This window comes from Mycolicibacterium austroafricanum, from assembly GCF_902705885.1.
GTDB lineage: Bacteria > Actinomycetota > Actinomycetes > Mycobacteriales > Mycobacteriaceae > Mycobacterium > Mycobacterium vanbaalenii_A.
Window position 1 is genome coordinate 1 of sequence record NZ_CACSIP010000034.1, and the last position, 115,343, is coordinate 115,343.

Here is a 115,343-nt window from a genome sequence, read left to right on the forward strand (position 1 = left end):
GCTCCTGGCCGGTTCCGAGGAGCTTATTGCCCTCGGCCAGCTTGCGGATGATCTGATCCGGCGTATGCCGCCGGCGTTTGTTCGTAGCCATGTCGTCGTCGATTCTTCCTGCCCAAACACCTGGGCAACAGAGTCGCACAACAACTGGACCACTACGACGGGCTCACCTCACAGCCACGGACCCATCTGATCGTGCCCCTCTGGGACCTCCGGATGCACATAATCCGCCATATTGTCGCCGGATACAACCCCGAGGAATGAAATTACGTGGATGCCATTCGCGAGGCATTCAGGTGTGTCAAAGGCGCCATAGAGCCGCTGCGAGTGCTGGAGCATGCGACGGTCAAAATCAGCACCGTCGACTTTCTGATCCGCCCACATCGCCGCCGGTGCTCCGCTCGGCGAACCAATCAAAATGATCGGAACCTCTGGGTCCCATTCGCGGATGGAGGAGATCATCGCATCCAACTGGGTCTTGTAGATAGACCATGATTCGTCGGAGAGTGCTGAGAGAAAGTCAACGGTACCCAGCATGATGCTGATGGACGTCGGCCCGCGTCCCCCGAAGGCAGACGAGTAACGGTCTATGTACTTCGCAAACGAAACCTCGACGTTGGGTGGGGGCATCATTACCTGCCAGCCACTACCGTTGTATTGCTGCCATTGTTCTTCGGCCATCAAATTGGGATCCACAATGACGTCGCCAGAGGCAGGCGAGTTGGGATAGCCCTGGGCGTTGAAATGATAATTTCCCATGGTTCTCCACCCCCGGGCGATCATCTGGAAGCCCGAGTAGTCATAGCCCCTTGGGTCGGCGGCTGTGACGTCTTTCCAGAACGATGTATTGCCTAGGAACTTGTCCCCCTCAACGCCGAGAGGGAACAGGAACGGCGAGTCGCCTCCTTCCGGTCGGGCTATGCGCGTTATGTAGCTATTCAGTGTCCAACCTCCGCGACCTTCCTGCGAGATTATTCCCCCGTCGTAGGTGCGGGTACCAACGAGCTTTCCACCGAGCACGCACACGACGGCGAATTCCGCGTAGTTGCCGGCACGGGTGATCGAGTCACCAATACTCAGATGTCGAAGATCGCTACTTGAAGGTACGGCGAGAACAAACACTGGGCGAGAAGCGGACTCCAACGCTATCCCTGTTCTGTCCTTGACTGTTATGGAAAGCGTGAACGAACCGGGGTTCCTTGGGGTGTACTGCCAATACTCCGCATCGCTTATTGAATCCGAATCCGGCCCGGCTATGACGACTTCCATACTCTCGTCCAAATCTGCGACGATGTTTGCAAATTGGAGCCGATATGTTTCGCCAACGACGAGATACAGCGCGGAGGGCAATACGACGCTGGGCGGCGGCAGAGACCGTAACGGACCGTTCAGATCCCACGTTGGTGTACCAGCGCCGTAAACCGTCCGCACGTCACCCCGACCGACACGGCGATCGCCGCTTCCTGCAGCTGATACGGGACTGAAAGCGGCGGGCTGCTTGTTGACACTGAAACTCGTGGGAGGAGGGTTTTGGGCCGGTGTGGCCGCTTTAGCTTGTGGAGTCGCAGGCGAACATGCAGACGTCGACATTGTGTCGCCGCCTGAACTACAGCCAGCAACCGCGAGTGCGACGGCTAGCAGTATGCAGATCAGCCTGTACATCGAGTCCCCTTGAAAACTAGGAAAATTGGGCGGCGTCAGTAACTTACACGAGGTATGCGTAACCAGCGGCCTGATCCTGCGTATGGCGCAGACTGACGGTGTGCAGCCTGCAACACGGACCCGCGACTAAGAAACTCGCCCTGGTCCGTTGGTCTGTGAATCTCGGCGACGGACGGACGCGCGATGTGGTTGCGGCAAAAGCATGATGCAGCGGTCTCAAAGGCTGTTACTTGGCTAGAATTTGTCAATCTACTCGCTCAGGTGGCGATTCCGGCTGGAGTTCGCCTTCTGAAGAATGTCGGTAACGTGGTCGAATAGGCTTGGCCGGTACGCCCGCGCATACTGTGTATGGCGGAAGATCCTGCACGACAACTGATCCTGCTCCTATTATGCAGCCGTCTCCGACCCGCACTGAACCCACAATTATTGAACCGAAGCCGATAAGTACGTCGCTCCCAACCTCGACAAATGAGTTATCGAGTCTAGCGGCCTCGTAGACGGTAGTGGACGGATCTTCAAAAGGATGGTCTTTACCTATAAAAGATACATTGCTAGAAACCAAGACGTGGTTACCAATGCGAACATCAACTTCGCACGTGAAGTTCTTGCCGAAGGATACGTGGTGGCCGATTTCCACCAAATGCGGAGAGCGGATATCTATTCCTTTAGCAAAACTCACAGCATCTCCGCACGTGAAATGCGCCGGCCCGCTTGATTTCGTGCGCTGAAGGCGCAGGAAGCGGAGCGCATCACGCAGTCGATTGAGTGGCCAAGGGTACGGGCGGAACGGCCCAGCTGGTGGCGACGTCATTAACTCACCTCGACGATAGTAGCGTCCGCTTCGCGGATCCGGCACGGGCGATAAAGCGTTGGACCCGCAGCTCTCGGCTTCGTATCAACGCATCCAAAGCGGCATAGCCGATATTGTCGGGCTCACAAAATTCCGGTACGGCATCTAGCAACTCTGGCCGTTTAACCAGTCTGTCATGAGGATTGAGTGCGCCGCCGTGGGAGCCTTCACTGAGCCCATAGTTTTCCAAGATTCTTCTAGGAGGGAAGATCGAGACCCCACCATGTTGGAACACGGTGTAATACCAGTGAATGAACCAGCTGTTGACGCGGCCTTCGATCGAGTTTTTCAGCTGCATAGTGAACGGGTAGAGCCCGTTCATGTCGAACGCCGACCTAAACGCTCGTGAATCAAGTTCCTTCGTTGGGGGCCGATTATCGAGATCAAAGTGGTTCCACGCACGCGCCCAAGTCGCCCAACCCCATGGGTGCGCGAAGGGGAGAGATATAGTTGTGCTCGACCCCCGCAGTGAGGGCGCGTCATAGGCATAGCCGACTACGCTCCAAACCCGCTGGGCGGTCTCGTAGTGCTGTAGGGCGGAGTTGAAATAATGTAGTGCAATCGGGGAAAGCACTAGATCGTCTTCGAGCACGATCACTCGACCGTATTGCTTGATTACATCTGTCACGCCGGCATAGATGGAATTGCGTAAGCCCCGGTTGGAGTCTTGAAATGACCACGAGACGTTCGGTAAAGCCAAGTCTTGCACCAGAGAACGTACTGCCGCGACAGAGGGTTCATCGGAAACGTGTTTCGGCCCATCGACGAAGATCACCACCGGACTGGCGGGAAAACCATAACAATCTTGAAGGCTGGCTAACATTGCTGCGAGGCGATCTGGCCGGTTGTATGCAAACACCGCTACCGGCGCAAGTTCCTCGCCTCCAGCGCGATTCGTCATCATGGCGCACCCCTCCGTCTTGACCTGTGGTGAACCGCATGCGGAGTCCTGTGTTGAACCGCATGCGGAGTACGGAGTGCGGAGTCCGCATGCGGTTCCCACTGCGGAAACAATCCCTTGGTCGCTGACAGTCGGATACGCGGGTCTACCGCAGGCGATGCGTTTTTCGCTGCCACGATGGCACTAACTGTTTCCATCGAAATCTCTGGCACAGAGCCTTGGCTGGCTAATCGGGTCCCGCACCGTAGTGGGTCTTCATTCACGGCTGATCCAGGGTACTGCCGACCGGATTGACGCGCTTGAACAGAACATCGATCTGCGTTGGGCCGAATTCGGTAGTGGAGACTTGGTTGTACAAGCCTCTGACCGCAAAACCGCGCCTCTGGAGGTACACGCAGACCTCCGGAAACAGCGGCTGGCCGTCGTAGAGCTCAACGTAACTCAGTTCCACGTAGATAAAGTCAACCAACTCGAGTGACGCGCATCCCTCGAATACCCCTAACTCGCCGCCCTGTACGTCGACCTTGAGTAGAACGGGTTGTGCGAGCCCGCGGAGATCGAGGCAGTCGTCGAGCCGCCTGGCAGATACCTGCATTGTTCTTGCGGGGCGGACACCGAATGCGCGCGCCTGGCCCTGTCCCGGCTTGAGCAGAGAGGAACTGTCCGCGCGGTCAGCGACATGGAATTCAGCCGATCCTTCGCGCGCGGCCAAGGCGACCCGGTTGAGAGTAGCCTCGTCGTCTCTACGAAACAGGCGATCGTAGTTGTCCGCTGCCTCGGGAAGTGGCTCGAATGCGATGATCCGCGCTCGTGGCCGCAATTTTCGGAACGCGAGGCTGAACTGGCCCTTATTGGCACCTGCATCAATCAAAGTGTTTGCTGCGCAGAACCGTATAGCCTCCGTGTGCTCTGATGCAGCCGCCACTCGGTGGCGTACCAGAGCATTCAGGAAATACGGGTGGCGGATCAGGCCCAAACCCTTACGGACGGTGGACGACGACGGCAACGCTTACCTCCCCTGGACGTTGGCCTCGACGACGGATGCTACCGCTGATGGCGGGGAAGCGGTGCATTCAACCCGATATGTGCATCGACGCGATCGGCAATCCAACCATCGAACCTTGGCGGCCCTGGGTGTAGCCGGCCGGACTGATGAGTCCCGTGCGGTTTGCGAGGGGACGCCGTGATCTTGGCACGCCCGTACGGGCCGCCGCAGTATGCTTTGCTCAAGAGGTGTATTACGCACGAAGCTCGGATGTTTTCCAAAGGGTGACCATAGCCAAGGAGCAAACGCGGGCACTTAGTCGGGGGCGGGGGATTTCTAGATGCGGTGCGTACAGGCATTGAACCCAAGAGAGAGGTTTGGTAGGTAGCCGAGATGAAGATCGCAGTACTAGGCATGGGATATCTCGGTGTGACTCACGCGGCATGTATGGCAAGTCTCGGTCATGAGGTTCTCGGCGTTGACATTGACGATGAAAAGTTGGCCAAGTTGTCCTCGGGCGAAGTGCCGTTTTTTGAGCCTGGGCTCGACGCGCTAACCGAGCAGATGGTCCGCGCGGGCCGCCTCCGTTTTTCTTCGTCCTATCGCGATGCCGCTGACTTTGCTGACGTTCACTTTATCGCAGTCGGCACGCCGCAGAAAAGGGGCGAGTTTGCGGCGGACGTTTCGGCAATCGACTCGGTCATTGAAGAACTGGCGCCGATGCTAACCCGTGCTGTCGTGCTTTTCGGCAAGTCGACCGCTCCAGTCGGAACCGCCGAACGTTTACGAGTTCGGGCGCAAGAGTTGGCACCGGCAGGCGCCGATGTCGAGTTGGCCTGGAATCCAGAATTTCTTCGCGAAGGGCACGCGATTAAAGATACTTTGGAACCAGATCGCCTAGTGCTAGGTGCCGCTAGGGACGGGGCTGGGCGCGCTATTGCTGTGGCCAAAGAAGTTTACTCGTCGATATTAGAGAAGGGCATCCCCTTTTTAACGGTGGATCTTGCTACGGCTGAACTTGTAAAGATATCGGCGAATGCGTTTCTAGCAACCAAAATTTCATTCATCAATGCGATTGCTGAAGTGTGCGAAGCTGCCGGAGCCGATGTAGTGCAACTGGCCGATGCTCTTGGTTATGATCAGAGAATCGGCCGTGCGTTCTTAAACGCGGGTCTAGGATTCGGTGGTGGATGCCTTCCCAAGGACATCCGAGCATTTATGGCACGAGCGGGTGAGCTAGGTGCGGACCAGGCCCTCACATTCCTCCGTGAAGTCGACGCGATCAATATGCGACGTCGTTCTCAGATGGTTGAACTTACGAGGGAGGTGTGTGGGTCGTTACTAGGGGTTCGTGTTGCTGTGTTAGGTGCTGCTTTCAAACCGGATTCTGATGATGTTCGAGACTCTCCAGCCCTGAATGTCGCAGGACAACTTCAGCTACAAGGCGCTGCAGTAAATGTCTACGATCCGAAGGCAACTGATAATTGTCGAAAGATTTTTCCGACACTTGGCTATTCGGCGTCCGTAGTCGATGCGTGCGATAGGGCGGATATCGTCCTAGTACTGACGGAGTGGCAGGAGTTCCGAGATATCGAGCCGAGCGAACTAGCCTCGATAGTTGCCCACAAGCGCATCCTGGACGGGAGGAACTGTCTTGATCCACAGCAATGGAGGGCCTCCGGATGGCTGTACCGAGGTTTCGGTCGAGGTCGATCGGAATCAAGTAATGGGTTCTGAGATTTGTGCTGTCAAGGGGGAACCGCTCGGACAACCAGCCATCATTTGGATACACGCTGGTCGACTGACCGCAATACGTTCTTCGATTCGTAACTCTTGGATCGAGTCGTGCACGCGTCCGTGGCTGACTCGTTTGGTGAGGCTGCGTGTTGATTAGGCGCCGGACTGAGCGCTTACGCTCTGCCGTAACGATTCTCGGCCTGAATTATCCGCCGGAAGTCACGGGCATCGCTCCATATACTGGTGGACTGGCCGCTGGGTTGAGGGCGATCGGGTATCGAGTGTCGGCACTTGTGGCACACCCGCACTACCCCGAATGGTCCATACAGCAAGGTTACGGCCAATGGGCGTCTGCCGAGGACGTAGACGGCGTGCGGGTGCGGCGTTTCTTACATTACGTGCCTCGGTCTCCACGCGGCATCCGACGTTTGGTGTCGGAGCTGAGTTTCGGTGTGCGTCTGGTGTTTGCGCGTTGGGGCTATTCAAAGGTGGTCATCGCCGTATCGCCGTCGTTGTTTTCGACCGGGCTGGCTGCGCTTCGCCTCTGGATTACGCCTCGGCCGCCCAACTTGATCGTTTGGGTGCAGGACATCTATACCCTCGGCCTAGCAGAGACGGGGGAGGGCGGCGGCCTTGCTGGTGCGGTAACTCGGTGGGTGGAGACGCATACTTTGAGAGCTGCGGACCGAGTTGTCGTTATCCATCAACGTTTCGCTGATTATGTGTCGAATGAGCTCAGGGTCGACGGCGAAAAGGTCGTGGTTATTCGCAATTGGGCGCACCTATCGGACACGGAGCCCCTTAGCCCGACCGCGGCGAGGTTCATATTGGGGTGGCCCGCAGACGTCACACTGGCTGTGCACACCGGCAATATGGGTGTGAAACAAGGGCTTGAGAATATCATCGACGCGGCGCGAATCGCCGATGAACGAGGTGTGCCCGTACATTTCATGCTTGTCGGCGACGGCGGTGAGCGTCAGAGACTGACGGACAGCGCGCGAGGCATCGCGCGAGTGACGTTTGTGGATTCGCTTAGTGAGGCCGACTACCATCTTGCGCTAGGCGCGGCGGACGTGCTTCTGGTCAATGAGAAGCCAGGGATCTCGGAGATGGCCGTCCCGAGCAAATTGACGTCCTACTTTCACGCGGGCCGGCCAGTCATTGCTGCGACTGACCTTGACGGCATCACTGCGTCGGAAGTGGTGTCGGCGGGCGCTGGTGTCGTTGTTCCGGCCGGTGAACCAGCGTCTCTCCTGAACGCGATAGTGGCAATGAGTGCTGACGGCGAGGCGGCGTTAGAGCTGGGCCGCAACGGGCGTCGATATCGGAATGCGGTGCTCGGCGAACAGGCAGCGATCGAACAGTGGAATACCTTACTGGCGGAGGTTGGTGGCCAGATTGGTGAGGGTTAAATGTCGCCGATCTTGTTGTCTGCGTGCTTAGGTCGGCAGTCAGCTGATTCAGGTTTCGGCGGCGGCGGTACTGGCGGACTATCTTGTGGCGGGGCGTTTGCAGATGGTGGCGCGGATCAGAGCCCCGCCGCAACAGTGCTATTAGAGCTACTAGATCGGTGCCTCAGCAATGGAGTCGGTTTCCGTACCTGATGGTCGAGTGACAGAGGAGAGGTCACCTGTCTTAGCTTGATCTGCGCGGCTGAAATCGATGCCCAGGCAAAGAGAAGCGGCAACCAATAATCGCGTTGCTCGAAGAAGGCCGACGTCAACGCGAAGGCAATAATGGCCACTAGGATGGCGGCTTCGGCGCCGTGTTCTTTTCTAACGATAGCGCGTGCCGCAACGATCAGGACCGCCGCCACTATAAGTGCAAAAGCGACCGCCAGGAATGCTCCTCCCTGATACCAGCCGCGTAACACGAGATTGTGAGTAACGGTGATGCCGTTGAAGGTGCCGCTGGACTCAGCGTTGAGGCCATTTCCGAAAAATGGTTCTTCCACGACCTTGCTCCAAGCGAAATCATAGGTTCGCATGCGGAATTCCCAAGAGCTTTCAGCATCGGTTTGGCCAGTGACCTGTCGATAACGCTGGACCACTGACGGCAGGTAGTCGACGATGCCTGAGAACCGTCCGACAAGCCAGAGGGTGACAGCAAACGCAATTCCTCCGATCGTCAGCTTGCCAACGTGCTCCCTACGGCAAAGGATGAACACGAGCAAACCGATGGCTACTGCCATAAAAGAGCTAAGGCTACCTGACGCGAACAGGGCTAACATGTTTGCCGAGAGCGCTGCGATAACAAAAACCCTGAACTTGCGCGTTGCGACGAGAATTTGAAGCGCTAGCAGTATTGCGATACACGATAAAAGGCCGAGCGAGTTCGGGTGGCCTGCCAGACCTGGAGCTCGCCCATGCACCGCCTGTGCGCCAAGGGCTGATTGGCCCAACACCTGTAAGACCGCGGCTATGGCCGAGAGCGACTGTCCGATTAGAAATGCACCTGAGACACGCTCCACAAATTTAGGTTCTGTTACTGCACTTGCAGTCAGCGCGAAGACGCCAAAGCCTAGCAATATAAATAGTTGCATACCAACGAAAAGGTTCTGCTCGATGGTAGAAGTTTTGGTCGAGGTCAAGATGGCTACCACCGACGCGTAACCGGCGAACGCCCAGATTCCGGGATAGAGCGGCCGCGCCGCCCTCAAGGAAATAATCGGAATGGCAATCAGGAGCAATATGACAGCAAACCAGAGTGTCCGTGGCGCCAACGGAAGTGCGCGGTTGATGGGAAGTAGGAAAAACACACACGCCCACATCAGAGTTGTGAATTGCCAGGGGGCACTGGTTTGTGTGCGTTGAGCGACGGTTGCGCGCCCTGTCGGACGTTGTCGGCTAGCCATTTGCAGGGGCCCGGTAGCTTTCCGCTCTCAACGCCTCGAAACTGGCCTCCCTCAGGCGCAAAGCCCTGCTTCGATCATTGCGAGATCGGGTCATTGCACGGCACCCAACGCCGCCGGCACTGGGTGGTGGACAACTGACATCCCTCGCTGTCTGCTTCACATCGCACAGCGGACTCGCCATTAGATACTCCCCCTCGGCCGTCACGATCCTACTGTTTAAATCCGTATGACGACACTTGGTTTTAAATCCGTATGACGACACTTGGTAAGGGCCGAGACTGTTGCCGCACGCAGGCTACGGCTCACGTGCTTGGTCTTCATGTCCTGCGGCGGCAGTAAAATCCCGACGGTACCGTAGCGGCCGGCGTCAGTCACTGCGGGACGTCCTGCTCGAGGAGCCGGTAAGTCGTTCGTTAGGCCTGCTGGCACTATGGAACATCAAGGTCTTCCCGGACCTCAGCTGTGTGGTTCAGGTCTGGCTAGCTGAGGATCATCCCGCAACAACCAAGCTGAGAGACGTCCCGCGACAATGCTGCATCGACTCCGTGCGCTATTTGAACGAAGCTATTCGCTCGTCCGGTCTGGAGCGCTTCGCTTGGTCGGCTTCGCGTTAAGCGTGCTGGTATTGGCTGCCGCCTCGTTGGCTGCAATCCCGGCGATGATCGCAGCAAGCGGTGACGCCGCCTGGGGGGCAATCGCACTCGGGCAGGTAATTGGAACAGTTGGCGGGGTCGCTGTTGGGTACGGATGGGGTTGGTTTGGCCCCGCCAGAGTTGCTCAGTACGACCCAACGGCTAGGCGCACCGAGTACGTCGAATCTGTAATTGCACGTGGAGTTCTGGCGCCCCCGGTATGTGCCATTGCAGCGATTCTGGCCTATGTACTCGCATCAAGCACCCCGTTGTTCGCTGTAGCCGGTGCTGTATCGGCCACATGCATGGGACTCAGTGCCAGTTGGTACTTCGTTGGGTTGTCAAGGCCATTCATGATGTTCGCAATAGAGACCATTCCACGGGCAGCGGGCACGGGTGCGGGTGTTATCCTCATGACGATGGGGCACAGCGCCCTTATGGGGCCGCTTGGAATGTTCTGTGGCCTGATTGCGGCCCTCGCCTTCTCATCCATCTGGATCCTCTGGGCGGCGAAGCGGGAGGGTGCAGCATCTGGGAACCGACGACCGTTGAGAACGATCTTGCTTCTGAATCGGCATGGTGTCGCCTCGGCTCTGGGTTCAGCTGCCTACATCGCCGCGCCCCTTGCGATCGTGTCTGTTGTAGCTCCAAGTATTCAGCCCGCGTTCGCTCTGGCTGACAGGGTCAAGGGACTGGTGTTCGTGGCGTCAGCTCCGGCTGCGGCAGTCCTTCAAGGTTGGGTCCCGCGCGCGAGCGAGGCGGCTCGAGTACGCCGAGCTAACATCGCCCTGTTCAGCGCCGGTGTCTTCGCGGTGTTTCTTGGTGTCGGTACGGCAGCCGTTGCCCCAGGTCTCGTAAGCTGGCTTGGCAACGGACAGATTTCAGTGTCCTGGATCGTGGTCGTGTTGATGGCGGGGTGCGTGGCGATCACGCTGTTTCAGAATGTCTTGGAGCGCGCAGCGCTGGCAACCTTCGGCCGTCTTCGCGCCGCAGTCAAGGCCGTCGCCCTTGGATCCCTAGTCGGTTTGCCGCTGGTCGGTATCGGAGCGCGTCAGCTCGGAACTGCCGGGGCGATGGCGGGAGTTCTCGCCGGCCTGCTGGCGTCTGTCGCCGTCGAACTCGTAACACATCTGCGGGTAGTGCGAGAAGCGCACAGAAGTAATGCGTCCAGCCAGGGGTCCGCGGCCGGAGAATAGCGTCACAACTCGTGTCTTGCTAGGCGCAGTCTGTCGCGATTCCGGGCGCATTACATTAGCCGATCGATTCAGCCTTAATCCGGTACTGTCGACCCTTGTGAATACTAAACAGTTGGTTCGTAATACTTTGGGAGACAGAAGAGTACGGCGGATCAAGAGTTTTCGCACTCGTCTTTCGTCCAAACTAGATGTCGGTCCTTGGCGGCGACCTGGACTCGGCGAGCTTGACGTGGCCCTTGCGGAAGCGATCGGGCGGCCTCAAGGGGGGACATTCATCGAGCTCGGCGGAAATGACGGGTTTCAGGCATCAAATTCTTTCCTACTGGAGCGCGAATTAGGGTGGAGGGGAGTACTGATCGAAGCAATTCCCGAACTGGCGGCGGAAGCGCAGCGGAACCGTCCACGAGCAACCGTGGTGTGTGCAGCTGCGTCCTCGTCGACGCGATGCGCAATTATCGGTATGGAATACGAAGACCTCACAAGCAAGGTGTTGAGTAACGCCGGCGGTGTGATGGTCGCGACTACGACCCTCTCAACGGTCATCGACGATGTCATGGGTGGAAGCGCTCCAGACTTGCTCTCGATCGACGTCGAGGGACACGAGTTGGAGGTGATCACTGGCCTCGACCTGGAAAAGCACCGGCCCAAATGGATACTTATTGAAACCGACCATCCAGAGGTTGTGGGGCGTACGCTCAATTGTTATCAGCGAGCGTCGCAACTGTCTTTTCACGACTACCTATTCAAATTGAATTGCGAATAGTTGGTTTAGCGTTGACTGCGCGTGTACGGATCCTCACGGCGAGTCAGCTTTCGAATATTCCTGTTTTGAGCACGGGCAGCCGAAGCGGCGCCTCGCAAGTCGTGACCATTGGACCCATAAGCTACATCCCGTTCAGGGCCGCAGAAGTATCCGCTTTTGCTATCCGTGCAGATGTTCAGAAAACCCCAGCGACTTTCATGGATTCCGCGATCATCGGGTGAATCTTCTGCCCGTATGCCAATGTCATATGGTAGGTGTCGAGCTTGGTCGGTGTCGAGCCGACGAAGCTCGGACAAAAGCGGTTGTCGCTGCAGAACCACGGTCGAGCGTCGATCCACTTTCCATTGACAGATTCCGCGACGGATTGCTCTGACCGAGCAATCGACCGCCATATATCATCCACTTCGCTAATGCAACTCGCTGGCACGCTTGATCGATCACCATAACATTGTCTGATATTTATTTCGGCCGGCGGTGCAGAAAGCAATACTACTTCTTTTGTGCTTCCTCGAAATTTTTCAATTATCTGGCGGAGTGAACTGCCCCATTCGCGGGTCGTCATCCATTCGTCGCTGCCTACGACGCGTTTCGTCCCGTAAATGTTCGATATTATGACCACTTCAGGCTTCGTGGAATTAATCAAGTCGACTGCCCGCTGTGTCATCCCAGGGCAAGCATCGACAATGGATGGGTCCGGATTGAAGACTAGGGCGGCGGCGAATTCGCAGCCGCCCATCGCTGCGACGTCCAACCGGATTTGCCCACCCGAGTTAAGCGCAAGCTCTCGCAGCGGCCCAGCGTAGGAGAGGGCGATGGAATCTCCGACGATGACCATCTGCGTCGGCGCAGAAGCGGAACCCCAGGTGCACGTCTGACCGTCCAATGGGACGATTCCGTTGCAGGCGTGGACTTCGGGCGGCGATTCTGGCGTTTGCATCGCTGACTCCATCGAAGGATCCAAGGGCGGCCATTCCGTCGCGGTCAGCGATGCCGCGATCTCCTCCTGCAAGGCCGCCGTCAGAGGGCCCCAATCCGGCCCAGGCTCGGACGGACTCGCCTTTCCGGGGGCGGCGGCCACTATTGGGGGTGCCACCTGGTCGTGAATATTTGGGCGCACGGTGTACCCCCACACCCCGAGTGTCACCAGGAACAGAACAGCTACTGCTGCATATCGGCTTGACGTCTGAGCCTCGTAACGACGGAGACGTACATCCTTTACGGCCTCCCGGACCTTTCTCCAGTTTGTATATCGCAAAGGATTCTCGACAAAATGGTAGGACGCGATTGCCAGTCCGAATGAGAGCGCCACGACGGAAAGGGAGAAGAATCCGCTTGTAGGCATTAAGGCTCCGAGGATGACGATCACGGGCCAATGGACTAGGTATAGGGAGTACGAGATGTTCCCGACGTAGACACTTACGGGGTTTCGCAAGAACCCCTGCTTTCTAGGCTCGCCCCCCACACCAGCCGCGATTACCATCGCTGATCCCGCCACGGGCAGCAGCGCCCATGGAGCTGGAAAGCCAACTGAGTCTTCGTTAATTAGAAGAACACTGGCGCCGATGATTGCGAGCCCGCCCCACGACAACCATGGCTTCATCTTCGGCGGTATTCGGGCCAACGCACCGACGGCTGTCGCTAGCATCGCGCCGATGCCTAGTTCCCACACTCGGGAGAAGGTGTTGAAGTACGCCCACGTTGGCGCCGCGGCGGTCTCGTACAACGCCCACCCGAGCGAGGCGGCGACGACTCCTCCCATTACTGCGCCCGCGAGCCGCATCCTATGCGCGTGGGTCCACGCCTTTTGTGCGATTACCAGACCGATCGCAAATATCAGCGCCGGCCAGATGAAATAGAATTGCTCCTCAACCGACAGCGACCAATAGTGCTGAATCGGGGATACCGCATCAACTCCCCCGAAATAGTCCGTTTCTTGGACGGCGAACCACCAGTTCGACATGAAGACGAAAGCGAAAAGGCTGTCCATGCCGACTTGTTCGGCCCGGAATGGAAGAAACACCCACGTGGATGCCAAATACGTGAGGATCAGAACCACCGTGGCTGCCGGGATGATGCGTCGAACTCGGTTCCAGTAGAAGTCCTTAAATGACACGTTTCCATTGCGCTCGGCCATTCGCAAAAGGTTGCCGGTGATCAGGAATCCGGAAATCACAAAGAACACATCTACGCCGACGAAGCCGCCCTGTGGCCATCCCCACAGGTGTGCGCCGAACACTGTAAGGACGGCGACCATGCGTAGGCCCTGGATGTCCAGTCGCTGATGCGATCGTTCGGCCCGACGACGTCGACGCCGAGACTGCTTCAGGAACTTCTGCAGAACTGTCGTCACTGATATCCCCCCGGATGAGCCCTGCTTGCGGGCATATGATGACACGAAGGGGACGGTTGCGGCGACAATTGACCTCATTCGGGCACTGTTGAGGACCACCTTATCCACCTGGTTGGCCCTGTCTGCCCGCGCACGTGGTGCGATTGCTGCGGGTTGCGGTCACATGATGACTGATACTCATCGGGTGAGACAAGCGAGATAGTGTCTCCGCGTGGATCTGTCATCAAGTTACGTCTCGTCAACGGGCTGGGATGGTTTGCCATGTACCGCAATGGGTTTAGCGACGGCGGTCCGGCTAATCCCGCATCGCGCCGAACTGCCCGGGGGTCACGCTTAGCGCGAATGTTCGGAATCGCCGGCGGAATGAATGTCTGGGCGCAACTAACAGCTGTGACGGGAGTGAGGGTTGACTACGAAAGTCGCCGAACCCTGCACCATCCCGATTGCAGGCGTGGACCTAATTGTGTTGTCACATCCGGGGCAGGTTGTTACGGAGAATTCAAGAGTCGACTACGTTCGAGCCAGCTGTTGCGGCGTGCTATCGGCTAAGCCGTGGCTTCGACGGCCAGCTGAGCTCCGCCCTCTTGGCTGCGCAAGTCCAAACCCCTCAAGGCTTCATGCTTGCTCTCGCCGAGTTCACATCGGATGACATCTTGAAAGCCCGCACGGTTCAACTCTTCGGCTAACGTGTCAAAATCGTAAAGATATCCCGCATGATGGCCGAAAGCTGCGACAGGTATGCGAATAAGGTCGACAGCATGTTCTACTTGCTGCCCAATGTCCCGATAGTGACTGGATACTTCGTTACTGAGAGCGCTAGCGCCCTGCAGGTACATATCAACGTGTGCGCGTAGGTCTGGCGTGACGATTCGTATGACGCCACTGGGTCGCATAGACTTGTGAGCTTCCACGAGCATCTGTCGGCCAGCCTGTAGCGTCAGATGCTCAATAACATTGTCAGAGTATACGTACTCAACCGAGCCCGCCCTGACTGGCCAACGCTTTGTGGCGTCTAGGTATAGACGCGTGACGGCATTGACATTGGTGACCAGCCAGCCATCGCGTGGGTTGTGGCCTCCGACCTCAAGCTTAATGGGCTCCCCACTGCGCGCAAGTTCCTTTCGAAATCGCGACTTTGCGAACGGCGTATTGACAGCCTCCACACCCGACCGGATGAAAGACCGTACTGCCGGCCGACCCGCCAGCGAGTGATTAAGTCGTTCGCCTGCGGCGATGCCCTTCTTAACAATTTGATCCCGCCCCACCTGCCTCACCCTACAGGCTGAGGCATCGGACGGTCTCCCCTCGAGGCGGGGTTGGTAGGACGTTGTTGCGCCGGAGGGCGGTGAGGTAACAGCGCATGGGCCAAAGTGCGGGCCGTCTGCTTCTTCGGCGCAACAGACCAGCGCAGCGGGGCAGCAACGGCCCCTTTGAAAACAGAGCATCCGCCGCCCGTGATAGGAGTGGCGCGGGTATGTTCACGATGCACTTCTGGATGCCGTCTGTCTTTCAAGCGACGCTATATCCATAATCCATACGTATGGTGACCGTAAAGTGCCACGCAGGTGTATCGCCGAGCCGCCACCGCTTGTAATTGGACCGTACGGAGATTGCCTATACTGGGTAAACCCGACCAGGGCTATGGCCGAGACGAGGTGTTGTTCCTGCACGTAATGTTTGTATGCACTGGAAATATCTGCAGATCGCCTATGGCAGAGCGGCTCGCCGCCGCCTACGGCGGTGAACTGGAAATCCCGGATCTGAGAACGTCAAGCGCTGGGGTCCGCGCGGTAATTGCACACCCTATCCATCAGGATGCCGTGCCCGCGTTGGAAAGCTTGGGCGGTGACGCGTCCGACTTTTCCGCGCGACAACTCACTGCCAGGATTGCCGCAGAAGCAGACCTTATTCTTACTATGACGAGAGAGCACCGCGAGGCAGTGCTTGGCGTCGCTCCCCGCAAGCTGCGCAGAACCTTCACCTTGATAGAGGCTGCTCGGATCGCTTCAAGGTTTGATGCACAGAACGTAGGGGACCTGGCAGACTTCCGCCCACACCTCGGCGCCCTTGAACTGCCGGACATTCCCGACCCGATCGGCCGAAGCCCTGATGTATTTGCTGCCGTGGGGGCGCAGATCGCCGAACTGTTACCTCCAATTATGGAGCTGTTACGGCGATCCATAGGTCCCACAGTCGAGTCGCCGACTTGGTCGACCTAGCGGCGGAGCAAACTCAGATTTCCCTGACGCTCCGTTCCTTCCAGCAAACATCGCTCGGCCTCCGTCGGGTCGCCCCAGCAGGCAAACTCGCCGAACAGCGTAGCGACGTCAAACATGCTGCTAGGTGCGGCCGAATGGGCATTCGGAAGCGAAGGGTCGTCCCAGACGTATACATCGTGTTTCCTTGCCGAGCGAACATGCCGTTTACCTTGAGAAGTTGATAACGGTTGGGCTAATGTTCCAGCCCAAGGGGTAGAACGTCTGGGGGGACACATGACGGCGGTCAACGATCGGCTGGAAGTCGCAGCAAACATCGTTCCGATTCCAACCAAGCTCGCTGCATGGCAACGGGGCTATTCACGCCGGCTTGTGGCGATCGACCTGACCGCCGTCGCGCTGGCCGTGGGTCTCGCGCAATGGCTGCGGTTCGGCGGTTTGAATGCCGAGGTGTCCACCTACCGGGCCGTCGACTACACCATGGTGTCAATCGCCATTGCGATCGTCTGGCTGGCAGCGCTCTCCATCAACCACTCCCGCTCGACCCGCGTCATCGGTTCCGGCGCTGAAGAGTACCGGCGAGTTTTGCTGGCCACGCTTGCGGTCTTCGGCGGTGTTGCCATCGTGTCGATGCTGTTCAAGCTCCAGATCGCCCGCGGTTACCTGATGATCGCGTTGCCTGCCGGCATCGCCTTTCTCATCTTGTTCCGCTACCTCGCGCGTCTGATGATTCGCCACGTCCGTCAGACGCAAGGCCGATGTATCACTCGGGTTCTTGTTGTGGGCAGTGCCCCCGCAGTGCGCGACCTGACGACATCGTTCGCTCGCGATCCGCGGTCCGAATACCAGGTGGTGGGTGCCTGCATCCCCGGTCCGATTTCGCGGAGCAAGATCGACGTCCCGGGCGTTGGCGAGATCCCCACTTTCGGCGACGAATCTCACGTTGTCGGCGCGGTGACGGCCACCAGGAGCCACGCTGTCGCAGTCACGGCTACTGAACGTCTCAACGGCCGGGGGATCCGGGACCTGTCGTGGGAGCTGGAGAAGCTCGATATCGATCTCCTCGTCGCACCGGGTGTGGTCGACATCGCCGGTCCGCGACTCCAGATGCGGCCTGTGTGCGGCCTCCCTTTGATTCATGTGGAGAAGCCGCAGTACCACGGCGCCAAGCGATTCCAGAAGCGGCTGTTCGATGTCGCCTTCTCCGGCTCGGTGCTGCTGTTCGGATTGCCGATCCTGCTCGCCGTCGCCCTGGCAGTGAAGCTGACCAGCAAGGGCCCAGTCTTCTATCGTCAGGAGCGGATCGGCTTGGACGGCAACCCGTTCGAGATGATCAAGTTCCGCACCATGGTCGACGGTGCCGACAAGATGGTTCACAAACTCGCCGCGCTGAACGAGAGCGAAGGCGGGGTGCTGTTCAAGATTCGCGAGGATCCCAGGGTCACCCGCGTCGGCAAGATCCTGCGCAAGTACAGCATCGACGAGCTGCCGCAGTTCATCAACGTTCTCAAGCGCGACATGAGCGTCGTCGGACCGCGCCCGCCGCTGGCCAACGAGGTCAGGTCGTATGACGATCACACCCGTCGGCGGTTGCTGGTGCGTCCCGGGATCACCGGTTTGTGGCAGGTCAGCGGACGCTCGGACCTGTCCTGGGAGGACTCGGTCCGTCTCGACATGTTCTACGTCGAGAACTGGTCGATGATCGCCGATCTGCTGATCGCCATCAAGACCGTCAAGGCGATGTTCAAGCCCTCCGGCGCCTACTGAGTAGGTCAACTCCCTTCACTAGCCGTTCGGTTGGGCGAGCACGCCACACCACGGTTTTCGCGATCTTGACTTGTTATGAAGGACACGCTCAGGGCCGCTACCCTGGATATCTGGGCTGGGTCCGTTCCATTCCGGGGGAAAGGTATCGATGGCGAAGCGTGCGTTAATCACCGGGATCACCGGGCAAGACGGGTCCTACCTGGCTGAGTTGTTGATCAGCAAGGGTTACGAGGTGCACGGTCTGATTCGCCGTGCGTCGACGTTCAACACCTCACGCATCGACCATCTCTACGTCGACCCGCACGTGTCCGAGGCCCGGCTGTTTCTGCACTACGGAGATCTCAGCGACGGTGCGCGGTTGGTCACGCTGCTTGCCGGCATCGATCCCGACGAGGTGTACAACCTGGCGGCGCAGTCGCATGTCCGGGTGTCGTTCGATGAACCCGAACACACGGCCGATACCACCGGAACCGGAACCATCCGGATGCTCGAAGCGGTCCGGCTCTCGGGTATCAAAACCCGCTTCTACCAAGCCTCGTCGTCGGAACTGTATGGCGCAACACCGCCGCCGCAGAACGAGGACACACCGTTCTATCCGCGTTCACCCTACGCGGCCGCAAAGCTGTACAGCTACTGGATCACCAAGAACTACCGCGAGGCCTATGGCCTGTTCGCCGTCAACGGGATCCTGTTCAACCACGAATCCCCGCGCCGCGGTGAGACTTTCGTGACCCGCAAGATCACTCGCGCCGTCGCGGCCATCAAGGCCGGTAAGCAAGACCACCTCTACATGGGCAACCTCGACTCCGTGCGCGACTGGGGTTACGCCCCCGAGTATGTCGAAGGCATGTGGCGGATGCTGCAGGTCGACGAGCCCGAGGATTTTGTCCTCGCGACCGGCGTGGGAATCACGGTTCGGGAGTTCCTCGAGATCGCCTTCACGCACGCGGGTCTCAACTGGGAAGACCATGTCCGGTTCGACGACCGCTACCTGCGCCCGACCGAAGTCGACGCGTTGATCGGAGACCCTTCGAGGGCCGGCAAGAAGCTCGACTGGGTACCGACGATCAACGGTCGCGAACTGGCTCGTCTGATGGTCGACGCCGACATCGAGGCGCTCGAGTGCGCGGGCCGCCCGTGGATCGACAAAGTGCAACTGGAATCGTGGGAGACACCGACCTTCCGCGGTACAGGACTTCCGTGAGCCCGGAGGTGCAGTTCTCTCCCGGTGAACTCGATCGCGCCGCCACGTTTTATGTTGCCGGGCACCGCGGACTGGTCGGTTCAGCGATTGTGCGCAGGCTTCAGGCCGCGGGGTTCGAGAACATCGTCGGCAGGACCTCGGCTGAACTCGACCTCAAGGACCGCGACGCGGTCTTCAGCTATTTCGCCGAAATCGGGCCGAAGTACGTTGTGCTGGCAGCCGCGAAGGTGGGCGGGATTCTGGCTAACAGCACCTACCCCGTCGATTTTCTCAGCGACAACATCCGCATCCAGGTGAATGTCCTCGACGCGGCGCGCGAAGCCGGCGTCGAGCGACTGCTGTTCCTAGGCTCCTCGTGCATATATCCCAAATTCGCCGAGCAGCCGATCCGCGAGGAGTCCCTGCTCACCGGACACCTCGAGCCGACCAATGACGCGTACGCGATCGCCAAGATCGCAGGAATCCTCCATGTGCAAGCGGTGCGCCGCCAATACGGCCTGCCGTGGATATCGGCGATGCCGACCAACCTCTACGGACCCAACGACAACTTCTCCCCACAAGGGTCGCATGTGCTGCCGGCACTGATCCGTCGCTACGACGAGGCCGTCGCAACCGGTGCGCCGTCGGTGACGAACTGGGGCACCGGCACCCCGCGGCGCGAGTTCCTGCACTCCGACGACATGGCCGACGCGTGCTTGCACCTGCTCGAACACTACGACGGCCCCGAGCAGGTCAACGTGGGCAGCGGAACCGACGTCACCATCCGGGAGATCGCCGAGACCATCGCATCGGTGGTCGGCTTCACCGGTCACACCGAGTGGGACACCACCAAGCCCGACGGCACCCCGCAGAAGCTGCTGGACGTGTCGAAGCTTGCTCAGTCGGGCTGGACGTCGAAAATGAGCCTGCCCGAGGGCCTCGAGCGCACCGTGCAGTGGTATCACGACCAGGCCGGCGCGCTGCGCGGGTAGCTCCCGGGCAACGCAGGGGCCAAGGCCCCACGCGTAGCCCTACGTCCGGCCAGACCCTTGGCGGAAGCCAATAGCACGACTGTGTGCGCCTGAACGGCCTTGTGCGGTCATCCGGCCATGACTACCGCGGCACACGTCTGGGCCGTCTTACTTCGTCCGGGTCTGCGGTCAGCCGTGGCCATTTTCAACAACCAGCTGACGCGGCATCACCGGCCGGCGCCGTGTGTGAGCGCGGACAAGTCCAGGACCTCAGCGTGAGCTGCAGCACCTTCTGATTCGCACTTCTGCACTGGTATGCAGATACTGCGATCTAGGTAGAAGTTGCTAGATCTGGATCTGCAGACTGCTTCCGAGTTCTTGAACTAACGTGACTCCCGGGGTTCTGCGACCGGTGACAGCGGTGCGCATTCCGCCTGGCGTGCCGGGAACAGGGATAGTCAATGCAGTTCAGAGCTGATTATCTCAGGCTGGCATCTACGACGATCACAACACAATGTGATTCAGTTCATGCTTCGCCAGCTACCGTAAGTGGACCTACGGAAGGTAAGGTCGCTAGCTAGCTGAGATAGACACAGCAAATATGATTGGCAATCAAAGCAAATATGTCTCCGGTGCGGGGCCGGGACAAGGGTCACGTCCTGGGCCGCGTAGCTGGCCACAGGTTCTATGGGAACGAGGATGCGGATGACGGATCTGATGTCATCCATCGAGGGCGGCCGCGCTCCGGTGCGATTGGTGAGCCGCCCCGCTGCATCCAGTCCGAACCTCGGCGCGGTGCAGGATCTGCTCGAACACACCACTGTCGCCGAGCAGCTGGGCCAACGGTGGCAGGAGTCGTATCGTCGGCGCCTGGCAGTGGTGGATTCGGTCGTGGTCTTCAGTGCGGTTGCCCTGGCTCAGTTCGGTCGCTTCGGACTCTTCGGTAAGGCCGAGGACGCGACTGACGTAACCTTCTCGCGGCTGACCGCGACCTCACTGTTCTTGGCGGTAGCCTGGCTCGCGGCCCTCGTCTTGGTTCAGTCTCGCGACATCTCACTGGTCGGCACCGGTAGCGAGGAATACCGCCGCGTGGTGACAGCCACGACGGGGGTGTTCGGCGCCGTGGCGGTTGTCAGCCTGGTGCTGCAACAGCCCATGTCCCGAGGTTTTCTGATCATCGCTCTGCCCGTCGGGCTCGTCGGGCTACTCCTCGGTCGACACCTGCTGCGTCGAAATCTGATCAAACGACGCGCCCGCGGCGAGTTCATCACCCGGGTGGTTGTGCTCGGCGGCATCGATTCCGTCGAAGTCCTGTGCACACACCTCAGCAGGTCGACACCTGCCGGATACTCCGTGGCGGGCGCGTGCATCCCGGCCTTCAACGGCGAATTAGGCGAACACATCAGCACCGCCGCAGGCCTCATTCCCGTACTCGGCGACCAGGATTCAGTGGAGCTCGCGCTGCAGATGACCGGAGCAGACGCCCTTGCCGTCGCGGCCGCCGAGCAGCTCGGCCACGAGAACATGCGCAAGCTCGCTTGGCGCCTCGACTCCCTCGGCGTCGACATGATCGTGCTGCCCGGGATGATCGACGTTGCAGGACCGCGGCTGAAGTTGCGGCCAATTGACAATCTGCCTCTCTTTCACATCGCGCGACCCCGCCATGACGGCCCGTCCCAGTACGGCAAGCGGTTGTTCGATCTGGTCTTCGGAGCACTTGCCCTGGCTGCGGTGTCGCCAGTGATCGTCGCCGCGGCGCTGGCCATCAAGATCCACGACGGTGGGCCGGTGTTCTTCCGCCAGGTCCGAGTCGGGCGCGCGGGCCGACCGTTCCGCATCATCAAGTTTCGGACGATGTCGGTAGGCGCCGAGAACAAGAAGGCGCACGAGCGTGCCGCGGCCGCCGAACCCGAAGCGCGGGTGTTCTTCAAGTCGGCACAGGACTCCAGAATCACCCGCGTCGGGAAATTCCTGCGCAGCACCAGCATTGACGAGATTCCACAGGTTCTGAACGTCCTCGCGGGATCGATGAGCATCGTCGGGCCTCGCCCGCTCGTGCCCGGCGAGGGGGAGTCGATCGAGCATTTCGTCCAGCGTCGCGCGTTGGTCAAGCCGGGCATGACAGGACTATGGCAGGTCTCCGGGCGCTCTGACGTCTCCGACGACGAGCGGATTCGGCTCGATCACTCGTACGTCGACAACTGGTCGGTGGTTCAGGATCTGGTGATCGTCTGGCGGACGGTGCGCGCAGTGCTCAAACGGGACGGTGCCTACTGACGAAGCTGGACTTCGAAGATCAGCCTGCGGGAAGCAATCGAGCACACCGTCGCGTGGTGCCGCGACCACGTGGGTGCGCTTCGCGGATAGTGCCGCTGGTACACGCGCTGCTACTCGGCCGGCAAGACGGTCGCCGCGTCTCCGCAGGTCGACGCGGCGGGAAGACCGGCGAAGCGATCCCTCACCCACGTCGAGGCGACGTCGTAGGCGGCCGCCCCGAGGTCCCCGTGGCCGGCGTCCGCCACCTCGACATGCTGGATACGCCCGCCCAGCCGACAGGACTCTTCGACCGCGGCCGTCACCCACTGCGGCAGGATCGTCTGATCGGCCAGGCCGTTGATGACGAGCATCGGCGCACTCAGAGGCGTCTGGGGGAGTGCGATCCGGCGGAGCGCCGTGCGAAAAACGGCAACCGACCGCTCGTCGTCGAGACTGATGCTCTCCGGCGGAATCAGTTCGTCGCGAAGGGTCTCGGCATCCGCGCCGCAGCTGAACGCCCGCGACTCCTGCTCGGCCGTCAAGCGGGGCAGCAGTGACTCCTCGACCAGTTTCGGGTTGTAGCGGGCCACCCCGCCGGCCACCAACGGCAGCAGCGCCTCCTGCTCGGCGGTCAGCGACTGCGAACCGGCCAGGTCGGCCATCGCTGTGACGTTCGCGGCCGGTGACAACGCGACGGTTCCCACCAGTTCGAGGCCGGCGCCGTACTGCGTGGCGACCTCGTTGGACGCCCAAACCGCCTGACCTCCTTGTGAATTCCCGAATCCCAGCCACCGAGCAGAGGCATCAGTGAACAGCTGGCGCAGCGCTCGCACCGCGTCGATGACGTTGAACGCCGCACTGTGCGGCTCGAGATATGGATGGTGACCGGAATGCCCGAGGCCCTCGTAGTCGGTCATGGCCACCGCGTACCCCTCGCCCAGATATGAGCGCACCATTGGCCAGAACCCGAGCAGATCACTTTCCTGAGAGGGGCCGCAGTCGGTGCCGATCCCCGTGGTGCCGTGGCCGATCGAGATCACCGGCCAGCCGCCGACCGGGGGCTGGCCGGGCGGCCGGAAGAACGCCCCTGAGACCTCTCGGACACCACCGTCGAGCCCGGACACCGACCGGTACACCGCCCGCCGCGCCTCACCGATCACCTGGCCGGGGTCGTCGAGAAGGTCGGGCAATATCCACGACTCCACGATCTGTCCTCGTGTCTGCAGCGCCTCTGCAGCGATCACCGGAGCTGTGGTGGGCAGCGGATCGGCGATGGGCGCCGAAACGTCTGTGCCACCCCGAGTGCACGCTGCGACGATCAGCATCGCCCCTATCACCCCACCGAGGTGGCGGTGCGATCGCGTCCGGCGCATCACGCGGCCGCATCTTTGCCGGATCGGGCGAAACTCACGGTAGTGGCACCGTCGGCAGCGGGCCGAGCGCGGCGGGTTCGTCGCAGCATCGGTATTTGCTCTCGCCCACCGACGCATTGTACTGGCAGCTGTGCACATTTCCCCTGATGGGCAGGGCGGGTGATCTCGGCATCTTGCGCCGGATCGCCGGGCCCGCAGGTGTATGGATTGTCAACGGTTATGGAACACCCGACGCTAAACTGCGGCGAGCGGTCGATCTGCGGACACGAAAGGCGTTCGGAAGAAGTGGCATGCTGATTTGCCGCGCACACTCGTCGCTGGGGGGACCGAATTTGAGTCGCGCTCGACAACTACTCCCGGAACCCGCCCCGTGGACCGAAGCGGTCTTCACGTGATGAACGGCGCGCAAGCACGGCAACGCATTCCGGCATGGCGTCGGCCACTCTTCTGGGTGGTGGTTGTCATCACCAGTGTGCTCGGCGTCGGGGCCGGGGTGTTGTGGACTGCCCGGCAGGATGCGGGATGGGAATCGACGGGGACCGTGTTCGTCGCCTTCACCTTTCCGGCGACGGAAACAGACCCGTTCGGTGGTGCACAGTTCGTCACCCAACGGATCGACACCTATGCACAACTCGGACAATCACCGGAAGTACTCCAAGGAATCGCCGACGACGTCGGCGGGCAGAGCGTTGCAGAACTCGCCGACAACGTCAGTGTCGAAGCGGTACCCGGGAGCGTGCTCATCAGAGCGACAGCCCACGACGGTGATCGGGAGACATCTGCCCGGCTCGCGCAATCCTTGATGGACAATCTGAACCGGGCAGCGATGGCGGTCGAGGCCGGCGGTCCCGGCAACACGTCCCCGATCGACCTCGTCCCGATCCAGCCGCCGTTGACGGTGCCCGGCTCCCTGCTGCTGACCGCGCTGGCGGCGGCCGGCGGCGGGCTGGTCGGCGGAGCTATCACCGGCGCCGTCCTCGGCTGGCTGCTGTGCCTGGTGACATCCAGGCGCCGGAACCCCCGCGTCGCGGCGTCAGGCCGCCACGGCCGCCACCGCTACCCTGCGCACAGCGCCACACCACGCCGGCAGCGGTCCGTCGTCAGGGGTGTCAGCGATGGGTGACGGAGAACCCGCCGGTGCCACCACGCAGCCGCGGCGGCCGGCATCGATCGGACGCGTTCTGGTCGCAGCCGGCGGGGCGCGACTACTCGTGCTGCCGCTCACCGGTCTGAGCAATCTGGTGATCGCCCGATTGGTCACCCAGGCCGTCGGAATCGATCAGTTCGGTGTGGTCATGCTGGTCGCCACCATCAGCCAGCTGCTGATGTTCGCCGATCTGGGTACCGGCGCCGCGGTGGCGACCGCACGCGCCCAACTCGACACCGCCGACAGCGTCGCGGAATCGGGCACCGCCGACAGCGTCGCGGAATCGGGTACCGCCGACAGCGTCGCGGAATTCCGTGGGACCACGCTCACCGCGATCCGCACCACACTGGTGTCCGCGGCGGTGCTGGGCACCGGCGCCGGCCTGCTGGGTGCACTCGGAGCGTGGCCGTGGCTCCTCGGATTCCGCGGCGAGAGCCTGGCGTCGAGTCTGAACGTGTCGGCGGTTCTGGCATTGTCGGCGTTCGCCGTCGCCTTACCGTTCGCGCTCGGTGAAGCGGTACTGCGTGGTGGTGGCCGCACCCACGAAGCTGTTCTGCTACAGGGGATCTCGCCGCCCACCGCGTTGTTGTTGACCCTCGTTTTCACCCATGTCGATGCTCCGGCGCTGGCCTACGCTCTGGTGCTTCCGTTGGGGGCGTTGGTTGCTGCCTTTTGTTGTGCAGTGCGGGCGTGGACGGTGGACCGTGCGTCGGTGCAGGGTCTGCTGCGCGCGGTACCGAGACGGCGCCGGTACCCGGGCCGGCCGATCGCCGCGACCGCGGTGCCGATGTTCGTGGTGATGGTGGGCCTGCCCATCGCGCTGCAGTCGGACCGCGTGATCATCGCCCACCGACTCGATGGCGTGAGCCTGTCCGACTATTCCTATGCCGCGCAGCTCTATCTCCCACTATGGTCGGTGGTGTCCATCGCCGCATTGGCTCTGTGGCCGCACTTCGCCACCGGTGCCCGTGACGGCGCAGCGCTTCGGCGCGGCTGGCTCACCGGTCTGGTGATCCTCAGCGGCGCCGGTGTGGCGATCGCAGGCGCATATCTGGTGTTCGCCAAGTACCTGATCAACTGGATGAGCGACGGGCAGGGATCACCCACGTGGACGCTGCTTTTCGCGTTCGCGGCGCTCATGGTCGTGCAGTGTGCGCACGTGACGACCGGGATACTGCTGATCGCGCCGGACAAACTGCGCTTCCAGGCGATCTGCGTGGTCGCATTGGTGATCACCAATCTGCCGCTGTCGTGGGTGATGACGCCGGTACTGGGCGCCGCCGGGCCGGTGTACGCCTCGGCCATCACCGTCCTTATCTGCCAGTTGATCCCGGGAGTTTTTGTTGCCGCCCGATTGACCCGCAAGCCGCCAGTCCACAGCACGGATGTCGTTGATGCCTGACACATTCTCCCGGGTGCTGATGGTTGCTTTCTCCGTCGTCGCCGCGGTGGCACTGTTCAGCGGGGTGCGCCGGTCTGTCAAGAACCGCGACCAGTGGTCCAAGGGTGCGCTGCTCGGGGCTCTCATCGTCATCTTGACCTTCAGCTTCGTCCAGCTGCTCGCGACCTACACCGACTCCTGGGTGAAAGTCACCGACGTCTATCGGGACGTGTCCTATTCAGTGCCCGAGTGGGGGCAGGCTTCCCTGCGGGTGATCATGATCCCGACCGCCTTGGGAGGGCTTGCGGTGCTGTTCGCCGGACTGCGCCGCCGCGACTCACAGGTCAACATCCCTGCCGTGTTGTTGGTGACGGTGTTGGTGATCTCGATGGCCGCTGCGTTGCTTCACGGAGACATCCCGCTGGAGTCCTTTCCCCTGGTCTATCTGTGCATACTGCTGGCATGTGTGTTCGCCCCGCGGGGGTTGGGCGTGCATCTGGGCATCGCGACGGTCTGCATGATCGCCGCGATAGCCAGTGGGTTCGCGATGATCCTGCACGGTGACTTCAGCGTCATCGAATGCGTCGCCGGACGCAAATGTGGATTGCTCGGTTTCAATTTTCGCGGTGTCCTCGACAACGAGAACGCCTTGGCGCTCTACCTCGCGCTCGCAATGCCGTTCGTCTACATCGGGTTCCGTGGGTGGGAGGGGCTCGTCATGGCGGCGTACCTGACCTTCCTCGTCGTGACCACCGGCAGCCGGTCTGGCACCTTGACCGCACTGGTCACATTGGCGGTGCTGCTGGTGGCGCGACCCGACATCCGGCGTCCGGCCCGGACGCCGGTGCGATCGGCGATCCTCGGCACCGGCCTGGCGGGTACTTTGGTTGCCGGTCTGCTGCTACCCATGATCATTCGTGATCCCGCGGCGCTGAGCGGGCGGGCCTACCTGTGGCAAGTCGCCCGCGGCGAACTGGCCGACCCGTCGGTGTTCTTCTACGGCGCCGGCATGTTCGGGTGGCGGCACCTCCACGAAGAGGGCTTGGTCAACGCAAGCGCGGTCTACTCGGTGCACAACCAGTGGTTGCACGTGTTCTTCTCGACCGGCATCATCGGGCTGGCGTGTTTTCTGGGCGCGTTGGCAATTCTGCTGTGGCAGGCCAGAAACGGATACTTCCTGGTGGCCGCCAGCGTCCTGACGCCTGTCTTCGTGTTGGCTGCCACGGAACGACCCTGGCCCATCGACACCGCCGACTGGCTGACCTGGGCCGTGCCCGGGGCGTTGCTGTGTTACCCACTACTACGAGCGCCGTCGTCGCCTCCGGACGACGATGATGTGGGGTCCGCTCCCGCCAGCAGAAGGGAGGTGTCCGCGTGACTGAACTCAGAACCGCTGCACCGGCGGCGATAAACGGCAAGTGGCTGGCGCAGTCGGCGTCGGGCACCCAGCGCTACGCCTCCCAAGTGATGGAGGCGTTCTGCCGTCTGACCGCCGACCGCGACCTGCTGCTGGTGCTGCCCAGTGATGCGCCGACCCCGCCCTGGGCAGCCGATTTCCAGATCGCACGATCCCGGCTGAGAGGCAACCTGTTCGAACAGCTTGCCCTGCCATGGTTGACACGCGGACGGCACCTGTACTCGATGGCCGGCCCGGCGCCGCTGCTCAAACGCAATCAGACCGTCGTGATGCACGACGCCATGCCGTTCCGCATGCCGACGTCCTACCGACGGACCTTCGTGCTCTGGTATCTGCTCATGTACGGCCTGCTTTCCCGCACTGTCGTGCGCGCACTGACGGTGTCCTCTTTCAGCAGAACCGAATTGGCGCAGACGTTGCACGTGCCGGAGCAACGTTTCGAGTTGGCTCCTTGCGGCTCCGACCACCTCACGCCGGGCAACGGTGCCGGATACGTCGCCCCCTTCGAACCGGGCACGTTCGCGCTGATCGTCGGCAACCTCGCACCGCACAAGAACGTGGGTCCCGCGGCTGCGGCGCTGGTCGCGGCGGGAGTACCGGTGGTGGTCGTCGGAGTCGCCCAGCAGGTGCACCGGCAGGCGACGATCGCCGACAATGCACTCCTGCGGTACATCGGCAGGATCGGCGACGATCACCTGCATCACCTCTACGCCGACGCGGGCGTGCTGGTCGCCCCCTCCAAATACGAAGGGTTCGGCATCCCGGTGGTGGAAGCGGCAAGAGCCGGCTGTCCCTCAGTCTTCGCGCTCGGGTCGGCGATGACCGAAGTGGCCGGCCCCGGCGGCCTCGGATTTCCCGCCGACAACCTGAACGAATGCGTGCGACTGGCCAAGAGCGTGCTCGCGGATCCGGCGTTGCGCGGGCAGTTGGCCGAGCGCGGTCGCGCAAACGCCGAACGATTCACCTGGGAACGTACCGCCCGCATCATCTTCGGCGACACCGCGGTGCGCGACCACAAACGAGGCAGCGAGGTGCGGGCGTGACCCTGTTCAGCATCATCACCATCAGTTACCAGAACCGCGACGGCCTCCGCAGCACTGTCGAATCGGCTGTCGCACAGACATTTCGCGACTTCGAGCACATCGTCGTCGACGGCGGCTCGACCGACGGCAGCGCGGAGTGGCTGGCCGAGTGCTTCGACGGTATGTGGACCAGCGAACCAGACGGCGGCCGCTACGACGCGATGAACAGGGGAGCCGCGCGGGCGACCGGTGAGTACCTGTGGTTCCTGCACTCCGGTGACGTCTTCGGTGACAGCACCGTGCTGCAGCGGGTCGCAGAGGCCATCAGGACCGCCCCCGGCGGGCCACCCGATTGGCTCTATGGGTTGGCGCGGGTGGTCGACCCCGACGGCACCCTGCGCGGCATCATCGGTTTCGCGCCGTTCACGATGTTCAACTTCGCGATTCTGCAGCGGCCGCTACCGCACCAGGCGACCGCGATGAAAACCGCGCTGTTCCGCCAGTTGGGTGGCTACGACGAGCGCTACCCGGTCTCCGCCGACCAGGTGCTGCTGATGAGATTGGCCAATCTGTCACCGCCGCTCGCGCTGGCCGACTTCCTCTGCGATTTCGACTCCACCGGCCTCAGCTCGAACCGGTCGTGGTGGCAGACGTGGAAAGACGACCACGCGACCCTCGGATACCTGGACCATCCCGTCACCGGTTCATCCCGGCTGGACAGGACCCTGACCTTCACCTACTCCTCGGTGCGGCACCTCGCGCGGAGCGCTCGTGACCGCGTTGTCGCGCGCAGGGCAAGCCGATGAACACTACCGGGGAGCCAGCGTGGAACTGAGCGTCGTGACAACAGCGCTGCGCCGCTGGTGGGCCGCCATCCTGTTGAGCACATGGGCAGCCGCGGCCGCCGCCGGAGTGCTCACCGGGACCCAAGAGCCCGTGTACACCGCCACAGCACAAGGAATTGTGTCGGTCGGCAACCCCGCCGACCGCCCGCCGTACGTGCTGTCCTCAGGAGCGCAGTACATCCTCGACCGGATGACCAGCTACGCCAACCTGGGTGTCACCACACCGGTGCTTGCGCCCGTGGTCGACGATCTCGGCCTCGACGAAACACCGGAGTCACTCAGTGGGCACATCTCCTCGGAGAGCGTCGTCGGCAAGGCATTCGTGGAGGTGGCGGTCACCTACGACGACCCCAGATCAGCGGCCGCCATCGCTGATTCAGTCCTTGCCGAGATGAGCGACGCCGTCTGGGAACTGGAACGCGGAAACGTCCAACTGGTTCCCACCGGAGCGGCGGCACCGCCCACCGGCCCGTCCAATCGCAAGATCGTGATCAACGCGGTGGTCGCGGGTGCCGGTGGCCTGGTGTTGGGCTGCTTCGTCGCGGTCGGACTCGCAGCGATGCCCACCCGCACTCGCACCCGCGGCGCCGAAGGGTCCAGATCTGCACGGGGGCAGGCCGATGGCTGACCGGGGGCGAGTCCTGCAGCTGTCCACGATGGTGCCGCCGGCTCGCTTCGGCGGCGCCGAATCGGTGGTGCAGGCCTTTGCCGAGCAGCTGTGCAACGCCGGGTTCTCGGTCGACAACGCGGGCCTGACCGCTCGCGGAGCAGCCGAACCCGGTACTCCCATCCCGAACCTGTACTGGCCCTTCGACGGACACCGCCGTGGCGCCGCGGCCAGAGTGGGTTGGCACGCCATCGACGCGCTGACCCTGCGGGGCCGCTCGGCAGTGGAACGCGTCGTCGACGACTTCGACCCGCAGGTCCTTGTCACCCACAACCTGCGCGGGTGGGGCCTGGCCCCTTGGGTGGTGGCCCAGCAACGTGGGATTCCCCTGGTGCACGTCGTCCACGACTACGGACTGCTATGCAACAACTCGACGCTCTGGCACAACGGCACAGAATGCGGACCCCGGCAGACGGCGTGCCGGCTGCGTGCGTCGCGCGCGGTGTCCCGGTGGCCGGGCGGTCTGCTGGTCGGCGTCTCCGAAGCAGTGCTCGCCGAGCACCGCCGCCGCCGGTTCGGCACCGCCGACCCCTGCGCCGTTGTTCATCCGGTCGCAGCGGCCACCGCTGTCGGCCCCAGACTTCCGCGCAGCACCGCTGGCGTGCCCACGACCTTCGGGTACCTCGGCCGACTGACCGCCGAGAAGGGCGTCGGTGAACTCGTGGAGGCTATCTCCAGCATTGACGCGACATTGATCGTAGCCGGCGAGGGAGACCGCTCGGAGGTTCGGGCGTTGAGGGCCCGTGCGTCGGACCAGGTGCAGTGGTGGGGATGGACCGAGCCCGCCAAACTGTTCGCCGCGATCGACGTCCTTGTCGTTCCGTCCCTGTGGCGCGAGCCCTTCGGTCTGGTGGTCGTGGAGGCTGCCCGTGCCGGCGTGCCGGTTCTGGTGGCCGACCAACCCGGCCTGCTCGAGGCGGTGCGCAGCAGTGGTGCGCTCTACCGCTCCTATCCCGCCAACGACGCAGTAGCACTGCGGAACTCGATGAGTGAATCACTTCAGAGTTATCGGCAGGAACCGGCGCAGAAATCCGATGTTGACATCGTTGATTTGGTGGCCGGACGAATAGTGGGGGCGGGATCGTGAAACGTGTTAGCGGGCTGGCCATGATGGCGATACTCGCGGTGGTCGCGGCAACGGGTGTGTCATGTAGCGCGCAGGCCACCACGCCGGACCCGTCGCACATCGGAATGGGCGTGCACATGATGTTCGACGACGCCGCATCCATCGACCGACAGTTCGACCTGATGGAGCAGATGAACGTCACGACGGTCCGGATTGACTTCGACTGGTCAGCTATCGAACCCGAACCAGGACAATACAACTGGTCCTACCAGGACCGTATCGTCGAGCAGGCCGCAGCCCGGGGCATGCAGATCCTGGCGCTGCTCACCTACACCCCGAACTGGGCTCGGCCGCCGGGGACCACCAGTCACGTGCCACCAGATCGCGAGGAGGACTTCGCGACCTTCGCACAAGCCGCCGCGACCAGATACGCCCCCCGCGGTGTGCACAGCTGGGAGATCTGGAACGAGCCCAACACCAGTGACTTCTGGTTGCCGCTTCCCGACGTCGACCGTTACGGCGCGCTGTTCCTCGCCGCTGCCGAGGCCATCAGGCAGGTGGACGGAAACGCCACCGTGATCACCGGCGGTCTCACCCGCGGCACCGACACGGCCGACGGACACCGAATCTCGCAACTGACGTTCTTGACGGGGCTCTACCGCAACGGTGCTGCGCAAGTCGCCGATGCTATTGCGGTGCATCCGTATTCGTTTCCGGTGTTGCCGTCTGCGTCGGACCCCGACGTGGTCGGCGGTTTCGCGGACCTGCCGCAGCTGCATGCGTTGATGCGCCGCGAAGGCGACGCCGACAAGAAGATCTGGATCACCGAGTTCGGTGCCCCCACCGGAACCGCTCCCGAGGCGATGTCCGACCGCGAGCAGGCAGAGTCGCTGCTGGAGGCCCGCCGCATGGCCGGGGACTGGGACTGGGCAGGCCCGCTGATCTTCTACGAACTTCGCGATTCCGGCACCGACCCCGCCGAGCTGGAGCAGAACTTCGGTGTCGTACGAGTTGACCTGAGCCTGAAGGACGCTGGGAAGGCCCTGATGAAATGACCGACGGGACACCAGAACCGTCCGCGGGAGCGGGCCGTTCGACGGTGCGAGACAGCCGCCTGGACGTCGCCCGCGGTATCGCCATCGCAGGTGTGGTGATCGTCCACGTCTATCGCGGGCTCTACGGCGCAGACATGGTCGAACAATCCACCACGCTGCTGGTAGATCGGCTCATGGGATTCTGGTGTCTGAGCGTATTCGCCTTTGTCGGGGGCACTCTGGTGCCGCGTGGCGTGCGCAGTCGCGGCGTCGCCAGCTATGTTCGCGACAGGACTACCCGGTTCTTCGTCGTCTACGTCACGTGGGCCATCCTGCAGGGCGGTGTGCAACTGCTGGCCACGGATGCGGTCAACGTCCCCACGTCACCGATCGCGATCCTGTCGATTTGGCGGCCGCCCGGACAGTTGTGGTACCTGCCCTTCCTCATCCTGATGACGTTGGTGTTCGTGCCGCTTCAACCATGGCGGGAACGGCGCGCACTGTGGATAGTCTGCGTCGCGGCCGCCGTCAGCATCGCGTTCTGGGGATACGACGGCGGTTACGTCGGCACGCAGGGACTCGGCTTGGTGGTGTTCTTCGTCGGCGGAATGGCGGTCGGTGCCCACCGAATGACCGCCGTGCTCGACCGGTTCGCCCCGGCCGTCGCCGGAACGGTCGGCATCCTGTTGCTGGTCGTCTCGTCATTGGTTGCAGTGGTCACCTTCGCGACGCCGCCGACATTCGACCCCGAGGGCCGGACGTTGGCCTCGGTGGCCATCGCCGTCCCGGTGGCGCTCGTGAGTTCCGCGGCGGTTCTGCTGATCGGACACGGGCTGCGCCGAGCGTCGTTCCTGGCGTTGTTGGGACGCCGATCCCTCGACATCTACCTTGCGCACGTCATCATCGCCGCGGGAACGCGGATTGTGCTGACACAGCTGGGAGTGACGTCGCTGTGGGTCTTCGTGATCGCCGGCTTCGCCATGGGAATGGTGGGTTCGCTGATCGTGGGCAGTGCGGCTCGCCGCATGAAGCTGGGATGGGTGTTCGACGGACCGTCGTGGCTGAACCGAACGCCGGCCGCCTCGCGAACAAAGCCGCCGCCGCAGGGCCCGCCGCGCGCCGAACAATCCTGAAAACTCCGCCGCCGCGCAGAACTAGCGACCTGGTGGCGGGGCCTCGGGCTGCGGCGAGCACGCACATCCGCATTGATCGTCAGATACAGCAAAATCGTGCGCTGATCGCCGGAGAGCTTCCTGGTGCGCCTGCCGGGCAAACGGACTCCCGCAACTTGCCGAAAACCCTTGCACGGTGGTCGCGCTGGGCACAAACTGTCCTCTAAGTCGGATAATGCAGGTGCTCTTCGATTGCAGACGGGGGCCGATGTGGCGATCCATGCCCATCTTCAGCAAAGTGAGTGTGCTGGAAGTGAGGATCGCTGGCCTGCTGCTTTCACCGCCGACTGGCCGAACGTGCGACTCGGTAAGTGGGCTGGCGCGGTCGCCTTGGCGTCTGGGATCGCGTGTGCGTCCGTCGTCGCGGGCACGACCGCTGTCGCCGCCGCCGAAACGACGGAATCGAGCGCGTCATCCTCCGGTGGCGAGGACTCCGGGAGCCGCACCTCCGCCGACGTCGGTCAATCCAGCGACTCAGACACCTCCGACTCCGACAGCTCCGACTCGAAGGCGGCCGACCGCGAGGAGCGCACCGAGCTCTCCACCGACAGCGAGGAGGCCGACGGGCGCGGCGAGCCGGACAAGGACCTCGACGAGGACCTCGACGAGGACCTCGACGAGGAGGTCGAAGATAGCGAGGAATCCGCCACTCCGCCGGCCACGAGTAAGCGCTCCCACGCGACTGACCCCGACGACGTGCCCGCCGAAGATGGCAGCGAACCCGAGGGTGTGCTTGGACGAGGCGACGAGGCAGATTCTGCGGAAGGCGCTGAAACACCGTCCAGCGCTGGGGACGACGACGTCAGCACAACAGGTGTCGCCAGGCAGACGACCCCGAGCAGTGCGCAGACAGCCACCGCCGCGTCCACCACTGCGCTCGCGACGGGCGTCGCCGATTCCCCGACCCCTCCGACGCCCTCGCAGGTTTCGCTCGAGCCGGCACCGGCGGCGACTGCGACAGCCGCGGCCCCATCCGAGGATCCAGTACAGAAGCTGACGTTCTTTTCGATGCTGGAGGCCATCTGGCGCGAATTCATCAGGAAGTCAAGGAATTCCGCGCCGACGCTGCCGGCGAAGATCGTGACCATCACGATTCCCGCCGGCGCAGCCGCCAGTGACCCGATCGCCTTTGGCGGGACCGATCCTGACGGCGACGAGCTGACCTACCTTGTGGCAGCGAAGGGCACCAGGACCGGGCCGAAGTACGGCACGGTGACAATCGACCAGGCCACCGGAACCTTCACCTACGACCCCGACGACTCGCTCACCGGCACCTTCACCGACACTTTCACAGTTACCCTGACCGACAGCGGATCTCGCTGGCAAGGAGTCCTGTCCTTCCTCAACCGCGCAACCACCTCCGGGGTAACGAGCAAGATGAGCGTCGTCGTCGAGCCGGCCAATCAGATTCCGAAATCGGTCGCCGATGCGTTCTCCGTGATCGCCGACTCCCCGGTCATCGGCAACGTCCTCGCCAATGACCACGATCCCGAAGGGCAGCCGCTCACCGCGACGTTGATCTCCAATCCGACCCACGGCTCGGTGAACTTCCACCGCGACGGCTCCTTCACCTACACGCCGGAAGCGGACTTCACTGGTACAGATCAGTTTTCCTACGTGGCCTTCGACGGAGCCGCCACAAGCATGGTCACCGCCGTGACGCTCATGGTTGCGGCAGTGCCCGCGAGCAAGACCCCCAGCATCGGGGTCCAGGGACTCACCTGGTGGTCCGGCTTGTCCGATGCCGATACCGACCGCGCGCTGGACATGGCGAAGTCCGCGGGCGTCACGAGCATGCGCCTGGACATCAGCTGGTATGTCGTCGAGTACAACGAGGGCACATACGATTTCAGCTGGATCGACCCGCTGGTGCACAAGATGGTGGAACGCAACATCTCGGTGCTCGGCATGCTGTACGACACCCCGTCCTGGTTGTCGGGAAGCACGAACCCACATGCCGCTCCCACGACCGCCACGTCCATCGACCTCTTCTCCGAGTTCGCCGCTGCCGCGGCGCAGCACTACCTCGGGTACATCGACACCTGGGAGATCTGGAACGAGCCGAACATCCCCAGGTTCTGGGCGGAACCCGATCCGGCCGCATACGCGGCGCTGCTGCGGGCCGTCTACCCGGCGATCAAGGCGGTGAGCGGCACCGCCACCGTCATCGCCGGCGGCCTGTCACCCGACTCCAGCGGCATCGACCCCCTGGCGTTCGTGCAGGAGATGTACGACGCCGGCGCGGGCGGCAGTTTCGACGCAATCGCAATGCACCCCTACGGGTTCCCGCAACTGCCCAGCCTGACGTCCGTCGAAGCGGTCTACAACGTCATGGCCGCCAATGGTGACGGCGCGAAGCAGATCTGGCTCACCGAGGTCGGCGCGCCCACCGGCACATCGCCGTGGGCGGTTTCCGAAGAGGAGCAGGCCCAAGCCGTGGCGATGTTCGTCGATTTCGCCCGCTACAACCACTACGTCGGCCCGATCTACCTGTACTCCCTGTTGGACACCGGAACCGACCCTGCCGACCCTGAGCAGAACTTCGGGCTGATCCGGCGGGACTTCACCCCGAAGGAGGCATGGGGGATCTGGCTGTAACCGACTGCGCAAGGCGTGGCGGTGGAATGCCAGCGTGGGCCGCCAGTCGTCGACGTTCTTTGCCCGGCGCCTGAGAGTTTTGGATACCGTTGTGTGGTGAACAAATCGGTGAACAAGTTCGACGACTGGCTCAACGCCCGGCTGGAACGCTGCGCGGGTGATGCCAACGAGGATGTTCACACCTACGTTGCCCGTGCCGTTGCCTCGCGGATGCTGGTGGACGTCAGGCGCACTGATCAGCCCGTGCTTCGCGATCTGATGGCCCACCTACTCGACTCCAAAGTGCTGGGCGAAACTGACATGCCCGGTGTGGAGGCGGCGATCACGGACCCCGATCGACTCGAAGCACTCCAGGCCACAGGTCTTTTGGATTCCGGGCAGGATGCGGTGTTGGACAGAATCACCAGCGCTCTCGCCCAAGCGCTCGACGTACCTTTCGCCGCCGTGACTCTCGTCGACGCCGATCGGCTGTTGCTCAAAAGCGTCAAGACAACGACACCGGACAATTTCGGGGGAGGGCAAGTGCCACTCGAGTGGTCGATTTGCCAGTACACAGTGGCCCAAGGGTCGACGTTGGCTCTCGACGACGCGCGAATCGATCCGGTGTTCAAGCTTCACCCCGCCGTCGCAGCGGGCACATTTGTCGCTTACCTCGGCGTCCCGGTCAAGGACAGAAAAGGCAACGCGATCGGAACGTTATGCGTGTCCGATACCAAGCCACGGATGTGGACGGCCGGCCATGTCCAGATTCTCTCTGATTTCACCGCGCTCGCTGCGGAGCGGGCCTTTGGGTACGCACCCTGAATTCGCGACCGCCGCGGGCGACACGGTCAGCGGCCGAAGATCCTGGCCAACCTCCGACGGAGAGACCCTGCATCCACGGCCCGGAACCGCACACAATCGCAGAGCGAGCAATCCGATCCGGGGCGGTAGTGCTCGTGTGCCGATCGGAGGTGGCCGCACCGGCAGCCCTGCGCATCCACGACAATGAAGATACGCGGTCGCGGGTGCGCTGCTGATCAATTCGCCCGATGAGGTGGAACCGTGCACACGGACATCTGCCAGGCTCACGAGGATTGCGATAGGAGGGCCGCAGTGAGGGTCACCATGGTCCATGAGCGGCTGACTGAGATCGCAGGCTCGGAAAACGTCGTCGCCGAAATGTTCCGGGAGTGGCCGGACGCGCCGATCAGCATTCCGATCGTCGACCCGCGGGTGCAGGCGTGTTTCGCCTCCCAGGTGAAGACCGGTCGGTTGTCGGCGTTGTACCGTGCCGCCGGGTACCGGAGCTACGCACCGTTGCTTCCTTTGGTGCCGGCCTGGCTGCGCCGGCGGGACTTCTCCAACGCCGACGTCGCCGTCATCAGTCATCACGCATTTGGGATCGCCGCCGTACACGCCGCGCATTCCATCCCGACGGTCGCCTACGTGCATTCACCGGCCCGGTGGGCCTGGGACAAGAAGATGCGAATCGACGAGACGGACTCGCGGGCCGGACGCATTGCCCTGGATGCGCTTTCGGCACTGGCAATCAGGACCGAACTTTCCGCTGCCCCCGCGGTGACGTCCATCGTGGCCAACAGTGGAGCCGTGGCGCAGCGGATCAAGCGCCATTGGGACCGTGACGCGCAGGTCGTCCATCCCCCGGTCGACGTTGACTTCTACACGCCGGATGCCGCCGAGGCGCGCGAAGACTACTTCCTGCTCCCCGGCCGACTGGTCGCCTATAAGCGGCCGGATGTTGCTGTCCGGGCGGCGGTGCGGGCCGGAGTGAAACTCGTTGTCGCCGGGCACGGCCGCGACGCCGACAAGTGCCGCAGGCTCGCCGAGAACGGCCACGTCGAGTTCCTCGGCCGAGTCTCCGACACCGAACTGCGCAGCCTTTACCGACGCGCCAAGGCGATGGTCATGCCGGGGGAGGAAGACTTCGGTATCACCCCCGTCGAAGCCATGGCGTGCGGAACCCCGGTGATCGCCCTCGGCGTCGGCGGAGCGCTCGACAGCGTTGTCGAGGGGCTCACCGGAACGTTCGTCCACGGCTCCGACGACGAAGCGATGGTGAGCGGCTTCGCAGACACGCTCGCTGCGTTCGATGGCAGCCACTTCGATCCTGCGCAGATCCGTTGCCACGCCGAGGGATTCTCTCGTAGCGCGTTTCGGCGCAAGATGGCCGAGGTCGTCCGCGTGACGGTTGAGCGGGGCGCCGCGTAACTGTGCGCGCGAGGTGTCTTTGAGGTCGACGCCGGAACGACCGAGCCGCCCGGCAGTCCAGGGTGAACTCCCCGCCGGGGTTGACCGGGATCGTGGACTGGGCCATCAGGCGGCGTCGTGAAAGACCAGGGCCAAGGTGAGGCGGGTGCCGGATCTGATGACCGACACGCCGTGACGCACCGGGGCCGCCGACCACCCACGCGTGGATCGGACGGGCCGGTCGCGGGTGGTGAACACCAGGCCGTGCCCGTGCGGAATGAGGGTCGCGGTGCCCCGGGATTGCGCCCGGGGGCGCTGTTCGTAGAGCAGGAACTCCCCGCCGGTGTGGTCAACGCCGGGATCGTTGAGGTTGATGACCACCTGCAGCGGGAAGACCAAGTCGCCGTACAGGTCGCGGTGCAGGGCGTTCCAGTCCCCCGGACCATATTTGAGCAGGATCGGGGTGGGTTTGGTTTGCCCGGCGGCGTGGCACATGTCCAGCCATTCCTCGAGGCTGTCCGGCCACGGGGTGTCGCGGCGCAGCTTGGTCCACCAGTCGCGGGCGATCGGCAGCAACTTGGGGTACAGCGCCTCTTTGAGGTCGGCGACCGCTTGGGGGAACGGTTCGGCGAAGTAGCGGTATTCGCCCTCCCCGAAACTGTGCCGGGCCATGTGCACCGTGGACCGAAACCGGGTGTCGTCGTCGTAGAGGGCGGCGATGGCGGCGGCTTCATCGGCGGACAGCAGTGCTCCGGTGAGTGCACAGCCGGCGGCGTCCAGATCGGTGCGCACGGTGCCCCAGTCGACGGCCTCGACCCGGCCGCGCCACGGCGCGATCTGGTCGTCGCAGGGCGCGGTGCGGGGGTGTGCGGGGGTCATGCTGCTGCCTCCAGGGCGAGCAGTGTCCGTTTGGCGTCGGGTCCGCCGATGTAGCCGCCCATGGTGCCGTCGCTGCGCACCACGCGGTGGCACGGGACGACGACCGGCAGGGGGTTGGTGGCGCACGCCGAACCCACCGCGCGGACGGCCTTGGGGTTTCCGGCGAGCCGGGCGACCGCGGAGTAACTGGCGGTGTGCCCGTAGCCGATGTCGCGCAGGTGGTGCAGCACGGTGCTGCGGAACCCCGTCGAGGACAGCCGCCAATCCAGCGGTGCGTCGAACGTGCGCCGCGCACCGGCGAAGTACTCGTCGAGCTGGCCGGCGACGGCGTCGAGCCTGCCGGGGGATTCCAGAATGCGGGGGCTGATCTTGTCCGCCAGCGCCTGCAGCACCGCGTCATGATCCTCGCTGGCGTAGGCGACCCGGGCCAGGCCCTGTTCGGTCGCGGCGAGGAGCAGCGGCCCCACCGGGGTGTCGAGGATCCGGTAGGCGACGTCGAGGATGCCGTCGCGTTCCGCCGCGGCGGCCAGGCGGGTATGCAGCGCCGCCATCGCGTGCGGGGTGGGCTCGGTGATCCGGGCCAGGTCGCGAACGAGGTCGGCGTTGACGTTGTCGTTCATGGGGTGACTCCCTTCGTGGAGTGCCGGGCGTCGGCCACGGCGCCGTTGTAGGCGTGCCGGAGGGTGGCGATGCCGTCGGCGGCGGCGCGTCGGGCGGCGTCGGCTGTGCCGCCGAGAATGTCGGCGACCTCGGCGTAGGGCAGGCCGGCTAGGTAGTGGTAGGCCACGGCCTGCTGCTGTTTGGGGGGCAGCCGATGCAGGGCCTGGGCGAGGTCGTCGTCACGGTCGGTCGGCGGGTGCGTGGGGGTGTCGGGCAGCGTGTCGGTCGGGATGGGTTGGCGCGCCCGTGTGCGGGTGACGTCGATGGCCTTGCGGTGAGCGATGGTGACCAGCCAGGCCTGTAGGTTGGCGTCGGCGGGCAGCTCCGGATAGGCCCTCATCGCCGAGAGGAACGTCTCCGACCATGCGTCGTCGGCGTCGACCGGTCCCAGGACCGCGCGACACACCCGCATGACGGCGGGTCCGTGTTCGCTGACCACCGCGGTGAAGGACTGTTTGACTGTCACCTTCTGTAGACGCACCGTCCTTGGGTTTCGTGAGGTCTGATTGTCCCCCGTCGGTCGGCGAGGTCGCCCCCGCCATCCGGGCGGCGCGAACCGCGGCGACGTGGGGGCACGTCGCCGCGGTCCGCTGATGTGGCGACCGCGCGACCCCGCGTTCATGGACCGTCGGTTTCGCGCGTCGCGGGGACTCAGGCCGGCTTGATCAGTTCGAGCTGCTGCAGGACGCTCACACCGTCGTCGAGCCCGATCTCCTCGACGATCAAACCGTCGACGACCTTGAGCACCGAGGTGCCGGTGAACCGCATCGTCTTTCCGGTACCGGCGGGCAGTGCGCCGATCGGCATGTCGTCGAAGGCGTCACCGGTCTGGGTGCCGCCGCCGATCCACTGACCCACCACGTAGTCGCCTTCGGCGATCAGGTCGGCGGTGGCACCGAACGCCAGGTCCGGGAACGCCGCGCGGAACTTGGTGGCGAAGGCGCGTACTTCGTCGCGGCCACGGCACGGGGCGTGCAGTGAGTATTCGAAGCGGATGTCCGGTGCGGCCAGTTCCTCGATGACGTCGGGGTTGAAGTTCTCGCCCCAGAATTCGGCGAACCACCGACCGACGACTGCTTTGTTCTCCTCGATCGACATTGGATGTTCCTCTCCACGTTCATTATTGAGCGTCCGAATGGAACGCTCACGAGGAAGACGTCGGCCGGCGGTCAAACGTGAGGCCGCCGGCCAAACCCCTCACAGTGCCGGGACCAGCGCAGGTTGAAACGGTGTGCGCTCGGAGTGGCTGATCTGCTTCTGCATCGAGATCCGGAATCTCCTGCTGGACTTCAAGATTCTGTTGTTGACTGTTCTTGCGGTGTTCCGCAGTGCCGAAGATTGAGTTGCACAGGTGTTTGTGTGCCTTTCCTGGATAGAGTGCTTCCGTGGGATATCCGGAGAATGTGCTGGCCAAAGACGAACACGTGGTCCTGCACCGCCACCCGCACTGGGGGCGGTTGACGGGTCCGGCCGTCGCCCTGATCGTCCTGACGGCCGTCGCCGCGTTCGTCGCCGGCTACGTGAACACGCGCGACTGGGAGTCGAACGCCAGGAACATCGTGTTCCTGGTCATCGCGGCGATCTGGCTGCTGCTGGTCGGCTGGCTGACGGTGTGGCCGTTCCTGAACTGGTGGACCACCCACTTCGTGCTCACCGACCGCCGGGTGATGTTCCGCCACGGCCTGGTCACCCGTCAGGGCATCGACATCCCGCTGGCCCGGATCAACAGCGTCGAGTTCCGCCACGGGCTCATCGACCGGATCTTCCGCACCGGCACGCTGATCATCGAATCCGCAGCGCAGGGCCCCCTCGAGTTCCACGACATCCCACGAGTGGAACGCGTGCACTCACTGCTGTATCACGAGGTCTTCGACACCCTGGGGTCCGAGGAATCGCCCAGCTGACGCCGGGAACGCTTGCGTGACTGCCGCATCGGGGTGACGTTGCCGTCGGCGGCCGGGCCGTTCTCGGGCATCGGATGGCGGGCCTCGTACCCGTCCTCCCACGCCTCGGCGAAGCCACCGCCGGTCAGCGTGGACTCCAGAGCCTTCTCCGGGTTGCGGGCGAACTCGTCGGGGAACACGAACCGGCGGAACGCCCAGAACCGGAACGCCATCTGCAGCAGGTTGCCCACGATGTAGGCCGAGATGAAGTCGGCGATGTTCTCGACGGCCAGCGTCACCATCGGCACCCGCAGCATCAGCACGTAGCTGGAGATCCACAGCGGCGCCATGCTCAGCAGCACGCCCACCCCGCTGACCCCGAAGAACAGCAGTGCCTCGTGGTGGCGCTCCCGACCGCCCCGGTCGCGGAAGCTCCATTCCCGGTTGAGGATGTAGGACGCGATGACCGCGACGATGCCTGCGATGATCTTGGCGGTCACCGGCTTGGGCTCGAGAATCGTCAGCTTGAGCGTGAAGAAGATCGTCAGATCGATGACAAAAGTGGTTGCGCCCACGATGGCGAATTTGATCAGCTCATGGTGCTGCTCGGCGTAGGGACGGATCGGCCCCGGAAGGCGCTTGATCGTCGCATCGGCAAAGGACACAAGTTCGCAGTCTACGTAACCGGGCTGAGATGTTCCCCATCGTGGCTTTGCCGCAGGTCAATACTGCCGTCGCCGACATGACACGATAGGCGGCGTGTCGCGTCCATCAGCCTCACCGCCCGTCGTCGCCATGATCGGCGGTGGACAACTCGCCCGAATGACCCATCAGGCAGCGATTGCCCTGGGTCAGACGCTGCGTGTGCTGGCCACCGGCAGTGACGAACCCGCCGCGCAGGTGAGCCCCGACGTTGTCCTCGGGTCGCACACCGACCTCGACGCGCTGCGCCGCGCCGCCGACGGTGTGACAGTCCTCACGTTCGACCACGAGCACGTCCCGGCCGAGCACCTGGAGAAGCTCGTCGCCGACGGAGTCAACGTCGCGCCGCCGCCCGAGGCGCTGCTGCACGCCCAGGACAAGCTGGTGATGCGGCGCCGTCTGGAGGCCCTCGGCGCCCCGGTGCCGCGCTACGCCGCGGTGTCGTCGCTGGCCGACGTCGAGGCGTTCGCCCGTGACGTCGGCGGGGCGGTGGTGATCAAGACCGTGCGCGGCGGCTACGACGGCCGCGGCGTGGTGATGGCCTCTTCTGTCGAGGAGGCTCGCGAGGTGGTGGCGCGCTACCTCGACGACGGGGTCGCGGTGATGGTCGAGGAACGGGTCGCGATGCGCCGCGAGCTGGCCGCGCTGGTCGCCCGCTCACCGTTCGGGCAGGGCGCGGCGTGGCCGGTGGTGGAGACGGTGCAACGCGACGGGATCTGCGTGACGGTGCTGGCGCCGGCCCCCGGGCTGTCCGAAAACCTCGGCTCGGCGGCGTCGGAGCTGGCGCTGCGGCTGGCCAGCGAGCTGGGGGTGGTCGGCGTGCTGGCGGTCGAACTGTTCGAGACCGTCGACGGCGCGCTGCTGGTCAACGAGCTGGCAATGCGCCCACACAACTCCGGGCACTGGACCATGGACGGCGCCCGCACGTCGCAGTTCGAGCAGCATCTGCGGGCGGTGCTGGACTACCCGCTGGGCGACACGTCGCCGACCGCGCCGTTCACGGTGATGGGCAATGTCCTGGGTGCCACCGAGACGCCGGCCATGTCGATGGACGAACGCGTGCACCACCTGTTCGCCCGGATGCCCGACGCCAAGGTGCATCTCTACGGCAAGCAGGAGCGGCCGGGACGCAAGATCGGGCATGTCAACCTCGCCGGTGCCGAGGTGGAGGTGCTGCGAGAGCGTGTCGAGCGGGCCGCACACTGGTTGTCGCACGCGCAGTGGACCGACGGATGGGATCCTCACACATGAGTTCGCCACGGGTAGGCCTGATCATGGGCAGCGACAGCGATTGGCCGGTGATGGCCGACGCCGCCGAGGCGCTGGCCGAATTCGACGTGCCGTTCGAGGTCGGCGTCGTCTCCGCCCACCGCACACCCGGGCGGATGCTCTCCTATGCGCAGGAGGCGGCGTCGCGGGGGCTGCAGGTGATCATCGCCGGGGCCGGTGGCGCGGCACACCTGCCGGGAATGGTCGCCTCGGCCACGCCGCTGCCCGTCATCGGGGTGCCGGTGCCGCTGGCACGGTTGGACGGGATGGACTCGCTGCTGTCGATCGTGCAGATGCCGGCCGGGGTGCCGGTGGCGACGGTCTCGATCGGCGGAGCGCGCAACGCCGGGCTGCTGGCGGTGCGGATCCTCGGCTCGTCGGACTCCGCGCTGCGCGAGCGGATGGCGTCTTTTCAGGCCGGGCTGGAGCAGATGGTGCTGGAGAAGGACGAGGCGCTGCGCCAACGGCTGCTGGGGGAGTAGCTCTCTCGCGTCTGTGCGTTGACACTGCGCTCACGGCCACAAAGTGCGAGTGCGCGTCGCCGCCACTGCAGTCTCAATGCTCAGCGCGGCACGGGGAGGCGGCGCGCTACGCGTTGGCGGCGCTGCGGAAGCGTCGTCGTTAGCCCACCGCGAGCGAAAGATTCGGTGGTTGCATAGCCTGCCTCACCGCCCGTCGAAAGATTCGCTCGCGCTGGGCAGTCTCGAATGCATCGTCCGAATTGGTCGGCTATCCGGGCGGCTGCGGCAGCGTCGCTTCGCGGCGTGGAATCGCAGCCACCTCAGCGCGGTGCATCGGTCTGGCCGGCGCGGCGTTGAGAGTGCCCTCAGGGCGGGAATGTGCGAGTGAGCCGCGCCACCAGCGCAGTCTCAATGCGCAGGCGTTAGGACGCCTTGAGGACGAGTACGGGCTCGGCGGTGGTGACCGGCACCGACACCGGATAGTGACCGGTGTCCACGGCGTGAGTCCCCACATCGATCATGGCCGACGCACGTGACCAGCGGGTTTTGCCGTCCCACCCGCAGTCGCACCGAGCGGTGTAGCGGAACGCGCCCCCATCGATGTAGGTCTGCATGTTCTGAAAAGTACCCGTGGACAATGAGAACCAACCACGACGATGCTGAACCTTTACTGAGAGAACCCGACTTCGCGAAGCAGCGTCGGCGCGGTAAAGTTACCGGCGAGTAGCAAGGAGATGACCATGGCTAGTTGGGCCGGAGATCCGTCGTTCGATCTGTTCCAGTTGCCCGAGGAACACCAGGAGCTGCGGACAGCGATCCGCGCGTTGTCGGAGAAGGAGATCGCGCCGTACGCCGCGGACTGCGACGAGAACTCGCGCTTTCCGCAGGAAGCGCTCGACGCGCTCGTCGCCTCCGGCTTCAACGCGGTGCACGTGCCCGAGGAGTTCGGCGGCCAGGGCGCCGATTCGGTGGCCGCCTGCATCGTCATCGAAGAGGTGGCCCGGGTGGATGCGTCGGCGTCGCTGATCCCGGCGGTCAACAAGCTGGGCACCATGGGGTTGATCCTGCGGGGTTCTGACGAGCTGAAGAAGCAGGTGCTGCCGTCGATCGCCAACGGCGAGGCGATGGCCTCCTACGCGCTGTCCGAGCGCGAGGCCGGCTCCGACGCCGCGGCGATGCGCACCCGCGCCAAGGCCGACGGCGATGGCTGGATCCTCAACGGCACCAAGTGCTGGATCACCAACGGCGGCGCCTCGTCCTGGTACACCGTGATGGCGGTGTCCGATCCGGACAAGGGCGCCAACGGCATCTCGGCGTTCATGGTGCACGTTGACGACGAGGGCTTCACGATCGGGCCGAAGGAACGCAAGCTGGGCATCAAGGGCTCACCGACCACCGAGCTGTACTTCGAGAACTGCCGGATTCCGGGCGATCGGATCATCGGCGAGCCCGGCACCGGGTTCAAGACCGCGCTGGCGACCCTGGACCACACCCGCCCGACCATCGGCGCCCAAGCTGTCGGCATCGCCCAAGGCGCGCTGGACGCGGCGATCGAATACACCAAGGACCGCAAGCAGTTCGGCAAGAGCGTCTCCGAGTTCCAGGCCGTGCAGTTCATGCTCGCCGACATGGCGATGAAGGTCGAGTCGGCGCGGCTGATGGTGTACTCCGCCGCCGCGCGCGCCGAGCGGGGCGAGGGCAACCTCGGGTTCATCTCCGCGGCGTCGAAGTGCCTGGCGTCGGATGTCGCGATGGAGGTGACCACCGACGCTGTGCAGCTGTTCGGCGGTGCCGGCTACACCGTCGACTTCCCGGTCGAGCGGATGATGCGCGACGCCAAGATCACCCAGATCTACGAGGGCACCAACCAGATCCAGCGTGTGGTGATGAGCCGCGCCCTGCTGAAGTAACCCGCCGCGAAATATCATTCCGGGCTGTGGTTGAGGGCCGATTCACGACCCTGGCTTCACGCTCGTGGCGTGGAATTCGTGTGTCCGCGGTGCGGGAGTCAGTTGTAGGCTCAGCTCATGGAGTCAGGTGATCTCGAGCCTCGTGTTGAGGCTCTGGAAGATCAGGTGCGCGATCTGACTGGGCGCGTGCGTGCCACTGAGCACGATGCCGCCGCCGCACGGGTGCTGGCCGGCGCAGCCGATCGCGACGTCGGCGAGATCCGCGGCGAGCTGCGGGATTTCCGGCAAGCAACCACGGCCAGCTTCAACGCCGTGCGGCAGGGCTTCGTCGACCTGCGCCAGGACGTCGTCGATCTGCGTGAGCATGTCGATCGAGGGTTTGCCGAGATGCGCGGGAAGTTCGATGCCGCGGCGGCCGGTCAGCAGCAGATCGTCGATCTTCTGCAGTCGGTCATCATCGATCGCGGCAAGTAACCCCGCGAAATATAATTCCGGGCTGTGGTTGAGGGCCGATTCACGACCCTGGCTTCACGCTCGCGGCACGCAGCTATGCCGGCCGCAGATGCGTGATGTCGCCGGCCGACACTGTCACCGTCGTACCCGCGTCGTCGATCAGCAGCCGGCCGCCATCGTCGATACCCGTTGCGGTGCCGATGATCTCAGCATCGCCGGGCAGAATCGCCCGCACCCGCGTGCCGATCGTGGTGCTCACCGCGCGGTAGTCGGCGGCGAGCATGGCGTCCGCGGCGCGCCACCGGGCCAGCCGGTCGCTCAGCGCGCCGAACAGCGTGACCGTCAACCCGGTCCGGTCAACATCGTGGCCGAGCATGCTCAGCGACACCGCGTTCGGGTCCGGCAGCTCGTCCTCGGTCAGGCTCACGTTCAGGCCCAGACCGACGACGATCACCGGAGCGGCCACTTCCGCCAGAATCCCGGCCAGCTTGCCGGTGCCGACCAGAACATCGTTGGGCCACTTGAGTCCTGCGTCGACGCCGAGTTCGCGGACCGTGTGCGCGACGGCCAGGCCGGTCAGCAGCGGCAGCCACCCCCACGCCTCAGGCACGACGCCGGTGGTGTCGACGCCGACCGACATCGAGATCTGCGAGCGTGCCGGCGCCGACCAGCTGCGGCCGTGACGACCCCGTCCCGCGCTCTGGTGCTCGGCCAGCAGCACTGCGCCCGCGATGTCCTCGCCGCCGGCCGCCCGCGCGATCAGATCGGCATTCGTCGACCCGGTTTCCTCGACGACGTCGACCTGCCGGAACTCGGTGGCAGGCAGCGCGGCACGAAGGACGTCGACGTCAAGAGGGGAGCGATCCACGGCGTTGAGGGTAGTGCGTCACCCGGACCACGTGCGGAGCACCGCAGCGATGTCGGCCACGTCGGTGGCCCCGCCCGTCGCCACCCGGACCACGAAGTCGAACCGGTCGTCCTCGGGGGCGCTGAGCCACACACCGTTGATCGCCAGGAAGGTTCTGCACGCCGTCCACGCGAGTCGCTTGTTCCCGTCGACCAACGCGCGGTTCCACGCCAACGAATGCAGCAGCGCCGCCGCCTTGAGGTGCAGATCCGGGTAGGCGTCTTCTCCGAACACCGACGCCCTGGGACGCGCCAAGGCCGACTGAAGCAATCCGTAGTCGGCGACGGCGACGTCCGCACCAACGGCTGCGCGACCGATCTCGAGCAGGTCGTCGAGGTCGAGGTACTCCGTCACGCGTCCTTGAGCCGCTCCAGAACCGCTGCCTCTTCGCGCACCACGCGCTGCAATGCCGTGGCCACTGCGGCCTTGTGCTCGCGCCGAGCGATGTACTCGTCGATCGCCGAGAGTGCGACAGCCTGCATGGAGCGGCCCTCGGCGGTCGCCTGCCGGCGCAACGCCTCGGTCTGCTCGTCACTGGTACGCAGGGTCATTCCCATGGCGGCGATGATACCAAAGTGATACCGCTGCCGGCCTAGCGCAGCGTCGCGGGCTCCAGCGACTCCAGCAGTCGGGCGTACTCGGCGTGCTCGGCCGTCACCCGGTTCAGCGCGCCGAAACCGGTCACGAACGCCAGCATCGCCGCGAGCGCCCAAAGATTGCCCAGCGCCCACTCCCACGTGGTCGCCGTCGGCGCCGACGCGAGCCAGTACACGGCGAAGACGACCAGTGCGTATCCGCAGAAAATGGTGAACCGGCCGTCGGCGCTGGCCCGCCAACCAGGGTGGCGGCGGTTACGCAGATGCCACACGGACAGGGCGACGACGAGCGCTATCGCGGTGATGGTCGACTCCATTGTCGCGCCTCCTCACGGACGGCCTCCGGGTGTTCGATCTTTGCCAAAACTGTAACGTCATGACACAGACCATTGTGAACCTACATGCTGAGGGCACTCTGTGACAATGAAAACAATCTGGTCACAGCGACGTGCGCGTCAATTTCTCCGTTTCGCGGCGGCGGTCCAGCAGATCGGGGTCGGGATTCGCCACTTGTACCAGTGAGGCGCCGACGACGTACACCGCGAGCAGGCGCTCCACGATGTCCTCGGCCGTCTCCCAGCCCGCTGTCGACATGACCCGGTCCTCAGCGGTCAGCCCCTGCGCCGCGGCCGACGCCCGCGCCGCGGCCAGCACGTCGTCCACCGAGCGGCCTTCCAGCGCCCGGCCCGGCACCCGTTCGGGCACGATCTGATCGCCGTGCACCCGCACCGACGTCGCGTAATCCGTCAGCCCGACGGGAAGGTCGGGGACCGGCTTGCCGAACGGATCCAGCGACAACACCGCGATCTCACCCATTCCCACGGCGGCGTCCGCCTCGTCCAGCCGGTCCGCCGTGCACAACGCGATCTCCGCGTCTGATTCCGCCAGCACCACCTCGCACCCGATCCACCAGATCCCGAACAGCACCGCGGCGGTCTGCCAGTGCGCGGGCAACAACACCGCGACCCGGCTACCCGGCGTGGCCCCCATCTCGTCGCGCAGCAGGTTGGCGGTCTTGGCCGCCCAGTTGGCCAGCGTCGCGGTCGACAACTCGATGCGCTCGCCAGTGGCGTCGTCGTAGAACGTGATGCGCGGGCCGGCCGGGTTGTGGGCCATCAGCGGATCAAGGACGGCCGAACTGACAGTGGTCACGTCAGTTGACGCACTGCGGGTCGCTGGAGCCGGCGGTGATGATCGGCGGCGGCGCTTCGGGGTCCACCGCAGCGCCCGCGGCGGTGTTCAGCGGCGCCGACAGCGTGACGTCGGTGCCGTCCAGGCCCGAGCCCGGCCCGGTGTAGTCGTCGGACAGCACCACCCGCACCCAGCCCTTCGGCACGCCGGCGACCTCGACCACCGGCAGTCCGCCGAGGTCCTGAGCGACCGCCTGGGCGCCCAGATCGTCGACCTGGGCCGCCTGCACCTGACTGGACGACACCGGGTCGCTCTCGTTGTTGCCGACGTTGCCCGGCGCGAAGCCCCTGCCGCCGAGTACATGGGAGACGGCGGCCGCCAGGCCGTTGATGTCGGTGTCGTTGAGGACGTCGACGGTGGTCTTGTCCGGGGTCCAGGCAAGCTCCTCGGTGTTGCCCTCTTCCTGTTCGTTCAACAGGCTGTTCACCCAGTGCTCGACCTCGCTGGGGTCCACGCGCACCACGCTCTGCATGCCGTCGTCGCTCCAGCCGGCCTCCTCGACGATCGGGATGGTCGCGAACGCGACATTGCCCGCGGCGAGCTTCTGCAGCTGCTCGACGAAATCCATGATGTCCCAGTCGTCGGAGAGCACCACCGAACGCTGCACCGCCTGCTCGAGCCGATTCAGCGTCGCCGGGCTGGACAACGTCTTGCTGGAGATCACCTCATGGGCCAGCGACGCCATCACCGCCTGCTGGCGCGTCACCCGGTCCAGGTCGCCGCGGGGCAGATCGTGACGCTGCCGGACGAAGCTCAGCGCCTGCGCGCCGTTGAGTTTCTGCCAGCCGGCGGGGAAATCGGCGCCCGAAAGCTGTTCGTAGACAGGCGCGTTGAGGCACACGTCGACGCCACCGAGAGCGTCGGTGATCAACGCGAACCCGAGCAGACCGATCTCGGCGTAGTGGTCGACGGTGACGCCGGTGAGGTTGGCGACGGTCTTGATCAGCTCCTCGCGGCCGGCGTCCTGGGCGATCGGCTCGGCCACCGCCGGGTCCTCGCCCTGCTGCTCGACCAGCTCGATCATCTTCTCCAGGTGCACCGACCCGTACACCCCGTTGATCTTCATCTTCCCGATCCCGGGAGCTTCCACATAGGAGTCGCGCGGGATGGAGATCGCCGTCGCGGACTCGCCGTTGTTCGGGATACGGATCAGGATGATCGTGTCGGTGTTGGTGGAGATGTCGTTGCCCGCGCGCAGGATCGCGAGCTCTTCCTCGCTCAGTGGATTGCCGTGGGCATCGGTGCGGCTGTCGTTGCCGACCAGCAGGATGTCGATCGCGCCGTCCTCGCCACCCTCGCCCAGCGCGATCGGGTTGATCTGGTTGATCCCGGATTCGAACGAGCGGATCTTGCCCCACGCCAGGCCGGTGCCGAGCACGATCGCCAGTGCTGCGGCCACGGAGATGACACGCATCAGCTGAGCAGCAGGCATTTGGCCAGGTTACTGGCGAGTGGGCCAGATGCCGGGTAGCCGACGTCGGCGTGCCAAACTCGACAGATGTCGTCGCGGATCGTGATCACGGGAGCAGGTGGCCTGGTCGGACGGGTCTTGGCAGGTCAGGCCCGGCAGCAGGGCCGCGACGTGCTGGCGCTGACGTCCGCGGAGTGTGACATCACCGACCCGTCAGCGTCCGAGCGGTTCATCTCGTCCGACGACGTCGTCGTCAACTGCGCCGCCTACACCAAGGTCGACGCCGCCGAGGCCGACCCGGACCGGGCCGCCGCGGTCAACACCGTCGGCGCCGAATACGTTGCCCACGCGTGTGCCCGGGCCGGCGCGTCGCTGATCCACCTGTCCACCGACTACGTGTTCAGTGGGGCGTTCCACGACGGGGAGCCCCGGCCGTATGACATCGACGACGACGTGGGTCCGTTGTCGGTGTATGGCCGCACCAAGCTCGCCGGCGAGTTCGCGGTGCTGTCGGCCATGCCGACCGCGTACATCGTGCGCACCGCGTGGATCTACGAAGGCCGCGACGACGGCTCGGACTTCGCCGCCGGCATCCGCCGCGCCGCTGCCGGCACCGACACCGTAGACGTGGTGGCCGATCAGATCGGGTCGCCGACCTACGTCGTCGACCTGGCCGAGGCGCTGCTGCAGATCGCCGGGGGTGAGATCAGCGAGGCGGTGCTGCACGCCGCCAACGGCGGCGCCTGCAGCCGCTACGAGCAGGCGCAGGCGATCTTCGAGGAGGTCGGCGCCGACCCGGCCCGCGTGAAGCCCGTCGGCAGTGACCGTCATCCCCGCCCCGCCCCGCGTCCGCCGTATTCGGCGTTGTCCGAGGTCAAGTCCGCCGCCGCGGGCCTGACCCCGCTGCGACCGTGGCGCGACGCAGTGGCCGCCGCAATGGAAGCTGCCGGGCCGCTACCCTCTACGCCGTGAGATCGGCAGCGCCAGCGTGAGCGACGAACTGTTTGTCGTGACGGTGACGTATTCGCCGGGGCCACACCTGGATCGGTTCCTGGCCACGCTGTCCCACGCCACCGACCGCCCCGTCACGGTCATCATGGCCGACAACGGATCCACCGACGGCGCACCCGAAGAAGCCCTCGAGCGCTATCCCAATGTGCGGCTGCTGCGCACCGGCGCCAACCTCGGCTACGGCACCGCCGTCAACCGCGCTGTCACCGAGTACCTCGCCGGGACCGACCTATTCATCGTCGCCAACCCCGACGTGCAGTGGGGACCACGCAGCATCGACCTGCTGATCGAGGCCGCCGGTCGCTGGCCGCGGGCAGGATCGCTGGGGCCGCTGATCCGCGACCCGGACGGCTCGGTGTACCCGTCGGCACGGCACCTGCCGTCGATCATCAGGGGCGGCATGCACGCCGTCGTCGGGCCGCTGTGGCCGTCGAACCCCTGGTCAGCGGTGTACCGCCAGGAACGCACCGACCCCAGTGAACGCGCCGTCGGGTGGCTGTCCGGATCGTGTCTGTTGCTGCGCACGGCCGCGTTCGCCGAGGTCTCCGGGTTCGACGAGCGCTACTTCATGTACATGGAGGACGTCGACCTGGGAGACCGGCTCGGCCGGGCGGGCTGGCAGAACGTCTACGTGCCCTCGGCCGAGGTGCTGCACGCCAAAGGGCACTCCACCGGCCGCGACCCGGCCCGCAACCTGGCCGCTCACCACGTCAGCACCTACACGTATCTGGCCGATCGCTACCCCAAGTGGTGGCAGGCGCCGCTACGGTGGGCTTTTCGGGGGGCTCTGGGGGCGCGATCAAGTCTGGTGGTGCGGGGCTCCCGGCGCGCGCGGGCGAAAGGACGCTGATGGTCAATCCAGCCGAGGTCGACGCTGTCGTATTGGTCGGCGGAATGGGCACCCGCCTGCGGCCCCTGACGCTGTCGGCGCCCAAGCCGATGCTGCCGACCGCCGGGCTGGCGTTCCTGACACATCTGCTGTCCCGGATCGCCGAAGCCGGCATCGAGCACGTCGTACTGGGAACGTCGTACAAAGCCGAGGTGTTCGAGTCCGAGTTCGGCGACGGTTCCAAGCTCGGATTGCAGATCGAGTACGTCGTCGAGAACGAACCGCTGGGCACCGGCGGCGGCATCGCGAACGTCGCGTCGCGGTTGCGCTACGACACCGCGATCGTGTTCAACGGTGATGTGCTGTCCGGCTGTGACCTTCGCGCACTGCTGGATTCGCATTCCTCCCGTGAAGCCGACGTGACACTGCACCTGGTGCGTGTCGGCGACCCTCGGGCATTCGGTTGTGTGCCAACGGATTCCGACGGTGTGGTGACGGCGTTCCTGGAGAAGACGCAGGATCCGCCGACCGACCAGATCAACGCGGGCTGCTACGTCTTCAAGCGTTCGGTGATCGAGGCGATCCCCACCGGGCGGGCGCTGTCGGTGGAGCGCGAGGTGTTCCCCGGGCTGCTGGCCGACGGAAAGCGGGTGTGCGGCTACGTCGATTCCAGCTACTGGCGCGACATGGGCACGCCCGAGGATTTTGTGCGCGGTTCGGCGGACCTGGTGCGCGGCATCGCACCGTCGCCGGCGCTGAAAGGCCAGCGGGGTGAATCGCTGGTGCACGACGGCGCGTCGGTGGCCCCCGGCGCGCTGCTGATCGGCGGCACGGTGGTGGGCCGCGGCGCAGAGATCTCCGGCGGCGCCCGCCTCGACGGGGCGGTGATCTTCGACGGCGTGCGTGTCGAGGCCGGGGCCGTCATCGAGCGTTCGATCATCGGGTTCGGCGCGCGGGTCGGGCCGCGGGCGCTGATCCGCGACGGCGTGATCGGCGACGGCGCCGACATCGGGGCACGCTGCGAACTGCTGCGCGGCGCCCGGGTGTGGCCCGGCGTGCAACTGCCCGACGGCGGCCTGCGCTTCTCCACCGACGTCTAGCTTGGCCGCGGAATAGCATTCCTGGCTGCGAATTCCCAGTTATCCACAGCCCTGGCTTCACACTCACGACCACGGTGCGCCGTGGCGGCATGCTCTTCGCATGGGGGAAGTCATCGTGGGCTCACACGCCGTCACCGCCGGAACCGTCACCCGTGGACAACTTCGATGGAACTACCGCGCCATCTATCCCGACATCTACGTACCGAAATCCGTCGAGCCGACGCTGGCGCACCGCACCGAGGGCGCCTGGCTGTGGTCAGGACGTCGCGGTGTGATCACCGGCCGCGCCGCCGCGGCGGCGCACGGTTCCAAGTGGATCGCAGTAGAGGCGCCCGTCGAAATACTGCACGCGAACAATCGCCCACCCGGCGGCATCGTCACGCGTCGAGAGCGAATTGCCGCCGGCGAGATCACCTGGATAAACGGTATGGCTGTAGCCACCCCGGCCCGAACCGGTCTGGACCTCGGCCGTCATCTGCCACGCGGTCAAGCGGTCGCTCATCTCGACGCGCTCGCCGCGGCCTCCGGCGTCACCGCGGCCGCAATCCTGGAACTCACCCACCGATACCGGGGGACCAACGGGGTGCGTCTGTGCCGCAAGTCTGTTGACCTGATGGACGCGGGCGCGCAGTCACCGAAGGAGACCTGGTTGCGTCTCGTGCTCGTCGACGCCGGCTTCCCGCGACCCGAAACCCAGATTCCGCTCTTCGACGAGTTCGGTCACGCCTTCGCCTACCTCGACATGGGTTGGCGCGACCTGAAAATTGCGGTGGAGTACGACGGAGAGCAGCATCGCACCGATACCGTCCAGTACCGATGGGACGCGAGACGCCTGCGCAGGATCATGGCTGCTGGCTGGATGCACATCAGGGTGATCGCCGGCGACCGGCCGCGGGAAATCGAAGCCTGGGTGACGCGAGCGTGGCAGCTTCGCGAGAGTGAAGGCAGGGTTGTGAAATGGCCGGCTTGAGCAGCCAGGAATGCTATTCCGCGGCTAGAGGCTATCGACGATCTGCTGGGCGACGACCCGCAGCGGGGTATTGCCGTCCTGCGAGAGCTTGGCCAGCAGGTCGAAGGCCTGGTTGGCGTCGACCTTGAAGCGCTCCATGATCATGCCTTTGGCCTGACCGATCAGATCGCGGCTGGCCAACGCGGACTCGAACTGGGTCTGGCGGTCCGCGGAGATCAGCGCCACTGCCGCGTGGGCGGCGAGCATCGCGCCGATCGTTCGGTCGTCGGAGGAGAAGTCATAACTGTTGCGGCTGAACAAGTTCAGGGCGCCTCGACCGCCTCGGCCGCCAAGCGAGCGCGTCGGATAGGTGTAGAGCTGAAACGACATCATGCTCTTGATCCCCGCTTCGGTGGCCGCGTTGGCGAACCGGGGCCAGCGTGACTCCGAGGTAAGGTCGGTGCAGATGACGGTCGCGTCGTCGACAGCGGCGGCCAGGCACGGCCCTTCCTGGAACTGGAGTTGAATGTCGTCGAGTTCGGTGATGAACCCCGCTGTCGCGGCCATGGACCGATGTTGTTGCTCATCGATCAGGAGCACATCGGCAAAGTCGATTTCTTGAAGCAACTCGACGGCCCTGGCGGTCACGGAACACAGAATTTCCTCGACGCCCGAGGGTCGGACAAAACTGCCCACCAAGTCGGCCATCGCCGCGGCGATGGAATCGTCTTGGTCATCCGTTCTTACCACGATGTTCACCTCCCGGGACGCGAACAAATTCTGGGCTGAACCCTACCCGAGATCAAACCGGCCCATCCAGGTCGCGTTCACAGGTGAATGTGCGGGGGAGACGGGAGCACGTCGGGATAAGCCAGCAGAACTGACGCCGCAAAGCGCACAGGATCGCTGTTGTAAGCCGTGACGATCCGCTCGGCGTAGGCGCCCGCCGTCGCCTGGTGGGCACGAGCCAATCGGTGCAGCTGCAGCCGCGCCTCGGCCGCATCAAGATCCGACACCTCGGCGATGATGCCGGTCGCGGTGGCGATCGTGACGGTGCCCTGCAGCGCGCTCTCGATGGTGTCCTGGGTGTCGCTGCGCCGCTGTGACAGGTGCGGAGCGATCGAGATCGCGATGGCGGCCAGGTTGGCCAGCGTCTGGCCGACGGCGTTGGGACGCTGCGTCCCCCACGGGTCGCCTGTATGAATCACCAGCGTGCCCACCGAGGAACCCAGCAGAATCAGTGGAAACGCGCGGACGCCACGCATGCCGGCGCGTAGGGCGTCGCGGCGGTAACTCGGCCAGCGGGTGTCGCTGGCATCGGCCAGGTCGGCGACCATCGTCACCGCTCCGTCGCGGGCGCTGGCCAGCGCAGGCCCCGCCGTGAGGAAACCCAGGTCGGAGTCGATGGACTGCGGTAGTGCCTCGGCGACGACCTGCATCCCGAGGTCATCGGTCCGATCGCGGACGTCGAGAAGCACCAGAGCCGCCGACGACGCGTCGAAACTTGCGCGCGCGTCGTGGGCCACCATGTCCAGCACTGTGGACAGGTCGAATTCGTCGGCGAGCATCGCGGTGAGTTCTGCGATGGCCAGCTGGTCCCGTTGCGGGGTCATCGGCGCCCTTTCCGGGTCCGGCGCAACCTCATGAGTCGACGCTCGAGTCGCCGAGGTGGCGGAACGACAACCGCCGGGCCACCACGTCGGCGGCGACGGCGGTGACGGAGACATGATGGGAAAAAGCATAGGCGCGCAGCCGATCCAGCGCGGCGGAGGTGGTTATCTCGAGCTGCACTGCCATCATTCCGGCGGCGACATACACGTGCTGACGGGTGAACGGATCCGAGTTCGCTGCGCTGGACCCGCTGACAGCAGCGGCCTCAATCGCCGCCTCCTCGGTGGTGCTGTGCCGGAGGTGTTGGGCCCAGTTGGACTCCAGCGTCCGCTGCAGCGCCGCGGCACACAGTTGCGCCGACCGGTGTGCCCCGTCGCCGAGTGCGCCGGCGGTCCGGCGATAAAGCTCCAACACACCCATCGGTCGATGCTGGCCGGGTACGGGGAACGCGAACAGCGCCGCGACCTCCAGGCCGACCAACTCGGAGGAGAACGCCGGCCACCGGTCCAGCGTCTTGTCGTCGAGCTCTGCGCACAGTAGTGGCCGGTCCTCGTGGTAGGCATCCAGACACGGACCTTCACCCACGGTGAACTGCACTTCATCGAGCTGCTGAGCCAGCGCGTCGGTGGCATACGCCAGCTCACGAACACCCCGAGTCGGAGTCAGCACGGCGAGCGCAGCGCCATCGGCGCCGGTCAGCCGTGCCGCGGTGTCGCAGATCGCACCGATGCCGACGAACAACGGGTCGGCGCCCGCGGGCAGGGCGCCCTGCCAATTCGGACGAAGCACCGCGTCCAACGGGTCCTGAGATGAGTCACTTGCCATTGCCGATCACCGCCTCACCTCTCGACTACCCACGGTAGGCCACATTCAGCGGTCACCGTGAGCGTGCGGCGGCGACCGCGGCCAAGTGGGTGAGGCCGTCGTCGCTGTCGTCGGGCAGTGCGTCCAGCGGCCACCACCGCAGATCCAGCGACTCGTCACTGATCGCGATCTCGGCGCCGCTCGGGGCGTGCACCAGGAACTGCACGTCGAGGTGACGGGTCGGCACGCCCAGAGAACAGGTCACCGGGTGGACGTGCAGCGCGGCCGGTGTCGGATCGATGGTCAGGCCCGCGATCCCGGACTCCTCGGTCGCCTCGCGCAACGCCGCGGCCACCAGGCTCTCGTCGTCGGGCTCGCAGTGGCCGCCCAGCTGCAACCAGCGCCCGATCCGCGGATGCAGCGTGAGCAGTGCCCTGCGCCCGCTGTGGTCGAGCACCAGCGCGGAGCCGGTGATGTGGCCCGGCACGCACTCGCGCAGGCACGCGTCGTCGCGGGCGTCGAGAAACGCCAGCACCGCGTGCCGCAGCGTGTCCTGCGCGGGATCGGCGGGGCGCCAAGCGCTCAGGGTATCGACCGCCGAGCGGTGCAGGCTCGTCACCGCCGCCCCGCCTCTGCGCGATTTCGGCGTGCACATCGTCGCCACGCGACGACAAGCACGCCGAAATCGCACGAAGTCATCGCCGCACCAGCAGGCCGTCGGTGGGCACCGGATCCCGGGGGCCCGCGGACTCGCGGGCGTAGCCGATCGCGATGGCTCCCAACGGTTCCCAGTCGGCGGGCAGCGACAGCTGCGCGCGCACCAGATCGGGGGCGAAGATCGTCGACCCGATCCAGCAGCTGCCCACGCCACGCACCGCCAGCGCGACCAGCAGCGCCTGCACGGCCGCCCCGACCGCGACGGTGAACATCGTGTGCTCGGCGGCGGTGCGCCGCGCGTCGGGGTAGGAGTGCGCCCCGTCGGGCACCATGAACGGGATGATCAGCTCGGGTGCGTCGTAGAGGATCTGGCCGCGGTACACCCGGCGTTCGACGGAATCGGGGTCGCGTCCGTCACCGGACAGGTCCGCGCGCCACTGGTCTTTCATCGCGTCCAGCAGCGCCACCCGCACCGCCGGGTCCTGCACCCACACGAATCGCACCGGCCGGGTGTGGTGCGGCGCGGGCGCGGTCAACGCCTCGGCCACCGCGGCCTCGATCAGGTCGGGCGCCACCGCCTCGTCGCTGAACTGCCGCACCGACCGACGCAGCAACTGCGCCTGCGAGCGGCCCAGCGCGATCGCCTCCTCGGTGCCCAACCAGAACAGGTCCTCCTCGCCGGCACGCACCAGCGTGCGCGCGGTGGACCCGTCGTCGCGCAGCGTCAGCCCCCGCACCACCGCCACCGGCACCGCGGTCAGCTTGCCCTTCACCAGGTCAGCGGCCGCGGCGATCTCGTCGGCGACGGCGATCTCGGTGACGATCAACTCGTTGCCGTGCTCATCGTGTTCGCCCGCGTAGCCGTGCAGCACGGTCAGCCCCGACGCGCCGATCGCCACGTCGGTCTGCCCGGTGCGCCAGGCGCGGCCCATCGTGTCGGTGACGACCACGCCGACGGTGACGCCGAGCCGTTCCCGCAGCGCCGCCGCCAGCTTCGCGGCGCTGCCGTCGGGGTCGACCGGCAGCAGCGCGAGCTCGTGGGAGTCGACGTTGGACCCGTCCACACCGGCCGCGGCCTGCACCAGACCCAACGCGTTCTCGGTGATCAGCGTGCGGCCCTTGCGTGCCAGCACCCGGACGGCCTCACGATCGATCAGCTTGCGCCGCAACGTATCCCGCAGCTCGGGATCCGCGGGAGCGTCGACCATGCGGCCCTCGCACTTGGACAGGACCTTCGACGTCACCACGACGACGTCGTCGTCGCGTAACCACGGTGCGGCCGCGGCGATCGCGGCGGTCAGGTCGTCACCCGGGCGGAACTCCGGCAGTCCGGGTACGGGCAATATCTCGACCGGTCCCGAGGTGCCGTGGTCGCTCACGGCGCGACCCCGGCCAGATCCATTCCGGCCCGCACCATCTCGGCGGTCGTGGCGGGGTCGCGCATCAACAGCGGTGCGGCGCGGACGTCGACGCCGTCGAGGATCGCGTCGTCACCCTCGTGCACCAGCCAGCCGTCGAGGATGCCGGTCGAGGACCGGGCGCCGTAGTGCGCGCCCACCGCCTCCGACGTACTGGCCACCCCGATGATGGACAGGCAGGTGTCAGCCATGCCGCGCAACGGCTTTCCGGCGATGATGGGGGAGTAGCCGATCACCGGCGCCGCGGTGGTACGCAGGGCGCCGCGAATTCCGCCGATCGCCAGGATCGGGCCGATGCTGACCACCGGGTTGGACGGCGCGATCAGCACGACGTCGGCGCCCTCGATCGCCTCGACGACACCGGGGGCTGCGGTCGCGGTCTCGGTGCCCACGAAAGCGAAGCTGTCCGTGGGGACTTTGGCGCGGTGACGCACCCACCACTCTTGGAAGTGGATGGCGCGTTTCTCGTTGTCGTCCGGATCGGTGATCACGACGTGGGTTTCGCTGCGGTCGTCACTGGCGGGCAGCAGCCGTGCGCCGGGAGACCAGCGATGGCACAACGCCTCGGTCACCTGGGACAGCGGGAAACCCGCCCGCAGCATCTGGCTGCGCACCAGGTGGGTGGCCAGATCCCGGTCGCCCAGGCCGAACCAGTCCGGCTGCACACCGTAGGCGGCGAGTTCTTCCTTCGCGTGCCAGGTTTCATCGCGGTGGCCCCAGCCGCGCTCGGGATCGATGCCGCCGCCGAGGGTGTACATGCAGGTGTCGAGGTCCGGGCAGATGCGCACGCCGAACATCCACGCGTCATCACCCACATTGACCACAGCAGTCACTTCGTGCTCACCGGTATCGTCGGTGCCGAACTGTCCCAAGCCCAACAGGTGCTGCACCCCCAACAGGAAGCGCGCACCACCGACACCGCCGACCAGAACAGTGACCTTCACACCGACCGAGACTAGGCCGTGGGGCGGGCCGGGGTCCGCGCGGAGGGTAGCCGGGCGGGTGAGTGATCGGGAGAGTGATAGACACGCCACAACGCGACGCGCCGGTTTTGGGTTACGGAATGGTATGAATTCCTGTTCTAGCGCTTGACCGATGCAGCTAACGCGTGTGTAATCACACCAGTGTCATTTCGCGGTTGGCCGGCCGGTTCCGGTGTCGCAGACCGAGATTCGATCACTTGTTCGAATTGGGATGGCCACATTGAGAAATAGTGGGGCCGGCATACACGGATCTACGAGACCAAAGAGGAGGGGAACATGGCTTATGAGCAGGCCGATTTCGGCAATTCGGTCCCGTTCGACAACAGGCTCCTCGGCTCGGTGGGAAGTGCACCGCACCTCCAGACCGGACCGGTACCGACCGCGGGAGGCGGGCGCCCGCAGCTGAGCTTGGTGCCTGGCGTGCCCGAGCACGACGAGTTCTTCGGCGACGACTCGGCAATCTCCGAAGAAGACCAGTGGCAGGAGCGCGCGCTGTGCGCTCAGACCGACCCCGAGGCGTTCTTCCCGGAAAAGGGCGGATCGACCCGTGAGGCCAAGCGGATCTGCATGGGCTGCGAGGTGCGCGACGAATGCCTCGATTACGCGCTGGCCCACGACGAGCGCTTCGGCATCTGGGGCGGCCTGTCCGAGCGGGAGCGCCGGCGCATCAAGCGCGGCATCATCTGAGCTTCGACCCTAATCCTCATCCAGCGTCGGGTCGATCACGGACGGTTCGACGCCCAGATAGGTGGCCACCTGCGCCACCAGCAATTCGTGTAACAGCTCGGCCAGCTCGACGGTGTCCTTCGCCCGTCGCTCGATCGGCTTGCGGAACAACACAATTCGTGCCCGCGTAGAGTTCCCGCGGACGTCGACCCCCGCCGGTATCAGGCGGGCCAGCGCGACAGCGCCGTCGGCGACCACCTCCGGTGGCCACTGCACACTGTCCGGGTCCTTCGGGGAGATCCGGGGAATCTCGTCGACCGCCACGTCCAGCGTCGACACCCGCTCCTGCCAGCGGCGCTCGATCGGCTCGTAAGCCTCCAGCACCGCCATGTCGAACCGCTCGGCGCGACTGCGCCAGCCCGGCACAGTGGGCGGGAGCAGCGGCCCCCGCATCTCACGGCCCCGTCGCGAGCCCCGGTGGTTGAGCCCGGTCACGGAAAAGATCGTAACGGTTGGGAGTCGGGCCGCCCGAGGCTGCGCGTGTCCGCCGACATAGGGGCGTCGCTGCACGCTAACCTCTCGCTGTGAATGTTCCCCGTCGCTGCTGCCGGCCTGGGTGCCCTCACTATGCAGTCGCGACGCTCACGTTCGTCTATTCCGACTCGACAGCTGTAGTGGGACCGCTGGCCACGGTGTCCGAGCCGCACTCCTGGGATCTGTGCGTGCTGCACGCCGGCCGCATCACCGCCCCCCGCGGCTGGGAGCTGGTTCGCCACGCCGGCCCGCTGCCGGCCAACCCCGACGACGACGACCTGGTCGCGCTCGCCGACGCGGTGCGCGAAGGCAAGACCAACGGCGCGCCGGTGTCCGGCTTCACGACGGGCTTCAGCGACCCGGTCACCGGCGCGCACGGCGGCGCGCTGATGGCCCAGCCGGCCCACCGGCCCGAGACCAACGGCCGCCGCCGCGGGCATCTGCGGGTGCTGCCCGACCCGGCCGACTGACCCCATCCCCGCCGGAACGGTATTCCAGGCGGGTTTTGTGTGAATTTTTGCGCGTGGAATACCGTTCCGGCGGCAAGAGGCGGCCAGCGCGCGGCCGGTGACGGCTAGGCTTGGCGGCAACGGCCCAATCTGTCCAAGGAGCTCTATGTCCCGGCCCGCCGCGGCGGTACAGCGCGTCATCAAGGCATACGACGTGCGTGGACTCGTGGGCGAGGAGATCGACGAGCAGTTCGTCAGCGAAGTCGGCGCCGCGTTTGCCAGGCTGGTCCGCGACAGCGCCCGGCAGGTGGCCATCGGCCACGACATGCGGGCCAGTTCGCCAACGCTGGCCGAGGCGTTCGCCAGCGGGGTGGTAGCCCAGGGACTCGACGTGGTGCACATCGGGCTGGCCTCGACAGATCAGCTCTACTTCGCCTCCGGCCTGCTGGACTGCCCGGGCGCAATGTTCACCGCCAGCCACAACCCCGCCGCCTACAACGGCATCAAGCTGTGCCGCGCCGGGGCCAAGCCCGTCGGCAAGGACACCGGTCTGACCACGATCAGCGACGAGGTGATCGCCGGGGTCCCCGACCACAACGGCCCGTCCGGCGCCGTCAGCCACCGCGACGTGCTCGCCGACTACGGCGAGTTCCTCCGCTCGCTGGTCGACATCGGCGGGCAGCGCACGCTGCGGGTGGCCGTCGACGCCGGCAACGGCATGGCCGGCCACACCACTCCCGCGGTGCTCGGCCCGATCTCGTCGGTCGAGCTCTCGCCGCTGTTCTTCGAACTCGACGGCACCTTCCCCAATCACGAGGCCAACCCGCTGGACCCGGCCAACCTCGTCGACCTGCAGGCCTACGTATTGGAGACCGGCGCCGATATCGGGCTGGCCTTCGACGGCGACGCCGACCGGTGCTTCGTCGTCGACGAGCGCGGCAAGGCGGTGTCGCCGTCGGCGGTGACCGCACTGGTCGCCGCGCGCGAACTGCAGCGCGAGATCGGTGCGACGATCATCCACAACCTCATCACCTCCCGCGCGGTGCCCGAACTGGTCGCCGAGCGCGGCGGTACCGCGGTGCGCTCCCGGGTCGGGCATTCCTACATCAAGGGGCTGATGGCCGAGACCGGCGCCATCTTCGGCGGGGAACACTCCGCGCACTACTACTTCCGCGATTTCTGGGGGGCGGACTCCGGGATGCTGGCGGCGCTACACGTCCTGGCCGCGCTCGGCGAACAGGACCGGCCGCTGTCGGACATGATGGCCGACTACCAACGCTACGAGGCCTCCGGCGAGATCAACTTCACCGTCGCCGACGCACCCGCGGTCGTGGACGCCGTGCTGGCGGCCTACGGCAGCCGGGTGCACGGCATCGACCACCTCGACGGGGTGACCGTGGACCTCGGCGACGGCAGCTGGTTCAACCTGCGGATGTCCAACACCGAGCCGTTGCTGCGGCTCAACGTCGAAGCCCGCACCCCGGAGGGGGTCCAGGAGATCGTCGACGAGGTCGCCGGCCATGTACCCTCTGCCACAAAGGAACCCGCGTGAACGCCAGCGGGATCTCGATGCCTGCGGTGGACCTCGACGACGCCGACGGGCTGCTCGAGGCCGACCGGATGGGTTTGCTGCGGGCAGCGTCGATGGCAGGTGCGCAGGTGCGTGCCATCGCCGCGGCGCTCGACGAGGGCGATCTGGACGCGCTCCGGTCCGACGGGCCGCCCCGCACCGTGGTGTGGGTGGCCGGCCGCGGCAACGCACAAACCGCGGGTGAGATGCTCGCCGCCGCGCTGTCCGGGAGCGTCAGCGCACCCATCGTCGTCGCCGCCGAGCCGCCGCCGTGGATCGGAGCGCTCGACGTCCTGATCGTCGCCGGTGACGACCCCGGCCACCCGTCGTTGGTGGCCGCCGCGGCCACCGGAGTCCGCCGGGGCGCCCGCGTCGTCGTCGTGGCTCCCTTCGAAGGACCGCTGCGTGACGCCACCGCCGGCCGCGTCGTCGCGCTGCCGCCGCGACTGCAGGTTCCCGACGACTTCACCCTGGTCCACTACCTGGCCGCCGGGCTGGCCGTGCTGCAGACGGCGACCCCGACCAGCCGCGTCGACCTGGCGGCGATGGCCGACGAACTGGACGCCGAGGCGTTCCGCAACAGCGCCGGGCATCAGGTCTTCACCAACCCCGCCAAGAGCCTGGCCGACCGGATGTCGGGCCGCGAGGTCGTCTTCGCCGGCGACTCCGCGGCGACGGAGGTACTGGCCCGCCACGCCGGTACCGTGATGCTGCGACTGGCGCACAAGACGGTGTCCGCGGTGGGACTGGCCGACGTGCTCGTGGCGATCGGGACCGGCTGGGGCCGCGACACCGGAGCCGAGAACTCGATCTTCCACGACGAGGAACTCGACGGACCGCTGCCGCGGCGGACCCGCACGTTCGTGCTGACCACCGACGCCGACCGGCCCGCTGTCGCTGCGCGGCTGACGGGTTTCGACGACGTGCACGTGGTCGCGTCCAACGACGTACCGGAAGTAGCTGTGACAGGGGAGGACCAGGACGTGCCGGTCTCGGCACCAGTGCCCGGAATCGGGTGTCCTGAACAACAATTGGCGCTGCTGGCGGTCCGCATCGAGATGGCGGCGGTCTACCAGCGGCTAATTCGAGGTTGAGGTAAGTGCATCTGCTGAGGGGAGCGGTGCGGACCTACGCATGGGGTTCGAGGACCGCGATTGCTGATTTCACCGGCGCGCCCAGTCCGACGGCGCATCCCGAGGCCGAGCTGTGGTTCGGCGCTCACCCCGGGGACCCGGCCCATCTGTGCACCGACGACGGCGAGCAGTCGCTGCTGGAGGCGTTGCGTGCCGACCCGGAAGGCGAACTCGGGTCTGCGGTGCGGGGCCGATTCGGCGACACGCTGCCGTTCCTGGTGAAGGTGCTCGCCGCCGACGAGCCGCTGTCGCTGCAGGCACACCCGAGTACCGAGCAGGCCGTCGAGGGTTTCACCCGCGAAGAGCGCATGGGCATCCCGGTGTCGGCGCCGGACCGCAACTACCGCGACCGCAGCCACAAGCCCGAACTGCTGGTGGCGCTCGGCCCGTTCGAGGCGCTGGCCGGATTCCGGCCCGCCGCCCGCTCGGTCGAGCTGATGCAGGCGCTGGCCCCCGACGTCCTCGAGCCGTTCGTGCACCTGCTGGCCGGGCAGTCCGACGCCGACGGGCTGCGCGCGCTGTTCACCACGTGGATCACCTGTCCGCAGCCCGACCTCGACCGGCTGGTGCCCGCCGTGCTCGATGGCGCCATCAGCTACGTGCGTTCCGGGCAGCAGGAATTCGCTTCGGAGGCCAGGACCGTGCTCGAGCTCGGTGAGCGCTATCCCGGCGATGCCGGCGTGCTGGCCTCACTGCTGCTCAACAGGATCACCCTGGGCGCGGGGGAGGGGATCTACCTGCCCGCCGGTAACCTGCACGCCTACCTGCAGGGCATCGGCGTCGAGGTGATGGCCAACTCCGACAACGTGTTACGCGGAGGCCTGACACCCAAGCACGTCGACGTCCCGGAACTGCTGCGGGTTCTCGACTTCACCCCGGCCAACGACGTCATCGTGCACCCCGAAACCGTCCGCGACGGAGCCGAACTCGTCTACCAGACCCCCGCGCCGGAGTTCGCGGTGTCAGTGCTCACCGTCGACGGGGAGAACCTCGGACACGAGATCGACGCGCCCACCCGTCACGACGGCCCGCAGGTCCTGCTGTGCACCGAGGGCTCAGCCACGGTGTACGCCAAGCAGAGTGCGGTGCTGCTCGAACGTGGCGCCGCGGCGTGGATCGCCGCCGACGACGGCCCGATCAGGTTGGATGCCCAGCAGCCGACCCGGCTGTTTCGGGTGACCGTCGGGATTTAGCCCGCTTCTCGGCCAGCCACAACCGCATGTTGTGCCGCACCGTGCGGCCGACGAGTTTGGCCGACGGCACCATCCACAGGCTGTCGAGCAGACTGAACCTGCGCAGAAACCATTCCGCCAGAACGGGATCGGTTTCTGCGGCGCCCAGGAACTGGTCGAACAACGATCCGACGGGCCGGTACCAGCGCGGCATCGGGCCGGTGGCGCCGTGCAGCGTCAGATCGCCGACCGCGTTCATCGTCCACACCGGGTAGGTGGTCTTCGCCGTCGCCTTGCTCAGCGTCCGGGCCAGATCCTGGCCGGGGGTCTGCAGCGCGCGCCGCAGGTGACCGGCCTGGATCGACGTCATCGTCATCCCCTGGCCGTAGGTCGGGTTGAAGCTGACCACCGCGTCACCGAACGGGACGATGCCCGCGGGGAAGCGCTCCAGTTCGTCGTAGCGCCGCCACCTGCTCGTCGGGTACTTGTGCACCGCGATCGGGCCCAGCGGTTCCCCGCGGCGCAGTGCACTGCTGACGTGCTCGGGCAGGATCTCGTCGGCCAGCTGGCACATCTGCTCGAAATCGGCTGGCGGAGGCACCTTTCCGGTACCGAACGTCGTCACCCCCCAGTTGCCGTCTTCGTAGAACAGCATGCCCAATCCGCACGGCTGCTGCCGCGACGCCCCGGCGACCACTACCTTCTCCTTGAGCAGGCCCTCGGGGATGTGTACTTGGTGGGTGGCGTAACCGATCCCGACGTCCACGGTGTCCTCGCGTGGCCGGTCGAATCCCCACTGCGCCAACCACGCCGGCAGCCGGGTGCCGCGTCCGGCGGCGTCCACGACCAGGTCGGCCTCGACCGTCGTCCCGTCGTCGGTCCGGATCCCGGTGACCCGGTGTCCGTCGAACACCGGCTCGTCGACGGCCTGCGCCACCAATGTCACATTGTCGATCGCCAGTGCCCGGCGCCGGATCTGCCATTCCAGGTGCGGGCGGCTCGGCACGTAGGCGGTGAACTGGTCCTGCAGCCGGTGCTGGGTGCCCAGCGCATGTCCGGCAGCCCCGAAATGAATGCAATCGGGCCGGTTTTCCAGGATCGGCACCCCCGCGGTCACCATGTCGTCGAGCAGACCTGGGAAGAGTCCGTCGAACTCTTGCGCGCCGCGCGCCATCAGCAGGTGCACGTGCCTGCCCTGCGGAACTGCGGCCCGGTTGGCGGGCGTCTCGGGGAGCTCATCGCGCTCGTACACCGTGACCCGGTCGTAGAAGTCCGACAGCACCCGCGCGGCGCACAGCCCACCAAGGCTGGCGCCGATGACGATTGCATGTTTTTCGGACTGTGTGGTTTGCGCCATCGAGTTCTTACGGTAACCGGTACATTCCGCTGCAAACATGACAAAAAGGGGACGGCCGATGACGCAGGATCCGATCACCCGGACTGCCGGCAGGTGGCGGACGAAGTCGGTGGAGCAGTCGGTCGCCGACACCGACGAGCCCGGAACCAGGCTGCGCAAGGATCTGACGTGGTGGGATCTGACCGTCTTCGGCGTCTCAGTGGTCATCGGTGCGGGCATCTTCACGGTCACCGCGTCTACGGCAGGCAACATCACCGGGCCGGCGATCTCGATCTCCTTCATCTTCGCCGCGATCGCCTGTGGGCTGGCCGCGTTGTGCTACGCGGAGTTCGCCTCCACCGTGCCCGTGGCGGGCAGCGCGTACACGTTCTCCTACGCGACGTTCGGGGAGTTCGTCGCGTGGATCATCGGGTGGGACCTGATCCTGGAGTTCGCGGTGGCGGCGGCCGTCGTCGCCAAGGGCTGGTCGAGCTATCTGGGCACGGTCTTCGGGTTCGGCGGCGGCACCGCCGACGTCGGCGGTCTGCAGCTCGACTGGGGCGCGTTGGTGATCATCACGTTCGTCACCGTGATTCTGGCGTGGGGCACCAAGCTGTCGGCGGGGGTGAGCCTGGCCGTCACCACGCTCAAGGTCGCCGTGGTGCTGCTGGTGGTCGCCGTCGGCGCGTTCTACATCAAGGCCGAGAACTACTCGCCGTTCATCCCGCCCGCGGAAGCCGGTGGGGGGGAGGGCGGCACCGGAGCCGAGCAGTCGCTGTTCTCGCTGATGACCGGCGCCGAGGGCAGCAGCTACGGCTGGTACGGGCTGCTGGCCGGCGCGTCGATCGTGTTCTTCGCGTTCATCGGATTCGACATCGTCGCGACCACCGCGGAGGAGACCAAGAACCCGCAGCGCGACGTGCCCCGCGGCATCTTGGCCTCGCTGGGCATCGTCACCGTGCTCTACGTCGCGGTGTCGGTGGTGCTGTCCGGCATGGTCAACTACACCGAGCTGCGTGACGCCGAATCGCCCAACCTCGCGACCGCGTTCGCCCTCAACGGGATCGACTGGGCTGCCAAGGTGATCTCCATCGGCGCGCTGGCCGGGCTGACCACCGTCGTCATCGTGCTGGTGCTCGGGCAGACGCGGGTGCTGTTCGCGATGTCGCGCGACGGACTGCTGCCCCGCCAGCTGGCCAAGACCGGTGAACACGGCACCCCGGTGCGGATCACGCTGCTGGTCGGTGTGGTGGTGGCCCTCACCGCCAGTGTGTTCCCGATCGACAGACTCGAAGAGATGGTCAACATCGGCACGCTGTTCGCGTTCGTGCTGGTGTCGGCGGGCGTGATCGTGCTGCGACGGACCCGGCCCGACCTCAAGCGTGGCTTCCGTACGCCGTGGGTGCCGGTGCTGCCGATCCTGGCGATCATCGCGTGCGTGTGGTTGATGCTGAACCTGACCGGGCTGACGTGGATGCGCTTCAGCATCTGGATGGCGATCGGTGTGGTCGTGTACTTCCTTTACGGCCGCAGGCACTCGCGCCTGGCGAATTCGGCGCGCTAGTTCGGCGACTTGGTTCCCCGAGCGCGCGGGTTTGCACGCCGACGCGCCGCAATTGCTGGCTCTGTGTGCGCGCTCGCCGCTGTCGAGCGCGCGCTCCCGTACGCAACGCGCCGCGCGAGGGCGTGCAGACACGCGCCTTCGCGGAGCAGCTGGTTTGTACAAAATAGGGTGTTCTGTCTAGACAGGCGACAAAAGTACCGATATAGTCAACCTCAGTTCGTGATCGCACTCACAGCAAGGAGGCATTGGGGTGACCACCGAGATTTCAGGAATTTCCGAGAGTGACGTCCAGCAGTGGCGGGACAAGAAGCGCTACCTCTGGCTGATGGGCCTGATCGTGCCGACGGCGGTGCTGGTGATGCTGCCGGTGGTGTGGGCGCTGAATCAGCTGGGTTGGCACGCGGCGGCACAGGTGCCGTTCTGGATCGGGCCGATCCTGGTCTACCTCGTGTTGCCGCTACTGGACCAGCGCTACGGACCCGACGGGGAGAACCCGCCCGACGAGGCGATCCAGCGGCTGGAGAACGACAAGTACTACCGCTACTGCACCTACAGCTTCATCCCGTTCCAGTACATCACCGTGGTGCTGGGCGCCTATCTGTTCACCGCGTCGGACTTGAGCTGGCTCGGTTTCGACGGTTCGCTCGGCTGGCCGGCGAAGATCGGTCTGGCGCTCTCGGTGGGCATCATGGGCGGCGTCGGCATCAACACCGCGCACGAACTGGGCCACAAGAAGGAGACGCTGGAGCGCTGGCTGAGCAAGATCACGCTCGCCCAGACCTGCTACGGGCACTTCTTCATCGAGCACAACCGCGGCCACCACGTTCGCGTTGCCACTCCCGAGGACCCGGCGTCGGCGCGCTTCGGCGAGTCGTTCTGGGAGTTCCTGCCGCGCAGCGTGTGGGGCAGCCTGAAGTCGTCGTGGGAGCTGGAGGCCCAGCGGTTGGAGCGCGCCGGCAAGAGCAAGTGGCACTGGTCCAACGACGTGCTGAACGCCTGGGCGATGTCGGTGGTGCTCTACGGCGCGTTGATCGCGATCTTCGGTGTGGCGCTCATCCCGTATGTGGTGATCTCGGCGGTGTTCGGCTTCTCGCTGCTGGAGACGGTGAACTACCTCGAGCACTACGGTCTGCTGAGGCAGAAAACCGAAAGCGGCCGCTACGTGCGCTGCGCGCCCGAACACAGCTGGAACTCCGACCATCTGGTGACCAACCTGTTCCTCTACCACCTGCAGCGGCACAGTGACCACCACGCCAACCCGACACGTCGCTACCAGACGCTGCGCAGCATGCAGGGCGCGCCGAATCTGCCCAGCGGCTACGCGTCGTTGATCGGCCTCACCTACTTCCCGCCGCTGTGGCGCAAGGTGATGGACCACCGCGTCATGGAGCATTACGACGGCGACATCACCAAGGTGAATGTCCACCCGCGGGTGCGCGACAAGGTGCTGGCCAAGTACGGCCAGGGGGTCGGAGGAGTCAAGTGAGCGCCTACCGCTGCCCCGCCTGTGACTACGTCTACGACGAGGCCAAAGGCGCTCCGCGCGAGGGCTTTCCGGCCGGAACGGCGTGGAACGACGTCCCTGACGACTGGTGCTGCCCGGACTGTGCGGTGCGCGAGAAGGTCGACTTCGAAGAGATTGGAGCAAACAAATGAGCGACTACAAGCTGTTCGTCTGTGTGCAGTGCGGCTTCGAGTACGACGAAGCCAAGGGGTGGCCCGAGGACGGCATCGAGCCGGGCACCCGCTGGGACGACATCCCCGAGGACTGGAGCTGCCCGGACTGCGGCGCGGCCAAGTCGGACTTCGAGATGGTCGAGGTTGTCCGGCCGTGAGCGCGCAGTCGATTTCGGTGAGCGCGCGCGCAAGTACGCGACACGCTGAGCGGCGACGTGCAGACACGCGCGTTCGCGGGGAAGTGGGGACGACATGACTGCCTGGGCGAGCACGACCGTCGGAAGCGATAGTGTCGCGCGTGTGAGCCGCTCCCACGAGAAGCGCATCAGCTACGCCGAGGCGTCCCGGGTGCTGCTGCGCGACTCGATCCTCGACGGCATGCGGGAGATGCTGCTGGCCCGCGACTGGTCGGCGATCACCTTGTCCGATGTCGCCAGGGCGGCCGGCATCAGCCGCCAGACGATCTACAACGAGTTCGGCTCGCGGCAGGGTCTGGCGCAGGGGTACGCGCTGCGCCTGGCCGACCGGCTCGTCGACCAGATCCACGACGCCATCAACCACAACGTCGGCGACATCTACGCCGCCTTCCTGCAGGGATTTCGCGACTTCTTCACCGAGTCGGCCGCCGACCCGCTGGTGATCTCGCTGCTGACCGGTACCTCCAAGCCTGACCTGCTGCAGATCATCACCACCGACAGCGCGCCGATCATCAGCCGCTGCTCGACCCGGCTGACCGAATCGTTGATGTCGAGCTGGGTGCGGGCCAGCGAGGAGGACGCCGGCGTCCTGGCCCGCGCCATCGTCCGGCTGGCGATGAGCTACGTCTCGATGCCCCCGGAAGCCGACCACGATGTGGCCAGGGACCTGGCCAGATTGATGACTCCGTTCGCCGAACGCTACGGTGTCATAGATACTTCTTAGCCGGCAGAGCGCAGCCGCTGTTGGAAAACGGCCGAGCGCCTGTCCCGCGAGCCCGCAGGCTATGGGTGTCGCCGACTGCACATCCGTGCACGCACAGGCAATCGAACGAATATAGGGGCTCTACATGACTGCATTGACCGCTGATGTCCGCAACGGCATCGACTACAAGGTCGCCGACCTGGGGCTGGCCGAATTCGGCCGCAAGGAGATCCGGCTGGCCGAACACGAGATGCCCGGCCTGATGGCGCTGCGCCGCGAATACGCCGACGTCCTGCCGCTCAAGGGCGCGCGCATCTCCGGCTCGCTGCACATGACCGTCCAGACCGCGGTGCTGATCGAGACGCTGGTTGCCCTCGGCGCTGAAGTGCGATGGGCGTCGTGCAACATCTTCTCCACCCAGGACCACGCCGCCGCAGCCGTCGTCGTGGGCCCCAACGGCACCGTCGAGGCGCCCAAGGGCACCCCGGTGTTCGCGTGGAAGGGCGAGTCGCTGGAGGAGTACTGGTGGGCTGCCGAGCAGATGCTCACCTGGCCCAACGAGCCGGCCAACATGATCCTCGACGACGGCGGTGACGCCACCATGCTGGTGCTGCGCGGCGCGCAGTTCGAGAAGGCCGGCGTGGTTCCTCCCGGTGAGGACGACGATTCCGCCGAGTACAAGGTGTTCCTGTCGCTGATCCGCGAGCGCTTCGAGACCGACAAAGCCAAGTGGACGAAGATCGCCGAGGCGGTCAAGGGCGTCACCGAGGAGACCACCACCGGGGTGCTGCGGCTCTACCAGTTCGCCGCCTCCGGCGAGCTGTCGTTCCCGGCGATCAATGTCAACGACTCGGTCACCAAGAGCAAGTTCGACAACAAGTACGGCACCCGGCACTCGCTGATCGACGGCATCAACCGCGGCACCGACGTGCTGATCGGCGGCAAGGCCGCGCTGGTCTGCGGCTACGGCGACGTCGGCAAGGGCTGCGCCGAGGCCCTCAAGGCGCAGGGCGCCCGCGTGGCGGTCACCGAGATCGACCCGATCAATGCGCTGCAGGCGCTGATGGACGGCTTCGAGGTCAAGACCGTGGAAGAGGCCATCGGCTGGGCGGACATCGTCATCACCGCCACCGGCAACCAGGGCATCATCACCCTCGAGCACATGAAGGCGATGAAGCACCAGGCGATCCTGGGCAACATCGGCCACTTCGATGACGAGATCGAGATGGCGCGGCTGGAGAAGGATCCCGACGTCCGCCGCATCAATATCAAGCCGCAGGTCGACGAGTTCACGTTCTCCAACGGTCACTCGATCATCGTGCTGAGCGAGGGCCGGTTGCTGAACCTGGGCAACGCGACCGGTCACCCGTCGTTCGTGATGAGCAACAGCTTCTCCAACCAGGTGATCGCGCAGATCGAGCTGTGGACCAAGAACGACGAGTACGACAACGAGGTCTACCGGCTGGCCAAGCATCTCGACGAGAAGGTCGCCAAGATCCACGTGGAAGCACTGGGCGGCGCTCTCACTCGCTTGACCAAGGAGCAGGCGGAGTACATCGGTGTCGACGTCGACGGCCCGTACAAGCCAGAGCACTACCGCTACTGACGTGACGAGATCGAATCGGGCGCGCACGACGACCGCCACGGTCGCGGTGCGCGCCCGATTCGTCGCGGCGGCCGGGCTTCTGCTGACGCTGACCGCGTGTCAGGGACAACAGCAGGAGCCGGCCGCCGCCGCGCCGCCGCCGCCGGAGGTGCGTCACGACACCGAGGAGCTCGCCCGGATCTTCCCCGCGCTCGGCACCCCGGTGTCGGCGGCGTGGATCGTGTGGGACAACACCAGCACCCGGCCTGAGTCGTCACGGCTGAAGCTGGAGTGGATCGACGCCGTCGTGCAGGTCGCACCCGCGACGATGGATGAGCTTGTGAGCCAACACGAATCAGAGGAGAGCGGGCAGCAGCCCGCGGTGCAGAAGGTTCTCGAAGCCGAGCTGCCCCCCGGGCCGTTCCTGACCGGCATCGAGCTGAACATGGTCTTCGGTGCCGAGCGCCGCAGTACCCGGGTGTTCCTGGACCCGCCGCAGGGCGAAGTGGTGCTTCAGTCCAGCATCGCCGGCTGAATCGTGTGCTCAGGCGAGCGTGACCAGCCAGCTTCGCATCACTGGCGAGCCATCGCCATGCGGGCCTCGGCGCGCTTCGCCTCCTCCTCGTCGTGAGCTGCCGGCGCTGCGGTGCTGACGGTGACCTTCTCGATTGTTCCGGTGAATGCGTACGGCGCGGCGTACATCTCGGTGATCGACGAACCGGCGTTGCGGCCGACGACGAGCCCGCCACCGATCCCGATCGCCAGCGGGATCGTCACAGGGAAGTCTGCTTCGGCGACGACGTCGCCGTCGAGGAGCAGCCGGGCATGTCCGGGTGTGCCTTTCCCGGCCACGACGTCGGGCTGGCCGTTCGGCTCGAATTCATAGCGCAGCGTGCGCTTTCCGGCGGGTATGGGCGTGTCCGAAGCCAAGTGCATCTCCCGCACCCCGACGTAGTTGTGCACGTAGTGCAGCTTGCCGTCCTGGACGAACAGCGTGTAACCGCCGACGTTGCTGCCGTGGCACATCACCACGCCCTCATCTCCGGCGGCCAGCTCGACTTCGGCGGTGATGGTGTGCGCCCGGTTGAGCACCTTCGCCGCGACATTCTCCGGCACCACCTGCGTGCCCGGGTGATACACGTAGGTCTCGCGCGGCAGACTGATCTGCGGTCGCGGATCGGCGAACCGCATGGTGCCGCGGCTGTCCAGCGGCAACACGTTGTACTTGCCCGCCTCGGTGTACCACAGCGCGATCATTTCGATCAGCCGCGCCCGCTCCTGCTCGGCCAGATCGTTCGTCTCGGCGGGGTCCACGTCGACGTGGTAGAGCTCCCAGCCGGTGGCGTCGAGCGCCCGCAGCCGGTCCTCGGTCAGGTCGAGCATCCCGAAACCCGCCCCGGCTTCCTCGAACGACGTTCCGGGAAACGGGCACACCGCACGCCAGCCGTCGTGGTACAGCGCCCGGTGGGCGAACATCTCGAAATACTGAGTGTGGTGCTTGGACGCCGCCGTCTCGTCGTTGAAGGTGTGCGCCAGGCTCACCCCCTCGATCGGGGACTGGGTGACACCGCCCACCGCCGCGGGCGGATCGACACCGAGGGCCTCCAGCACCGTGGGCACCATGTCGACGACGTGGCCGTATTGGTGCCGGACCTCGCCCCTGGCCGTGATTCCGGCGGGCCAGTGCACGATGAAGCCGTCGGCGACCCCGCCGCGATAGGTCTCGCGCTTCCACCGCCGGAACGGTGTGTTACCTGCGAAGGTCCAACCCCAAGGGTAGTGGTTGAAGTACTTCGGCCCGCCCAAGTCGTCGATGGCGGCCAGGTTCTGTTCGAGATCGTCGGGAATATTGTTGAAGAACTTGTTCTCGTTGACCGAACCGTGCGGTCCGCCCTCGGCGCTGGCGCCGTTGTCGGAGATCACCATGATCAACGTGTTGTCCAGCTGGCCGGTTTCTTCCAGATAGTCCAGCAGCCGACCGATCTGGTGGTCGGTGTGCTCGAAGAACCCGGCGAACACCTCCATCATCCGGGCGTACAGTCGGCGTTCGTCGTCGGACAACTCTTCCCACTGCGCGACGTCAGGGTCATGCCTGGACAACACCGCGTCCTGGCTGACGATGCCGAGTTCCTTCTGCCGGGCGAACACCTTCTCCCGGTAGGCGTCCCAGCCGTCGTCGAACTTGCCGCGGTACTTCTCTGCCCACTCCGGGGGCGCCTGGTGGGGCGCGTGGTTGGCGCCGGTGGCGAAGTACAGGAAGAACGGCTTTTCAGGTGCGACCTGTTTGAGGTCCGCGATGAAGTTGATCGCCCGGTCGGCCAGATCCTCGGTGAGGTGGTAGCCCTCCTCGGGCGTCTTCGGTGGCTCGACCTGGTGGTTGTCGAAGACCAGGTCGGGATAGTACTGGTGGGTGTCACCGCCGAGGAATCCGTAGTAGCGCTCGAACCCGCGGCCCAGCGGCCAGCGGTCGTACGGCCCGGCCGCGCTGATCTGCTCGGCCGGGGTCAGATGCCACTTCCCGATGCAGTAGGTGGCGTAGCCGTGCGGGAGCAGCATCTCCGAGAGGAAGCCGTTCTCGAACGGGATCGCGCCGTTGGAACCCGGGAATCCGGTGGATCCCTCGGTGATGCACGCCATCCCGTTGGAGTGGTGGCTGCGGCCGGTCAGCATGCACGATCGCGACGGCGAACACAGCGCGGTGGTGTGCATGTTCGTGTACAGCAAGCCGTTCTGCGCCAGCCGGTCCAGGTTGGGAGTGTTGATCGGCGATCCGTAGCAACCGAACTGGCCGTAGCCGGTGTCGTCGAGCACGATGTAGACGACGTTCGGCGCACCCGCTTCCGCCCGGTTCGGTTTCGGCCATGCCGCGTCCGACTCGCCGATGGTGCGGCCGATCCGGCCCGGAAACGTGGTACCCGCTTGGTATTCCGTCAGACTCATACAGCCGACCCTACGGCGATCCCCGGCGGGCCGGGCGCGCGTTAGACGACTTGCACCCTCGTAATTCGCGCCGGATTCTCTTCGGGCAGCAGTCCCAGTTGCCGGTACACGGTGGAGCGCCACACCGGTGCCTGCGAGTTGATGTAGATCCCGCCCAGCGCCCAGCCGTGCATCTGCCCGTCGCCGATGATGACCGTGAAGTCGGCGTCGGGATCCTGCGCCAGCAGCTTGTCGCGGAACGCCAACGCGCCGGGGTAGAGCTTTTCCAGCGTGCCGATGTACACCGTGGTCGGGGGCAGGCCGGTCAGGTCCGCGCTCGAGATCGGGTTCACTCGTGGATCGTCCATGTCCCACTCGCCGTTGAACTGGGGACCTTCACCTGCCGGTCGGCTCGGCAGGATGGGGTCGTCGATGGCGTCGACCTCGGGCCCGCTCAGAGTCAGATGCAGTGCCGGTGACACCAGCACCATTCGTGACGGCTGGGATTCGGACACCACACATTGCACGTCGGATCGGCAGCGGCGCAACATCTCCTGCACCGCCAGCATGGCGTAGGAGCCGCCCGCCGAGTCTCCGTAAAGGCTGACGTTGTCCACGCCGTGCTCGGCGATCAACATCGACAGGTAGTCGGCCATCGGCGGCACCAGCGTGCTCGCCGTACCGGTGCTCTTGGGCGGGGCCAGCGGGTAGATCGGCACCAGCACGGTGGCACCGGTGTCACGCGACATCGACGCGTAGTCCGACCAGTGGATGATGTTGGCCTCGGACTCGAAACCACCGCCGTGCAACGCCACCACGTACTCACCCGACGGCTGCGGCGACGCCAATTCCCATACCGGCCAGCCGTTGTAGCTGCGCTCGGTGACGATCAGCCCGGTGGTCGTCTCCGGTGGTGGGTCGGCGCTGGTGGCCGCCCCCACGATGGGGGTGAACAGCTTGATGCCGGTGACCGTTGAGAACCAGCGCAGGGTTCGCAGCGTGCCGATGATCAGTTGGTCCCCGAATGACGGTGGCGCCGTCGTGATGGTGGCGGGTCCGTCGGCGACGCCGTTGAGCCCGAGTTGGCGGTAGATCTCCGGACGCACCTTCGACGCCTGCGAGTTGATCGAACCGCCCAGCGCCCAGTCGTGGATCTGGCCTGTGCCCACGACCAGCGAGGCGGTGCCACCGGCGGCGTTCCACTTCTCGTGCAGCAGCAGCGTATCGGGAAGGCCGATCTCGAGTGTCCCGATGTAGATCGTCGTGGGCGGAAAGCCGGCGAGCACAGCGTCTTCGATGAACAGCGGACTGACCATCGGGTCCGTCGGCTCGAATCCGTCGGCCCAGTGACTGCCGTCGGTGTAGAAGTCGAGGTTGTCCACGTCGATGACCGGGTCGTCGATGTCGCGGATGGCCGGATTGGACAGCGACGCGTCCGGTGCGGGGGAGAGCAGCACCATGCTCGCCGGAACAGGACGACCGCTCAGCACCAGCTCGCGTACCGCCGACATCGCCAAGATGGTGCCGGCGGAATCGGCGTAGACGCTGACGTCCTCGGCGCCGCGCGCGGCGATGTGGTGGGAGATGAACTGCGCCATTGCGGGTACCACCCGGGTTGCCGACCCTGCCTCGGTGGTGGCCAGCGGATACATCGGCACGACCACGGTGGCGCCGGTGGTGCGCGCCATGGCGGCGTAGTCACTCCAGTGCGTGACGAGCGGTTGGACGACAAAACCGCCTCCGTGTACGGCGATGACCGTCTTGCCGGTGGGGTTGGGCGGCTGGAACTCCCACACCTGCCAGGTATTTCCGTCCGACACCTGGTACTCGGTACTACGCACGTCGAGGCCGTGCTTCACGAACCACGGTGGCCTGGCGCTCTCCAGCGCCTTGGCCAGCAAGCCGTTGACGTCGACACCGGTGAAGCGGGAGATCCCACGCATCACCCGAAGGCTGAAAACCACTACCTGGTCGAAGAACGTCGGTTCGGCGGTGTAGGTGATCGATTCCGCCGGCGCGGCGTCGGAAACCTCGGCCGTGACGACGTCGGCGGACGGGTGCGCCGCGATGTCGTTGTCGACTTCGCGGCGCGCCGCCCCGAGGAGCGTCCACAGCTGTTGGCCGGCAGCGGGCGGGGTCTCGTCGGCGACCGGTGAGGGCTGCGTGGCGTTGACGTCCACGACCGGAACCACGTCGTGATCGGCCGGCTCGTCGACGACCGCCTCGTCGGTGTCGGGTTCCGCTGCGTCGGTGTCGGTGTCGGTGTCGGTGTCGGGCTCGTCGACCGTCCCGTCGGTGCCCCGGTCGTCCAGCTCGACGTCTCGGTCGTCGGGCTCGGATTCGGATTCGGATTCGGTTGAAGCCGAATCGTTCTGGCTCGACGAGTCGTCCGATCGGTCGTTGCGGGTGCTCGGACGCTCGGCCCGCTTCTTCGCCGGACCCGCATCGGTCTGCGTCGAGTTCGACGCCGCCCGCGACCCGTCTGCGCCGTCGTCCGCCGCGGCGACTGCGGCCCCCAACCCGATGAACACCGCGGTGCCGACACCGGCTGCCACCGCGACTTCGCCAACTTTGCCAACGCGGAGTCTTCTCCCCATCGGATGACTATCAGGCTTGAGGTTCGCGGTGGTCAACTTTGCCGTCCTCGCGGGTGAGGGTGCCTGGATTACGCTCGCCGAGTGCTCATCGTGATCGAGGGCGTCGACGGCGCCGGCAAGCGGACGTTGACCAATGGTCTGCGCGCCGGCTTCCAGGCCGACGGCCGCTCCGTGTCCAGCCTGGCGTTTCCGCGGTACGGGGTGTCGGTTCCCGCCGATCTGGCAACCGAAGCCCTGCACGGCGCACACGGTGACCTCGCCGACTCCGTCTACGCGATGGCGGTGCTGTTCGCGATGGACCGTGCCGGCGGGAAGACCGAGATCGAACGGCTCGCGGCGGAATTCGACGTCGTGATCCTCGACCGCTACGTCGCTTCCAACGCCGCCTACAGCGCGGCCCGGCTGCACCAGGGCGCCGACGGGGACGTGGTGGCCTGGGTGCGCGACCTCGAGTACGGACGGCTGCAGCTGCCCGTGCCGGACTGGCAGGTCCTGCTGGATGTGCCGACGGAGCTGGCGGCGCAACGTGCGGTCAACCGCGCCGCGCAGGAGGCCGACCGCGCCCGGGACGCCTACGAGCGTGATGACGGGCTGCAGCGTCGCACGTCAGCGGTGTACGCCGAGCTGGCCGCCGCGCAGTGGTGCGGGCCGTGGACGGTGGTGCCGCCGGACGTCGACGCGGATGAACTCGCCGGGAAATTGCAGTAGCGCGAGACCGCTGCGGATCGGCGAGGCGACACGTACCCTCAGGCGTGGGGCGTCGCTCAGGCGACGAAATTGCGCAACGTGTCACCGGGGGATTCATGACTGCTTCAATTCGCACGCGTTCCGAACTGCTCGCCGAGGTCGATGACCGTGTCGTCCGGATGAAGTCGGCTTGTGGGCAGTTCGACCAGGGCAACCTCATCGAGGCCATGGCGGTGGCTGTGCAGGTCCGCGCCCTTGTCCACCACACCGACTCGCCGCTGGACCCGCGTGAGCTCACCTGGGCGGACACCGCGGGTGTCACCCACCCGAAGTGCATGTCGTCGGCGGCGTGCCTGACCCTGATGAAGATCCGCAGCGGCCCGCAGGGTTATGCCGAGTATGTGCCGAAGCTCGACCTGTACCCGCCGGCGCCGATCCGCACCCGCGACGGCGGCCGGATCGACCGTGGCTCGCGCATCCCGTTCGACCACTGGTGGACCAACCCGGTGGTCCGGGACTGCGACGGTATCGACTACTCCCGCAAGCAGCTCGTCCTCGCCCTGGCTGACGAACTGGTGGCCGAGGGTGACCCGGAGACCACGGCTGCGCGGCAGGCGTTGGCGGACAGCTCTTCGCTGGGCTGGGTGCTCGCAAGCGACACCGGCTCGGCCCGAACCGCTTTCGAGCGAAACCCAGTGCAGGCCAGCGTGCGGCAGATCGGCTACGAGGTGGCCGAGTCGATCAGGCAGCAGCGCGCCGTCATCGAAGGCGCCGCCGTCCTCGGCTGACAACTGCTGCGCCGAGCCGCCACGCCGGCACCATAAACTCAGAGCGTGGGCCCGCTGGAGGCGTTCTTGGCGACGTGGACGCAGGCGCGCCAGACTTACGGACAGGACAGCCCCGTCGGCGGATCGCCGTTCGACGGCAGCGCCAAGCTGCGCAGCCTGCAAGCCGACGTCGACTCCGCCGCCCCGGGCACGCACTGGTCCGGCGGCGCCGCCGACACCTACGCCGCCCGCAACGCCGAACACGCGCAGGTACTCGGGAAACTCACCGACCTCGACGCCCAGCTGGCCGCCGAGATCGACGAATCCGCCAAGATCGTCGCGTCGGGCCGCGCCGAACTCGACCGGCTGCGCGCCTGGGTCGTCAGCGCCGCGTCGTCGGTTCCCGAAAACCCCGCCGGCGAGGCCATGGCGATGGCGATCGTCGCCAAAGGCATGCGTCAGCTGACCGAGGTGATGGTCAGATCCGACGGCGAGTTGAACGCCGTCGGCGCACGAATCCAGCAGATCGGTGCGCAGTACTCCGCGCTCGGCGTCCAGAAATTCGCTCCGTAGCCCCGCCGAAATGCCTTTTCGGCGCACCGCGCCACGCCGGTACCGGTCAACACGAAAATCGCCCGGTGTGGTATCCGAGGTTTATTGCTTTCTGGTGACACCATGGACACCATGAGGCAAAGGATCCTGGTCGTCGATGACGACCCTTCGCTCGCCGAGATGCTCACCATCGTTCTGCGTGGCGAGGGCTTCGACACCGCGGTGGTCGGTGACGGTACCCAGGCGCTGACCGCGGTGCGCGAACTGCGGCCCGATCTGGTGCTGCTGGACCTCATGCTGCCCGGCATGAACGGCATCGACGTGTGCCGGGTGCTGCGCGCCGATTCCGGCGTCCCCATCGTGATGCTGACCGCCAAGACCGACACCGTCGACGTGGTGCTCGGACTGGAATCCGGCGCCGACGACTACGTGATGAAGCCGTTCAAGCCCAAGGAACTGGTGGCCCGGGTGCGCGCCCGGCTGCGCCGCAACGAAGACGAGCCGGCGGAGATGCTCTCGATCGCCGACATCGACATCGACGTGCCGGCCCACAAGGTGACCCGTCAGGGCGAGCAGATCTCGCTGACCCCGCTGGAGTTCGACCTGCTGGTCGCGCTGGCACGGAAACCCCGCCAGGTGTTTACTCGAGATGTGCTGCTCGAACAGGTGTGGGGTTACCGCCACCCCGCCGATACCCGTTTGGTGAACGTGCACGTCCAGCGGCTGCGGGCCAAAGTCGAGAAGGACCCGGAGAACCCGCAGGTGGTGCTCACCGTTCGAGGAGTGGGATACAAGGCCGGACCTCCGTGACCGCTCGGCGGTCGCCGTGATCTTCAGCTCGAGACGACGTATCCACCGACGGTCAGCACCCCTGGTCCGTGGCCTGGGTGCGTTGGGCAGGGCGCTGAGCCTGGCGTGGCGGCGGTCGTTGCAGCTGCGGGTCGTCACGTTGACGCTGGGCTTGTCGCTGGCGGTGATCATGGTGCTCGGCTTCGTGTTGACCAGCCAGATCACTGACCGGATCCTGGAAGTCAAGGTGCGTGCCGCCACCGAGGAGATCGAGCGGGCCCGCGGCACGGTCAGCGGAATCGTCGGCGGTGAGGAAACCCGCTCGCTCGACAGCAGCCTGCAACTGGCCCGCAACACCCTGATCGACCGCAAGGCCGACACCGGCACCGGACTCGCCGGGACGTTCGACGCGGTGCTCGTCGTTCCCGGGATGGGGCCACGCGCGGCCACCTCCGCGGGCCCGATCGATCAGGTGCCCAACGCGCTGCGTGACTTCGTCAACGCCGGACAGGTCAGCTACCAGTACTCGACCGTGCACACCGACGGCTTCTCCGGACCCGCGCTGATCGTCGGCACCCCGACGTCGTCGCCGGCGGCCAACCTGGAGCTCTACTTGATCTTCCCGCTGAACAGCGAGGAATCCACGATCACACTGGTCCGCGGCACACTGGTCACCGGTGCGGTGGTGCTGCTGGGCCTGCTCGCGGCGATCGCGCTGCTGGTCGCCCGCCAGATCGTGCTGCCGGTGCGGTCGGCGTCGCGGATCGCGGAACGGTTCGCCGAAGGTCACCTCGCCGAGCGGATGCCGGTGCGCGGCGAGGACGACATGGCGCGGCTGGCGGTGTCGTTCAACGACATGGCCGAAAGCCTGCACCGCCAGATCACCCAGCTCGAGGAGTTCGGCAACCTGCAGCGGCGGTTCACCTCCGACGTCAGCCACGAACTGCGGACCCCGCTGACCACCGTGCGGATGGCCGCCGACCTGATCCATGACCACGCCGAAGACCTCGACCCCGCGCTTCGGCGCTCCACCGAGCTGATGGTCAACGAGTTGGACCGGTTCGAGTCGCTGCTCAGCGACCTGCTCGAGATCTCCCGCCACGACGCGGGCGTCGCCGAGCTGGCCGTCGAAGCCGTCGATCTGCGTTCCATCGTGAAGAGCGCGCTGGACAACGTCGGCCACCTCGCCGAAGAAGCCGGCGTCGACCTGATCGTCGACCTGCCCACCGACGACGTCGTCGCCGAAGTCGACCCCCGGCGGGTGGAGCGGATCCTGCGCAACCTGATCGCCAACGCCATCGACCACGCAGAACACAAACCGGTGCGTATCCGGATGGCCGCCGATGAGGACACCGTCGCGGTGACCGTCCGCGACCACGGTGTGGGCCTGCGCCCCGGCGAGGAGAAGCTGGTGTTCAGCCGGTTCTGGCGGGCGGATCCGTCGCGGGTGCGCCGTTCCGGCGGCACCGGGCTCGGATTGGCGATCAGCATCGAGGACGCCAGGCTGCACCAAGGCAGGCTGGAGGCGTGGGGCGAACCAGGCAAGGGCGCCTGCTTCCGGCTGACGCTGCCCCTGGTCCGCGGGCACAAGGTGACCAGCAGCCCGCTGCCCGTCAAGCCCATCGAGACGACACCGGCGCTGCCCGGCAGTCGACCGACACGCGAACGCGAACCGGCGGGGGGGAGCGTGTGACACGCGCCCTGGCCGCACTGTTCGTGCTGGTGCTCGCGCTCACCGGATGTGCCGGAGTGCCCAGTTCGTCGTCGCCGCAGGCGATCGGCACCGTCGCCCGGCCGGCGCCGCCCAGCCTGCCCAGCCCCACCCCGGGGATGGATCCCGATGTGATGCTGCGCGAGTTTCTCAAGGCCACCGCCGATCCCGCGAACAGGCACCTGGCTGCGCGGCAGTTCCTCACCGAGTCGGCGTCGGACGCCTGGGACGACGCGGGCAGCGCGCTGCTGATCGACAACGTGGTGTTCGTCGAGACCCGCACCCCCAACCGGGTTTCGGTGAGCATGCGCGCCGACATCCTCGGCTCACTGTCGGACATGGGGGTCTTCGAGACCGGCGAGGGGGCGCTGCCCGACCCCGGCCCGATCGAACTGGTGAAAACCTCCGACGGCTGGCGCATCGATCGGCTGCCCAATGGGGTCTTCCTGGATTGGCAGCAGTTCCAGTCCACCTACAAGCGCAGCACCCTCTACTTCGCCGACCCGACGGGTAAGACCGTGGTACCCGACCCGCGCTACGTCGCGGTTTCCGAGCCCGACCAGTTGCCCACCGAACTGGTCAGCAAGCTGATCGCCGGTCCGCGGCCGGAGATGACCGACACCGTGCGCAACCTGCTGGGGCCGCCGCTGAAACTACGGGGCCCGGTGACCCGCGCCGACGGCGGCAAGACCGGAGTGGGACGCGGCTACGGCGGCGCGCGCATCGACCTGGAGAACCTGGCCACCACCGACCCGCAGAGCAGGCAACTTCTTGCCGCGCAGCTGATCTGGACACTGTCCCGGGCCGGCATCAACGGGCCCTACGTGATCACCGCCGACGGTGCCGCACTCGACGACCGGTTCGCCGAAGGCTGGGACACCGGCGACGTCGCCGCGACCGATCCCGGTGCCGTCGACGGTGCCGCGGCCGGGCTGCACGCCCTGATCGGCGGTTCGCTGGTGCGCCTCGACGGTCAGCGGGCCCCGCGGGTGTCGGGTTCGTTCGGGCAGATGCCCGGCCAGACCGCCGCGTCGCTGTCGCGTGACGGTCAGTTGGTCGCCTCGATCATCACCGACCGCCCCGGCGCTCCCGACATGGCCTCCACGCTGTGGGTGGGACCGCTGGGCGGCGCCGCCTCCCAGGCGATGGACGGGCGCAGCCTCAGCCGGCCCAGCTGGTCGCTGGACGACGCGATCTGGGTCGTTGTCGACGGCATCAACGTCGTCCGGGTCATCCAGGACGCGTCGGGTCAGCCCGCCAGGATCCCCGTCGACTCCGCCTCGGTGTCGACCCGATTCCCCGGCCCGATCGCCGACCTGCAGCTCTCCCGGGACGGCACCCGGGCGGCCATGGTGATCGAGGGGCGGGTGATTCTGGCCGGTGTCGAGCAGACCGAAGGGGGCGGCTACGCGCTGACCTTCCCGCGACGGCTGGGCTACGGGTTGCGCGACACCGTGGTGTCGCTGTCCTGGCGCACCGGTGACGACATCGTCGTCAGCCGCACCGACGCCCAGCATCCGGTGGCGTACGTCAACCTCGACGGGGTGAACTCCGACGGCCCGACCTACAACTTGCTGCGACCGGTGACGACGGTGGCGGCCAACCCGTCGGCCGTATACGTCGCCGACGCGCGTGGCGTGCTTCAACTCTCGGGGTCGTCCGCCGACGGGGATCCCGGGTGGGCGGAGGTCCGGCCGTTGATGACAGCGGGTGCGCTGCCGGTGCTGCCGGGCTGACACTGGACGTGTTGCCGGACAGCCCTCCGGCAGCCAGCCGATGGAGAGGTCAGCGATGGATATCGACAGGATGCAGGTTTCCCGGAAGGCGGTGATCGTCGGCGCGGGAGTCGGTTTGGCGGCCACCGCGCTGGCCGCGTGTTCCAGCGGCGGGGATTCCGGTGATTCCGGTGGCGAGCCGTCAGGAGAGTCGCCGGCGGCACCGGAGGAGCTCACCGCGACCGCTGATGTGCCGGTCGGCTCCGGCGTCATCGTCGGCGAGACGATCATCACCCAGCCGGAGGCAGGGGATTTCAAGGCGTTCTCGGCGGTGTGCACACACTCCGGCTGCCTGATCAACGAGGTGGCCGGCGGGACCATCAACTGCCCCTGCCACGGCAGCAAGTTCAGCCTCGACGGCGCGGTGGTCAACGGCCCGGCGGCCCGCCCGCTGACCGAGGAGACGATCACCGTGCAGGGAGACTCGATCGTCGCTGGGTGAGTTGGGTGCCGCCGCGAGCGTCTTGGCGCCGAGTGTGAAGCCACGGTCGTGAATCGGCCCAAATCACAGCCCGGAATGATATTTCGCGGCAAGCCGAGGCCTATTTCGCGGCGGAGCGCGGCCGGGCTGTCGGATCCGGACCCCACACTGACAGGGTGCTCGACCTCGTGCTCCCGCTGCAGTGTGGTGGCTGCGGCGTCGCCGGCGTGGGCTGGTGCGCGGCGTGCGACCGGGAGCTGACCGTCAGGCCCGACCAACCCCACCTGGTCACGCCGCGCCTGGACCCCGGCGTGCCCGTGCTGTCGCTCGGCCGGTACGCGGGCGCGCGCCGCAAAGCCGTGGTCGCGGTCAAGGAGCGCGGCCGCGCCGACCTGCTCGAACCGCTGGCCGGGGCGCTGCACACCGCCCTGGACCAGCTGCTGACGTGGGGCCTGCTCGACACCCCGCTGACGGTGGTGCCCGCCCCCACCCGACGCTCGGCGGCCAGGCGTCGCGGCGGCGACCCGGTCACCCGCCTCGCGCGCCGCGCGGTCCAGGGACACCACGGCCTCACCGTCGCCCCGGCGCTGCGGATGAAGGCCTTCACCAGGGACTCCGTCGGGCTGTCCAGCGCCGCTCGACAGCGCAACATCGCCGGACGCATCCGCCTCACCACGCCGGTGGCAGGGTCGGTCGTGGTCGTCGACGACGTGGTGACCACCGGCGCTACCGCCGCCGAATCGGTCCGGGTCCTGCAAACGTGCGGCGCCGACGTCGTCGCTGTCCTCGCGCTGGCACACGCCTGAGCATTGCCTTCAGGTCAATCGAGCATGACGAACTGAAAACACGTCTGCCGAATCAGTGGCACGACTAGGTGAACACGGACTACCGTCGGCACCAACCATCCGTGAACATCTCACGGCGGCGCTCCGGGCAGGAGACGCCGGTATCGCGCCCAGCGGTAGGAGGTGAGTAGTCGACACCTTGCTCCGGCGAGCGGCGCAACCAGGACTGCCCCGTCGGCGCGATTTCTTTGAATAGCCGGGCACGCGCAGGTGTGCACACGCGAAAGAGAATCGAGTTGCCAAGTATGTCAAGTCATTCCGTGGAATCAGACAGCACAATGGTGGTGGACCCGAATGCCGGGGGACCGGGCGACCCAACTCCCAGCGCCGAGGTGGCGGTCACGGGTCGAAACGTAGAGGTTCCCGACCACTTCCGGAACTACGTCTCCGAGAAGCTGTCTCGCCTGGAACGCTTCGACCGCACCATCTACCTCTTCGACGTCGAGCTGTATCACGAGCGCAACCGCCGGCAGCGGAAGAACTGCCAGCACGTCGAGATCACCGCCAAAGGGCGTGGACCCGTCGTCCGTGGCGAAGCCTGCGCCGACAGCTTCTATGCCGCCCTCGAATCAGCGGCGGGCAAACTCGAACGTCGACTCCGCAAGAGCAAGGACCGCCGCAAGATCCACTACGGCGACAAGACACCGGTGTCGCTACACGAGGCGACCTCGCTGGACCACCTGGTCGACGGCTTCGCCCCGCTGCAGGAACCCGTCCAGAACAACCATGAGGTCGCGGTCGACGACCACGAGCCCGGGCGGATCGTCCGCACCAAGGAGCACCCCGCCACCCCGATGACCGTCGACGACGCCCTCTACGAGATGGAGCTCGTCGGCCACGACTTCTTCCTGTTCCATGACAAGGAGAGCGATCGGCCGTGCGTGGTCTACCGGCGGCACGCCTACGACTACGGGTTGATCAAACTGGCCTGAGGTCGATCCGGCGCGCTGAGGCACCGCCAGTGTCGCTTTGCGCGCCGGATTCGCCGTGAGGGCGGCGCACCTGACACGCTCGACCAGCGATTTCGGTGCGTCACCTACGATGGTGTCCGTCTGAACGCGTGCCGCCATCAACAAAGAGGAAACAGCGTGCTGGGTAAGTTGCTCCGTCTCGGTGAAGGCCGCATGGTCAAGCGCCTCAAGGGGGTGGCTGACTACGTCAACACCCTGTCCGACGACATCGAGAAGCTGTCCGACGCGGAACTTCGCGCCAAGACCGACGAGTTCAGGGAACGGCTCGCCGGTAAAGAGGATCTCGACGACCTGATGCCCGAGGCGTTCGCAGTCGCGCGTGAGGCGGCGTGGCGGGTGCTCAACCAGCGGCACTTCGATGTCCAGGTGATGGGTGGCGCCGCGCTGCACTTCGGCAATGTCGCCGAGATGAAGACCGGTGAGGGCAAGACCCTGACCGCAGTGCTGCCCGCCTACCTCAACGCACTGGCCGGCAAGGGCATGCACATCGTCACCGTCAACGACTACCTGGCCAAACGTGACGCCGAGCAGATGGGCCGCGTCCACCGCTTCCTGGGCCTGGACGTCGGAGTGATCCTGTCGCAGATGACCCCCGACGAGCGCCGCGCCGCGTACAACGCCGACATCACCTACGGCACCAACAACGAGTTCGGGTTCGACTACCTGCGCGACAACATGGCGCTGCGGCTGGAGGACTGCGTCCAGCGCGGGCACACCTTCGCGATCGTCGACGAGGTCGACTCGATCCTCATCGACGAGGCCCGCACCCCGCTGATCATCTCCGGTCCCGCCGACGGCGGCTCGAACTGGTACACCGAGTTCGCCCGGCTGGCGCCGCTGATGGAGAAAGACGTCCACTACGAGGTCGACATCAAGAAGCGGGCCGTCGGCGTGCACGAGGTCGGCGTCGAGTTCGTCGAAGACCAGCTGGGCATCGAGAACCTCTACGAGGCCGCGAACTCCCCGCTGATCAGCTACCTGAACAACGCGATCAAGGCCAAGGAGCTCTTCGAGCGCGACAAGCACTACATCGTCCGCAACGGTGAGGTGCTCATCGTCGACGACTTCACCGGCCGCGTGCTCATCGGGCGCCGCTACAACGAAGGCCTGCACCAGGCCATCGAGGCCAAGGAGCAGGTCGAGATCAAGGCCGAGAACCAGACGGTCGCCACGATCACCCTGCAGAACTACTTCCGCCTCTACGACAAGCTCGCCGGCATGACGGGCACCGCCGAGACCGAGGCCGCCGAGCTGCACGAGATCTACAAGCTCGGCGTGGTGACGATCCCGACCAACAAGCCGATGATCCGCACCGACCAGTCCGACCTGATCTACAAGACCGAAGAGGCCAAGTTCATCGCGGTCGTCGACGACGTCGTGGAGCGTTACGAGAAGGGCCAGCCGGTGCTGATCGGCACCACCAGCGTGGAACGGTCCGAGTTCCTGTCGCGCCAGTTCCAGAAGCGCCGGATCCCGCACAACGTCCTGAACGCGAAGTACCACGAGCAGGAGGCCGGCATCATCGCCGAGGCCGGCCGACTCGGCGCCATCACCGTCGCCACCAACATGGCGGGTCGCGGCACCGACGTCATGCTCGGCGGCAACGTCGACTACCTGTTGGACCGGCGGCTGCGCCAGCGCAATCTCGACCCCGTCGAGACTCCCGACGAGTACGAGACGGCCTGGCACGAGGATCTTCCACACGTCAAGGCGGAGGCCGCCGCCGAGGCCAAGGACGTCGTCGCCGCCGGCGGGCTCTACGTGCTGGGCACCGAGCGCCACGAGTCGCGACGCATCGACAACCAGCTGCGCGGCCGCTCGGGCCGCCAGGGCGACCCCGGCGAGTCCCGCTTCTACCTGTCGCTGGCCGACGAGCTGATGCGACGGTTCAACGGCGCGACGCTGGAGACGCTGCTGACCCGGCTGAACCTGCCCGACGACGTGCCGATCGAGGCCAAGATGGTCTCGCGTGCCATCAAGAGCGCCCAGACACAGGTCGAGCAGCAGAACTTCGACATCCGCAAGGAAGTCCTCAAGTACGACGAGGTGATGAACCAGCAGCGCAAGGTCATCTACGCCGAGCGCCGCCGCATCCTCGAAGGGGAGAACCTCGCCGAGCAGGCCCACAACCTGCTCACCGACGTGGTCACCGCCTACGTCAACGGCGCCACCGCCGAGGGCTACTCCGAGGACTGGGATCTGGAGAAGCTGTGGGAGGGGCTCAAGCAGCTCTACCCCGTCGGGATCGACCACCACGATCTGATCGACTCCGACGCCGTCGGCGAGCCCGGCGAACTGACCCGCGAGGAGCTTCTCGACGCGCTGGTCGCCGACGCCGAACGTGCCTACGCCACACGTGAAGCCGAGATCGAGGAGATCGCCGGCGAGGGCGCGATGCGCCAGCTGGAACGCAACGTGCTGCTCAACGTCCTGGACCGCAAGTGGCGCGAACACCTCTACGAGATGGACTACCTGCGCGAGGGCATCGGGCTGCGCGGCCTGGCCCAGCAGCGTCCCGAGGTGGAGTACGCGCGCGAGGGCTACGACATGTTCGTCGGCATGCTCGAAGGGATGAAAGAGGAGTCGGTCGGCTTCCTGTTCAACGTCAGCGTCGAAGCCGCGCCGGCCCCGGCGGTCTCCGCGAAGGCAACTCCTGCCGGGCTCGCCGAGTTCGCGGCCGCCGCGGCCGCAGGCCAGGGCGGTGTCGCCACCAAGCAGCGTCCGGTGGGCGCCGGTGCCGGTCTGCGCGCCAAGGGAATCGACGACAACGCCCCACCGCTGACCTACTCCGGCCCGTCGGAGGACGGGTCGGTCGAGGTCAAGCGCTCCGGCGGGGCGAGTCCGTCCGGCAACGGCGGCGGGAGCCGTCGGGAGCGTCGCGAAGCCGCCCGGCAGCGGGGCCGCCACGCCAAGGACAGCAAGCGCTGAGGATCAGCCGATCTGCAGCGCGACCATGCGCCAGCGGTCGCGGTACCGCTCGATGCGGGCGGCCACGGCGTGCACCCGTCCGCAGCGGGTGAACGACGCGAACACCTCCGCCGCGCACACGTCGCCGGGCGTCCCACCGTCGTCGACCGAACGCACCCGGACCCGGCGCATCGTGGCGCTGCCGCGGCGGGCCTCCCCGGCATGGGCGATGACGCGGTCGACCAGCACGGGTGTCATCAGCGGACGCAGCTGAGCGATCGGCCTGCGCCGGTCGATCACCTCGATCACCTGGCGCAACGCCGTCTCGGCGAAGACCACCGCCGACTTCGGCGGAGGCGGCTCAGATGCGACCGCTGGGGGCCGTCGCTGCGGACGCTGTGCGGCGCGGTGCAGCGATTCGACCGACGGCGCCGCACACACCGGCCCGCGGCGCCGGCCGACCGCCTCGGGTGCGGGTTCGTAGTCGATGATCGGCGTGGACGTCCACAGCTGCGGCGTCGGATCAGGCGTCGGATCTGGCAAGGTCGGATCAGGCGTCGGATCAGGCAAGGTCGAGGTGGTCATGAGAAATCTCCAGCGATCGGTCACGGCACGGCGGGCGTCTGCTGGAGAGTCACAGACCGCTCCATGATCCCATGTCCGACAGGGACATCAGCGCACCCGTTGAGCGGGCGCCCAGAAATTCCGGATAACGTGGCATTTGATCGTCGGTCGAGTGAGAGGAGTGTGGCGCCGCAATGGTGACGAGGTTGTCGGCGTCCGACGCGTCCTTCTTCCGGCTGGAGAACTCCTCCACCCCGATGTACGTCGGGTCGCTGTCGATTCTGCGCAAACCCCGCAACGGGCTCAGTTACGAGACCCTGCTGGCGACCGTGGAGCAACGGCTACCGCAGATCCCGCGGTACCGGCAGAAGGTGCGCGAGGTGAAGTTCGGTCTGGCCCGGCCGGTCTGGGTCGACGACCGTGACTTCGACATCACCTACCACGTCCGCCGCTCCGCGCTGCCGTCCCCGGGCAGTGACACCCAGTTGCACGACCTGATCGCCCGGCTGGGGTCCCGGCCGCTGGACAAGTCCCGGCCGTTGTGGGAGATGTACCTGGTCGAGGGTCTGGCGAAGAACCGCCTCGCGATCTACACCAAATCGCACCAGGCACTCGTCAACGGGATGACCGCGCTGGAGATCGGGCACGTCATCGCCGACCGCACCCAGAAGCCGCCCGAATTCGGCGAGGACATCTGGATCCCGTCGCGCGAACCCAACGACCGGCAACTGCTGATCGGCGCGCTCGGCGAGTGGATCACCGGCCCCACCGCGCAGGTGGCCGCCGTTCGTTCGGCGGTGAACGAGGCGGTGACCAACACCGGTCTGCTGGTGGATCTGGGGCGCCGGGCCGCCGAGGTGGCCCGCACCGTGGCCCGCGGCACCGCGCCGAGCAGCCCGCTGAACACCACGGTGTCACGCAACCGGCGGTTCTCGGTGGCCTCGGCGAGCCTGGACGAGTTCCGGCGGATCCGGGCCCGCTACGACTGCGACGTCAACGACGTGGTGCTGGCGGTGATCGCGGGCGCCCTGCGGAACTGGCTGATGTCGCGGGGTGAGCCGGTGGGGACCACCACGACCGTGCGCGCGATGGCGCCGATGTCGGTCTATCCGGAGGACGAACACGACTCGACCGGGCCGGGCCAGGCGATCAGCGAGGTGTCGCCGTTCCTGGTCGATCTGCCCGTCGGCGAATCGAACCCGGTGGTGCGGCTGTCCCAGATCGCGCACGCCACCGAGGCGCAGTCCAGCGCGACCAGCCTGGTCGACGCCCGCACGATCGTCACCCTGACGGGTTTCGGGCCACCGACACTGCACGCCATGGGTATCCGGGTCGCGACGAGTTTCTCGGCGCGCCAGTTCAACCTGCTGATCACCAACGTGCCGGGCGCCCAGAAACAGATGTACCTCGCCGGCACCAAGCTGCTGGAGAGCTACGCCGTACCGCCGCTGCTGCACGACCAGGTGCTCGCGATCGGGGTCACGTCCTACAACGGCACCCTCTACTTCGGGATCAACGCCGACCGGGACGCGATGAGCGACGTCGACATGTTGCCCAGCCTGCTGCGCGAGGCGCTGGACGAGCTCACCGAAGCCGCTCAGTAACCCGCGCCGGAACCCCGTAGGCATCTACGATCCGTAGGTGGGCAAGAAGCGGGCCGGCACCAAGGTCAAGAAGATCCCCAGGGACATCTACGAGGCCGAACTGTTCCGCCTGCAAACAGAACTGGTCAAGTTGCAGGAATGGGTCCGGGACACCGGTTCCCGCGTCGTCATCGTCTTCGAAGGCCGTGACGCCGCAGGCAAGGGTGGCACGATCAAGCGGATCACCGAGTACCTGAGCCCGCGGATCGCCCGGATCGCCGCGTTGCCCGCGCCCTCGGACCGGGAGCGGGGTCAGTGGTACTACCAGCGCTACATCGCCCATCTCCCCGCGAAGGGGGAGATCGTGTTGTTCGACCGGTCCTGGTACAACCGCGCCGGCGTGGAGTTGGTGATGGGGTTCTGCACCCCGGCGGAGCACACGATGTTCCTGCGCCAGACACCGATTTTCGAGCAGATGCTGATCGACGACGGTCTGCTGCTGCGCAAGTACTGGTTCTCGGTGTCCGACGACGAGCAGCTTCGGCGATTCCGGTCGCGCCTCAAAGACCCGATGCGGCAATGGAAGCTCAGTCCGATGGACCTGGAATCGGTGTACCGCTGGGAGGAGTATTCGCGGGCCAAGGATCAGATGATGGTGCACACCGACACTCCGGTGAGTCCCTGGTACATCGTCGAATCCGATGTGAAGCGGCACGCGCGGCTCAACATGATCGCGCATCTGCTGTCCACCATCGACTACTACGACGTCGATCCGCCGAAAGTCGCGCTTCCCAAGAAGCCGGTGGTCAGCGATGGCTACCGACGGCCACCACGGGAGGTGTCGACCTATGTCGACGACTACGTCGGGACTCTGATGGGCGACGCCGAGTAACCGGCCGGCCTCGCTACGCTCGTGGGGTGCGCGTCTACGTTCCCGCAACCCTGGCCATGCTGCAGCAGTTGGTCGCCGACGGATCGCTGCGGCCCGTCAGCGGGACTGCCTTCGCCGTGACCCCGACGCTGCGGGAGGCGTATTCCGACGGGGACGAAGACGAACTGGCCGACGTCGCGCTGCGCGATGCGGCGCTGGCGTCGCTGCGTCTTCTCGGTGACGGCGCGTCGGGCGAGGGTCTGCCCGCCCGGCGCGCGGTGCTCGAGGCCGAATATGACGACGCCGAGGTCACGTTGCGGCCCGATCTGGACGACGCAGTGGTGCGCCTGGGGGCGCCGATTCCGCTGGAACGGGTGATCGCCGCCTATGTCGACAACGCGGCAGCCGAAGCCGCGGTGCTGGCTGCGGTCGAGGTCGTCGACGCCGCTGACCTGGGGGACGAGGACGCCGAACTCACCGTCGGCGACGCCCAGGATCACGACCTGGCGTGGTACGCGCCACAGGAGCTGCCGTTCCTGCTCGACCTGCTCTGAGGGCTGGATACGGTACCGTAAGTTACGGTACCGTAGGTACACGCTCACGGGCCTCAGAGTCATCGCAATCGGCAGGAGCCGTCATGGCCAAGAACACCATCAAGACCACGGCCAAAGTCGCCGACACCGTCCGGCCGAACATCGCCAAGGGTACTGCCGGCTGGCATCTGCTGCGCACCGTCGCGGGCCGGATCACCACGCCGCTGCTGCCCGACGATTACCTCAAACTGGCCAACCCGCTGTGGTCGGCCCGGGAGTTGCGCGGCAAGGTGCTCGACGTCCGTCGCGAGACCGTCGACTCGGCCACCCTGGTCATCAAGCCCGGCTGGGGGTTCTCGTTCGACTACCAACCCGGCCAGTACGTGGGCATCGGCCTGCTCGTCGACGGCCGGTGGCGGTGGCGGTCCTACTCCCTGACCAGCGTGCCCGAACAGCACCGGGGTCTCGGCAAGGGCTCACGCACCATCACGATCACTGTCAAGGCGATGCCCGAGGGATTCCTGTCCACTCACCTGGTCGGCGGCGTGGCACCCGGAACCATCGTGAGACTGGCTGCCCCCCAAGGGAACTTCGTCATGCCGGACCCGGCGCCGGCGTCGGTGCTGTTCGTCACCGCCGGCTCGGGCATCACGCCGGTGATGTCGATGCTGCGCACGCTGGCCCGGCGGGATCAGCTGGGCGACGTGATGCACCTGCACTCGGCGCCCACCGAAGCCGACGTACTCTTCGCCGACGAACTCGCCGAGCTGACCGGTCGTCATCCCGGCTACCGGCTGCAGGTGCGCGCCACCCGCACCGAGGGCCGGATGGACCTGGCGCAGCTGGACGAGGTGGTGCCCGACTGGCGCGATCGCCAGGCCTGGGCGTGCGGGCCCGAGGCGATGCTCGAGGCCGCGGAGCGCACCTGGGCGGCGGCGGGCATCGCGGACCGCCTGCACCTGGAGAGGTTTGCGGCCGTGCGCACGGCGGTACACGGCAGTGGAGGCACGGTCGAGTACGCGCGCGCCGGCAAGACCGTCACCGTCGACGCGGCGACGTCGTTGATGGACGCCGGCGAGGCGGCCGGGGTGCAGATGCCGTTCGGCTGCCGGATGGGCATCTGCCAGTCGTGTGTGGTGGGCCTGTTGAAGGGGCACGTGCGCGATCTGCGCACCGGTGTCGAGCACGAACCCGGCACCCGGGTACAGACGTGTGTCTCCGCGGCATCGGGTGATTGTGTGCTGGATGTCTAGACTTTACTGGGCAGTAACCTACGACGTCGTAGGTTACGGTAGCGTAGGTACTCGAGAGGAGGCTGACCATGGCGATAACCGACGTACCTGAGTTCGCACATCTGACGGACGCAGACATCGAGACGCTGGGGGTCGAACTGGATTCGATCCGCCAGGACATTGAAGACTCCCGCGGCGCGCGCGACGCGCGCTACATCCGCCGCACCATCGCCTTCCAGCGCGCGTTGGAGGTGGCCGGCCGGCTGATGCTGGCAGGCAGCTCCAAGCGTTCCTACTGGTGGGCCGGTACCGCGACGCTGGGCGTGGCCAAGATCATCGAGAACATGGAGATCGGCCACAACGTCATGCACGGCCAGTGGGATTGGATGAACGATCCCGAGATCCATTCCTCGACGTGGGAATGGGACATGAGCGGCGCGTCCAAGCACTGGCGCTTCACCCACAACTTCATGCACCACAAGTACACCAACATCCTGGGGATGGACGACGACGTCGGCTACGGCGTCATCCGGGTGACGCGCGACCAGAAGTGGAAGCCGGCCAATCTCTACGGCAACCTTCTGTTCAACACGCTGCTGGCGGTCGGCTTCGAATGGGGCGTCGGACTGCAGCACCTGGAGCTCGGCAAGATCTTCAAGGGTCGGGACGATCGGCAGGCCACGTTGGCACGGGTCAAGGAGTTCGGCGTCAAGGCCGGCCATCAGGTGGCCAAGGACTACGTCGTCTACCCGGCACTGACCTCGCTGTCACCGGGGGCGACGTTCATGTCGACGCTGAAGGCCAACGCGGTGGCCAACGTCATCCGCAACGTGTGGGCCAACGCCGTGATCTTCTGCGGCCACTTCCCCGACGGCGCCGAGAAATTCACCAAGACCGACATGGTCGGCGAGTCGCGGGGCCAGTGGTACCTGCGGCAGATGCTGGGCAGCGCGAACTTCGAGAACGGCCCGGCGCTGCGCTTCATGAGCGGCAACCTGTGCTACCAGATCGAGCATCACCTCTACCCGGACATCTGCAGCAACCGGCTGCACGAGATCTCGTTCCGGGTCAAGGAGATCTGCGACAAGTACGACCTGCCCTACACCACGGGATCGTTCCTGGTGCAGTACGGCAAGTCGTGGCGGACCATCGCCAAACTGTCTCTGCCGGACCGCTTTCTGACCGACACCGCCGACGATGCGCCGGAGACGCGCAGCGAGCGGATGTTCGCCGGACTCGATTCGGGGGAGCGGCGCGGGCTCAAGTCGGCCATCGCCGCCGTGCGGGCCCGCCGCCGCGCCAAGGTCGCCGGCAGGGCCGCGGCCAAACGCGCCGACCTGGCGGCGTAGAACTCTGAGGCTGCGTTGAGGATGGGTTCCGCTTTCCCACCCTCAACGCAGCCTCACTTCTGTGGTGGCGGCGTTGACACTGCGCTCACGTCAATGTCCACTCGCACTTTCCCGCCGTGAGCGCAGCATCAATGCCCGATCACTCGGGCACGTAGTCGAACGTGTCCGGGTTGGGGCCGATGCGGCCCGCCTCACCCTTGTCCAGTGCGGACAACGCCTCGAAGTCGGCGTCGCCGAGCTCGAAATCGAACAAACCGAAGTTGTCCTTGATGCGTTGCAGCGTCACCGATTTCGGGAACACGATGTCGCCGCGCTGAATGTGCCAGCGCAGCACCACCTGGGCCGGCGACTTGCCGGTCGCCTCGGCGATGCGGGTGACGACGTCGTCGCCGAGCACCTTGCCCTGCGCGATGGGTGACCACGCCTCGGTCGCGATGCCGTGCTGCCGGCCGTAGTCACGCACCTCGTTGTTGGCGAAGTACGGGTGCACCTCGATCTGGTTCACCGCGGGCACCGTGTCGGTTTCGTCGGCCAGCCGCTGCAGGTGGGCGACCTGGAAGTTCGAGACACCGATGCTGCGTGCCCGGCCGTCGTTCTTGAACTCCTCCAACACCTTCCAGGTGGAGACGAAGTCGCCGTCATAGAGGGTGGGCAGCGGCCAGTGGATCAAGAACAGATCCACGTAGTCGAACCCCAGCGCCGACAGCGTGCCGTCGAACGCCCGTCGGGCATCGTCGGGCTTGTGGAAGCCGTTGTTGAGCTTGCTGGTGATGTACACCTCGGAACGGTCGACACCGGCGTCGCGCACACCCTGCCCGACGCCCTTCTCGTTCTGGTACATCTCGGCGGTGTCGATGTGGCGGTAGCCGATGTCGAGGGCCGCCTTCACCGCAGATGCCGTCTCCTCGGGCGGGATCTGGAACACGCCGAAACCCAGCTGGGGAATCTTTGTGCCGTCGTTCAAATCGATCATGGGGATATGGGTCATACCAGTCACCTTTCCGTGTACTTCGCCGTGAGCGTGCCCGGTGGGCAGTCGCTGCAAACCACGCCGCTCAGGTCAGCCTTCGCGCATCGCAGCCAGCAGCCTGCGGGCGGCGCCCACCCGCTGCGAGGCCGGGCCGGTCAGCGCGTCGAGCGCGCACTCCGGGTCTGCCGGAGCGCCCATGTGACCGCAGCCACGCGGACAGTCCGCGATGGCCTCGGCCAGGTCGGAGAACGCCATGATGACGTCGTCGGGCGCGATGTGAGCGAGCCCGAACGACCGGATGCCCGGGGTGTCGATCACCCAGCCGCCGAACGCCAACGGCAGCGCCACCGACTGGGTGGAGGTGTGCCGGCCCTTGCCCACGTCGGTGACGGTGCCGATGGCCCGTTCCGCTTCGGGGACAAGGCGATTGACCAGCGTGGACTTGCCCACCCCGGAATGGCCCAGCAGCGCGGTGACCTTGTCGGCCAGCAGGGGCACCACCTCGTCGAGTTCGTCGCCGCGGCCGGCGTTGACGATCGTGAGATCCAGGTCGGAGAACTGCGCGGTGAACGGCTCAGCCGGAGCGAGGTCGGTTTTCGTCAGGCACAGGATCGGCACCAGACCGCCGGCGAACGCCGCGATCAACGCCCGTTCGACCAGACCGGTCCGCGGCGGCGGGTCGGCCAGAGCCACCACGATCAGCAGCTGGTCGGCGTTGGCGACGAACACCCGCTCGGACGGGTCGGTGTCGTCGGCGGTGCGCCGCAACACCGTTCGACGTTCTCCGCGGCGCACGATGCGGGCCAGCGTGTCGGTGCGGCCGGAGAGGTCGCCGACGATGTCGACGTCGTCACCGACGACGATCGGGGTGCGGCCCAACTCGCGGGCCCGCATCGCGGTCACCCGGCGGGCCGGGTCGCGGCCGAGCACACATCCCCAGCGGCCCCGGTCGACGGCGACCACCATCGCTTCCTGCGCGTCGGCGTGCTCCGGGCGGGTCTTGGTCCGCGGCCGTGAGCCCCGGCCGGGTCGCACCCGGACGTCGGTCTCGTCGTATTCGCGTGGGCTCAAGCTCGCCGGCCTTCTACAGATCGGTGCTCTGACCGGCGAGCATGCCGGCCCACAGCTTCGGGAAATCCGGCATCGTCTTGGCTGTGGTGGCGATGTCGTCGACCTCGACGCCGGGCACCCGCAGCCCGATGATCGCCCCGGCGGTGGCCATCCGGTGATCGGCGTAAGACTGCCACACACCCGCGTGCAGCGGTTGTGCGGTGATCGTCAGCCCGTCCGGAGTCTCCTCGCACCGCCCGCCGAGCCGGGTGAGCTCGGTGCGCAGCGCGGCCAGCCGGTCGGTCTCGTGGCCGCGCAGGTGGGCGACGCCCCGCAGCTGCGACACCGACCCCTCGGTGGCCAGCGCGGCGAGCGCAGCCACCGACGGGGTGAGCTCGCCGACCTCGCGCAGGTCGACGTCGATCCCGCCGTAGGCCGTCGCGCCCTGCACATCGAGATGCGAATCGCCGTGGCGCACCGTCGCGCCGAGCTTTTTCAGGATCGACAGGATGGTGCCGCCCGGCTGGGTGCTCACCGTCGGCCACCCGGTGAGGCGGACCGCTCCGCCGCTGACCACCGCGGCAGCCAGGAACGGCACCGCGTTGGACAGATCGGGCTCGATCCGCCAGTGCCGCGCTGCGATCGGGCCGGGGGACACGCGCCACCGGTCCGGCTGGGTGTCGTCGACCTCGACCCCGGCGTCGCGCAGCATCGACACCGTCATCGCCACGTGCGGCGCCGAGGGCATCGGCTCGCCGGTGTGCACGATCGTCAGGCCCTCGGTGAACGCCGCGCCGGAGAGCAGCAACCCGGAGACGAACTGCGACGACGCCGATGCGTCGATCTCGACGGTGCCGCCGCGCACCGACCCGTCGCCGTGCACGGCGAACGGCAGGGACTCGCCCTCCACCCGCACCCCCAGCCCCCGCAGCGCGTCGAGCAGCGGGGCGATCGGGCGTGCCCGGGCCTGCTCGTCGCCGTCGAACGTCACCGTCTCGGTGCTCAGCGCGGCCACCGGTGGCAGGAACCGCAACACCGTGCCGGCCAGCCCGCAGTCGATGCTGCTGCCGGGGGGCGCCAGCGTGCCGCTGACCGTCAGCTCGGTGTTGTCGATGTCGGACGCATCCACCACAAAACCGAGCACCCGCAGCGCACCGATCATCAGGTCGGTGTCGCGGCTGCGCAGCGCACCGCTGATCGTCGACGGGCCGTGGTCGGCAGCCAGCGCCGCCAGCACGAGTGCCCGGTTGGTCTGTGATTTCGACCCGGGCACGGTGACGGTGGCATGTACGGGAAGGTCGGTCGACGGGGCGGCCCAGGTGCTCACGGGTTCCTATTCTTGCCTGTCGGCGAATCCGGCGCGCAGACGCACCCTCAGCGTCGCTCTGCGCGCCCGATCCGCGGTTTCTGGGACGATGGAGCCATGTGCGGACGATTCGCGGTGACCACCGATCCGGCGCTGCTGGCCGAGAAGATCAAGGCGATCGACGAAACCACGGCGGGCTCTGACAAGGGCTCGCCGGCGCCGAACTACAACGTGGCGCCCACCACCACCGTCAGCACCGTCGTCAAGCGCCATGCCGAACCCGACGACGAGTCGACCCGCCGGGTCCGGCTGATGCGCTGGGGGCTGATCCCGTCGTGGGCCAAAACCACCGAGGGCGGGGGACCGGACACCAAGGGGCCGCTGCTGATCAACGCCCGGTCCGACAAGGTGACCACGTCGCCGGCGTTTCGCACGTCGATCAAGACCAAACGCTGCCTGGTGCCGATGGACGGCTGGTACGAATGGCGCGGGCAGAAGGGCGCCAAAACACCGTTCTACATGTACGCAGGCGACGGTGAGCCGCTGTTCATGGCCGGACTGTGGTCGACCTGGCGGCCCCGCGATGCGCCCAAAGATGGGCCGCCGCTGCTGAGTTGCACCATCATCACCACCGACGCGGCGGCCCGGCTCGCCGACATCCACGACCGGATGCCGCTGACGATCAGCGAACCGGACTGGGACCGCTGGCTCGATCCCGACGCCCCGGTCGACGAAGGCCTGTTGCGCGGCCACGGCGACCTCGACCGGATCGAGATCCGCGAGGTGTCCCGGTTGGTGAACAGCGTCCGCAACAACGGACCGGAACTCATCGAACCCGCCGAACCCGAGCCGGAGCAGGCGACGCTGCTCTAGTCAGCGCCGGGTGGCCGTCACCACCGCGTAGGGCACGTCGAACGAGATGCCGCCGCGGCCGTCGCTGTGGACGCGCAGCGCCTGGTCGAACGCCGCGATCAGGTTGTCCCGTGCCGGGCCCGGTACCCGGCCCAGCACATCCACGTGCATCGGCGACTCGTCGGTGAGGAAGTTCATCGCCGCGGCGTGGGAGGCGAACTGCCAAGTGTGCCAACCCGATCGGATCGAGACATCGTCGAACTCGGCGACAAGCCGGGCCTCGGTGGTGGCTGGGTCGCCCCACTGGTCGGGCGAGTAGCCCCGGTCCGGCGGCGCGCCCAGCGTCGCGACGATCGGGTCGTAGAACGGGTTGTCGGTGCCCCGCACCCAGGTGGAGAACGCCAGCGTGGCGCCCGGGGCGAGCAGCCGGGCGATCTCGGCGATCTGGGCCGTCGGCTCCACGAACACGATGCCCATGTTGGACACCGCGGCGTCGAACGAGGCCTGGGGAAGTCCGGTGTCGGACGCGTCGGCCGTCACCCAGTTCACCGAGGTGCCGCCGGTCTTCTGGGCGCCGAGGGCGAGCAGTTCCGGCGTGATGTCGACGCCGGTGACCCGCGCGCCGCGGGCGGCGGCCGACAGCGCGGCGTTGCCGGTGCCGCACGCGAGGTCGACCAGGTTCACGTCGCGCAGCGGCCGGCGCAGCTCGACGGCGTCGAGCACTTCCTCGGCGATGTTCGCGATGCGCTGGGCAACAGCCTCGTAGCGCCCGGCAGACCAGATAGTCGGTGATGACACGCCACCAGCGTGCCACGATGACGAGGTGAATGGTGAGCTCGGTCCCGGTGGTGTCAGCCTGCTGGCGCCGCCGCTGATAGGCCCCGTGCTCTTCGACCAGTTCTGGGCGAACCTGACGTTCGTGCACTGGCCCGTCGACCCCCGCGCGGTCGCGCATCTCTTCCCGCCCGGCACCCGGCCGGACGTCTTCGACGACGGGCTGACCTATGTCGCCCTGGTGCCGTTCGTCATGCGGCACACTCGGCTGGGCAGCTCGTTGCCGCTGCCGTACCTCGGCACGTTCGCCGAGACGAACGTCCGGCTCTACTCGGTCGACGGCGCAGGCAGACACGGCGTCCTGTTCCGATCACTGGAGACCGAGCGGCTGGCTGTCGTCCCTACCGTGCGGACCAGCTTGGGGGTGCCCTATACGTGGGCGAAGATGCGCGTTACCCGGTCGGCGGACCGCATCTGCTACGTCAGCACCCGGCGCTGGCCGGACCGCGGGCTGCACAGCCGGGTCACCGTCAGCGTCGGCGCCACCGTGGAGCCGACTGCGCTGGAGATCTGGCTGACCGCGCGATGGGGCGCGCACACCCGCAAGGCGGGCCGCACCTGGTGGCTGCCCAACGAGCACACCACCTGGCCCCTGCACGCCGCGGAGATCGTCGAGTTCGACGACGAGCTGGTGGCGGCTGCGGGCATCGCTGTGGCCGGGCCGCGACTGCGCGCGGTGTTCTCGCCCGGGGTGCACACCCGCTTCGGACGACCGGCCCGCGTCGCCTGACAGCCGGGTTGGCTGAGCCGCGAAATATCATTCCGGGCTGTGGTTGGAGTGGATAGCGCAACCCGGAATGATATTTCGCGGGGAGACTCAGGGCTGGGTGTAGCCCGGCGGGTTGGCGCTCTCGACCCAGAAGTCCACGCCGAGGTCGGAGCCGGGGATGCAGTCGTAGACCGACAGGTCGGTGACGCCCGACTCCAGCAGCACGTCCTCGCACAGCAGCGTGTTGCCGGTGTAGCTGGACGGCTTGGTCAGCACCACGTACGCGGCGTCGGCGTACACCTCGGGCTTGCGGGACCGAGCCATCGACTCGTCACCCCCGAGCAGGTTCTGCACCGCGGCGGTGGCCACCATGGTCCGCGGCCACAACGTGTTGGAGGCCACCCCGGCATCGCGCATTTCTTCAGCAATTCCCAAGGCGCACAACGTCATCCCGTACTTGGCCATCATGTACGGCGTGGGCTTGAGCCACTTGGATTCCAGCAGGATGGGCGGGGACAGCGTCAGCACGTGCGGGTTGTCCCGGCCCTTCATGTGCGGCAGGCAGGCCTGCGACACCGCGTAGGTGCCCCGCACCTGGATGCCGTTCATCAGGTCGAAACGCTTGAGCGGGACGTCCTCGATGGAACCCAGGTTGATCGCCGAGGCGTTGTTCACGCACATGTCGATGCCGCCGAACTGTTCGACGGCCGCTGCGACGGCGGCGGCCACCGAGTCACCGTCGCGGACATCACCGACGATCGGCAGCGCCTGACCGCCGACCTCCTCGATCTCCTTGGCGGCGGTGTAGACCGTGCCGGGCAGCTTGGGATGCGGCTCGGCGGTCTTGGCGACCAGCGCGATGTTCGCGCCGTCGGCTGCGACGCGTTTGGCGATCGCCAGCCCGATGCCGCGGCTGGCGCCGGAGATGAACATGGTTTTCCCGGCAAGTGACATGGGCCCACCCTAAATGGCGCGGATGTCCGCGGTCACCGCCTTGGTGAGCGCGATCAGATCCGCCGGGGCCAGCGCGATGTCCCATCCGCGCTTCCCGGCGCTGCACAGCACCCGGTCCCAACCCAGCGCCGACGAGTCGACGACCGTCGGCAGCAGCCTGCGCTGGCCGAGCGGAGAGATGCCCCCGAGGACGTAGCCGGTGGTCCGCTGCGCGTCGGCGGGCTCGGCCATGGTGGCCTTCGGTACACCGAGCGCCGCGGCGGCGGCCTTTAACGACAGTTTCGACGGCACGGGCAACACCGCGACACCGAGCCCCTTGGGGAGTGCGACGACGAGGGTCTTGAAGATCTGCCCGGGGTCGACGTCGCCGGTGCGCGCCAGTTCGTCGACCGCCTCGTCACCGAACGACTCGCTGCGGGGGTCGTGCTTGTACTGCACCACGGTGTGCGGGATGCCGGCGGCCAGGAGGGCCGCGATCGCCGGTGTTGCTGCACGCGCCACCGGCCCAGCGTAGAGCCGGGTGTCACCGCGATCCGGATCGCCATGTGATCCGCGCCGGTGTGTCGGTACCGACGCGGGCCAGGCGCCGGGACGCCCTCAGTCCGACGCCGACCATCACCACGGCGAGCACACCGTTGAGCGCTGCCAGAGCGTTCACGGCGCGGCCGGTGCGGTCGGCGACGGGAACAAAATCCTCGAGAAAGGACCGGGTGTCGCCCACCGCGATCGTCTGCACGTTCGCCAGTCCGGTGTAGGAGGTGGCACCGCCGGCGCCCATGTCGCCCTGCAGCTCGCCCCACACCACCACCGGGTCACCGCGGTGCAGCACACAATCGCCGCCGGTGGAGGGCCACGCCCAGGCCTGATCGGTCCCGATCGGCCCGGTGACGATCGGCGGACCACCGGGTAGGTCGAGCAGATACCGGGTGGGCAGCTGGTGGGCCGTGGCCGGGAGCCGAAGCGGCCCGATCGTGGGACACCGGTACCACGCCACCACCCCGGGCTCGAACTCCGTTGCGGCGGCACTGATCCTGGCCTCCAGCAACACGGGGCCGGGCTGGGTCGGTGAGTCGCGCCAGTCGATGAACTGGTCGCGGGTGCGCAGTTGGGGCAGGTCCCGCACTCGTGACACATCGTGCGCGGCCGAAGCCAGAAATGCGCCGATCGCCAGGTACAGGGCGGCCACCGCCGTGAACACCAGCGCGACGGAGTGCCGGTCGTTCCTGCTGACGAGCTGGGGCGCCGCCCGGACGGCGAGCAGCACCGCGACGAGCGACAGCACCACCGTCGCAACGGAGATCCTTGCTGCCCTGGCGAACAGGTCAGGCGCCACCTCGCCGGTGAGTACCACCGCCAGGAGCAGCGCCACCACGACGCAGACCACCAGAGCGCACAGCCGCAGCGCCCGGTGGCGCCAGCGATGGGCGAGCACCGCCGCGCCCAGCCCCACCGCACCCCACGCGGCAGCCAGCGTCACGTCCCGGTCCGGCCGATCGCGTCGCGGCACCGCACACCGAGGTCGACGAATGCGTCGAGGTGTTCGACCGAGCGCAGAACGTCGGCGCGGACGCGGACGCGGACACCGGTGTCGTCGATCGTCAGCACCGGCTGCTCCCGTTCGGCACGATGCACCGCGCACCATGCGGTGACGGCGTCGGCGACGCCGGTGAGTGCCGCCACCGGGCCGTACCCGTCCGTCGCGAACACCAGCAGACGTCGGTCGGCCGACGGCACCGCGCGAAGAGGTCGGCCGTCGCTGACCCGATCGATGCCCAACAGCCGGGTCATCGCCGGTGTCGCAGATCCGAGCAGCTCTGCGGCGAGGTCCCCCAGCTGCGGATCAGGCGCCGGGCCGGCGACCAGCGCCGCTTCGTGCGTGGCGGGGGTCGGAGCACTCCACACGCTGGTGACGACGTGTGAGCTCGGTGGCGACATCTGCGCGGCGAACGAACGGCTCATGGTGACGGTCCAGTCGCCGGTGGCCGGGACGATGGTGGTGGTGTCTCCCCGGCGGGTCCGCTGCCAGCCACGGTGCGCCAGCGCGGAGCGGAATGCGCCGCGACGGCGGAGCAGCCACACCCACACCGAGGCGGCGACCGTGAGCGCGACCGCGACGACGAGGAGGTTGCTGAGCAGGTCCATGGCGAAGTCAGTATCGCCGACCTGCCGCAGGGCTGCGATATGCCGGGGAACAACCCCACCCGTCAGCGCTGTTGTTCACCACAGCTGTGGTAGCGCGCGGCCGAGCGAAGAAAGTCGTCGGTCGAAACCTCTAGGATCTGCAGAAGGGGATTGATGGTGCCAGTGTTGGCCATGGAGGCCCCGTGGCGTCCGGTGGGTTCACCGGACGTAATTGGCGGCGCCGCGACAGAAGGGACGGTGTTCCCCACGATGACCGACACCGATGGGTTGGCTTCCAAGAGGACCCCGAAGACAGCCACAGACGAGCCTGTGGAGACTCCGGTCGAGTCGGATGCGGAGCTGACCGCGCGATTCGAGCGTGATGCCATCCCGATGCTCGACCAGCTCTACGGCGGCGCGCTGCGGATGACCCGCAACCCCGCCGATGCCGAGGATCTGCTGCAGGAAACGATGGTGAAGGCCTATGCCGGGTTCCGTTCGTTCCGGGAGGGCACGAACCTCAAAGCGTGGCTGTACCGCATCCTGACCAACACCTACATCAACAGCTACCGCAAGAAGCAGCGTCAGCCCGCTGAGTATCCGACCGAGGAGATCACCGACTGGCAGCTGGCGGCCAACGCCGAACACACCTCGACGGGGTTGCGTTCGGCCGAGGTCGAGGCACTGGAATCGATGCCCGACAGCGAGATCAAGGAAGCGCTGCAGGCGCTGCCCGAGGATTTCCGGATGGCGGTGTACTACGCCGACGTCGAGGGCTTTCCCTACAAGGAGATCGCCGAGATCATGGACACGCCGATTGGGACGGTGATGTCGCGGTTGCACCGCGGCAGGCGCCAGCTACGCGAGTTGTTGGCCGGGGTGGCCCGTGATCGCGGGTATCTGCGGGGTCAGCAGCTCGACGCTCCGGAGGAGGTTTCGTCATGACCGGCACCGATTCGACCGGGGCGTCGGACAATGAAGAGCGGTGGACCCCGCCGATCGGCCCGGTGGACCCGGAGCATCCCGAATGCGCCGCGGTGATCGCCGAGGTCTGGACGCTGCTCGACGGTGAGTGCACCGTCGAGACCCGCGACAAGCTGCGCCAGCACCTCGAGGAATGCCCGACGTGCCTGAGGCACTACGGGATCGAGGAGCGGGTCAAGAATCTGATCGCCACCAAGTGCAGCGGCGAGCGGGCCCCCGAGGGGCTTCGTGAGCGGCTGCGCATCCAGATCAGCCGCACCACGATCATCCGCGGCGGCTAGCGCACCGACTTCGAACCGGCGTTGGGCCGCTTGCCGTGGTTGGCCTTCGAGTGCTTGCGGTCGCGCTTCTTACGGCCACGCTTGGCCATGGTGTACCTCCAGGTAGTCGATGGGTGGTTGTCCCGCACGGGCGGGAGCGTTGATCCATTGTCGCATGCGGGACCGACACCGGTTTCGCGGCGGCGACACATGCAAGTGCTGCGGGAACCGCGTCCGCTCCGCGCTCCGGCGCGTCGTTGTGGTTCGATAGGACTTCGATAGGACGTGGTCCGATAGGACACGACAGCACCAGCGGTGGATGAGTGGGGTGAAGATGGCCGAGGACGTTCGCGCCGAGATCGTGGCCAGTGTGCTCGAGGTCGTGGTTCACGAGGGCGATCAGATCGGTGAAGGCGACACCTTGGTGCTGCTCGAGTCGATGAAGATGGAGATTCCGGTGCTCGCCGAGGTCGCGGGGACGATCAGCAAGGTCAGCGTGGCCGTCGGCGACGTCATCCAGGCCGGCGACCTCATCGCCGTCATCAGCTAAGCACCCCTTGACCTGGACCGACCCGACGTCACGAACGCGGTAGGCGATGTCCACCCTCGGTGACCTCCTCGCCGAGCACACCATCCTGCCCGGCAGCGCCGTCGACCACCTGCACGCCGTGGTGGGCGAGTGGCAGCTGCTGGCCGACCTGTCGTTCGCCGACTACCTGATGTGGGTGAAGCGCGACGATGGCAGGGTCGTCTGCGTGGCCCAGGTGCGGCCCAACACCGCGTCGACGGTGCTGCTGGCCGACGCCGTCGGAACACTCGCCGAGGGCGAGGACATACCCATCGTCGCCGCGGCGTTCCAGTCCGGCGCCATCGGCCGCGCCACCGTCGAGGGACGGAACGGGTCACCCGGGCTGAACGTCGAGGCCGTGCCGGTGCGCCAGGGCAGCGACGTCGTCGCCGCGCTCACCCACCAGACGTCGCTGGCGCCGCGGCAGGCCAGCCCGCTGGAGACCGCGTACGTCGCCTGCGCCGGCGACCTGCTGCACATGTTGTCGGAGGGCACCTTCCCCAACGTCGGTGACCTCGCGATGTCACGATCGAGCCCCCGGGTGGGCGACGGCTTCATCCGGCTCGACGAGACCGGGGTGGTGACCTTCGCCAGCCCGAACGCCATCTCGGCGTATCACCGGATGGGGCTGGCGGCCGAACTCGGCGGCCACAACCTGGTCAGCATCACCCGCCCGCTGATCTCCGATCCGTTCGAAGCCCAGGAGCTGGCCAACCATGTCCGGGATTCACTGGCCGGTGGCTCCAGCATGCGGATGGAGGTCGACGCCGGCGGTGCGGCGGTCCTGCTGCGCACCCTGCCGCTGGTCGTGCACGGTGCCGCGGTGGGCGCCGCGGTGCTGATCCGCGACGTCACCGAGGTCAAGCGCCGGGATCGGGCGCTGCTGTCCAAGGACGCCACCATCCGCGAGATCCACCACCGGGTGAAGAACAACCTGCAGACGGTGGCCGCGTTGCTGCGGCTGCAGGCGCGCCGCACCAACAACGCCGAGGGCCGCGAAGCGCTCATCGAATCGGTGCGGCGGGTGTCGTCGATCGCGCTGGTGCACGATGCGCTGTCGATGTCGGTCGACGAGGAGGTCAATCTCGACGCGGTGATCGACCGGATTCTGCCGATCATGAACGACGTCGCGACGGTTGACGCCCCGATCCGGATCAACCGGGTGGGGGAGCTGGGTGTGCTCGACGCCGACCGCGCCACCGCGCTGGTCATGGTCATCACCGAGTTGGTCCAGAACGCGATCGAGCATGCCTTCGACGAGAGCACTGCGCAGGGCTGCGTCTCGATCCGTGCCGAACGCTCCTCGCGCTGGCTCGACGTCGTGGTGCACGACGACGGACGCGGCCTGCCGGAGGGCTTCAGCCTGGAGAAGTCGGACCGACTCGGTCTGCAGATCGTGCGCACGCTGGTCTCGGCGGAACTGGACGGATCACTGGGGATGCACAACGCCGAACCCGGCGGCACCGACGTGATTCTGCGGGTGCCGATCGGCCGACGGGGCCGCACGAACCAATATTGACCGCCACCGAAAAATGGCGCTGTGTGACGGGAATTCGTCGAATTGTATTCACAAAGTGACGGCCCCGACTTTTGTCGGGGCCGTCACAATGAAAGTGCTGAACGCGTCAGACGCTGCTGCGCGCCTTGGTGCGAGCGTTGCGACGCTTGAGCGCGCGACGCTCGTCCTCGCTCATGCCGCCCCACACGCCGGCGTCCTGACCCGACTCCAAAGCCCAGCTCAGGCACTCCGCGGTGACCGGGCAGCGGTTGCAGACAAGCTTCGCGTCAGCGATCTGGGCGAGGGCCGGACCGCTGTTTCCCACCGGGAAGAACAGCTCAGGATCCTCGTCGCGACAGACCGCCTTGTGGCGCCAATCCATGGGGCTAACTCCTTTTCGTGTGCGCAGCAGAGCGCACGAGCTTTACATCGGCTGTTAACGCAAGCGCACCAAATGTTTCTGCGCTGTTGCATCCGATGCTTTCACAGGCTGAACAGATGTCAATAGCAGTTCGTTAACACGTGGGCTATCTCACTGCCGAGGTCGGGTACCGGATGCCTAACTCCGTTGTACTACGATTAACCCACCTGCGCCCTGATTCCGCACTGTGACCTAGCTTGCGCAGCTGGTCTCTGCTGGTCAGGGCGTTTCTATGAGCGAAATCCGGGGCGGGGCCACCACAGCGAGGGCGTCCGGCACGGCGGTGAACTCCATCGCCTCGCGCAACCCGAGATAGTCGCCGTCGATCTGACAGGCCACAGGCGTGTCGCTGGTCACCTTCAACCACGCGAGGTCGTCGTCACGGATCAGGTGCTTGGCGTCGATCCGCGGCTTGCGGGCGAGCATCCGGCGCACCAGGGCCAGGTTCGCCCAGACGTTCATGCTGGTGATCGCGAACACGCCCAGCCCGGTCTCGAAGGTGGTGTCGGGATTCGTCCACACCGGCCGCGCGTTGGCGTAGGTCCACGGGCTCGAGTTCGACACAAACGCAAAATGCACGCCGGAGACCGGCTCACGACCGGGCAGCTGCAGGGTCAGTGTCGGCTCCTTGCGGGCGCTGGACAGCATCTCGCGGATCGCGACGCGGATATAGCGCGACGCGGTGACCTTGCGGCCCTTGGCCCGCTGCGCCTCCACCGCGGCGACGACGTCGCCGTCGACGCCCATACCCGCCGTGAACACCCCCCACCGCTCCTGGCAGTCCATCAAACCGATACGCCGCCACGTCCTGCCGCGCCGGTAGTCGCCGAGCAGGTCCACCAGCTGGTTCGTCGCCTCGACCGGATCCGGGCTGATGCCGAGCGCGCGGGCGAACACGTTGGCCGAACCGCCGGGCACCACGCCCACCGCGGGCGCGTCGCCGCCCGGTCCCTGCTCGTCGAGGATGCCGTTGACCACCTCATTCACCGTCCCGTCGCCGCCGTGCACGATCAGCACGTCGACCCCGTCACGGGCAGCCTGCTGCGCGATCTCGATGGCGTGGCCGCGGTGATCGGTGTGCACCACGCTGAGCGTCACCCTGCTCTCCAGGGCGTGGGCCAGCAGATCGCGGGCGGCAGGCGTCGTCGAGGTCGCATTCGGGTTCACGATCAGCACGGCGCGCACGAGGGGTGAGCCTAAACCGCCTCGGGGGTGACGCCCAAGCTCGCGCAGTGCCTCGGGTCGACGGTGCTTCGCCGGTACCGTACAACGGTGACCGAACGTCGACTGCTGCTCGTCAACGGGCCGAACCTGAACCTGCTGGGCACTCGGCAACCCGAGGTGTACGGAACCACCACGCTGGCCGACATCGAGGCAAGGGTGGCCGAGGTGGCCGCCGAGTCGGGGCTCGACACCAGGGCCGTGCAGAGCAATCACGAAGGCGTGCTCGTCGACGCGATCCATGCGGCGCGCGCCGACTGTGCGGCCATCGTCATCAACCCCGCCGCCTACAGCCACACGTCGGTGGCGATCGCCGACGCGTTGCGGTCGGTCGGGCTGCCGGTCGCCGAGGTGCACCTGAGCAACATCCATGCCCGCGAAGAGTTCCGCCACCACTCGTATGTCTCCGCCGTGGCCGACATGGTGGTGGCGGGCGCCGGTGCGCTGGGCTACGAGATGGCGGTGCGGTACCTGGCCGAGAGGTTGGCGCGATGATTCCCCTCGCGGTGCGCGTGGCCGGCGCCATCACCGCGCTGCAGGGCACGCTCGCGATCGTGATGGCCATCGCGCTCACGGTGCGCGAACTCGGCGGCCACCGCGAGGCCGCGATCAGCGGGTACGGCACGGCGGCGTGGTTCGCGATCATGGGATCGGCGGTGCTGGCCGCCGGCTGGGCCCTGGTGACGGGGCGACGATGGGGCCGAGGTGTTGCGGTGTTCGCCAACCTGCTGCTTCTCGGCGTCGCCTGGTACGTCTTCAGCTCCGGCCAGTTGCAGTACGCGGTGGTCGTCGCGCTGATCTCGGTGGCGGTGCTCGCGCTGCTGTTCAGCCCGTCGGCCGTGCACTGGCTGAGTCAGGACTCGCGGGCCAGCGCCGACAGCTCCGAGCCGGACACCCGGTAGGTGATCCAGTCGCTCTGCGGCCGGCCGCCGACGCTGTCGTAGAGCGCGATCGCGTCGACGTTCCAGTCGAGCACCGCCCAGGACAATCTCGAGTAGCCGTGATCGACGCATTCGCGGGCCAGCGTCGCGAGAAGGGTGCGGGCCAGCCCCCGGCGGCGGAACCGCGGGCGCACGAACAGATCCTCGAGGTAGATCCCGGCCACCCCGTCCCAGGTCGAGAAGTTGCGGAACCACAGCGCGGCGGCCGCCACCTCTCCGTCCACCTCGGCGAGGTGCCCGTAGACCACCGGGTGCGGACCGAAAAGCGCTTCCCGCAGCTGGGTTTCGGTCACCGTGCAGTCAGCCGCGGCGTCTTCGAACTCGGCGAGCTCGTGGATCATCGCGGTCAGCTCGGCCTCGTCGCCGGGGCGGACGACACGGATCAGGTCGTTCACGGCTGCACTCCCAACGCCGACAGAATGGTCCTGAATTTGGTTGTGGTCTCTGCGACTTCGTCGTCCGGGTCGGATTCGGCGACGATGCCGCCACCCGAGTGCGCGTCGGCGGTTCGCCGGTCGGCGGACAGCTGCGCACACCGGATCGACACCACCCACCGGCCGTCGCCGCGCTGGTCACACCAGCCGACCGCCCCGGCGTAGAAGCCGCGATCGCCCTCGATCTGGCCGATCAGCGCGGCGGCCTCGGCGGCGGGAGAGCCGCCGACCGCCGGGGTGGGGTGCAGCGCGAGTGCCAAATCCAGTGCAGTGGTTGATCTTTCGCGCAGCAGGCCGGAAATGGGGGTGTACAGGTGCCACACCGCGGCGGTCTTGGTCAGCTGGGGTTGGTCGGCGATCTGCAGCTCGGTGCACAGCGGCTCGAGGGTTTCACGCAGGGCGTCGACCACAAGCTGATGCTCGTGGCGGTCCTTGGCCGATGCGGCCAGCGCGGCGCCGCTGGCCTCGTCGGCCCGGGGATCGGCCAGCCGTGGCGCCGATCCCGCGAACGGCCGGCACATGACCTGTTGGCCGCGGCGGGCGACGAGCAGTTCGGGGCTGGCGCCGACGAGCGCGGCGCCGGAGTACCCTTCGCCCGCCGCGGACAGGTCGACGAGATAGCAGCTGGCGAGTGCGTCGTCGGCGACCAGTCGCTGCAGCACCGTTCGGGCGTCCAGTGGTCCGTCGGCGGCCACCCGGAGCGCGCGCGCCAGCACCACCTTGTGCAGGTCGCTGGCCGGGTCGCGCAGCCGGGTCAACGCCGCCGCGACGCGTGCGCGGTGTTCGTCTGCGGCCGGTATCGTCTCGGCGACCCGCGCGACGGGGAGCTCGCGCACCGGCCATTCGGGCAGCGTTTCGGTGAAACCGACCGCCTGCGGCCGGATCAACGCCGCCGGATTCGAGAGGTCAAAAGGCAAGGCGCCCAAGATGATCGGCGCGCTGTGTGAGGCCAGGGCGGCCCGCGCGTCGGCGATCTTCGGGAAGGCGGTGTGCACTCCGTCGGCGGTGATCACCCCGTCGGGACCGGTGAGGACGAACGTCGGCTCGCGGGTCACGCCGGTGCGGCCGGGTCCGGGTGTCCGGTCAGCGCCAACGCGCTGAGCTGACGCACGCCGTGCTCGAAGCTGCAGATCGCGATCGACGCGGCCGGCATCGAGACCCGGATGCCTTCGTAGACGGGCTGCTCGATCCAGCGGACCACCAGCGCGCGGGAGAAATGGCCGTGCCCGACGAACACCACGTCGCGGGACTCCATGTGGTGCAGCGCCAGCTCGATCGCGCGGTCGGCCCGCTCACAAACCTGCGCGGAGGTCTCGCCGCCGGGGCAGCCGTGCGTCCACACCAGCCAGTTCGGCACCGTCTGGCGGATCTCCACGGTGGTGGTTCCCTCGTACTCGCCGTAATCCCATTCGCTGATCAGCGGATTGACGTCGTCGACGGTGAGACCGGCCAGATCGGCGGTGACCCGGGCGCGCTTGCGAGGGCTGCTGACCACATACGGATCGTCCAGCCGCAGCTGCTGCAGCGTCTCGGCTGCCGCGGCGGCCTGCTCGCGGCCGCGTGGAGTGAGTTCGAGCTCGGTGCGGCTGGTGTGCTGACCGGTCTTCGACCACTCCGTCTCGCCGTGTCGGAGCAGGATCAGGCGGTGCTGCAGAAGGCCCACAGGTCCGATTCTGCCGCACGCCGCGTCGGCACTCGCGGGTGCATGACAGGATGGTGCTGTGACGCGGGTACTTGCGGTCGCCAATCAAAAGGGTGGGGTCGCCAAAACGACGACGGTGGCGTCGCTGGGTGCGGCGATGGTGGAGCTGGGTAAGAAGGTGCTGCTCGTCGACCTGGACCCTCAGGGATGCCTGACGTTCTCGCTCGGCCAGGACCCCGACAAGCTCGCCGTCTCGGTGCACGAGGTGCTGCTCGGCGACGTCGAACCCGACACCGCGCTGGTGGAGACGTCGGAGGGAATGACGTTGCTGCCCGCCAACATCGATCTGGCGGGCGCCGAGGCCATGCTGTTGATGCGGGCCGGCCGCGAGTACGCCCTCAAACGCGCGCTGGCGAAGATCTCCGGAGCCGCCCCGGCGGCGACATCGGACTCGGGACAGTTCGACGTCGTGATCATCGACTGTCCGCCGTCGCTGGGGGTGCTCACGCTCAACGGCCTCACCGCCGCAGACGACGTGATCGTGCCGCTGCAGTGCGAGACGCTCGCCCACCGCGGCGTCGGTCAGTTTCTGCGCACCATCACCGACGTCCAGCAGATCACCAACGCCGACCTGTCGCTGCTGGGCGCGCTGCCCACGCTGTACGACTCGCGCACCACCCACAGCCGCGACGTGCTGCTCGACGTCGCCGACCGGTACAACCTCCCGGTGCTGGCGCCGCCGATCCCGCGCACCGTGCGGTTCGCCGAGGCCAGTGCCTCGGGTTCGTCGGTGCTGACCGGACGCAAGAACAAGGGCGCGCTGGCCTACCGCGAACTCGCCGGCGCGCTGCTGAAGTACTGGAAGAACGGCAAAGCGCTGGCCACCTTCACCCCCGAGGTGTGACTCGGGCGCACTTCGTCACGCTCAGGGTGACCAACTGCGCCGAAATCACGACTGGCCGAGCGCCACCACTTCGTCGCCACGCTGCTCGATCAGCATGGAACCGGCCACCGCGGGAACCACGGGCCCGTCCACCGGCGGGCGCTGCACCGGGATGTGACGGTCACCGGCACCGGTCGCCGGATCGAAGACGTCGTAGCCGCCGCTGACCGGCACCATCAACCGCCCGGCCATCACCGTCGCCGGACCGACGGGCGCGTTGTCGCCCGCCGCGGCCACCGTGTACTTGTACTGAAGGTTGTTGGCGGAGAACACCATCAGGCTGTCGCCGGTCCACCACGTGATCAGATCGCCGGCCCGCGACATCGTGGCGTCGGGGGAGGGCGGGCCGGGCACCACCGTGCTGGCGATCGTCGCCCCCGTCTCGTCGACGATGTCGACCCTCGGCTTCGGGGTGGGCGCGTACACCGCGGTCGTTGTGTCGGTCACCGCCACCACGCGGGCGTCGCTGTCCACGCCCACGCCGGTCTGCTGCACGTACTTCATCTCCGGGGTGTCCTCCTCGTCGGAGGGCCGCAGCAAGGTCAGGCGCAGGTCGGCCTGACCGTCGCAGGCCTCCAGCACCGACACCGCCGCCGAGCTCGCCGCCGCCGAGGCCAGCCGGCACAACGGCAGCTTCGGCGTGCCGGCCTTGAGCGGCGCGTCGAGCGCGCCGTAGCTGAGCATCCGCACCATGTCGGAGCGCCACAGCTCCAACCGGGTGTCACCGGCCGAGAGCACCGTGGTGCCGTCACCGGACAGCGTGACCTCGGGGTCGGAGTAGCTGGTTCGGGTGGGCCCGCGGATGCCGGTCTCGGCGTCCACGGTGCTGACCTGCCCGCACCCGCGGACGTCCGGGTAGACCGCGACGGCGTAGCTGTACACCGAGGTGACCCCGCAGAGATCGAGATCACGGGTGAAGCTCCACAGCGGGTCGCCGGTGGCGGGATCGCGGCCCTGCATACCCCGCTCGGCGCCGGTCACCACGGTGCCGGCGACCACCAGGGGTCGGCTGGTCGCCGGGCTGGGCGCGGTCCAGAGCTGCGTCAGCGACTCCGGCACCGTTGTGGGCGGCTCCAGTCCGGGAACCGGCGCCGCGGCGGGCACACTGTCGGTCGCTCTGGCGTCACTCGTCCACCAGACGAAGGCTGCGACCAGGGCGACCACTGCCGCGATCGCCGCCGCCGCCACCATGTCGGCCCGAGTCCGGCGTTCGGGTTTGACCATCGCGTGGGTGCGGTGCGGCTAGTTGGTGCCTGTGGCCGGCGCCTTGCTGGGGCGACGGCGCCGACGGCGACGACCCGACCGTGCGGCATCCGACTGCTCGCCGTCGGTGTTGTCGGATTCCGCCTGCGTGCCCTGCTCGGTGGCCGCGGCGCGGTGCTCGGGATGGCCACCGCCGGTCTTGCCGCCGCGGGTGCGCTGCCGCGTCCGGGTGCTGCGCCGGGCCGGCTTGTCGTCATCGGCGGAACTGCGCCGCGACTCTTGCCTCGGCGCCTTCTTTCCGCTGTCCGTTGCGCGGCTGCGTCCGACCTTGCCGGTGGCGTCGGCCGGGATGTTCATCTCCTCGAACAGGTGCGGCGAGCTGGAGTAGGTCTCGGCCGGGTCGGGGGTCTCCAGACCGAGGGCCTTGTCGATCATCGTCCAGCGCGGCAGCTCGTCCCAGTCGACGAGGGTGACGGCGATGCCGGTCTTGCCCGCGCGCCCGGTACGGCCGATGCGGTGCACGTAGGCCTGCTCGTCCTCGGGGATCTGGTAGTTGATGACGTGGGTGATGTCGTCGATGTCGATGCCCCGGGCGGCCACATCGGTGGCGACGAGCACGTCGACGTCACCGCTGCGGAAGGACTTCAGCGCCTTCTCCCGGGCGCCCTGGCCGAGGTCGCCGTGCACGGCGTCGACCTTGAACCCGCGCTCGGCGAGTTCGTCGCAGACCTTCTGGGCGGTCCGCTTGGTGCGGGTGAAGATCATCGTCGCGCCGCGGTTGTCGGCCTGCAGGATTCGGGCGACCATCTCGACCTTGTCGAGTGCGTGCGCGCGGTAGGCGAACTGCTCGGTGGACT

112 protein-coding genes (1 of these 112 running past the window's edge) are annotated in these 115,343 nt (G+C 66.3%); 66 read left to right on the forward strand and 46 right to left on the reverse strand.

Annotated elements, in window-relative coordinates:
* Positions 1–168 precede the first annotated feature (168 nt).
* From BEMPMBAN_RS20770 to BEMPMBAN_RS20785, 4 genes are all read right to left on the reverse strand, one after another.
* Complete coding sequence (locus BEMPMBAN_RS20770) at positions 169–1,278, reverse strand: SGNH/GDSL hydrolase family protein (RefSeq protein WP_159233148.1); 1,110 nt, start codon at positions 1,276–1,278, stop codon at positions 169–171.
* A 625-nt stretch (positions 1,279–1,903) separates the two neighbouring features.
* Entirely contained in the window at positions 1,904–2,338 is a 435-nt protein-coding gene (locus BEMPMBAN_RS20775; RefSeq protein WP_234897612.1) for an acyltransferase, read from the reverse strand.
* A 136-nt stretch (positions 2,339–2,474) separates the two neighbouring features.
* The gene (locus BEMPMBAN_RS20780) at positions 2,475–3,413 is read right to left on the reverse strand and encodes a glycosyltransferase family protein (RefSeq protein WP_234897613.1); all 939 of its coding nucleotides are present in this window, start codon (positions 3,411–3,413) and stop codon (positions 2,475–2,477) included.
* Between the two features lie 256 nt (positions 3,414–3,669).
* Complete coding sequence (locus tag BEMPMBAN_RS20785; protein ID WP_234897614.1) at positions 3,670–4,386, reverse strand: FkbM family methyltransferase; 717 nt, start codon at positions 4,384–4,386, stop codon at positions 3,670–3,672.
* Between the two features lie 402 nt (positions 4,387–4,788).
* Here BEMPMBAN_RS20785 and BEMPMBAN_RS20790 point away from each other — a divergent pair, with 402 nt between their 5' ends.
* On the forward strand, positions 4,789–6,132 hold the full coding sequence (locus tag BEMPMBAN_RS20790) for a UDP-glucose dehydrogenase family protein (protein WP_159233151.1): 1,344 nt from the start codon (positions 4,789–4,791) through the stop codon (positions 6,130–6,132).
* Positions 6,133–6,278: 146 nt separating this feature from the next.
* A complete protein-coding gene (locus BEMPMBAN_RS20795) occupies positions 6,279–7,544 on the forward strand; it encodes a glycosyltransferase family 4 protein (protein WP_234897615.1) in 1,266 nt (421 codons plus the stop codon).
* Positions 7,545–7,660: 116 nt separating this feature from the next.
* On the opposite strand, the gene BEMPMBAN_RS20800 is transcribed toward BEMPMBAN_RS20795, so the two are convergent.
* Positions 7,661–8,821: an O-antigen ligase family protein gene (locus BEMPMBAN_RS20800; protein WP_159233152.1), complete on the reverse strand. Its 1,161-nt coding sequence runs from the start codon at positions 8,819–8,821 to the stop codon at positions 7,661–7,663.
* A gap of 1,216 nt (positions 8,822–10,037) precedes the next feature.
* On the opposite strand from BEMPMBAN_RS20800, the gene BEMPMBAN_RS20805 reads away from it, so the two are divergent.
* Positions 10,038–10,814 (forward strand): hypothetical protein, encoded by a 777-nt coding sequence (locus BEMPMBAN_RS20805; RefSeq protein ID WP_159233153.1) that lies wholly within the window; start codon positions 10,038–10,040, stop codon positions 10,812–10,814.
* 229 nt (positions 10,815–11,043) lie between these two features.
* On the forward strand, positions 11,044–11,577 hold the full coding sequence (locus BEMPMBAN_RS20810) for an FkbM family methyltransferase (RefSeq protein WP_159233154.1): 534 nt from the start codon (positions 11,044–11,046) through the stop codon (positions 11,575–11,577).
* Positions 11,578–11,752: 175 nt separating this feature from the next.
* Here BEMPMBAN_RS20810 and BEMPMBAN_RS20815 read toward each other — a convergent pair whose 3' ends face one another.
* The gene (locus tag BEMPMBAN_RS20815; RefSeq protein ID WP_272952245.1) at positions 11,753–14,005 is read right to left on the reverse strand and encodes an acyltransferase family protein; all 2,253 of its coding nucleotides are present in this window, start codon (positions 14,003–14,005) and stop codon (positions 11,753–11,755) included.
* Positions 14,006–15,591: 1,586 nt separating this feature from the next.
* Between BEMPMBAN_RS20815 and BEMPMBAN_RS20820 the strand changes: the two genes are divergently transcribed.
* The 5 genes from BEMPMBAN_RS20820 (at position 15,592) to BEMPMBAN_RS20840 (ending at position 22,341) form a co-directional block, all read left to right on the forward strand.
* A complete protein-coding gene (locus BEMPMBAN_RS20820) occupies positions 15,592–16,146 on the forward strand; it encodes an arsenate reductase/protein-tyrosine-phosphatase family protein (protein ID WP_159233402.1) in 555 nt (184 codons plus the stop codon).
* Between the two features lie 273 nt (positions 16,147–16,419).
* Positions 16,420–17,910 carry a sugar transferase gene (locus BEMPMBAN_RS20825; protein WP_159233156.1) on the forward strand — a complete coding sequence of 497 codons (1,491 nt, stop codon included), beginning with the start codon at positions 16,420–16,422 and terminating at the stop codon, positions 17,908–17,910.
* Positions 17,911–18,058: 148 nt separating this feature from the next.
* Positions 18,059–19,114 (forward strand): GDP-mannose 4,6-dehydratase, encoded by a 1,056-nt coding sequence (gene gmd / locus BEMPMBAN_RS20830; protein WP_159233157.1) that lies wholly within the window; start codon positions 18,059–18,061, stop codon positions 19,112–19,114.
* Complete coding sequence (locus BEMPMBAN_RS20835) at positions 19,111–20,085, forward strand: GDP-L-fucose synthase family protein (protein ID WP_159233158.1); 975 nt, start codon at positions 19,111–19,113, stop codon at positions 20,083–20,085. Before gmd ends, BEMPMBAN_RS20835 begins: the two co-directional genes overlap by 4 nt.
* 684 nt (positions 20,086–20,769) lie before the next feature.
* Positions 20,770–22,341: a sugar transferase gene (locus tag BEMPMBAN_RS20840; RefSeq protein WP_159233159.1), complete on the forward strand. Its 1,572-nt coding sequence runs from the start codon at positions 20,770–20,772 to the stop codon at positions 22,339–22,341.
* 110 nt (positions 22,342–22,451) lie between these two features.
* On the opposite strand, the gene BEMPMBAN_RS20845 is transcribed toward BEMPMBAN_RS20840, so the two are convergent.
* Complete coding sequence (locus BEMPMBAN_RS20845; protein ID WP_159233160.1) at positions 22,452–23,645, reverse strand: lipase family protein; 1,194 nt, start codon at positions 23,643–23,645, stop codon at positions 22,452–22,454.
* A gap of 442 nt (positions 23,646–24,087) precedes the next feature.
* On the opposite strand from BEMPMBAN_RS20845, the gene BEMPMBAN_RS20850 reads away from it, so the two are divergent.
* From BEMPMBAN_RS20850 to BEMPMBAN_RS20905, 12 genes are all read left to right on the forward strand, one after another.
* Complete coding sequence (locus BEMPMBAN_RS20850) at positions 24,088–24,816, forward strand: YveK family protein (protein ID WP_159233161.1); 729 nt, start codon at positions 24,088–24,090, stop codon at positions 24,814–24,816.
* On the forward strand, positions 24,809–26,242 hold the full coding sequence (locus BEMPMBAN_RS20855) for a lipopolysaccharide biosynthesis protein (RefSeq protein ID WP_159233162.1): 1,434 nt from the start codon (positions 24,809–24,811) through the stop codon (positions 26,240–26,242). The genes BEMPMBAN_RS20850 and BEMPMBAN_RS20855 overlap by 8 nt, the downstream gene beginning before the upstream one ends.
* Positions 26,235–27,599 carry an O-antigen ligase family protein gene (locus BEMPMBAN_RS20860; RefSeq protein WP_159233163.1) on the forward strand — a complete coding sequence of 455 codons (1,365 nt, stop codon included), beginning with the start codon at positions 26,235–26,237 and terminating at the stop codon, positions 27,597–27,599. The genes BEMPMBAN_RS20855 and BEMPMBAN_RS20860 overlap by 8 nt, the downstream gene beginning before the upstream one ends.
* On the forward strand, positions 27,596–28,681 hold the full coding sequence (locus BEMPMBAN_RS20865; RefSeq protein ID WP_159233164.1) for a glycosyltransferase family 4 protein: 1,086 nt from the start codon (positions 27,596–27,598) through the stop codon (positions 28,679–28,681). Before BEMPMBAN_RS20860 ends, BEMPMBAN_RS20865 begins: the two co-directional genes overlap by 4 nt.
* A complete protein-coding gene (locus BEMPMBAN_RS20870) occupies positions 28,678–29,466 on the forward strand; it encodes a glycosyltransferase family 2 protein (protein ID WP_159233165.1) in 789 nt (262 codons plus the stop codon). Before BEMPMBAN_RS20865 ends, BEMPMBAN_RS20870 begins: the two co-directional genes overlap by 4 nt.
* Before the next feature lie 19 nt (positions 29,467–29,485).
* Positions 29,486–30,133 carry a YveK family protein gene (locus BEMPMBAN_RS20875; RefSeq protein WP_159233166.1) on the forward strand — a complete coding sequence of 216 codons (648 nt, stop codon included), beginning with the start codon at positions 29,486–29,488 and terminating at the stop codon, positions 30,131–30,133.
* Positions 30,126–31,259: a glycosyltransferase gene (locus BEMPMBAN_RS20880; RefSeq protein ID WP_159233167.1), complete on the forward strand. Its 1,134-nt coding sequence runs from the start codon at positions 30,126–30,128 to the stop codon at positions 31,257–31,259. Before BEMPMBAN_RS20875 ends, BEMPMBAN_RS20880 begins: the two co-directional genes overlap by 8 nt.
* Positions 31,256–32,293 carry a cellulase family glycosylhydrolase gene (locus tag BEMPMBAN_RS20885; protein WP_234897618.1) on the forward strand — a complete coding sequence of 346 codons (1,038 nt, stop codon included), beginning with the start codon at positions 31,256–31,258 and terminating at the stop codon, positions 32,291–32,293. Before BEMPMBAN_RS20880 ends, BEMPMBAN_RS20885 begins: the two co-directional genes overlap by 4 nt.
* Positions 32,290–33,405 carry an acyltransferase family protein gene (locus BEMPMBAN_RS20890; RefSeq protein ID WP_159233168.1) on the forward strand — a complete coding sequence of 372 codons (1,116 nt, stop codon included), beginning with the start codon at positions 32,290–32,292 and terminating at the stop codon, positions 33,403–33,405. Before BEMPMBAN_RS20885 ends, BEMPMBAN_RS20890 begins: the two co-directional genes overlap by 4 nt.
* A 369-nt stretch (positions 33,406–33,774) precedes the next feature.
* Positions 33,775–36,042, forward strand: a complete 2,268-nt coding sequence (locus tag BEMPMBAN_RS20895) for a cadherin-like domain-containing protein (RefSeq protein WP_159233169.1) — start codon at positions 33,775–33,777, stop codon at positions 36,040–36,042.
* Between the two features lie 108 nt (positions 36,043–36,150).
* Positions 36,151–36,846 (forward strand): GAF domain-containing protein, encoded by a 696-nt coding sequence (locus tag BEMPMBAN_RS20900; protein ID WP_159233170.1) that lies wholly within the window; start codon positions 36,151–36,153, stop codon positions 36,844–36,846.
* Positions 36,847–37,149: 303 nt separating this feature from the next.
* Positions 37,150–38,253 carry a glycosyltransferase gene (locus BEMPMBAN_RS20905; RefSeq protein ID WP_200846071.1) on the forward strand — a complete coding sequence of 368 codons (1,104 nt, stop codon included), beginning with the start codon at positions 37,150–37,152 and terminating at the stop codon, positions 38,251–38,253.
* A 105-nt stretch (positions 38,254–38,358) separates the two neighbouring features.
* Here the strand turns inward: BEMPMBAN_RS20905 and BEMPMBAN_RS20910 are convergent, their stop codons facing one another.
* From BEMPMBAN_RS20910 to BEMPMBAN_RS20925, 4 genes are all read right to left on the reverse strand, one after another.
* On the reverse strand, positions 38,359–39,111 hold the full coding sequence (locus BEMPMBAN_RS20910) for a 2OG-Fe(II) oxygenase (RefSeq protein ID WP_159233172.1): 753 nt from the start codon (positions 39,109–39,111) through the stop codon (positions 38,359–38,361).
* Entirely contained in the window at positions 39,108–39,662 is a 555-nt protein-coding gene (locus BEMPMBAN_RS20915) for a methylated-DNA--[protein]-cysteine S-methyltransferase (RefSeq protein ID WP_159233404.1), read from the reverse strand. The genes BEMPMBAN_RS20910 and BEMPMBAN_RS20915 overlap by 4 nt, the downstream gene beginning before the upstream one ends.
* Positions 39,663–39,727: 65 nt before the next feature.
* A complete protein-coding gene (locus BEMPMBAN_RS20920; protein WP_272952246.1) occupies positions 39,728–40,237 on the reverse strand; it encodes an RNA polymerase sigma factor in 510 nt (169 codons plus the stop codon).
* A gap of 185 nt (positions 40,238–40,422) precedes the next feature.
* A complete protein-coding gene (locus BEMPMBAN_RS20925) occupies positions 40,423–40,869 on the reverse strand; it encodes an ester cyclase (RefSeq protein WP_159233174.1) in 447 nt (148 codons plus the stop codon).
* 287 nt (positions 40,870–41,156) lie between these two features.
* Here BEMPMBAN_RS20925 and BEMPMBAN_RS20930 point away from each other — a divergent pair, with 287 nt between their 5' ends.
* The gene (locus tag BEMPMBAN_RS20930; RefSeq protein WP_159233175.1) at positions 41,157–41,675 is read left to right on the forward strand and encodes a PH domain-containing protein; all 519 of its coding nucleotides are present in this window, start codon (positions 41,157–41,159) and stop codon (positions 41,673–41,675) included.
* Here the strand turns inward: BEMPMBAN_RS20930 and BEMPMBAN_RS20935 are convergent.
* A complete protein-coding gene (locus BEMPMBAN_RS20935) occupies positions 41,630–42,319 on the reverse strand; it encodes a GtrA family protein (RefSeq protein ID WP_159233176.1) in 690 nt (229 codons plus the stop codon). The genes BEMPMBAN_RS20930 and BEMPMBAN_RS20935 overlap by 46 nt on opposite strands.
* A 94-nt stretch (positions 42,320–42,413) precedes the next feature.
* Here BEMPMBAN_RS20935 and BEMPMBAN_RS20940 point away from each other — a divergent pair, with 94 nt between their 5' ends.
* Positions 42,414–43,607, forward strand: a complete 1,194-nt coding sequence (locus BEMPMBAN_RS20940) for a 5-(carboxyamino)imidazole ribonucleotide synthase (protein ID WP_159233177.1) — start codon at positions 42,414–42,416, stop codon at positions 43,605–43,607.
* Positions 43,604–44,107, forward strand: coding sequence for a 5-(carboxyamino)imidazole ribonucleotide mutase (purE, locus tag BEMPMBAN_RS20945; protein WP_159233178.1), 504 nt, complete (start codon positions 43,604–43,606; stop codon positions 44,105–44,107). The genes BEMPMBAN_RS20940 and purE overlap by 4 nt, the downstream gene beginning before the upstream one ends.
* Positions 44,108–44,508: 401 nt before the next feature.
* Here purE and BEMPMBAN_RS20950 read toward each other — a convergent pair whose 3' ends face one another.
* Complete coding sequence (locus tag BEMPMBAN_RS20950; protein ID WP_159233179.1) at positions 44,509–44,700, reverse strand: hypothetical protein; 192 nt, start codon at positions 44,698–44,700, stop codon at positions 44,509–44,511.
* Between the two features lie 126 nt (positions 44,701–44,826).
* Here BEMPMBAN_RS20950 and BEMPMBAN_RS20955 point away from each other — a divergent pair, with 126 nt between their 5' ends.
* Both BEMPMBAN_RS20955 and BEMPMBAN_RS20960 read left to right on the forward strand, forming a co-directional pair.
* On the forward strand, positions 44,827–45,996 hold the full coding sequence (locus BEMPMBAN_RS20955) for an acyl-CoA dehydrogenase (RefSeq protein WP_159233180.1): 1,170 nt from the start codon (positions 44,827–44,829) through the stop codon (positions 45,994–45,996).
* 117 nt (positions 45,997–46,113) lie between these two features.
* A complete protein-coding gene (locus BEMPMBAN_RS20960; RefSeq protein ID WP_159233181.1) occupies positions 46,114–46,470 on the forward strand; it encodes a hypothetical protein in 357 nt (118 codons plus the stop codon).
* Positions 46,471–46,543: 73 nt separating this feature from the next.
* Here BEMPMBAN_RS20960 and BEMPMBAN_RS20965 read toward each other — a convergent pair whose 3' ends face one another.
* The 6 genes from BEMPMBAN_RS20965 to BEMPMBAN_RS20990 form a co-directional block, all read right to left on the reverse strand.
* Positions 46,544–47,317, reverse strand: coding sequence for a biotin--[acetyl-CoA-carboxylase] ligase (locus BEMPMBAN_RS20965; RefSeq protein ID WP_159233182.1), 774 nt, complete (start codon positions 47,315–47,317; stop codon positions 46,544–46,546).
* Positions 47,318–47,335: 18 nt separating this feature from the next.
* Positions 47,336–47,710 (reverse strand): type II toxin-antitoxin system death-on-curing family toxin, encoded by a 375-nt coding sequence (locus BEMPMBAN_RS20970; RefSeq protein WP_159233183.1) that lies wholly within the window; start codon positions 47,708–47,710, stop codon positions 47,336–47,338.
* The gene (locus BEMPMBAN_RS20975) at positions 47,707–47,913 is read right to left on the reverse strand and encodes a CopG family transcriptional regulator (protein ID WP_159233184.1); all 207 of its coding nucleotides are present in this window, start codon (positions 47,911–47,913) and stop codon (positions 47,707–47,709) included. The genes BEMPMBAN_RS20970 and BEMPMBAN_RS20975 overlap by 4 nt, the downstream gene beginning before the upstream one ends.
* A 35-nt stretch (positions 47,914–47,948) precedes the next feature.
* Positions 47,949–48,269: a hypothetical protein gene (locus BEMPMBAN_RS20980; protein ID WP_159233185.1), complete on the reverse strand. Its 321-nt coding sequence runs from the start codon at positions 48,267–48,269 to the stop codon at positions 47,949–47,951.
* A 121-nt stretch (positions 48,270–48,390) separates the two neighbouring features.
* On the reverse strand, positions 48,391–49,104 hold the full coding sequence (locus tag BEMPMBAN_RS20985; protein WP_200846066.1) for a TIGR03089 family protein: 714 nt from the start codon (positions 49,102–49,104) through the stop codon (positions 48,391–48,393).
* A gap of 1 nt (position 49,105) precedes the next feature.
* Positions 49,106–50,575 (reverse strand): LCP family protein, encoded by a 1,470-nt coding sequence (locus tag BEMPMBAN_RS20990; protein ID WP_159233186.1) that lies wholly within the window; start codon positions 50,573–50,575, stop codon positions 49,106–49,108.
* 66 nt (positions 50,576–50,641) lie between these two features.
* Here BEMPMBAN_RS20990 and rfbD point away from each other — a divergent pair, with 66 nt between their 5' ends.
* The 4 genes from rfbD (at position 50,642) to BEMPMBAN_RS21010 (ending at position 54,464) form a co-directional block, all read left to right on the forward strand.
* A complete protein-coding gene (rfbD, locus tag BEMPMBAN_RS20995) occupies positions 50,642–51,526 on the forward strand; it encodes a dTDP-4-dehydrorhamnose reductase (RefSeq protein ID WP_159233187.1) in 885 nt (294 codons plus the stop codon).
* Between the two features lie 16 nt (positions 51,527–51,542).
* A complete protein-coding gene (locus tag BEMPMBAN_RS21000) occupies positions 51,543–52,415 on the forward strand; it encodes a glycosyltransferase family 2 protein (RefSeq protein ID WP_159233188.1) in 873 nt (290 codons plus the stop codon).
* Positions 52,415–53,494: a mannose-1-phosphate guanylyltransferase ManB gene (manB, locus tag BEMPMBAN_RS21005; RefSeq protein WP_159233189.1), complete on the forward strand. Its 1,080-nt coding sequence runs from the start codon at positions 52,415–52,417 to the stop codon at positions 53,492–53,494. Before BEMPMBAN_RS21000 ends, manB begins: the two co-directional genes overlap by 1 nt.
* Positions 53,495–53,594: 100 nt before the next feature.
* On the forward strand, positions 53,595–54,464 hold the full coding sequence (locus BEMPMBAN_RS21010) for a putative endonuclease domain-containing protein (RefSeq protein ID WP_159233190.1): 870 nt from the start codon (positions 53,595–53,597) through the stop codon (positions 54,462–54,464).
* Between the two features lie 24 nt (positions 54,465–54,488).
* Here BEMPMBAN_RS21010 and BEMPMBAN_RS21015 read toward each other — a convergent pair whose 3' ends face one another.
* The 6 genes from BEMPMBAN_RS21015 to cofD all read right to left on the reverse strand — a co-directional run bounded on the left by BEMPMBAN_RS21015 (position 54,489) and on the right by cofD (position 59,877).
* Complete coding sequence (locus tag BEMPMBAN_RS21015; RefSeq protein ID WP_234897619.1) at positions 54,489–55,193, reverse strand: ANTAR domain-containing protein; 705 nt, start codon at positions 55,191–55,193, stop codon at positions 54,489–54,491.
* 77 nt (positions 55,194–55,270) lie between these two features.
* Positions 55,271–56,056, reverse strand: a complete 786-nt coding sequence (locus BEMPMBAN_RS21020; protein ID WP_159233191.1) for a GAF and ANTAR domain-containing protein — start codon at positions 56,054–56,056, stop codon at positions 55,271–55,273.
* A 28-nt stretch (positions 56,057–56,084) separates the two neighbouring features.
* Positions 56,085–56,879, reverse strand: a complete 795-nt coding sequence (locus BEMPMBAN_RS21025; RefSeq protein ID WP_159233192.1) for a GAF domain-containing protein — start codon at positions 56,877–56,879, stop codon at positions 56,085–56,087.
* A gap of 52 nt (positions 56,880–56,931) precedes the next feature.
* Positions 56,932–57,477, reverse strand: a complete 546-nt coding sequence (locus tag BEMPMBAN_RS21030) for an NUDIX hydrolase (RefSeq protein ID WP_234897620.1) — start codon at positions 57,475–57,477, stop codon at positions 56,932–56,934.
* Positions 57,478–57,553: 76 nt separating this feature from the next.
* On the reverse strand, positions 57,554–58,894 hold the full coding sequence (locus BEMPMBAN_RS21035; RefSeq protein ID WP_159233194.1) for a coenzyme F420-0:L-glutamate ligase: 1,341 nt from the start codon (positions 58,892–58,894) through the stop codon (positions 57,554–57,556).
* Complete coding sequence (gene cofD / locus BEMPMBAN_RS21040) at positions 58,891–59,877, reverse strand: 2-phospho-L-lactate transferase (RefSeq protein WP_159233195.1); 987 nt, start codon at positions 59,875–59,877, stop codon at positions 58,891–58,893. Before cofD ends, BEMPMBAN_RS21035 begins: the two co-directional genes overlap by 4 nt.
* A 459-nt stretch (positions 59,878–60,336) precedes the next feature.
* Between cofD and BEMPMBAN_RS21045 the strand changes: the two genes are divergently transcribed.
* Complete coding sequence (locus BEMPMBAN_RS21045; RefSeq protein WP_200846072.1) at positions 60,337–60,603, forward strand: WhiB family transcriptional regulator; 267 nt, start codon at positions 60,337–60,339, stop codon at positions 60,601–60,603.
* Between the two features lie 9 nt (positions 60,604–60,612).
* Here BEMPMBAN_RS21045 and BEMPMBAN_RS21050 read toward each other — a convergent pair whose 3' ends face one another.
* Positions 60,613–61,035, reverse strand: coding sequence for a metallopeptidase family protein (locus BEMPMBAN_RS21050; RefSeq protein ID WP_200846073.1), 423 nt, complete (start codon positions 61,033–61,035; stop codon positions 60,613–60,615).
* Positions 61,036–61,166: 131 nt separating this feature from the next.
* Between BEMPMBAN_RS21050 and BEMPMBAN_RS21055 the strand changes: the two genes are divergently transcribed.
* The 4 genes from BEMPMBAN_RS21055 to manA all read left to right on the forward strand — a co-directional run bounded on the left by BEMPMBAN_RS21055 (position 61,167) and on the right by manA (position 65,461).
* Positions 61,167–61,586 (forward strand): DUF3499 domain-containing protein, encoded by a 420-nt coding sequence (locus BEMPMBAN_RS21055; protein WP_159233198.1) that lies wholly within the window; start codon positions 61,167–61,169, stop codon positions 61,584–61,586.
* A gap of 145 nt (positions 61,587–61,731) precedes the next feature.
* Positions 61,732–63,117: a phosphomannomutase/phosphoglucomutase gene (locus tag BEMPMBAN_RS21060; protein WP_159233199.1), complete on the forward strand. Its 1,386-nt coding sequence runs from the start codon at positions 61,732–61,734 to the stop codon at positions 63,115–63,117.
* Between the two features lie 17 nt (positions 63,118–63,134).
* Positions 63,135–64,229, forward strand: a complete 1,095-nt coding sequence (locus BEMPMBAN_RS21065) for a TobH protein (protein WP_159233407.1) — start codon at positions 63,135–63,137, stop codon at positions 64,227–64,229.
* A 5-nt stretch (positions 64,230–64,234) separates the two neighbouring features.
* Positions 64,235–65,461, forward strand: a complete 1,227-nt coding sequence (gene manA, locus BEMPMBAN_RS21070; protein ID WP_159233200.1) for a mannose-6-phosphate isomerase, class I — start codon at positions 64,235–64,237, stop codon at positions 65,459–65,461.
* On the opposite strand, the gene BEMPMBAN_RS21075 is transcribed toward manA, so the two are convergent.
* Entirely contained in the window at positions 65,406–66,797 is a 1,392-nt protein-coding gene (locus tag BEMPMBAN_RS21075; protein WP_159233201.1) for an FAD-dependent oxidoreductase, read from the reverse strand. The two genes, manA and BEMPMBAN_RS21075, sit on opposite strands and share 56 nt — an antisense overlap.
* Before the next feature lie 58 nt (positions 66,798–66,855).
* On the opposite strand from BEMPMBAN_RS21075, the gene BEMPMBAN_RS21080 reads away from it, so the two are divergent.
* From BEMPMBAN_RS21080 to BEMPMBAN_RS21110, 7 genes are all read left to right on the forward strand, one after another.
* On the forward strand, positions 66,856–68,340 hold the full coding sequence (locus tag BEMPMBAN_RS21080) for an APC family permease (RefSeq protein WP_159233202.1): 1,485 nt from the start codon (positions 66,856–66,858) through the stop codon (positions 68,338–68,340).
* Between the two features lie 250 nt (positions 68,341–68,590).
* Positions 68,591–69,826, forward strand: a complete 1,236-nt coding sequence (locus BEMPMBAN_RS21085; RefSeq protein WP_234897621.1) for an alkane 1-monooxygenase — start codon at positions 68,591–68,593, stop codon at positions 69,824–69,826.
* Positions 69,823–69,996, forward strand: a complete 174-nt coding sequence (locus BEMPMBAN_RS21090; protein WP_159233203.1) for a rubredoxin — start codon at positions 69,823–69,825, stop codon at positions 69,994–69,996. The genes BEMPMBAN_RS21085 and BEMPMBAN_RS21090 overlap by 4 nt, the downstream gene beginning before the upstream one ends.
* On the forward strand, positions 69,993–70,175 hold the full coding sequence (locus tag BEMPMBAN_RS21095) for a rubredoxin (protein WP_159233204.1): 183 nt from the start codon (positions 69,993–69,995) through the stop codon (positions 70,173–70,175). The genes BEMPMBAN_RS21090 and BEMPMBAN_RS21095 overlap by 4 nt, the downstream gene beginning before the upstream one ends.
* 94 nt (positions 70,176–70,269) lie before the next feature.
* Entirely contained in the window at positions 70,270–70,938 is a 669-nt protein-coding gene (locus tag BEMPMBAN_RS21100; RefSeq protein ID WP_159233205.1) for a TetR/AcrR family transcriptional regulator, read from the forward strand.
* 124 nt (positions 70,939–71,062) lie between these two features.
* Positions 71,063–72,523, forward strand: a complete 1,461-nt coding sequence (ahcY, locus tag BEMPMBAN_RS21105; RefSeq protein WP_159233206.1) for an adenosylhomocysteinase — start codon at positions 71,063–71,065, stop codon at positions 72,521–72,523.
* A gap of 1 nt (position 72,524) precedes the next feature.
* On the forward strand, positions 72,525–73,037 hold the full coding sequence (locus BEMPMBAN_RS21110; RefSeq protein WP_159233207.1) for a hypothetical protein: 513 nt from the start codon (positions 72,525–72,527) through the stop codon (positions 73,035–73,037).
* Positions 73,038–73,075: 38 nt separating this feature from the next.
* Here BEMPMBAN_RS21110 and BEMPMBAN_RS21115 read toward each other — a convergent pair whose 3' ends face one another.
* On the reverse strand, positions 73,076–75,442 hold the full coding sequence (locus tag BEMPMBAN_RS21115) for an arylsulfatase (protein WP_159233208.1): 2,367 nt from the start codon (positions 75,440–75,442) through the stop codon (positions 73,076–73,078).
* 41 nt (positions 75,443–75,483) lie between these two features.
* Complete coding sequence (locus BEMPMBAN_RS21120) at positions 75,484–77,976, reverse strand: alpha/beta hydrolase fold domain-containing protein (protein WP_234897623.1); 2,493 nt, start codon at positions 77,974–77,976, stop codon at positions 75,484–75,486.
* A gap of 123 nt (positions 77,977–78,099) precedes the next feature.
* Here BEMPMBAN_RS21120 and BEMPMBAN_RS21125 point away from each other — a divergent pair, with 123 nt between their 5' ends.
* The 10 genes from BEMPMBAN_RS21125 (at position 78,100) to secA (ending at position 89,464) form a co-directional block, all read left to right on the forward strand.
* The gene (locus tag BEMPMBAN_RS21125; RefSeq protein WP_159233210.1) at positions 78,100–78,726 is read left to right on the forward strand and encodes a dTMP kinase; all 627 of its coding nucleotides are present in this window, start codon (positions 78,100–78,102) and stop codon (positions 78,724–78,726) included.
* A gap of 95 nt (positions 78,727–78,821) precedes the next feature.
* Entirely contained in the window at positions 78,822–79,493 is a 672-nt protein-coding gene (locus tag BEMPMBAN_RS21130) for a hypothetical protein (protein ID WP_159233211.1), read from the forward strand.
* Positions 79,494–79,538: 45 nt separating this feature from the next.
* On the forward strand, positions 79,539–80,045 hold the full coding sequence (locus BEMPMBAN_RS21135; protein ID WP_159233212.1) for an EspA/EspE family type VII secretion system effector: 507 nt from the start codon (positions 79,539–79,541) through the stop codon (positions 80,043–80,045).
* 102 nt (positions 80,046–80,147) lie between these two features.
* On the forward strand, positions 80,148–80,834 hold the full coding sequence (gene mtrA / locus BEMPMBAN_RS21140; protein ID WP_159233213.1) for a two-component system response regulator MtrA: 687 nt from the start codon (positions 80,148–80,150) through the stop codon (positions 80,832–80,834).
* Between the two features lie 16 nt (positions 80,835–80,850).
* Complete coding sequence (mtrB, locus tag BEMPMBAN_RS21145; RefSeq protein WP_159233214.1) at positions 80,851–82,506, forward strand: MtrAB system histidine kinase MtrB; 1,656 nt, start codon at positions 80,851–80,853, stop codon at positions 82,504–82,506.
* Positions 82,503–84,260, forward strand: a complete 1,758-nt coding sequence (gene lpqB, locus BEMPMBAN_RS21150; RefSeq protein WP_159233215.1) for an MtrAB system accessory lipoprotein LpqB — start codon at positions 82,503–82,505, stop codon at positions 84,258–84,260. Before mtrB ends, lpqB begins: the two co-directional genes overlap by 4 nt.
* A gap of 55 nt (positions 84,261–84,315) precedes the next feature.
* Positions 84,316–84,741, forward strand: a complete 426-nt coding sequence (locus BEMPMBAN_RS21155; protein ID WP_234897624.1) for a QcrA and Rieske domain-containing protein — start codon at positions 84,316–84,318, stop codon at positions 84,739–84,741.
* A 155-nt stretch (positions 84,742–84,896) separates the two neighbouring features.
* Positions 84,897–85,526, forward strand: coding sequence for a ComF family protein (locus BEMPMBAN_RS21160; RefSeq protein ID WP_159233216.1), 630 nt, complete (start codon positions 84,897–84,899; stop codon positions 85,524–85,526).
* 284 nt (positions 85,527–85,810) lie between these two features.
* Positions 85,811–86,497 (forward strand): ribosome hibernation-promoting factor, HPF/YfiA family, encoded by a 687-nt coding sequence (gene hpf, locus BEMPMBAN_RS21165; RefSeq protein ID WP_159233217.1) that lies wholly within the window; start codon positions 85,811–85,813, stop codon positions 86,495–86,497.
* 156 nt (positions 86,498–86,653) lie between these two features.
* Positions 86,654–89,464: a preprotein translocase subunit SecA gene (secA, locus tag BEMPMBAN_RS21170; protein ID WP_159233218.1), complete on the forward strand. Its 2,811-nt coding sequence runs from the start codon at positions 86,654–86,656 to the stop codon at positions 89,462–89,464.
* A gap of 3 nt (positions 89,465–89,467) precedes the next feature.
* On the opposite strand, the gene BEMPMBAN_RS21175 is transcribed toward secA, so the two are convergent.
* A complete protein-coding gene (locus BEMPMBAN_RS21175; RefSeq protein WP_234897625.1) occupies positions 89,468–90,028 on the reverse strand; it encodes an Rv3235 family protein in 561 nt (186 codons plus the stop codon).
* A 173-nt stretch (positions 90,029–90,201) separates the two neighbouring features.
* Here BEMPMBAN_RS21175 and BEMPMBAN_RS21180 point away from each other — a divergent pair, with 173 nt between their 5' ends.
* The 5 genes from BEMPMBAN_RS21180 (at position 90,202) to BEMPMBAN_RS21200 (ending at position 95,575) form a co-directional block, all read left to right on the forward strand.
* Positions 90,202–91,611 (forward strand): WS/DGAT/MGAT family O-acyltransferase, encoded by a 1,410-nt coding sequence (locus tag BEMPMBAN_RS21180; protein ID WP_159233219.1) that lies wholly within the window; start codon positions 90,202–90,204, stop codon positions 91,609–91,611.
* Between the two features lie 37 nt (positions 91,612–91,648).
* On the forward strand, positions 91,649–92,482 hold the full coding sequence (ppk2, locus tag BEMPMBAN_RS21185) for a polyphosphate kinase 2 (RefSeq protein ID WP_159233220.1): 834 nt from the start codon (positions 91,649–91,651) through the stop codon (positions 92,480–92,482).
* A 26-nt stretch (positions 92,483–92,508) separates the two neighbouring features.
* Entirely contained in the window at positions 92,509–93,015 is a 507-nt protein-coding gene (locus BEMPMBAN_RS21190) for a DUF6912 family protein (protein WP_425294999.1), read from the forward strand.
* Between the two features lie 83 nt (positions 93,016–93,098).
* Positions 93,099–94,247 (forward strand): ferredoxin reductase, encoded by a 1,149-nt coding sequence (locus BEMPMBAN_RS21195; RefSeq protein WP_159233221.1) that lies wholly within the window; start codon positions 93,099–93,101, stop codon positions 94,245–94,247.
* A 68-nt stretch (positions 94,248–94,315) separates the two neighbouring features.
* Entirely contained in the window at positions 94,316–95,575 is a 1,260-nt protein-coding gene (locus BEMPMBAN_RS21200; RefSeq protein WP_159233222.1) for a fatty acid desaturase family protein, read from the forward strand.
* A gap of 139 nt (positions 95,576–95,714) precedes the next feature.
* Here BEMPMBAN_RS21200 and BEMPMBAN_RS21205 read toward each other — a convergent pair whose 3' ends face one another.
* From BEMPMBAN_RS21205 to aroA, 3 genes are all read right to left on the reverse strand, one after another.
* Positions 95,715–96,563, reverse strand: coding sequence for an aldo/keto reductase (locus BEMPMBAN_RS21205; RefSeq protein ID WP_159233223.1), 849 nt, complete (start codon positions 96,561–96,563; stop codon positions 95,715–95,717).
* A gap of 72 nt (positions 96,564–96,635) precedes the next feature.
* Positions 96,636–97,616, reverse strand: a complete 981-nt coding sequence (gene rsgA / locus BEMPMBAN_RS21210) for a ribosome small subunit-dependent GTPase A (protein ID WP_159233224.1) — start codon at positions 97,614–97,616, stop codon at positions 96,636–96,638.
* Between the two features lie 13 nt (positions 97,617–97,629).
* Positions 97,630–98,922, reverse strand: a complete 1,293-nt coding sequence (gene aroA / locus BEMPMBAN_RS21215; RefSeq protein ID WP_159233225.1) for a 3-phosphoshikimate 1-carboxyvinyltransferase — start codon at positions 98,920–98,922, stop codon at positions 97,630–97,632.
* A gap of 96 nt (positions 98,923–99,018) precedes the next feature.
* Between aroA and BEMPMBAN_RS21220 the strand changes: the two genes are divergently transcribed.
* On the forward strand, positions 99,019–99,774 hold the full coding sequence (locus BEMPMBAN_RS21220; RefSeq protein ID WP_159233226.1) for an SOS response-associated peptidase: 756 nt from the start codon (positions 99,019–99,021) through the stop codon (positions 99,772–99,774).
* On the opposite strand, the gene BEMPMBAN_RS21225 is transcribed toward BEMPMBAN_RS21220, so the two are convergent.
* Complete coding sequence (locus tag BEMPMBAN_RS21225; protein WP_159233227.1) at positions 99,775–100,551, reverse strand: class I SAM-dependent methyltransferase; 777 nt, start codon at positions 100,549–100,551, stop codon at positions 99,775–99,777.
* Positions 100,552–100,576: 25 nt separating this feature from the next.
* Here BEMPMBAN_RS21225 and BEMPMBAN_RS21230 point away from each other — a divergent pair, with 25 nt between their 5' ends.
* Entirely contained in the window at positions 100,577–101,317 is a 741-nt protein-coding gene (locus BEMPMBAN_RS21230; RefSeq protein WP_234897626.1) for a YqjF family protein, read from the forward strand.
* Between the two features lie 87 nt (positions 101,318–101,404).
* Here the strand turns inward: BEMPMBAN_RS21230 and BEMPMBAN_RS21235 are convergent, their stop codons facing one another.
* From BEMPMBAN_RS21235 to BEMPMBAN_RS21250, 4 genes are read right to left on the reverse strand one after another with little or no spacing between them, the layout of a single operon-like run.
* Complete coding sequence (locus BEMPMBAN_RS21235) at positions 101,405–102,250, reverse strand: SDR family oxidoreductase (protein ID WP_159233228.1); 846 nt, start codon at positions 102,248–102,250, stop codon at positions 101,405–101,407.
* 9 nt (positions 102,251–102,259) lie between these two features.
* On the reverse strand, positions 102,260–102,751 hold the full coding sequence (locus BEMPMBAN_RS21240) for an aminoacyl-tRNA deacylase (protein ID WP_159233229.1): 492 nt from the start codon (positions 102,749–102,751) through the stop codon (positions 102,260–102,262).
* A gap of 22 nt (positions 102,752–102,773) precedes the next feature.
* A complete protein-coding gene (locus BEMPMBAN_RS21245; protein WP_159233230.1) occupies positions 102,774–103,727 on the reverse strand; it encodes a hypothetical protein in 954 nt (317 codons plus the stop codon).
* Positions 103,724–104,392 carry a hypothetical protein gene (locus BEMPMBAN_RS21250; RefSeq protein WP_159233231.1) on the reverse strand — a complete coding sequence of 223 codons (669 nt, stop codon included), beginning with the start codon at positions 104,390–104,392 and terminating at the stop codon, positions 103,724–103,726. Before BEMPMBAN_RS21250 ends, BEMPMBAN_RS21245 begins: the two co-directional genes overlap by 4 nt.
* A 249-nt stretch (positions 104,393–104,641) precedes the next feature.
* Between BEMPMBAN_RS21250 and BEMPMBAN_RS21255 the strand changes: the two genes are divergently transcribed.
* Together BEMPMBAN_RS21255 and rsrA are read left to right on the forward strand one after the other, a co-directional pair.
* Positions 104,642–105,316 (forward strand): sigma-70 family RNA polymerase sigma factor, encoded by a 675-nt coding sequence (locus BEMPMBAN_RS21255; RefSeq protein ID WP_425295000.1) that lies wholly within the window; start codon positions 104,642–104,644, stop codon positions 105,314–105,316.
* On the forward strand, positions 105,313–105,636 hold the full coding sequence (gene rsrA / locus BEMPMBAN_RS21260) for a mycothiol system anti-sigma-R factor (protein ID WP_159233233.1): 324 nt from the start codon (positions 105,313–105,315) through the stop codon (positions 105,634–105,636). The genes BEMPMBAN_RS21255 and rsrA overlap by 4 nt, the downstream gene beginning before the upstream one ends.
* Here rsrA and BEMPMBAN_RS33210 read toward each other — a convergent pair.
* Complete coding sequence (locus BEMPMBAN_RS33210) at positions 105,633–105,725, reverse strand: 50S ribosomal protein bL37 (RefSeq protein ID WP_003882799.1); 93 nt, start codon at positions 105,723–105,725, stop codon at positions 105,633–105,635. The genes rsrA and BEMPMBAN_RS33210 overlap by 4 nt on opposite strands.
* A gap of 224 nt (positions 105,726–105,949) precedes the next feature.
* Between BEMPMBAN_RS33210 and BEMPMBAN_RS21265 the strand changes: the two genes are divergently transcribed.
* Both BEMPMBAN_RS21265 and BEMPMBAN_RS21270 read left to right on the forward strand, forming a co-directional pair.
* Positions 105,950–106,165: a biotin/lipoyl-binding carrier protein gene (locus BEMPMBAN_RS21265; protein ID WP_159233413.1), complete on the forward strand. Its 216-nt coding sequence runs from the start codon at positions 105,950–105,952 to the stop codon at positions 106,163–106,165.
* Positions 106,166–106,211: 46 nt separating this feature from the next.
* Entirely contained in the window at positions 106,212–107,702 is a 1,491-nt protein-coding gene (locus tag BEMPMBAN_RS21270) for a two-component system sensor histidine kinase PdtaS (RefSeq protein ID WP_159233234.1), read from the forward strand.
* A 106-nt stretch (positions 107,703–107,808) separates the two neighbouring features.
* Here the strand turns inward: BEMPMBAN_RS21270 and BEMPMBAN_RS21275 are convergent, their stop codons facing one another.
* Together BEMPMBAN_RS21275 and BEMPMBAN_RS21280 are read right to left on the reverse strand one after the other, a co-directional pair.
* Positions 107,809–108,063, reverse strand: coding sequence for a WhiB family transcriptional regulator (locus tag BEMPMBAN_RS21275; RefSeq protein WP_159233235.1), 255 nt, complete (start codon positions 108,061–108,063; stop codon positions 107,809–107,811).
* Between the two features lie 258 nt (positions 108,064–108,321).
* Positions 108,322–109,287, reverse strand: coding sequence for a diacylglycerol/lipid kinase family protein (locus BEMPMBAN_RS21280; protein WP_159233236.1), 966 nt, complete (start codon positions 109,285–109,287; stop codon positions 108,322–108,324).
* A gap of 87 nt (positions 109,288–109,374) precedes the next feature.
* On the opposite strand from BEMPMBAN_RS21280, the gene aroQ reads away from it, so the two are divergent.
* Both aroQ and BEMPMBAN_RS21290 read left to right on the forward strand, forming a co-directional pair.
* A complete protein-coding gene (gene aroQ, locus BEMPMBAN_RS21285; RefSeq protein ID WP_159233237.1) occupies positions 109,375–109,818 on the forward strand; it encodes a type II 3-dehydroquinate dehydratase in 444 nt (147 codons plus the stop codon).
* Positions 109,815–110,225: a hypothetical protein gene (locus BEMPMBAN_RS21290; protein ID WP_159233238.1), complete on the forward strand. Its 411-nt coding sequence runs from the start codon at positions 109,815–109,817 to the stop codon at positions 110,223–110,225. Before aroQ ends, BEMPMBAN_RS21290 begins: the two co-directional genes overlap by 4 nt.
* Here the strand turns inward: BEMPMBAN_RS21290 and BEMPMBAN_RS21295 are convergent.
* Genes BEMPMBAN_RS21295 through BEMPMBAN_RS21305 form a run of 3 tightly spaced genes read right to left on the reverse strand, consistent with a single transcriptional unit; the run spans position 110,177 to position 112,361 of the window.
* Positions 110,177–110,659, reverse strand: a complete 483-nt coding sequence (locus tag BEMPMBAN_RS21295; protein WP_159233239.1) for a GNAT family N-acetyltransferase — start codon at positions 110,657–110,659, stop codon at positions 110,177–110,179. The genes BEMPMBAN_RS21290 and BEMPMBAN_RS21295 overlap by 49 nt on opposite strands.
* Positions 110,656–111,753: an isochorismate synthase gene (locus BEMPMBAN_RS21300; protein WP_159233240.1), complete on the reverse strand. Its 1,098-nt coding sequence runs from the start codon at positions 111,751–111,753 to the stop codon at positions 110,656–110,658. Before BEMPMBAN_RS21300 ends, BEMPMBAN_RS21295 begins: the two co-directional genes overlap by 4 nt.
* Positions 111,750–112,361 carry an acid phosphatase gene (locus tag BEMPMBAN_RS21305; protein WP_159233241.1) on the reverse strand — a complete coding sequence of 204 codons (612 nt, stop codon included), beginning with the start codon at positions 112,359–112,361 and terminating at the stop codon, positions 111,750–111,752. Before BEMPMBAN_RS21305 ends, BEMPMBAN_RS21300 begins: the two co-directional genes overlap by 4 nt.
* A gap of 58 nt (positions 112,362–112,419) precedes the next feature.
* On the opposite strand from BEMPMBAN_RS21305, the gene BEMPMBAN_RS21310 reads away from it, so the two are divergent.
* Complete coding sequence (locus BEMPMBAN_RS21310; protein WP_159233242.1) at positions 112,420–113,244, forward strand: ParA family protein; 825 nt, start codon at positions 112,420–112,422, stop codon at positions 113,242–113,244.
* A 45-nt stretch (positions 113,245–113,289) separates the two neighbouring features.
* On the opposite strand, the gene BEMPMBAN_RS21315 is transcribed toward BEMPMBAN_RS21310, so the two are convergent.
* A complete protein-coding gene (locus tag BEMPMBAN_RS21315) occupies positions 113,290–114,507 on the reverse strand; it encodes an Rv3212 family protein (protein WP_159233243.1) in 1,218 nt (405 codons plus the stop codon).
* A gap of 18 nt (positions 114,508–114,525) precedes the next feature.
* Positions 114,526–115,343, reverse strand: the 3' portion of a protein-coding gene (locus tag BEMPMBAN_RS21320; RefSeq protein WP_159233244.1) for a DEAD/DEAH box helicase. The gene runs 709 nt beyond the window's last position; 818 of the gene's 1,527 nt are visible here — the last part of the coding sequence; the start codon falls outside the window, past its right edge; it ends in the stop codon at positions 114,526–114,528.

Coding starts and splice junctions, on each gene's coding strand:
- BEMPMBAN_RS21180 (WP_159233219.1), top strand. CDS start 90,202: ATGGTGACGAGGTTGTCGGCGTCCGACGCGTCCTTCTTCCGGCTGGAG.
- BEMPMBAN_RS33210 (WP_003882799.1), bottom strand. CDS start 105,725: ATGGCCAAGCGTGGCCGTAAGAAGCGCGACCGCAAGCACTCGAAGGCC.
- BEMPMBAN_RS20925 (WP_159233174.1), bottom strand. CDS start 40,869: ATGTCGATCGAGGAGAACAAAGCAGTCGTCGGTCGGTGGTTCGCCGAA.
- BEMPMBAN_RS20850 (WP_159233161.1), top strand. CDS start 24,088: ATGAACGGCGCGCAAGCACGGCAACGCATTCCGGCATGGCGTCGGCCA.
- BEMPMBAN_RS21175 (WP_234897625.1), bottom strand. CDS start 90,028: ATGACCACCTCGACCTTGCCTGATCCGACGCCTGATCCGACCTTGCCA.
- manB (WP_159233189.1), top strand. CDS start 52,415: ATGGTCAATCCAGCCGAGGTCGACGCTGTCGTATTGGTCGGCGGAATG.
- hpf (WP_159233217.1), top strand. CDS start 85,811: ATGTCAAGTCATTCCGTGGAATCAGACAGCACAATGGTGGTGGACCCG.
- BEMPMBAN_RS21115 (WP_159233208.1), bottom strand. CDS start 75,442: ATGAGTCTGACGGAATACCAAGCGGGTACCACGTTTCCGGGCCGGATC.
- BEMPMBAN_RS21200 (WP_159233222.1), top strand. CDS start 94,316: ATGGCGATAACCGACGTACCTGAGTTCGCACATCTGACGGACGCAGAC.
- BEMPMBAN_RS20845 (WP_159233160.1), bottom strand. CDS start 23,645: ATGCTGATCGTCGCAGCGTGCACTCGGGGTGGCACAGACGTTTCGGCG.
- BEMPMBAN_RS21265 (WP_159233413.1), top strand. CDS start 105,950: ATGGCCGAGGACGTTCGCGCCGAGATCGTGGCCAGTGTGCTCGAGGTC.
- BEMPMBAN_RS21195 (WP_159233221.1), top strand. CDS start 93,099: ATGGCCAAGAACACCATCAAGACCACGGCCAAAGTCGCCGACACCGTC.
- BEMPMBAN_RS20780 (WP_234897613.1), bottom strand. CDS start 3,413: ATGATGACGAATCGCGCTGGAGGCGAGGAACTTGCGCCGGTAGCGGTG.
- mtrA (WP_159233213.1), top strand. CDS start 80,148: ATGGACACCATGAGGCAAAGGATCCTGGTCGTCGATGACGACCCTTCG.
- BEMPMBAN_RS20955 (WP_159233180.1), top strand. CDS start 44,827: ATGGCTAGTTGGGCCGGAGATCCGTCGTTCGATCTGTTCCAGTTGCCC.
- BEMPMBAN_RS20975 (WP_159233184.1), bottom strand. CDS start 47,913: ATGGGAATGACCCTGCGTACCAGTGACGAGCAGACCGAGGCGTTGCGC.
- BEMPMBAN_RS21275 (WP_159233235.1), bottom strand. CDS start 108,063: ATGGATTGGCGCCACAAGGCGGTCTGTCGCGACGAGGATCCTGAGCTG.
- BEMPMBAN_RS20855 (WP_159233162.1), top strand. CDS start 24,809: ATGGGTGACGGAGAACCCGCCGGTGCCACCACGCAGCCGCGGCGGCCG.
- BEMPMBAN_RS20915 (WP_159233404.1), bottom strand. CDS start 39,662: ATGGCGGCGCTGCATACCCGCCTGGCCGCCGCGGCGGAACGCGACGGC.
- BEMPMBAN_RS20805 (WP_159233153.1), top strand. CDS start 10,038: ATGGGGCACAGCGCCCTTATGGGGCCGCTTGGAATGTTCTGTGGCCTG.
- BEMPMBAN_RS21100 (WP_159233205.1), top strand. CDS start 70,270: ATGACTGCCTGGGCGAGCACGACCGTCGGAAGCGATAGTGTCGCGCGT.
- BEMPMBAN_RS21315 (WP_159233243.1), bottom strand. CDS start 114,507: ATGGTCAAACCCGAACGCCGGACTCGGGCCGACATGGTGGCGGCGGCG.
- BEMPMBAN_RS21025 (WP_159233192.1), bottom strand. CDS start 56,879: ATGGCAAGTGACTCATCTCAGGACCCGTTGGACGCGGTGCTTCGTCCG.
- BEMPMBAN_RS21065 (WP_159233407.1), top strand. CDS start 63,135: ATGCCTGCGGTGGACCTCGACGACGCCGACGGGCTGCTCGAGGCCGAC.
- BEMPMBAN_RS21220 (WP_159233226.1), top strand. CDS start 99,019: ATGTGCGGACGATTCGCGGTGACCACCGATCCGGCGCTGCTGGCCGAG.
- BEMPMBAN_RS21075 (WP_159233201.1), bottom strand. CDS start 66,797: ATGGCGCAAACCACACAGTCCGAAAAACATGCAATCGTCATCGGCGCC.
- BEMPMBAN_RS21290 (WP_159233238.1), top strand. CDS start 109,815: ATGATTCCCCTCGCGGTGCGCGTGGCCGGCGCCATCACCGCGCTGCAG.
- BEMPMBAN_RS20840 (WP_159233159.1), top strand. CDS start 20,770: ATGACGGATCTGATGTCATCCATCGAGGGCGGCCGCGCTCCGGTGCGA.
- BEMPMBAN_RS20980 (WP_159233185.1), bottom strand. CDS start 48,269: ATGGAGTCGACCATCACCGCGATAGCGCTCGTCGTCGCCCTGTCCGTG.
- BEMPMBAN_RS21010 (WP_159233190.1), top strand. CDS start 53,595: ATGGGGGAAGTCATCGTGGGCTCACACGCCGTCACCGCCGGAACCGTC.
- BEMPMBAN_RS21235 (WP_159233228.1), bottom strand. CDS start 102,250: ATGTCACTTGCCGGGAAAACCATGTTCATCTCCGGCGCCAGCCGCGGC.
- BEMPMBAN_RS21080 (WP_159233202.1), top strand. CDS start 66,856: ATGACGCAGGATCCGATCACCCGGACTGCCGGCAGGTGGCGGACGAAG.
- BEMPMBAN_RS20880 (WP_159233167.1), top strand. CDS start 30,126: ATGGCTGACCGGGGGCGAGTCCTGCAGCTGTCCACGATGGTGCCGCCG.
- ahcY (WP_159233206.1), top strand. CDS start 71,063: ATGACTGCATTGACCGCTGATGTCCGCAACGGCATCGACTACAAGGTC.
- BEMPMBAN_RS20990 (WP_159233186.1), bottom strand. CDS start 50,575: ATGCCTGCTGCTCAGCTGATGCGTGTCATCTCCGTGGCCGCAGCACTG.
- rfbD (WP_159233187.1), top strand. CDS start 50,642: ATGTCGTCGCGGATCGTGATCACGGGAGCAGGTGGCCTGGTCGGACGG.
- purE (WP_159233178.1), top strand. CDS start 43,604: ATGAGTTCGCCACGGGTAGGCCTGATCATGGGCAGCGACAGCGATTGG.
- BEMPMBAN_RS20860 (WP_159233163.1), top strand. CDS start 26,235: ATGCCTGACACATTCTCCCGGGTGCTGATGGTTGCTTTCTCCGTCGTC.
- BEMPMBAN_RS20890 (WP_159233168.1), top strand. CDS start 32,290: ATGACCGACGGGACACCAGAACCGTCCGCGGGAGCGGGCCGTTCGACG.
- BEMPMBAN_RS21060 (WP_159233199.1), top strand. CDS start 61,732: ATGTCCCGGCCCGCCGCGGCGGTACAGCGCGTCATCAAGGCATACGAC.
- BEMPMBAN_RS20960 (WP_159233181.1), top strand. CDS start 46,114: ATGGAGTCAGGTGATCTCGAGCCTCGTGTTGAGGCTCTGGAAGATCAG.
- BEMPMBAN_RS20910 (WP_159233172.1), bottom strand. CDS start 39,111: ATGACCCCCGCACACCCCCGCACCGCGCCCTGCGACGACCAGATCGCG.
- BEMPMBAN_RS20825 (WP_159233156.1), top strand. CDS start 16,420: ATGACGGCGGTCAACGATCGGCTGGAAGTCGCAGCAAACATCGTTCCG.
- BEMPMBAN_RS21255 (WP_425295000.1), top strand. CDS start 104,642: ATGACCGACACCGATGGGTTGGCTTCCAAGAGGACCCCGAAGACAGCC.
- BEMPMBAN_RS20790 (WP_159233151.1), top strand. CDS start 4,789: ATGAAGATCGCAGTACTAGGCATGGGATATCTCGGTGTGACTCACGCG.
- BEMPMBAN_RS20950 (WP_159233179.1), bottom strand. CDS start 44,700: ATGCAGACCTACATCGATGGGGGCGCGTTCCGCTACACCGCTCGGTGC.
- rsrA (WP_159233233.1), top strand. CDS start 105,313: ATGACCGGCACCGATTCGACCGGGGCGTCGGACAATGAAGAGCGGTGG.
- BEMPMBAN_RS21270 (WP_159233234.1), top strand. CDS start 106,212: ATGTCCACCCTCGGTGACCTCCTCGCCGAGCACACCATCCTGCCCGGC.
- BEMPMBAN_RS21205 (WP_159233223.1), bottom strand. CDS start 96,563: ATGACCCATATCCCCATGATCGATTTGAACGACGGCACAAAGATTCCC.
- BEMPMBAN_RS21095 (WP_159233204.1), top strand. CDS start 69,993: ATGAGCGACTACAAGCTGTTCGTCTGTGTGCAGTGCGGCTTCGAGTAC.
- gmd (WP_159233157.1), top strand. CDS start 18,059: ATGGCGAAGCGTGCGTTAATCACCGGGATCACCGGGCAAGACGGGTCC.
- BEMPMBAN_RS21250 (WP_159233231.1), bottom strand. CDS start 104,392: ATGGACCTGCTCAGCAACCTCCTCGTCGTCGCGGTCGCGCTCACGGTC.
- BEMPMBAN_RS21050 (WP_200846073.1), bottom strand. CDS start 61,035: ATGCGGGGGCCGCTGCTCCCGCCCACTGTGCCGGGCTGGCGCAGTCGC.
- BEMPMBAN_RS21130 (WP_159233211.1), top strand. CDS start 78,822: ATGACTGCTTCAATTCGCACGCGTTCCGAACTGCTCGCCGAGGTCGAT.
- BEMPMBAN_RS21020 (WP_159233191.1), bottom strand. CDS start 56,056: ATGACCCCGCAACGGGACCAGCTGGCCATCGCAGAACTCACCGCGATG.
- BEMPMBAN_RS20815 (WP_272952245.1), bottom strand. CDS start 14,005: ATGAGGTCAATTGTCGCCGCAACCGTCCCCTTCGTGTCATCATATGCC.
- BEMPMBAN_RS20905 (WP_200846071.1), top strand. CDS start 37,150: ATGGTCCATGAGCGGCTGACTGAGATCGCAGGCTCGGAAAACGTCGTC.
- BEMPMBAN_RS21155 (WP_234897624.1), top strand. CDS start 84,316: ATGGATATCGACAGGATGCAGGTTTCCCGGAAGGCGGTGATCGTCGGC.